Below are 84,288 nucleotides of genomic sequence, written 5' to 3'. Positions count from 1 at the left end.
ACAAATGGATGCTCTTTTTTCATTCACTTGATAGGTGAAAAGCAATATTCAGTTAAAATACAGTAACTATGTGGCTTTCAGCCACATTCGTGGCAAAGTCGTGAATAATTCAGGTTTAATTCTTTCATTTATTGAAAAATTTTAAGATAAGGAGGCTGATTATGGCCAAAGTCGCTATGCTTCTCCCCAATCACGAACTGATGGAACCGGCTGCTTACGCCGCCGCCCTGTATCACCTGGATCTTGTACTCATCGGCATTGTATCGAAGGAAAATGTCAGAGAGCTGTCCCGCAATGCCCTCCAGAGCGGGGCGGACATTATCATCGCCCGCGGCAGCCACGCCAGCCTCATCCGAAACTACGTCCAGATCCCTGTCATTGAAATAAAAATCACATCCCTGGAGATTGGCTTATTGCTGGATCAGGCAAAAAAGCTGGCTCAGAAAGAATGGCCTACCATCGCCCTCACCGGCCCGGAAAATATGTTTGCCTACATTGATTTGAATTCTTATGAAAAGAATTATCAGATTCACCTGCTGCTCCGGCAGTTCATCGAACCGGAAGAAATGGTGCCTACCGCGAAACAGGCCATCGCAGACGGGGCCGACATCCTCATTGGAGGCGGGGCCATCTACCAGTACTGCCTTTCCCACTCCTTTCCCTGCGTCAAAACCGCCTCCGGACGGGAAAGCGCCCTGGAGGCCTGCCGCATTGCCAGCCTGATCAGCTCCGCCCTGGATCAGGAAAAACGCCACGCCGCCAGCTTAAAAATGCTCTTAGACTACACGTTCAGCGGCATCATACACATCGACGAGCACGGCCGCGTCCTCAATGTCAACCGGTTTGTGGAAAATATGCTTATGATGGAATCGTCCGCCATGGAGCAGATGCCAGTGTGGAGGCTGATCCCCGGCATCAGCCAAAAGCTTTTAAAAGCCGTCCTGGAAAAACAGAAAACCATCCATTCTATTTCCGTCTCCATCGAGCATTCTGAATTTTCCGTACGGATTTCCCCCATTTTGGTAGACGGACAGACAGCTGGCGCCATCATAAACTTCTACGAAGGCCTCACCCTGGAAGCCAAGGACGCCCAGCAGCGAAAACAGCTCACGAAAAACGGCTACACCGCTCACGCCACCTTCGACCGCCTTATCGCCCGCAGCGCTCCCATGCGGGAAATCATCCAGAAGGCTCGCTACTACTCCAATTTCCAGCAGCCAATCCTGATCATCGGCGAGGCCGGCACGGAAAAACAGGCTGTGGGAGAATGTATCCACAACGCCGGCAGCTACCGGGACAACCCCTTTATCCGCTTTAACTGCAATGGTTACAACCCGGAGGAAGTGGACCAGCTGCTGTTTGGAAAGACTCCGGACGGCATCAATCCGGGGCTGATCTACCGCGGCCCCTGTACCCTCTATCTCCATGAGATTAACCGGCTGTCCCTTTACTCCCAGTACCAGCTGTTCCGGCAGATACAGAGCTCGCCTCTCTCCCCCTCCACCGAGCAGAACCGGATTCGCCTGATTGCCTCCTCCAAAACCGACCTTCTCCCCCTGGTGGAGAACGGCTCCTTCCGGAGAGATCTGTACTACGCCCTCACCATCATGACACTGCGCCTTCCGCCTCTGCGGGAACGGCCGGAAGACATTATCGCCTGGGTCGACTTTTACCTGCGGGATCTTCAGGCGGTTTACGGAAAATATATCAAGCTGACAGAAGACGCCCGCAGACTGCTGGCCGCCTATCCATGGCCTGGAAACATCCTGGAGCTGCGCTCCGTGTGCAGCCGCATCCTGATCAACTGTTCCGGCTGCTACGCCGACGCCGCCCTGGTAAAGCAGCAGCTGGACTTCCAGCCGGGACCTTCCCGTTCCGAGGAAGATAACTCCCCATCCAAAGGCACATTTCAGGATCAAAAAGAGGCGGCTATACGCGAATCCCTCGCCCGCCACCACGGAAACCGCACCGCCACCGCCGAAGAACTGGGCATCAGCCCGGCTACCCTGTGGCGGTGGTGTAAGAAATATGGGATTGATCGAAAGGAAGGAAAGGATATAAAGAAATGATTCGGTGCCCATAGCCCTGCGGGACAGAATGCGCAGCTATGGGCAAGACGGGCCTCCCGCCGGAGGCTTTTGTGTCATAGGGAACGCCCTTTCCTGTGACACAAAAAAAGAGAGGTGCCCCATCTCACCTCTCCAGCTCTGCCATCACCCAGCCATAAAAATCGTCCTCACCTGCCAGCGCCGGGGAATTTTCCCCGCCGCCGTTGGTGCTCCGTTTCATGGCCGCGTAAAACTCCTCTCCGGCGCCGATCACGTCCATCTCATAGACGGGAAATCCCATTTCCCGGCAGATGGCGCAGAAGGCTGCCAGGGGCTCCCCCGCCTCCCGCGTCGCCAAAAGCCGCACCCGCAGGCCTTCATCCCGCCGGGCCATCTCCTTCATTTCCTCCAAATAAGCCGCCACATCCATACCCGTCACCTCTGTTTCCCTTGTTTTAATCCTATAATTTTGCGGAACGTGAGCAGGAACACCGCCACAGAAAAGGTCGCTCCCACAAAATCAGAAATCGGCTCCGTGTAAAACACGTTCTCCACCCCCCAGATGGGCGGAATGCAGAACACGCACAGAAAGAAGATGGATTTCCGGAAGGTGGACAGGGTGATCGCCATTTTGGAAATTCCCAGCCCCGTGAAAAATCCGTCCACAATCATATACTGAGGCGCCAAGGGGATCACTCCCATGGTATACACCCGGATGGCGTCCACCGTCACCTTCACATACTCCTCATTCTGAGTAAAAATCCGCACGAAAATCTCCGGCACCGTCTGTGCCAGCACGAACATAATCGTGGTAAATGTCACGCACATGGCAAAAATATGTTTTTCCGCCTTCACAATCCGATCCGGCCGCCTGGCGCCGTAATTGTAGCCCAGGACGGTCTGAGTCCCCGTGGTGATTCCCCCCAGGGGCATGGTGACCATGAGCATAAAGCTCTGCAAAATGGTGGCGCAGGTGAGCAGCATATCTCCCCGCCCGGCGCCGCCGTACTTCTGAATCACAGAATTCAGAGAGATGATCAGGATGTTGTCAAAGGCGATGATGAGAAAGGGGGAAAATCCCACCGACATCACCCGTTTCATAATAAACCAGTGATAATTCCCAAAGGTGATGGGGATCACCGGCCGTTTCCCAAACAGGAACACCAGCACAAACAGGCAGGAAACCATCTGGGACAGCACCGTGGCCACGGCAGCCCCCCGCACTCCCATACCAAACACAAAGATAAACAGGGGATCCAGCGCAATGTTGCACACCGCCCCCAGCACCACCGAGAGCATTCCCGTCTTCGCGAATCCCTGGCAGATGATAAACTGGTTCATACCCGTGGACACCAGGGCAAAAAACGTCCCCAGCAGATAAATGGTAATATACTGGTCGGCATACACAAAAGAATTTTCACTGGCGCCGAACCACATGAGAAGGTGCTCCTTCAAAAGCAGGGAAACCACCGTCAGCGCCACCGCGATCACCGACAGCATCAGAAAGCAGTTGGCCAGGATCGCCCGCGCCGACCTGTAATTCTTCTGCCCCATGCGGATACTCACCAACGGGGCTCCGCCGATCCCCACCAAAAACGCGGCCGAGGACACCAGCGTCACGATGGGGCCGCACACTCCCACGCCCGCCAGGGCCATTTCCCCGATCTCCGGGATATTGCCGATGTACATCCGGTCTACGATGCTGTACAGCACGCTGACGAACTGGGCCAGCATGGAAGGAATGGCCAACCTCCATACCAGCCCCCGCATATTGTCTGTTTCAAGTGAATTTGTCATACTTTCCCCTTATGTCTATTCTTTTTTCTTTCGGAATTCATTCACATCATGCACTAAAATTCGCACGTTGTCAATCAAAGAATCAAAGGCGCCGAATTTATAGAGATTGAGCACGAACATTCCCACGGGAACCGCCACGATCATTCCCCCAAGGCCCGCCCATTTATATCCCAGATACAGGAAAAACAGGGTGGTGAGAGGCGGAAGGCCGATGGTATCCCCCACAATCTTCGGCTGGATCATCTGCCGCACCACCTGGGTGAGCACGTAAATCAGCGCCAGCCCCGCCGCGAAGGCGTACTCCCCGGAAAACACCTTGATCACGGCCCAGGGGATGAGCACGGTGCCCGTCCCGAACACCGGCAGGAAATCCAGAATGGCGATGAGCACCGCCCAGAGCGCGCTGTACTTTACCTGGAGCACCAGCAAACCGGCAGCCAGGATCAGGGCCACCACAAACATAATGCGAAACTGCGCCAGAAAATACCCGCCAATCAGCTTTTTTATATCCTTTTTCAGGAACCGGTAGTACCGTCCCCCGCTCTCCGGCATGAATTTCCCCAAAAAGCGCAGGATCCCGTCCCGCTCCACGATGAAGAAATAGGAGGACAGAATCATCACCACCGTGTTTACCAGGACGTTGGGAATCCACTTGGCCACGCTCCCCGCGGCGGACACCGTGGTAGGCGTCAGTTTCTGAATGGCCATGCCCACGTACTCGTCCAGGTTCTCGCTGGCTCGGTAAAGGGCCTCTCTGGTCTCCTCCGGCAGGCGGAAAAACAGACCCTCAAACCGGCCCATGGCCCCGCGCACCTCCTCTGACACCGTCTCCATAATCGCCGGCAGATCGCGGAGGAAGGATGTTCCTTCGATGATCAGCCGGGACACGATCAGATAAATCAGCCCGATGACTCCCGCCAGCACCACCACCACAATGAGGATGGAGCTGTGCCTGCGCACCAGCTTTAACCGCCGTTCCAGGAACCGCACCAGAGGGTTGGCAATCATTGCCAGGATCCAGCCGATCACAAAGGGCAGGAAAAAGCGTAGCAGTTTCGGCCCCAGATACACCAGCAGCCCAATCGCCGCCACCGGGATCACAATATTAAGGATCACTCGCAGATACTTTTTGACCGTCTCCATCTCTCTACCTCCTCCGTTGTCCTCGGCCCGTTTTCCAGCCTGTCTGCCCCGGCGGCTGACCGGTTTCCGCCGTCAGCCGCAGTTTCCCGTCTCCTATGCCGCCGTTTCCCGTCTCCGTTTCCGTCTCCCATGCCGCCGTTTCCCGCCTTATCCGCCGCCATTTACCGCCCGCAGTTTCTCCTAGCCGGCCAAAACAGCAAAAGCTGCCCGCCCCGCCAGGGCCTGACAGCTCTCCTTTGCCGCTTATATCAGACCGCACTCCTCTGCCACCGCGCGAAATGCCGGCAGGGAACGCTGGATCTGCTCATGGGAAACGCAGTAGGAAATGCGCACATAGCCCGGACAGAAGAATGAACTGCCGGGAACCACCAGAATGTGATGCTTTTTGCACACCTGGCAGAACTCTCCCTCATCCTCCAGAGGAGATTTCACAAACAGGTAAAAAGCCCCCTCCGGCCGGATGCACTGAAATCCGTACTCTTTCAGGCTCCCGTACAGCAGGTTCCTGTTCTTCTCATAGGCTCCGATGTCAGATGTGGCATCCACACAGCGCATGATCACCCGCTGCATCAGGGACGGCGCGTTTACGCTGCCCAAAATCCGATGGGCAATGGTGGCCGCCGCCGTCACCGTCTCCCAGTCCGTCATGGATTTGGGGATGGCCAGATAGCCGATCCGCTCCCCCGGCAGAGACAGGGACTTACTGTAAGAGTATACCACTACCGTATCCTTATAGAACTTGGGAATAAACGGAACCTCTACCCCGTCATACACCAGCTCCCGGTACGGCTCATCGGAAATCAGCACAATGGGATGGCCGGTCTCCCCGCTCTTTCTCTCCAGGATCTCAGCCATACGGCGGATGGTCTCCTCTGAGTAAACCACGCCGGTGGGGTTATTGGGGGTGTTTACGATCACTGCCTTTGTCTTTTCGCAGATCCGTTTCTCAAACTCCTCCAGATTCGGCTGAAAGGTCTCTGTATCCGGCGATACCACGATCAGCTCACCGTCATAGTTTTTCACGTAGGAGGCATACTCCACAAAGAAGGGGGCAAAGGTCAAAACCTCATCTTCCGGATTGAGGATGGTCTTTAAAATGTCGTTCAGGCCGCTGGCCGCCCCCACGGTCATAATAATGTTCTCCGGACCGTAGTCCATGGCAAACCTCCTGTTTAGGGAGTCCGCCACCGCCTTCCGCACGTCCTCATACCCCGCATTGGGCATATAGCCGTGGAGAAAAGTGGAATCCTCCTCCTCCAAAATGTCCAGGATCGCCTGCTTTACACAGTCCGGCGCCGGCACATTGGGGTTTCCCAGGCTGAAATCATACACATTTTCCTTTCCGTATACGGCCGCCATCTTCATTCCTTCCTCAAACATGGCCCGGATTACGGAACTGTTCTCCATCATCGGTTTCATTTTATCTGAAATCATCGTATTTCTCCTCCCATCTTACATGAATCCGGCGCCTGCGGCGCCCTGAACCACCGGTTCTATTTCCTTTATCCTCTTTACGGCTCACCTGCCGCTGCCCCGAAAGGCGCAGTACCCATACACCGCCGCCGTCACCGCCAGGTAAAACCAGGTGGTGGGATTGGAAAACCAGGTGGTGAAAAAGGACAGCATCAGGTATACGGCAAGCTGAGCGTAGAACAAAAATCCCACAGGATTTCGCATCCGCCGCAGCCCTTTTACCAGGAAAAAGCTTACCGCTCCCAGCCCGCAGGACAGGGCCAGCACTCCCGCCACACCAAAATCATAGTAGGCGTCGTAAAACAGGGTCACCGTGGTCAGCTCCTCTTTATTTACCAAAATCGGGTAATCCGCCAGGGACGGCATCACAAATTTCAGCCCCGTCAGCGCCCACAGCGGGAACAGGGACCGCATCCCGAAGGCAAACCGCTCCAGATGCTCCACCAGGTAGTTGAAATTCTCGTAATTATTGGCGATATACATATAGGGCTGGGTAATAAAAATGGGCATCTCCTCATATTTCATCTCAAAAATGCCGTTCAAGTAAGCCACATCGTGGCTCCTGGCAATGGTGAGCACCACGTAAGCGGCCACCATCAGCACTCCGATCCCCGCGCCCAAAAGCAAGGGGAAATTCCCCATCCACTGGATGTACACAAACACCGCCAAAAGCACTGCTAAAATCAGCTGGAACCTGGACACGCACAGCAGGGGAATGAGCAGGGAGACCGCCATGGCCGCCGCTGCCGCCAGCCGTTTCCCACGGCCGGAACGCCCCCGGTCCGTGAGAAAAAACAGCACTCCCAGCCCCGGCACCAGCACACAGGACACCGTAAAATAGTGGACGCCCGTCACATGGAAATAGGAATAGGCGTGGGGCACTCCCCGTACCAGAAAGGGGATATACCCCAGATACCAGGCCTCAAAGCAGAATGCCGCCAAAGAAACGGCCGTGACGGCCATCAGGCTGCCAAAAAGCCCGTCCCCCCGCATTCCGCCAAGAGGCTTGGCCCCGGAGCCATTTCCATGGAAAATGCCCCCGCCGCCTGCCCAAAGCCTCCGTCCCCGAGGGCCTGCGTCCATTCCTTCTCTGCCGCCCTCTCTCCTCTCCAGTACCTCGAAGGTAAGGAAAAAGCCTGCAAACGCCAGGAAGAAACAGGCCCACGTAAGACCACTCCACGGCACCTGCAGGCGGCTGAGTTTCAGACAGGCGATCCCTTGTCCTCCTACCCAGAACAGGGAAAACAGCCCGCGCAGATGCACCAGATTTCCCGTCCTCCCATATTCCGTCAGATACAGCCAGACAGCTGCCGCCATCAGGCAGAGCCCGGCCGGCCAGTGCCAGCCAGCCCGATCTGCCAGAAACGCGGCCAGATAGCAGATCGCGTATACCCACATAGCTACTCTCCCAAGCCGTCCTCTACCAGCTTTACCACGGCAGCCAGGGCTTCCTCCTCGTCCTTTCCCTCGCAGATGAACTCGATCTCATCCCCGCTCTTGACACAGGCGCCCAGGACGCTCAGTACGCTCTTGGCGTTGGCCGTGCTGTCCTTATACTGAAAATGTATGGATGACTGGAACTGCAGGGATTCCTTACAGAGCATCCCTGCCGGCCTTAAGTGAAGGCCTGTTGGGTTTTTGATTGTCACTTTTGCTTTTACCATATGTTTCCTCACTCATTCTCTGTATTTTCCGACGCGTCCCTGGTTTCCCGTTCCTGCGTCCCGTGATCGTCCTCCGTCTCCGCGTCCGTGGAGATCACGTCGTGACCTTTCGCGGACACAGTTACCTGAAACGGCGTGCTGTCTAAAATCTCCAGGCCTTCGTCCACCTGGAAATCCAGGGTTCCCGCCCTGGTTCCTGACGTCTGACCGTGCAGATCCAGCACCGCGTTCAAATCTTCCTCTGACATGGCGTCCAGATCGTCCTTCAGTCCCTGAACCGTCACCTCCACCGTCTCCGGCGAGAAGTGGTAGTCATAGTCCTGGGACGCTCCTGTCTGTTCCACGTCCTCTAAGTGCAGGGTGAACACCCTCGTATCCAGTTTCTCCACATCCATGGTCACCACAGCCTCTGTCCGTCCTCCCACAATGGTCACATTGTCCGGGATGTACTGGGTCAGGTCAATGGTCACCGTCTTGCTCTGGGTCGCCCCCTGAACATTCAGCTGGGGGTCGTCCACCGTGATGGTGGACAAGCTGGATAAGTTGGACTTTAAGCCTGCTACCGGCACGCTCTGCACGTCGCTGTTCAGTCCGGCGTAGCGGTATCCCTCCGCCACCGTTCCCGTCACCTGGAAATCCAGGGGCAGGGACTTCACCTTCAGGACTTCCACCTCGTAGCCGATTTCCGGCACATCGTAGGTGATCCGGTCGCTGACGCTCAGGCGATTTCCATTGGCATCGTAGAACACGGGCTGGACGCTGCCGTTTACGTTGGCGTTGGCGCCTGCCACGGAGATCTCCACTCCCACGGAGCTGATCTGTCCCACCTGGGACACCGGCCCGTTGATGTAAAGATATTCCGGATCCAGGGTCACGGTCCCTAACTCATATCCTTCCTCCGGCTCTCCCGTGGTGGATACCCTGAGGTCAAACCGTTTCCGCTGCAGATCCTCCGTCTCCACGTGCACGACCTCCGGTTTCACCCGGGGGGAGCTGATCAGCCCCTGGTTTGCCACCATTTCCAGATTCACCGGCACGGCACCGGTCACATCGTACAGATCCGCCAGGTCGATGTAGGCCCGGAAATCCGACGCCTGGATTTTATAGGCATCCAGAGTCGCCACGCTGTAGCGCACCGTCACCGTGGATTTCCCCACGATCTCGTAGGTCTGTCCAGCCTCCTCCAAAATGTCCGCGTTCACGATTTCCAGCTCTACTTCCTTGCTGCCCTCGATGAGCGGATTGGACATATTGACCACCAAAAGCCAGAGAAAAAAGGCCAGTAAGAAGGAAATCAGCTTCAGGCTGAAATTATTTAGCAATCTTTTTTTCATTTCTGATCCTTCCCTTCCAGATTTTAAATCTCTTTCCTCCGGTCTCCTCCTGCTCCGTCAGCCTGGACAGGATTGCTCTCAGCTCGTCGCTGTCGCTCACCCGGCGCAGGCCGCCGTTTTCCGCCACGGACACCCGCCCGGTCTCCTCCGACACCACTACCGTCATGCTGTCGGACACCTCGCTGATGCCCACCGCCGCCCGGTGTCTGGTTCCCAGGTCCTTGCTGATGGCCATGTTATCAGACAGGGGCAGATAACAGGTGGCTGACACCACCTTATTTCCGCTGAGCACCACCGCTCCGTCGTGGAGAGGGGTGTTGTGCTCGAAAATGTTGATCAAAAGCTGGCTGCTGATGAGGCCGTCAATCTCAATTCCCGTCCGCTCGATCTCGCTTAAGGGAACGTCCCTTTCAATCACCATAAGGGCGCCGGTCTTCACCTTCGCCATCTCAAAGGTAGCCTTCACGATCTCATTTACAGACCGCTCCGTAAACGCCCGGCTCTCTTTCCCGTCGTCAAAGGACAGAATGCCGGAAATGAGATTCTGGCTGCCCAGCTCCTCCAGCGCCTTCCTCAGCTCCGGCTGGAAAATGATCACCAGCGCCGTGGTCGCCACGAAGGCGAATTTGCTGATAATCCAGAAAATCGTGTCCAGGCGCAGCAGGTACGCCAGCACCGTAAATCCCAAAATCACCACAATTCCCTTTAACAGCGTCCAGGCCCTGGTATTTTTAATCCACACCAGGATCTCATACACCAGAAACGTGATGATCACAATCTCCAACAGATTCCTCAGGCTGATATGGCGCACGAATGACAACCAGGAATACAGCGTCTCTACGATGTTCGCCATGCTTATCTGCCACCTCCCCTTCTATTCCTCATACTGCCTGACGTGCTTTTTGCCGCCCTTGCGGGCATTGATCCTCTGCACCTTTATATCAGGAGCTGAGACGGCGATCTTCGGGACCGCCTTCACATAGTAATAATAATCGTCATCCTCATACTGCAGGTATTCCGTCCTGGAATAATCCACCGCGAATACCAGAAAATTATAAATCAGCGCCAACGCAACGCTGAACACCGTCCCCACCAGAAACTGCACGATGGAAAACGGCACGTTGAACGCGAAACCGCCTATAAATACGATCGCCGCCTGCACCACCATGCCAGCCGCGATGGCGATGTACCACGCGTAGTCGATGGAGCGGTTCCGGATAAAATAAACCGTCAGAATGCCCACGGCAAAGGCCGCCATCATGGCGATCATCATCTCATTGGAGGCCACGTTTCCGAAAATGCTGCTGTATTTCTCCGCGATGTCCACCGCGGCGCTGCCTGTGAGCGTGCCAGCGTTCTGCCTGACGTAAATGATCATGTAGTAGAAGAACACGCCGCTGCAGGCCGGAATCACGGAAACCAGGCTGCATGACAGCCCCGCCAGCAGCGGGACGGCATAGGGCACGTTCAGGAAAAACGCCAGGGGCGTCACCAAAAGCAGCCAGCTGTCTCCCGGCTGAAATCCGTAATACAAAAGCATAATCAACAGCATAGCCACTGCTAACAGCACGGCGATTTCCAGGGACACCACGCTGATATGGGCCAGGGTAAACGCTCCCACGATCACCGCGTCCAGCCCATAGGGCAAAAACGCGCAGAGAAACGCCAGCACCAGGGCCGGCACAGGCCCGCTCAGCCTGGTCATAAAGCCCACGCTCTCACTGACCGCCATAAGCGCCGAAAAGCTGATGAGAAACCGTACAGCCGTATCAATATATGCCGCATACTTTCCATACAATACCCGCAGCCGCTCCCTAAATACGAGAAGTGCCATCATGATGCCTGCCCCCCTTTGTCAATTCCTTCTTCCGGTTCTGAAACTCGTATCGTTTTTTCAGCCGCCGCAGCTTTGCCGTGTATACACGAACAGCCCGTGCCGCCTCATCGTATCGTCTGGCGTAAATATTCCTTGTCACGAGAAGGTAGATGACCAGTCCGGCCGCGTACCAGATCCCGGCGGTCGCCCCCAGCCCCATAAACTCCTCTAAATCTGCCGTGGACAGCAGACGGTCCACAGAGGCCATGGCCCACACGCCGAGGACCAGCACATAGGCGATGGTAAAGCGCAGAAACGCGTGGAGCATATGACGGCCGACGAAATCGCTTTTAAACATCCGCCCCGCCATGCTGATCCGTTTCCCTTCCTGCTTTTCAAACATCGCAATACCGGTCATCAGCCCGATCTTGTCTTCATTCAGCATACATACTCCTTACCAGTACATAAAGTATCAATTTAGTATAGCATAAAAGTTTTCCATTGGCGATAGTATGGGGGTGAAAATTTAATAAAATGTAAGCTTTGTCCACTTTTTCTTCATTTCCTGCCGGAAGGATCCGGAGAAAGGAAACAGCCGGCGCGGCAGAGAAAATCTTCTAAAGAAACGGCCTCAGACGCAGCCACGCCCCATTCCTTCAGGGTCTTCCGGTCTCTCTCGCCCTCCACCATCCGCGCCACCGGCTCCGGCACCTCTCCGAACCGTTCTAAAAGGCGGGAGACCATTCTGGCCATGCCGTAGGCCTCTCCCCTCGCCATCCCCTCCGTGACGCCGGCGGCATAGCCCAGCTGCCGTTCCCGAAGCATGGCAGTCTCCGCCCGGTACTCCCGAAGCACCAGCTCCGCCGCCTCCCGGCCCCGGAGCGTTAAAAGCTCTGCCAGAACTCCCCGCTCCCGACACCGGGAAACGGCTCGTTTCACCGCGATTTCCGGGAACTCGCCTGTCTTTAGCTCTGCCTTCACCGTCTCCACAAAATCCCCGTAATCCGAAAGCCTCCGGCACAGGGACAGCAGCTCCCGGCTGTGCCCGCGGGCGATGTTGTACGCCGTCACCGAGGAGTAAAGGCCGGCTCCGCCCAAGGGAAACTCCGTCACATCCGGCACGTCTGCCGCCCCGAAGAAAAGGACGTAGCGAAAGGAGGCCAAGCCTGAGACCCGCTCCCGAAACGGCTCCACAGGAAAGAGACGCTCCCAGGGCAGGCGCCCCGCCTCTCCCCGCAGGTTCATCCAATGCCCGATCACAAGCCCGGGCTCTCCCTCCGGCTCCAGGCAGAGATCGTCCCCCGCCGCCGCGATGCGCAGCCTCTCCCCTGCCGTCTCTTTCCGTCCGCTCACCGCGCTCACTGCCCGGTAAAGCTCCTGAACCGCGTCCCGTTCCCGGAACGCCAGCGCAAACAGGCTGCCGCCTGGGCGCAGATACTCCATAGGCTCCTCCTTTTCCATATCTGTTTTCGTAAGTACACTGTGGAAACCGCCGCCCGATCCGGGCTGTGAACCACTTGACCGGCATCTTCCCGCCGGAATCGTCTCTGAACAGAGATCTTTGAATTGTCTGTGTCCTTACGGTAGCATATTTGGGAGAGGAAATCAAGGGGGAATTTTTCCTGTCAGGCCTACAGAATTTTGTCTGCTGGCACGCCCTACGGAATTTTGTCTGCCGAGCCGCGCGATGCCGGGCCGGACCGCCTGCGGTATTTTGCCGGGAATGGCCGCATTTTTCCTGCCGGACCAGCCGGAGGCCGGGCGCCCTGCTGGCGCCCGGCCTCCTTGCCGCGTATCCTTCTTATTTTGATGATGTTCAGCTCTGCCTCCTATTCGTACCGCAGGGCCTCGATGGGATCGGCCTTGGCCGCCTTGGAGGCGGGATACATTCCAAAGAAGATTCCCACCATGGCGGAAAAGGTGACCGCCATCACCACCACCGACGGTTTGACCACCACATCCAGTCCCAGGGCGGTGCCGCCCAGCATGACCACGCCGCCGCCGAGGAGAATGCCGATGGCGCCGCCGCAGGCGGACAGAATGGCGGATTCCGTGAGGAACTGGATCAGCACGTCCCTTGTGGTAGCCCCCAGCGCCTTTCGGATACCGATTTCCCTGGTACGCTCCGTAACGGACACCAGCATGATGTTCATGATTCCAATGCCGCCTACCACCAGGGAAATGGCCGCGATGCCGCCCACCGCCATGGACAGGCCGCCCATAATGCTGTCCATCTGGTTCATTTCCTGAATGGCGGTATAGATGTAGAAATCCTCCGGCGACCTGCTTTTCATTTTCGCCACGTAGTATGCCAGATCGTCATAGAACCGGTCCAGCTCCGCCGTGGACATGGACTCGTCTGCAAACAGGTGGCACTGATAAAACCGGTCGTTGGGCCAGGTGAGAAGCGTCCACGGGATAAAGGCGGAACCGGTGTCGTCGCTGCCGCCCATCATCAGTTTCTGGAAGGCGTTCATCTCCACCTCGTAGACTCCCACCACCGTAAACTCCACCATAGTGCCGTACACATCGGAGCGGAACGTCCGCCCCACGGCGTTTTCCGTCCCAAAGAGCCGTTTGGCGCTGTCCACCTCCAGGACGGCATTTCCCCGCCGCCCCTTCACGTCCCCTTCATTCAGATAACGGCCGTACAGCACCTTTACCGGCTGGACGTCCGTATAGTTGTAATCCACACCGGTGAAATTAAATTTCATGGTCTTTTCACCCGCCCTGGCGTCGGCGGAGAGATAGGCGGAACTGTCTATGTAGGTGATCTTGTCGCCGAACACGTCCTTGATCCGCTCCAGCTCATCCATGGTGAAATAATCGCTCTCCCGCACATCATCCACCCAATAGCCGATGCTCATATAGGTCTGGGTCAGGCCGATGTCCTGGTACAGGCTGGCAAACAGGGAGCGCATGGTGTCTCCGATGGAGACGATGGAAATCACGGAGCCGATGCCGATGATGATTCCCAGCATCGTGAGAAACGAGCGCAGCTTATTGGCCCGGATGGCGTGGAAGGCCATCTGCATATTTTCAATCAGCATAGGACGCCTCCTCTCCCGCCCGTCTGGGATGGGCATTGATCTCGTCGCTGATGATCTGCCCGTCCCGGAAACGGATGATCCGCCCGGTAAAGGCGGCAATGTCCTCCTCATGGGTAACCACCACCACTGTGGCCCCCTCGTCATGGAGCTTGGAAAACAGCTCCATAATCTCCACGGACGCCGCCGTATCCAGGTTTCCCGTAGGCTCGTCAGCTAAAATGAGAGGCGGCTCATTGGCCAGGGCTCTGGCGATGGCCACCCGCTGCCGCTGGCCTCCGGACAGCTCGTTTGGCATATGGTTATACCGCTCTCCCAGGCCCACCCGCGTCAAAAGCTCCATGGCCCGGTCCCGCCGCTCCTTTTTGGAACGCCTGGCGTAGGTCATGGGAAGCTCCACGTTTTTCAGGGCGGAGGTCCGGGAGATCAGGTTGAAGGACTGGAACACAAAGCCGATTTTCCGGTTCCGGACCGCAGAAAGCTCTCCCGGCGTCATCTGCGCCGTGTCCGCCCCGTCCAGGTAATAGTGACCCAGGGTCGGGCGGTCCAGACAGCCCAGGATATTCATAAGCGTGGACTTTCCGGAGCCGGACTGCCCCATGATCGCCACGAATTCGCCGCGCTTGATGGTCAAATTGATTTTCTTTAATCCCAGCACCTTTAAGGCGCCGGTATCGTAGATCTTTACAAGGTTCTCCAGGCGGATCAGGTCCTCCGTCCCTCTGCCTTCAGGAGGCGCCGGCCGCCGGAACAGATTTTTCAGGTTCTTCATGGCCTCACCTCTCACGCTCCGGGAAGAACGGCCACCGCCGTCCCGTCCGCAAGACTGGTATCCGGAGTGACAATGATCTGCATTCCTTCCTCCAGGGGAATATCCCCGCGGGCCTTCACCTCCGTCTGGATGTCGCTCTCCACGCCCCGCTCCACCGGGATCCACTGGAGGACGCCGTCCTTTGCCGCCGCGATATAGGCCCCGTCCTCCCGGTCCGCCACGGCGGAGGCAGGCACCACCCACACGTCGTGGGCCTCGTTCAGAGTCAGCTCTGCCTTGGCGGTGATGCCGGCGATGAGCCTGGTATTTTTTTCATTGATGCGGATGGTGGTGGGGATGACCCGCTCTGTGGAACCGCCGCCCTTTTCCTCGCCGGTGGGAGAAATGGCCGTCACCTCTCCCTCCACGGTCTCCCCGTTTAAAATGTCGGCGCTGATCACCGCCTTCTGCCCCACGGCCACCTTGCCGATGGAATACTCGCTCACATCAATCTCCATCTCCAGGGTGTCCAGGTTTTCAATGACAAACAGCGGCTCCGCCGAATCTCCCGTCTCGTCGGCAAAACGGCCCACTTTTGTGTTTACCCGCACCACGGTGCCGGAGATGGGGCTGGTGATCCTGGTGTCCTCCAGGGCCTCCTGTTTCGTCTCCAGGGCGTACTGGGCGTCCTTGATCCTCAGCTCGTAGGACTGTGGCGGCACTGCCTGGCCGTTTACAATGCGGTAGGAGGCCACTTCTCTGGCAGCGTCCTGCATTTCATTCTGAGCCGTCTGCAGCTCCACCTGGGAAATGTCCCCGGACTGGGCCAGCACGGCGCTGCGGTCGTAGTTGCCCTTGGCCGCAGCGTAGTCCTGGGAGGCCTTGGCGTAGCCGTTTACCGCAGCCGTGACCTGTTCCTCGTAGTCTGCCACCGCCATATCATAGGCGTTCTTCGCCACGTCCAGCTCTCTCTGGGCGTCGCTGGTGTCCAGCTCCGCCAGGAGATGGCCCTGCTCCACCTGGTCGCCCTCCTTCACGTAAAGGGACTGTACCTGGGAGTGGAGGTTGGAAAACACGTCCACGCTGTCCGTACCGGAAACCGGCCCGGTGAGAGACAGCTTTTCCGCCACGTCTCCTTTTGCCAGCGCTGTGGTCTGCACCGGAACCACTCCGTTTCCGCTGCTGCCGCAGGCGCGGAAAAGCCCAAACACCACTGCCGCCGCTACTGCCGCGGTGATGATCTTCCGTTTCCGGCTCCATTTTTTATGTACCCGTTTCTTTTTCTTTCCGCCCGGCGCGTCCGGTTTCATCAGCTCTGCCAGCTGCGCGTCAAATTCTTCCTCTTTCCGTTCCGTTTCTCCCATACTGCTTTGCCTCCAACTGCGTTTCTCATTTCCGGCTCGCCGGTTTTTCTGATACCGGACCGTTTCGCGCCGCGCGCGTTTTCGGCCCTTAAAAACATTCATATTCCTCCCGTTTTTCTTTCAAACGGTTTCTTCATTTGTGTTTTGACAGGGCAGAAGGTTAAAATTCTCCCGCAGGCAGGTCTGTGTTCGTTTTCCCGCCTTTTGCCCCTGGTATCTTACATAACGACCCAGGAAGGACACAGTCTTCAAAAAGTTTTATAATTTTTCCAGCCACTCTTTTTCCTTAAAGCCGGGAATCACGAATCCGTCGCCGATGAGCAGCGGGCGCTTTACCAGCATCCCGTCGGAGGCCAGCAGATCGTACTGTTCCTCCTCACTCATTGTGGGCAGGCGGTCCTTCAGGCCCAGCTCCTTATATTTCATCCCGCTGGTGTTGAAAAAGCGCTTTAAGGGCAGGCCGCTGGCAGCCACCCACTTCTTCAGCTCCTCCTTCGTGGGCCGCTCCTCCACAATGTGGCGGTCCTGAAATTCTACCTTTCGCTCCTGGAGCCATTTCTTTGCCTTCTGGCAGGTGGAGCACTTTGGATATTCGATGAAAAGTATCATAATTTTTCACTGTCCTTTCTCATTTTGTCCGTCACTGGCGGACACTCTGACCCTCAAATCCCGTAAGATCCACAGGGGCCGTCACCTCCAGCTCCACGGTACACACGGTCCGCTCGCCGCCGTAGTAGACGGGGATCTCATAGGTGCCCGGCACATCCAGGTCACAGCCCGCCAGATCGAAGGTGAATTTTCCGTAATCCAGATCCTCATATTCTTCTTCGTCCCGGGGAAAATACGTCTCCGGAGAAAGGTCCGGTTCCTTTCCCACCGGAGTGGCGGCGTAGAGGGTCACCGATGAATTCCGGTCAAACAAAGGATTTTTCTTTCCCCCTCCCAGGCCAATGGCCGCCAAAATGACGGCCAAAAGCACCAGTCCCCCCAACAGGGTCTGAGGGAGAAAACGTCTCTTTTTCATACTCAAAGCCCCCTATTCGCACACCACGGCCGTGCCGCTGACGGATACCATAAGCATACCGTTATCCGCCCCCAGCACCTCGTAGTCCACGTCCACGCCCACGACGGCGTTGGCCCCCAGGGCCTTGGCACGCTGTTTCATCTCCTCCAGGGCCTCCGTCCTGGCCTGCATCAGCTCCTCCTCATAGGAGCCGGAGCGGCCGCCGAAAAAGTTGCTCAGGCCGGCGGCGAAATCCTTTATAAAGTTTACGCCGGAGACGACCTCTCCAAATACGATCCCCTTGTATTCCACGATCCTTCTGCCCTCTACGGACGGTGTTGTTGTGATAATCATGCCATTCCTCCTTCATGTTTGTGATCCGGCAGCCATCTTCCTCTGCGCGGAGTATGCCTCCTGCCGGAGGCTGTTGTGCCATAGGAAATATTGGTTTCTATGTCACAACATTATAACACGCGGCACCGCCGCTGCAATTCTTTTCTGAATTCTTATGGAAATTGTAAGATATTTTACAGAATGTACGGACCAGAGAGATGGCGGCCGGAGGAAGGCCCCGCGCTCTCACTCCACCGGGCATTCCAGCACGAAATCGTCCATGACGAAACCGCCGCCGATGTCATTTTTTTCCTTTCTCACCTTCCGGAATCCCAGATGCTCATAGATGCGGATGACCGTTTCGTTGTCCCGGTTTACGTTCAGGAAAATGGACGGGAGCCCCTCTTTTTTCGTCTCCTCTAGGAGAAAACGAAACATTTCCCTGGCGATGCCCCGTCCCCTGGCGCGGCTGTCCACGTAGAATTTGCTGAGATACATTTTTCCGTCCCTGGGGTAAAAGGCCAGAAAACCTTCCATTGTCCCATCTTCGTCCTCCGCCAGGTAATATCGGTAGCCGGAGGAGATCTGTCCCTGGATGGCGGAAACGGTCTGGAACCGGGCAATCATGTAATCGTTCTGGGCTGCCCCGATGATGGGGTCGAAATGTTCTTTTACGATATGAGACGCGAAAGCGGAGAGCGCCTCAATGGTGGGGCGGTCCTCCGCTTTTACTGGAATCAGTCTGATTGATTGGCTGCTCATATGGTCTGCCTCCTTATGGGTTCATGGTTTTCCTCATTTTACCATGATTTGGGAGGAAGATACAGACAAAATTGTGGAAATGGATAAGGACATTGTACTGCTGGCAAGGGAGTTGGCAACTGGATAGAGCCGTAATACAACTATCTGGACGGAATAAATTCCGCCTGTTCTCCATATCTCCCCTCCTGATGCAGATGAACGATAACGGCTTTTGCAATATCCTCATCCACAATAAGCACATTGATAATGCCTGCCTTTAAGGCGGCATATGTAATATCAATCTTTTCCCGTCCTGAGGCCACACCTATACGATATTCCTTCTGTTTGATTTTTTCCAGAGGCAGGGCGATCAGTTTTTTATCAATGGTCTCATCGCAAATATTTCCTTCCTTATTCAAAATATGCAGACAGACATCCCCCACGGCTTCCTGCTCCATAATATGCTGCCATTCCTCGTCTGTCATATAACCCTTTTGCGTCCAATAGGAGGAACGGTTCAAATCGCCCATTGTAAACAGGGCAATATTCGCCCTTTCCATGTATTCCATAACTTCCGCGATAGACTGCTCTCGCAAAAATCCTTCCCGAGCCTCGGGATCCCGGATCATTACCGGAGCCGGCAGAATATAGGGCATTCCACACCAGGCACCGGCCAAGTTGACCACTGGTTCAAAGCCAAACACATTCTGAGTAAAATTCGTAGGAATCCCTCCCATGGATACCACAGTCACATTTTCCAGGTCGCTGCGCTCTATCACTTTTTTGGATACCGCATAGATCGTTCGTCCCCAGCCAGCCATGACAATATCATCTTTTTTTACAATGGAATCCAAATATTTAGCTGTCGCCTCCCCCAATGTAAACAGATGGTTCTCCCCTACCTTGCTGGGCGTCACAATCACGCGTCTCAGCTGGAAAAAGCTCCTGATATCGTGTTCCAACCGGCTCTCGGTCTGCAGGGGATCCTGAATTTTAATGGATACAACATTTTCTTCTCTCGCCATCATCAAAAGCTTAGAGACATACGGCCGGGAGATCCCCAGCTGCTGCGCGATCTCATTCTGACTGTATCCACTCTCATAGTAAAGTTTGGCCACATTAATCAACAACGGCATTTTATTATAAGATACCAAATCCGTTCCTCTTTTCTGGATATATTATCCAAAATATTATAATATACAAAAGGAAATGAAGTCAATCACCCCACAAAAATTACCGTCAGATCATTCAAACTGATATTCTGCTCCATTTCCAGGCCGCATCCTAAGTTCCACAACGGTTCAGACGTTCCATGGCTCAGCAGACACTGTTCTATATCAATTCCGGCCTCCTGTGCCTTTCCATACGTCATGCCATCCACAATACCTCCCCCAAGACATCCCGGAGCCCCCTCCAGGCACAGTCCACCTGGACCATCCGTTCCATCTGAATCGGCGGAGGCAATCACAATACCGGGACTTCCCTGAATTTCTTTCGCGCATACCAGGGCAAACTCCTGATTCCTGCCCCCTACTCCTGATTCTCCGTTTACTGTCACCAGCATTTCCCCAGACGTCAACAGCACTACCGGTTTTTGAAATGGTTCTCCATAATCTTCAATATTTTTCGCGATAGATGCAAGTACCTTTGCGCACTGTGACGCCTCCGCGTGAATCGTCTGGCTCAAAATCACGGTGTGATACCCCATATGTTTCGCAGCCTTTTGGGCAGCCGGAAGAAAATGGGCGCTGTCCGGCATAACACCAAACACGCGAAAACGGGTTTTTATAAACTCCTCGTATTTTACCGTCTCCTCCGACGGTCCTCCTTTTTGAAGATACGCTCTGATGGACTCCGGACAACTCTCCCAGGCATTATATCTGTGAAGAATCTCCATTGCCTGAGCAAAGGTGGATCCTTCCGGAAGATTGTGAAGCCATACATTCTCTTTTAGAAGGCCATAATAATCGTGACGTTTCCCCTGAATCACGTGGTGATTCGCATCAGTAACCACCAGATGGATTTGCTGAGCCTTCCCGAAAAGACGGGTCATTTTCCCACCTTTGAGTTTATCAATATGGTTTCGGATGACATTCAGTTCCACAGTGGTCACGCCCTTTTCAATCTGCATCATAGCTGTCAGTGTTTTTACATCCTCCAGAGAAATTCCATCTTCCGGCAAAGTGAGAAGGGAGCTGCCTCCATTGGCAATAATCGTAAATACTAAATCCCTGTCTGTAATGTGTTCAGAAAGCTTGCAAATTTCCATACTGCCCTGAACACAGCCCTCATCTGGAACGGGATGGGCGCCATAGGTAACATGAATCCGTTTTAACAGCAGCGGATCGCCATACTTTGCTGTTACGCACCCTCCCGTCAAGTTTTCCCCTAACACCTCCTCCAGGGCAAGGGCCACCCTCTGCACCCCTTTTCCTGCTCCGACCACATATATCGAGCCAACCGATTCTAAGTCGATTGCCTCCACTCCGGCATCCGGATCGTTGTCTGCCTCAAACTCCCGATTTCCCACATAGAGGATAGTTCCCTCCCGTTTCAGCAGTTTCTTTGTATTTTCGTAAGGATCCGCTGCCCTCAAACCGGTTTCCATGATTTCTAAAACAGTTTCCCTTCCGGATCGGTTTCCGGATGCCAAAAGCATATCCCTGTTTAAAATCCTCATATCCGTCTCTAACCTTTCATCGTGTCTTCAAACCTGAGGGTGCGAAATTCCTCCTCCACTGTCAGTCCCTTCACCTTCCGGGCCTCCTCTTTCAAACTCTCAGAAATCCAAAACTGCTCCAGATTGGCCGTGTTTTTAATCCACACCACCCGGCCATTTTTCGTAGCGTCCCGTTTAATACAGGTATAAAGACAAAATTTAACAGCAGTTTCATCATCGGGCATTACCACAGGAAGACGTGTGCCCTCTGTGTCCCGACAGGTAATCCCATTTACATAAATAGGGAACAGATCTATTTTCTTATACATTCTCTCTGTTATTGCGTCCGCATTTCCCATTCCAGCCGCATTCCCCTCGGATTTATCAGTCAGATCCAATACTGCAATTTTTTCTGCATGAGGTGTAAATTTCCCCAATACGCAAGATCGACCCGTAATGTTCGGATCCATTCCCGCCCCGCTGATCTCCTTTCCCATCTGGCTGACAATCAAAACATCAATGGGGTCAAAGGGAATTTGGGGCATTAAAGATTTCGCATAATCTAAAAGTTCTGGCTCCCGTTTTAAAATTTCTTTCGCTCCTACCGCTTCCACCAGCGCTGTCTCATGCGCCGCATTTTCCACAATGCCAATTCCCAGCAGAATGGGCGCATTCCGCAGCACTATCTTCGCAAAGCGCAAAAGATTTTCACTCATATTGGGAAAACCCAGTTTGTGGCAGATGGACGCCCCATGCTGTTTGCCCAGTCCAATCACCATCATTTTTACGATCCCGCTCTCCACTGGTCCCCGGAAATCCGTATGGGGCTTAATTCTTCCAATCGGAATAATATGCTCCATCTCCATGGCATTTCTGTCCAGATATACCTCGTCCCCTTCTTCCGTCCTTCCCAGGCATACCGTTTCCATAGAAGATCGAATCTCTGCCCCCACAGATTCCTCTGTAATTCCATAATGAGCTAAAATCTCCCTCTGACCTTCCGCTGTCGCTCCTCCATGGCTGCCCATAGCGGGAATCACCACTGGGACCCCGCCTCGTTTCCGGATCTCCCCGGCAACGGTCCTAAGAATTTCTACAATATTGGCAATCTCCCTGCTTCCTGCCGTAAGGGCAACCCGGTCTCCTTTCTTAATTTTGTCAAAATCCCTGCATTTTGACAATGTTTCCCTAACTGCCGCCTCCACATCATCCAGTCTCGGCTTTTCCACTTGGTAGCTCACTCTCGCAAACGCAGGGATCTCCGCTGATGATAAAAGCTCATGAAACGCCCGTTTTCTCTTTTCTTCCATCCGTCACCCTCCCAGATATGCTTTCTTTATTTCAGGACTATTCATCAGCACTTTGCTGTCGCCACTGGCGGTCACCACTCCGTTTTCCATCACGTAGCACCTGTTGGAAATACTGAGAGCCGCAAACGCATTCTGTTCTACCAGGATTACGGGAAGTTTTTTCTCCCGGTTGATGCGGACAATCACGTCAAACATTTCATCCACAATCACCGGCGCTAAACCCAGTGATGGCTCATCAAACATAATCAGCTTGGGCTCGCTCATAAGACCTCTCGCAATCGCTACCATCTGCTGTTCCCCTCCGCTTAAGGAACCGGCCAGCTGCTTTCTCCTGTCTTTCAGACGCGGATAGATCTCATAGACTTCCTCCAGAAGACTTTTATATTTCTGAGCGCTGTACCGCCTTGAAAACGCTCCCATCTCCAGATTATCCTCCACAGACAGATCTGGAAATACTTCCCGTCCCTCCGGCACATATACAATCCCTTTTTTTACAATCTGATCCGTTTTCAACCGAAGAATACTTTCTCCGTCCATCCTGATATCTCCAGAACGCGGATGATACAGGCCCATAATATTTCGCATCAGGGTGGATTTTCCCGCCCCGTTTGCCCCGATAATAGATACGATTTCCTGCTCCCCTACCTGGATGCTCACATTATGAAGAACGTGCACTTTCCCGTAAGAAGCATGGATGTTCTTTACTTCCAGCATAGCCGTTCCTCCTTTATGCCTGTTTCTGATAGCGGTCTCCAAGGTAAGCCTTGATCACCTCTGGATTATTCTGAATCTCCTTGGGAACTCCCTCCGCGATCTTGGAACCAAAATTGATGACCGTTATGTTATGGCTGATATTCATAACCACATCCATATTATGCTCGATTAAAAACAGATCCACTCCGCTCTCAAAAATGTGAAACAGGATGTCAATCAGCTGCTTTCTTTCCGACGGATTCAGACCAGCTGCCGGCTCATCCAGCAGAATCAATCGCGGCTTGGTCATCATCGTCCTGGCCAACTCCACCATCTTCAGCATACCATATGGCAGACCGCCCACCGTCTTGTCTGCCACATCCTGCATTTTCATAAATTCCAGCACCTGATCCGCCGCCTCAGATAATGCTTTTTCTTCCCTCCTTGCCCCTGGTATGTCAAACAAAAATCTTAAAATATTGCTTTTCGCATAAAACATCTGACCGCCCACCATCAAGTTTTCTTTAACAGTCAGCGTGTTAAAAAGCTTGATATTCTGGAATGTCCGTCCTAATCCCAGTCTTGAGATTTCATAGGTAGGTTTTCCTGTAATGTCCACTCCGTTAAAAATAACCTTTCCCTCTGTCGGTAAAAACACTCCGTCAATCATATTGATCGTGGTCGTTTTTCCGGATCCGTTGGGCCCGATTAACGAGTGAATCGAGCGCTCCTTTACGGCAAAGCTTAAATCATTTACAGCAACCAGGCCGGCAAACCGCTTTGTCAAATGTTGAATTTCCAATACACTCATACGATTTCCTCCTACCTCTTGCGTTTTAATTTCTTAACTACCGATAAAATGCCTCCCGGCATAAACAGGATACATAACAGAATCAATATGGAATAGGTCAGCTGGTAGTACTCTCCCAGGAACCTTAAAAATTCCGGGAGCATGGAAACAATCACAGCTCCTAAAATACAGCCCCACAAATTTCCCATACCTCCGATCAGAATCATCACCACAAACGTCACCGAAAGATTGAGGGTAAACGTGGAGGCATTGATATAAGAAGAATAATGGGCATACAGACCACCGGCTACACATCCGAATACGGACGCCAGGGTAAACGCGATGATTTTGATATGAGCGGTATTGATTCCACAGGTGGATACCGCGTCTATGTTGTCCCGAATGGCAATGAAGGCCCGTCCCCATTTTGAGTGCATGATCCGATAACTGATGAAACCGAACAGAATCACAAACGCCAGAATGAAATAGTAATTCTGAATTTTTGATGTTATTTCATAACCAAATACGGTGAATGGAGGAATATTTCTCACGCCCTGCGCGCCTCCGGTAAAGTCTGTCATATTGTTAGCCAGCTGCCGCACTGCCTCCGCAAATGCAATGGTAGTCAGAGACAGGTAAACTCCTTCCAGACGAAAGCTGGGATATCCCAGACCGACTCCAATCAAAAAGCCTACTCCTATGACTACAATCAGCGCAATCCACGGGGAGATGGAGGTTTTCGTTGTCAACAGCGCTGAAGTATAGGCCCCCAGGCAGAAAATCCCTGCTGTCCCCAAATTCATCTGCCCTGTCATTCCGGTAATAAAATTCAGCCCAAACGCGATAATGATATAGATCAAAGTCAGGCAGAACATTGTCACGTAGTAGGTATTGCTGACCACCTGCGGCAATAGCAAAGCAGCCGCCACTGCCAGCACATATCCATACCGTTTTATTGTTTTTGACATCTTTCCACCCCCTTATCGTCTTTTCCCTAAAATCCCCGTTGGTTTCACCATCAGCACGGCAATCAGAAATACGAACGCCACTACATCTTTGAACGTAGAAGGAAAAACCATACCTGCGATGTTTTCTGCTACTCCCAGAATGAGACCTCCCAGAATCGCTCCCGGCAGAGAACCGAAACTTCCGATTACGCCCGCTGCGAACCCTTTTAAAGATATCATGGTCGCCATCGAGGCATTGACACTGGATACCGGAATAATCGCAATCCCCAACACACAGCAGATCGCAAAGCTAATTGCCGTAGTGATTGCCATATTACTTCTTACATTGATTCCCATAAGCGCGGCTGCTGTTTTGTTCGATGCCACGCACCTCATGGCTTTTCCCACTTTCGTGCATTTCATAAATAAGTTGAGCAGAAACACAATGACCAGCGCGATCATAATGATATAAATATAGGCTTTTGCCACCACCAAGCTGCCGAGGCGGAATGTTCCCGACATAAAACCTTTTACGGTCATGGCCTCCGGCCCATAATACAGACGAACCGCCTCATTTATGATATTTCCCAGCATCACCGTCGCCATAATCGCGCATAAACGGTTCATATTTCTCAGCGGTATAAAAATAGATACTGCAACGACCACGCCTAAAGCTGCCACCAGGATCACCGCCCCCATAATGCCTGGTATAAAGCCTAGTCCCATATCCAAAATCATAGACCCTGCGTAAATGTAAGCTCCCAGCATGATCACTTTTTCATGGCCAAAATTCAACAGGCCCATGGAATTCCAGATCAATGTATACTCGATCCCTACCAAAGCATAGACAAACCCCATGGCAATTCCGCTGACCAAAAGCTGCATTGCAATCGTCACGAAAATACCTCCTTCTCGTATCATAGGAAAGAGCTTTCGCCTATACGTGCGAAACACACTTTCCTATGATCAAAGCGGGGGAAACATTCCCCCCGCACGTTACTGAATGACATCTATGTATTCGATCTGCAGGTCCTTACACTGTCCGAGAATAATTTCATGAATCATTTCTCCATCCTCGTTACAGTTGAAATCACCTACCAGCCCGGGAACGTCTTTTGTCTCTCTCAAAGCTTTCGCTACATCTTCCCCGTTGGTGCTGCCTGCGCGTTCAATACCATCTGCCAATGCGTATACTGCGCTGTAATAAGCCGCGCAATGCAGATCCACACTTTCCTCAGCCCCGTATTCTGCCTGATATGCAGCGATGAAGTCCTGTACTTCCTGATTCGTATTATTGGTCAAGAAATCAGTGACACAGTACCAGCCCTCCACCCACGACGGCTCCATCTGCGCAAGGCAGGAATCGACCGCCAGTGACGGATTCGTGATTGTGGGTGCCTGAAGTCCCAGCTCAGACATCTGTCTGGCTACGATAGGATAGGCCGCCTCTGTCGCCCAAATCATGACACCGTCGCAATTTTCGTTGATACACTTTAAAATCTGAGACGTGACATCTGTATCCTCATTGTTAAAGGACTGCGCGCAATATTCCACACCTACGGAATCAAAGTACTTTGCCGCTACCTGCATTCCGCCGGTTCCAAAGTCATCACTGCCGTGAAGAATCGCCACTTTAGTGACACCGTACTCATCCACCAGATATGCCGCCGCAGCCGCAGCCTGAAGATCATCGGAAGCCCGGATCCGGAACAGGAAATCATTATCACACTCATTTACAAATTTCGGGCTTGTCCCTCCTACCAGCATAGGAACCTGAGCCTCTTTGATAATGGATTCAATTGCCAGGCCCTGAGAACTGTAATGAGGGCCAATAATTCCTACAACACCTTCACTGATCAGTTTATTCGTCGCATTGATTGCCACGTCGGTCGTATTGCTACAGTCCTGAACATCGGCTTCCAGCTGCCGCCCCAGCACGCCTCCATTTTCATTAATCTCGTCGATAGCCATCAAAACTCCGTTTCTCATATGTTCTCCGTTTAACGGATAACCGGTCAGAGTTGCCATTACACCGATCTTAATGGGATCTCCGCTTTCCGCCGCAGCCTCTGTTTTCTCCGTTTCTCCGCTATTTTCCACGTTCTGCGCCGAAGTTCCCCCTGCATTGTCCTGACCACCTCCACAGGCCGCCATTGAAAACATCATCAGTCCTGCCATCAATATAGAAACTGCCTTCCTTTTTCTCATAAATTTTTCTCCCTTCTTTTAAGATATAGATTTCCGCGGTGAAAAACGTCTGCCTTTCAGCCCAGCAGTCCCGGAGAATCTCGCCTTGCTGCCCAGTTCTTTTTCAATCTCCAGGAACCGGTTTGCTACCAATCCCACTGCCATCTCCCGGACTGCACAGGCATTGATTCCTACACAGTAATCTGCGATTGCGTCTCCCTCCCCTCTGCTTTCACAAGGCATGACGCCATATCCGTTCCGGTACGCAAACTGTACCATCTCAAGCGTCTCGCTGATCGTTCCCACCTGGTTTACTTTTAATAGTACCGTATTGGCTGCTCCGATTTTCGCTCCATATGCCACACGTTTAGGATTGGTGGTAAACAGATCATCTCCAACAATCTGGATGTCCACCCGGCGAACCAACTCTGCATGGCTCTCATAATCATCCTCATAAAACGGATCTTCTATGATTACGAATGGATAATTCGCCACCGCATACTCATATAATTCCATCATTTCTTCTTTTGTCTTAGGTTTTTCTGAGAAAATCCCTTTGTATTTCTGATCTGTCCTGTCGTAGTAACAATCCGACGCCACATCCATCTGGATTCCTACTTTTCCCTCATGACCCGCTTTCCGAATCGTCTCAGCCATCAGTTCCCAGAGTTCTTCATCTGATTTAAAATATCCCTTGGGTATGTCAAACAGGCCATAGTAATCCGGCGGGTAAATGCCCATTCCTCTCATGGTCTCTGTCCACAGCTCCTGGATCTCCCATCCTGCATAGGATGCTTCTGAAAAGCTCTCAAATCCATGGCACATGAAGGAATATGTGGGCTTTGTATCCGGTGTGGTCACACATCCGCCATACCGTTCATGTCCCGCTGCCGCCGGAACTCCTGGAACTGGAAGATACATGGCACTGGTTCCTCCGATATGACGATACAGAGGAATTCCTAAGCTCTTTGCCCCAGCCTTCAAAACCGCAGCTGACACGGCAGCAATTGCATTTCCGCCTAAATGGGCCTTTTTTTCCTCCGGAATGTTCAGCATCGCCTGATCCACCGCGTACTGATCCGTAGCATCCATTCCCACAAGAACTGGCTCCAAAATCTCCTTCACCGCCCGCACAGCCTTTTCCACTCCCAGTCCATTCCACCGGTCGCCTCCATCATAAGAGAACTTTACCTCATGCGTTCCCATAGAAATCCCTGCTGTACAGACTGCTCTCCCTTCCGCGCCGCCTTTGGTAATTACAACGGCCTCTACCCCCGGATGATGCCTCCAAGTAAATACCTGCATTGCTGATACCGAAACAATCTCGTGTTTTGACACCCCTCATTCTCCTTTCATTGTTTACTATTACAAGCCAAATATCATATGATATTTTAGCTTATATCAAAATTTACTATCAAGGTAAAAAATAAGGGGACACAAAGATTTCCCTATTCTTCGTGTCCCCTCTCTCTCCGTCTCTGGGTTTTTGTAACTTTTGTATATACAAATAATATCATATGATATTATAATTGTCAATAGTCACAATATATTTTTACAAAAATCACTTTTCTCTTTTTAGCGGTTGAACTCTCACCTACTCTGACAAAAAGCATTCTCATCCGTCAACTTTTCTTCCCAGAACTGTCATACCATTCGGCAGTTTATTTCCCCCCTTTGTATTCTGCCCATATCTGGGCACATTTCACAGCCCGGCTCCAGCCATCCAGCAGATGCTCCCGTTCAGACTCCTCCATCCGGCTGCAAAACCGCTTTTCCATGTTCCAGTTTTTCCGCAGTTCTTCTTTTCCATTCCAAAATTCCACTGACAGCCCCGCCAGATATGCCGCTCCCAAAGCTGTTGTTTCCACGCATTGAGGCCGCTCCAGAATCGCGTTAGAAATGTCGGCTTGAAACTGCAGGAGAAAATCATTCCCGCTGGCGCCGCCGTCTACTTTTAATTCTTTCATTTGAATTCCAGAATCTGCCTCCATCGCCCGAATTAAATCATTAACCTGATACGCCAATGATTCTACCACTGCCCGGATAAACTGTTCCTTTCCCGTCCCTCTGGTCAGTCCTACGACCATTCCCCTGGCATACGGATTCCAATACGGAGCTCCCAGCCCGGCAAAAGCCGGAACTACATAAACTCCGTCTGTACTGTCCACTGCCCTGCAGTAATCTTCCGACTGTGGCGCTGTCCGCAGCATTCTCATTTCATCCCGTAGCCATTGAATTGCCGCCCCTGCGACAAAAACACTTCCCTCCAGTGCATACTGGACCTGTCCATCTATTCCCACTGCAATCGTAGTTAACAGTCCATTCCCAGATTTTACTCGTTTTTTTCCCGTATTCATCAGTGTAAAACATCCGGTACCATACGTATTTTTTACCATTCCCGGCTCAAAACAGCATTGTCCAAACAAAGCCGCCTGCTGATCCCCCGCCACACCTGTTATGGGAATCTCCGCTCCCAGTACCTCCGTTGCCGTATTTCCAAACGCATCGCTGGACATCCGAACCTCCGGCATCATTTGACGGGGAATCCGAAAATACTTTAACAGCATTTCATCCCAGCACAACTGCTCAATATCAAATAACATTGTCCTGGACGCGTTGGTGACATCCGTGGCAAAGGCCCGTCCTCCTGTCAATTTCCAGATTAACCAGGTATCTATCGTTCCAAAAAGCAAGTCCCCCTTCTCCGCCTTTTGTCTGGCTCCTGGTACATGATCCAAAATCCACTCTATTTTGCTGCCAGAGAAATACGCGTCAGGAATCAACCCTGTCTTTTGTTTTATGTATTCCTCCATTCCATCTTGTTTCAGTCTTTCAATCCTCTCCGCAGTCCTTCTGCACTGCCATACAATCGCTTTGTGAATGGGCAGTCCAGTCTCCCGATCCCAGATAACGGTCGTCTCTCGCTGATTCGTAATCCCAATTGCCGCAATCTCCTCCGCCGACACACCAATTGCTCCCATAGCCTCGATAGCAACTCCGATCTGTGTCGCCCAAATCTCCATCGGATCATGCTCTACCCAACCAGGCCTGGGATAATACTGTGTAAATTCCTTCTGTGCAACACTTCTCACATTTCCTTCCCGATCAAACAAAATACATCTGGAACTGGTCGTACCTTGATCCATAGCCATCACGTATCGTTTTTCCATAGTCTTACCCCCCTCCATCTTGCGCTAAAAACAAAAAGAGTAATCATCCCCTTTCTGGAAATGCTCACTCTTTTTTCTCAAGCCCCTGTTCGTAATTCTCACATCTCGCAGTTATCTGAATGTTGTTTCGATTCCCTATGCGTTTTTTATCTGATTTTTCAAAAAATCTATGGAATACTGATATACTTTTTCTTTCCACTCTATAGAGCTGAATTGGTGATCCGCCCCCTCTATTACCCGCAGACACGCATTGCCGCCATACATATCCATATAAGATCCCGCAGATGCTATGGGTATTTTCTCATCCCTTTCTCCGTGAACCAGCAGCACTCTGCCTCTATATCCCTTGGATTCATTCACAACGTCCGTCTTTCTTAGTTCCTCAATGAATTCCCCCGCCAGCTTTAATCCTCCCACATCATAATACGTTTGATACTCGCCGGGAATCGCTCCGGCTCTCCTGCTAATATCAAAATATGCCGTATTTCCTGCGGACCACAGAAGCAGTCCCTTCGGCTGTTTCTCCACCGCCGCAATTCCAGCCACTGCCCCTCCCAAACTGTGTCCGGCCATAAAAATTTTTTTTGGATCCACAAACGCCTGCTGCGCTGCCCACTGGTAGATTGCCTTCGCCTGTTCCACTTCATCCAGAAAGCGCATTTCCTCAAACTCCCCTTCGCTTTCTCCACACCCGTAAAAATCAAATCGGATACAGGCGATCCCTGCCATTTCACATCTTCGGGCAAACAGTTCATGCAGCCGCATTAATCCTACCTTTTCTACCGTAAATCCATGATAGAAACAAACCGCCGGGTAACGTCCATTCCCTCTCTCAGGTACTCTTACACAACCACGAAGTATTTTTCCATTAACGTTCAATTCCACTGCTTGATACATGGCACCGCCTCCTTCTATATCCAGTATATCAGCCCCCTCCTCCCTATAAAATGGGTCTCGTACCCAAAACTTCCATCCCCAATTTGTGTTGCTGGCACATATTCGTTACCCATGTTAAAATAGTATAATGAACCAAAAGGGGGAAATTTTATGAACCAGGAGATCACTTTTTACCGCAGACTATGTGAAACTCTGAAACAATCCATTCCCGCAACCGCAGTGGTCGTAGGACAGCAGAACAGGATTCTGGCTGCCCCGTCTTCCCGCGCCCGTTCAGATGCCACCGCAATTCTGAACCAGCATTCCTCTGTTTCCCACACGCTGTACACACACAGGGAAAATGGTGTGTTTATTTGTCACATCCTGCTGATAGGGGAAAATACGGCTGTGTTTCACTCTTACCTGGCCTGCCTCCTTCACCTTTTTATCCGAAACTCCGATGGTTCTCCTGCCCCGCTCCGTCCCTTGGATCAAACCATACTGGTGAATCAGCTCATCGTCTCTGGACCTCCTCTTTCAAATGCCATTTTTACCTTGAAACAAATGGGGTACTCCCTTTATCTTCCTCGTCAGGCCGTTTTGATCACTGCCCTTCCTTCTGTTAAAGTACAAGGGCAAACTTGCTCACTGCAGAATATCCTGACAGAATTTTTCCTGTCTGACCCCGCTTTTACTGCTGAGGACATCTGCGGATTTCCAACCGAAGAAACCTGTCTGATTTTCAAGCAGGTTCCCTCTGAATCCGACAGTCGAAAAACTCTCCACTCATTCCTGCTGCGGCTCCGGGAAACCCTCTTTGACACCTGCTGTCTTCAAACAGTAATTGCTGTAGGCAGCCCCTATGTTTCGCCTGAGGATCTTCACAACAGTTTTGCTGAAACGGATTTTCTCCTTTCCCATGCCAGCGCTCTCTATGATAATAGTGGTCAAACCAAAGCGGTACTGTACATAGAAGATTTTCTCTTTGAATATTTGATGTCCAAGCTGCCTCCAGCTTACTTAACAGATGCCCAGAAACCTCTTACCGAAATCTGCGACGCCGATCCAGTTCTAAGCCAAACCATTGCCGCCCTCTGCCGTCACAACTGCAGCCCCACCGCGGCTGCCAAAGAGCTTGGTCTTCACCGCAACACCCTGCAGCAGCGTCTCCACAAATTAAAAAATAAGCTGGAAGGCAATTCACTAAACGATGACCGGCGGCGAATGCTGTTTCACACCTTCCATCTTCTTCAAAACCAGTCTCGGCACCTTCATGCCGGAATCGTAATCCAGCCCGGTAGCATCCTGCACAAAGGACTGTGGAAACTCTCAGAATTTCTGTATAATCGCAGTCATGGTTCCATCCGTTTGTCCGTCCACACCATAGCTGTCTCCGGCGACAATCAGATGCTGCTTGACCTGCTTTCTAACCATGATCTGGACATTGCCGTTTTATTTACAGGATCGTTAAACGCGTTTACTGGAGGAAGGGCCTCTGTGCTGGAACTGCCTTTTTTGTTCGACTCCGTTTATCAAGCAGAACGGGCGCTCAATACTGTGGCCATACAGGAACTTTCTCCCTCAGTAGAAAATGCCGGCCTGCGGCTCTCCCATATCTGGACTATGGGCTGGCGCTATCTTACCTCCGGCAACGCTCCCGTTGCCCATCCAGACGATCTGAAGGGAAAATATGTCCGAACCATGCACCACACCTTATCATCCGCATATTTTGAATCCATCGGAGCCATTCCCATTTTTATTGGTTATCAGAATTTGCCGGAAGCCCTTAAGACCGACACGGTCTTCTGCCAGGAGAACCCTGCCGGCAATATTTTAGAGACAGGCCTTTACCGATACCAGCATTTTTTGACCGATATTCCATTTACCCTTAGCAGCGAAGCACTGCTTGTTTCATCAAATGTATGGGAAAGCCTGTCACCGGAGCAACAAACGATTTTTACGGAATGTGTTTCCGATACCACAGCCTGGTTATATGAGGAGCAGAGCCGCCTGACGGAACACAGCCTCTCCATATTAACTTCCCAGAAGGGGATGCGGCTCGTCCACCCAGATGCCGATGCTCAGGCTGCATGGAAACAGTATGCTGACACACTCCATAACACATATAAAAACACACCTTTATATAAAAAAATCCAAACTGTAAAGGAGGAATTCCATGACGTCTGACTCCCTGTTCCTAATTTTTCACAATCTTCAAAGTGCCTTTCCAAACAGCGCCATTGCCCTGTCAGACCGCAAAGGTACTCCTCTGTTTTACTGCAACGCCAGACACCCCTCCTCTATGTCTTACAGCCTGGAATTTTCTCTCTTTTCCGATCACAACCTGCGCATGACATTTTCATCGGAGGACTTTCCCATCTCCTCTGTACCTGAACGCATGGTTCACGCCCTGCTCAGCCTGGTAGAATCTCATTCTCCCATCCCCGGCCCCGGTGACGCGGATAGTATGACCCGTTTCGCGCAACGCCTGATCGCTCCACAGGAAAAGCGGGAAAATCTAATTCCTGTAATGGCAGCGAATCTGGGAATTGATCTGAATATTTCTCGTATTGTATGTGTACTTCAGGTCCCTCAAAACGCATTCCCCTCTGACAACGCGTTTGCTCTGCTCCGAAAGAACTTGATTACCCGAGGCGCAGTAAGCCAACAAGATATTCTGGCCTCCTTAACTCCGGAATTGGTGTTGTACGCCTGCGCCATCCCAAACGGAAAAGACCCCCGGAAATGGCTGACTTACTGGTTTCAATCCTTTTCCCGCCTATTTTCTCCTTCCACCCGAATGGGAGTCGGCTACCCGGTCCGTCAGCTGAAAGAATATCGCGCAGCCTTTTTAACTGCCCTTTGCGCCTGCAAGTTTCCTTCTCCTTTTTCCCTGCCCAGCTTTGCAGTCGATTACCCGGCCGAATCCATTATAGCCCTTACACCACAGCCAATTTTAGAACATTTTTTGGAAGAAACCGCAAAAAAACTAGCTCATACCCCAAATTTGGCAGCCACAGCTTTAGCTTTAAACCGTTATGACCTGAATGTTTCTGCTGCCGCTACTGCCCTGCACATTCACAAAAACACCGTGGTTTTTCGTTTTCAACAACTGAAGAAACTGCTAAATATGGATCCTGTCCACTGTGACCATGATCGTTTTCGTTTTATCCTATTATGTCTGTACATGGAAACATCTGAAAAAAAGAAAGAAGGAGTCTGATATGAAAAAAGAATTGAACATCCCTTACGGAACCTCATCTCTCACCTGCAAAATTGAAGAAAACCTACTAAAAGCAGTCATCTCCGACCGGATGCACCAGTATGTTTCAGCCGGTTCACCAGATACCATTGTCTCCAGTGCTCTGGCCAATCCCTTGGGCACTAAACCGCTCCACGAGCTAGTCAAAGGCAAAAAACGCATTACTATCGTCACCAGCGATCACACGCGTCCTATGCCCAGCTCTGTGACCATGCCCCTTCTCCTGTCGGAAATCCGGCGCGGAAATCCTGACGCAGACATCACCATACTGATCGGGACCGGCACCCACAGAGCTACAACACCCCAGGAGATTGAAAATCGTTTCGGTCCTGCCATTACAGCCTCGGAGCGGATCTGCGTCCATGACTGCGACGAACTCGATTCTATGAGAGAAATCGGTCGGACGCCTGCCGGAAACATGATTGCCCTCAACAAACTGGCAGTGGAAACAGACCTTCTGATCGCCGAAGGCTTTATTGAACCCCACTTTTTTGCCGGCTTTTCCGGGGGACGCAAAAGCATTATGCCCGGCGTGGCCGCCCGCAGTTCCATCATGTACAACCACTGTGCCGAAATGATTGCGGACTGCCACTCCCAGGCAGGAATTCTGGAACACAACCCTATCCATGAAGACATGGTTTTTGCTGCCAAAAAAACTGGTCTGGCATTTATTTTAAATGTGGTTCTGAATAATCAAAAAGAAATCGTTGCCGCTTTTGCCGGAGATATGGAAAAAGCGCATCAGGCAGGGACCGGCTTTCTTGCCTCCCTTTGCCAATGCGCTCCTGTGATATCAGATATTGTCATTACCTCCAACGGAGGCTATCCTCTGGATCAAAACATTTATCAGAGTGTAAAATGTATGACTACTGCTGCCAAAACCTGCCGCCCCGGCGGCGTTATTATCGCCGTCTGCCAATGCCGGGACGGACACGGCGGAGACAGTTTTTTTGAAACCTTTGCCTCCGAACCCGATACCCGGCTGATCATGGAACAGATCCAAAATCGCAATTCAACGGATACTGTGCCGGATCAGTGGCAGTCCCAGATATTCTGCCGCATTCTCTTAAACTATCACGTAATTTTAGTAAGCGATGCCCCAAAAAGCATAGTAGAGCACCTGCATTTAACTTACGCTACCGGCATCGACGAGGCTATTGTTCTGGCTAAAGCCATGATACAGACTGAACGTCCTTCCATTACTGTCATTCCTGACGGACTGTCTGTCATGTTTTAACAAGAAAGATTTCTCCTACACCCGCACCTCCGGCTCCCGCCGCCGGCACACCAGTTTCTCCACAAACTCGGTAGCCGGGGCGGACAGGACGCGGCTGGGGGCGTCGCACTGCTGCGCCACGCCCTCCTCCATCACCAGCGTCCTGGTGCCCAGTTTCATGGCCTCCTCGATGTCGTGGGTGACAAAAAGCACGGTCAGGCCCCGCTCCCGGTGAATCCGCAGGATCTCGTCCTGGAGCTGTTCCCTGGTGATGGCGTCCACAGCGCCGAAGGGCTCGTCCATAAGCAGGATGTCCGGGGCAGCGGCCAGAGCCCTGGCGATGCCCACCCGCTGCCTCTGGCCGCCGGAAAGCTCCCTGGGAAACCGCCCGCCAAGATCTGCCGGCAGGCCCACCAGGGTCAAAAGCTCCTGCGCCCGTTTCCTCCGCTCCGCCTTCCCCCACCCGGCGGTCCCGGAAATGGTGGGAACGTAGGCGATATTTTTCTCTACGGTCATATGGGGAAAGAGGCCCACATTCTGGATGGCGTAGCCGATCTGACGGCGCAGCCGCACCGGATCCGCCTGGGCCACGTCCTCCCCCTTTACCAGCACCCGGCCGGAATCCGGGCTTATGAGGCCGTTTACCAGTTTCAGCGCCGTGGTCTTTCCGCAGCCGGACCGGCCGATGATGGTGAGGAATTCTCCCTGGCTGATGTCCAGGGAAAATTCCTTCAAAACCGGCTGGCTGCCGTAGGCTTTCGATACCTTTTCAAACCGAATCACCGGCTCTCCCATGAATTATTCCTCCAAAAGTCCCTTCTGTACCAGGAAATCCCTGGCCACATCCTTCTCGTCCTTTCCTTCCACCTCAACCTGGTAGTTGAGTTTGGCCATCTCGCCGTCGCTTAAGATGCCGTCCATCTCCATGAGCACGTCCTCCAGTCCCGGGAACTTCTCCAGGGCGTCCTGGCGCACCACGGTGGAGCAAAAATAGTTCACCTGCAGGTGCTTGTCATCCTCCAGAGCTTTTACGTTCATGGCCTCATTTCCCAGCTGGGCGTCGGTGGTGTAGGCGTTGGTCACGTCGATGTCCCCGGAGGCCAGAGCCTGGTACTTTAAGCCGATGTCAATGTCCGCCACCTTGCCGAACTCCAGGCCGTAGGTGTCGCACAGAGCCGGGAAACCGTCCTCCCGCTCCAGATAATCAGGGTTGCCGCCAAAGGTCAGCTCTCCGGCCACAGCCGCCAGATCGCTGGTCTTTTCCAGGCCGTACTCCTCCGCCACTTCCCCGCGGACCACCACCGTATAGGTGTTGTTAAACCCGTAAAGACCCAGCCAGGTCATGCCGAATTTCTCCTCGTACTGCACCTTCAGGGCCTCGAACATCTCCTCGTCGCTCATACCTTCCGCGGAGTTTCCCAGCACCAGCACCCAGCCGCTGGAGGTGTACTCCGGATACAGGTCAAACTCCCCCTTTTCCATGGCGGGCTGAATATTGCTGGTGCCGCCGCCGATGCCCTTGGTGATCTCCACGGAATAGCCCGTCCCATCCTCGATAAGCAGGCCCAGCATTTCTCCCAGGATGTACTGCTCCGTCATGGGCTTGGTGGCGATGCGCACCGGGCCGGCGTTTTCCCCGGCGGAGGACTCCGCCTCTGTTTCCTGCGCGGACTCCGCTGCCGCGGCAGTCTCCTCCGATGCCGCAGAAGTCCCCTCACCAGCTCCTTTTCCGCCGCAGCCCGCCGCGGAAACCATTACAGCCGCAGCCAGAGCTGCGGCAAACCACATTTTTCTGTTTCTCATTGTCAGCTACCTCGTTTCTTAAAATATTTTTCCAGTTTTCCCAGAATCAGATCGAAGACCAGGGCCAGCAGGGCGATCAGGATGCTGCCGGCCGCCGTCATGGCCGGGTTGTAGATCGTGATGCCCCGGTAAATGGCCACTCCCAGGCCGCCGGCTCCCACAAAGGAGGCGATTCCAGCCACGGAAATGGTCATCACCACCATGTTCCTCACCCCCGCCAGAATCACTCCGGCAGCCATGGGCAGCTTGACCCGCAGAAGGGTCTGGAGCCTGGTGCTCCCCATGCCTCTGGCGGCCTCCAGAATGTCTCCGTCCAGGGTGGTCAGCCCCACGTAGGTGTTTCGCACCATGGGCATAATGCCGTAAATGGTCAGGGCGATCACCGCCGTTTCATTTCCGATGCCGCTAAAGGGGATCAGGATTCCCAGAAGGGAGATGGCGGGGATGGTGTAGAGCACGTTGCAGACTCCCATCACCGCCGGAGCGATCCGCGGATGCTCTGAGATCCAGATCCCCAGCAGAAGGCCGATGGTAAGGGACATGGCAATGGCGCAGAGCGCCAGGGTGACATGGTCGGCCAGCAGCCCGGCAAACCAGTCCGCCCGTTCCTCATACAGCCCCAGGATCGACGAAAGCAGTTCCATCATCTCTCATTCCTCCGTCACAGCACCTTGCTCAAAAAGCTTTTCAGCCTGTCATTTTTCGGGTTTCCGAAGAACTCCTCCGGCGGCGCCTCCTCCACGAAGTTTCCTCCGTCCATAAACATCACCCTGGTGGCAATCTCCCTGGCAAAGCCCATCTCGTGGGTCACCACCACCATAGTCATCTTATCCCGGGCCAGATCTCTCATCACGTTTAACACCTCGCCCACCATTTCCGGATCCAGGGCGGAGGTGGGCTCGTCAAAGAGCATGACGTCCGGTTTCATGCACAGGGCTCTCACAATGGCGATCCTCTGTTTCTGCCCGCCGGAGAGCTGGCTGGGATAGGCCTCCGCCCGGTCAGCCAGGCCCACCCGGGCCAGCAGCTCCATGGCAGCCCCCTCCGCCTCCTCCCGGCTCTTTTTCTGCAGCTTCATAGGAGCAATGGTGAGATTTTTCAAAATGGTCATATGGGGAAACAGGTTGAAGGACTGGAACACCATGCCCATTTTCTGGCGGTGCCGGTCGATGTCCGTCCCCTTGTCCAGAATGTCCACGCCCTCAAAGTAAATATTCCCCTCCGTAGGCTCCTCCAGACGGTTCAGACAGCGCAGGAACGTACTTTTTCCGGAGCCGGACGGCCCCACCACAAACACCACGTCCCCCTTGTGAATGTCCACGCTGATGTCCTTTAACACCTGGGTTTTGCCAAACGCCTTTCCCAGGCCCTTTACCTGGATCAACGGTTTTCCTTCCTCAATGCTCACTCTGTCTTAACCTCCTCTCAAGCAGTTTCACGCCCTGGGTCAGCACAATGACGCAGACCAGGTAAATCGCCGCTACCGTCAGCAGCGGGAAAAACGGGTTAAAGGTCCGGCTTCTCACAATGTCTCCCGCCTTCGTCAAATCCTGAAGGGCAATGTAGCCGGATACGGACGTCTCCTTCAGCAGGGCGATAAACTCGTTGCACAGGGCGGGAAGCACGTTTTTAAAGGCCTGGGGCATGATCACGTACCACATGGTCTGAATGTAGTTAAAGCCCAGGCTGCGGCCGGCCTCCATCTGCCCGTTGTCGATGGACATGATGCCGCTGCGGAAGATCTCCGCCACGTAAGCCCCGGAATTGATGCCGAATGCCAGCACGGCCACGGGAATCTTATTTCTGGCGCTGGCCAGGATGATGTAGAAAATGATCATCAGCTGTACCACCACCGGCGTACCGCGGATAACGGTGAGATAGATGCCGCAGAGGAAATTGCAGAATTTCAGCTTGTGCGTCCGCTCGTGAGTGGCGCGGATGGTTCCCACCACCAGACCGATGACTACGCCCAGCAGCACGGCAAACAGGGTGATGATCAGCGTCACCTTCAGGCCGTCCGTATAGTATTTCCAACGGTCATCCTTGATAAAATTCAGATAGATGGCTTCTGAAAAATTTTCCCACATGATGCTCTTTGTCTCTCCTCTCTCCGGCTGTAAAAGTCCCTTAACGCAGAAAGAATTGCGTCCCTTCCGAAACGCAATTCTCATCAGCTCTCTTTGCTTTACTCTGCCGGAATGTACTTATTCATGATTGTATCAATTTCTCCGGATTCCTGCAACTCTGTAATCGCCGCATTTACTTTTTCCAGCAGCTCCGTGTCCTCTTTTGCCAGCACAGCCGCGTAGGACTCAGTGCTCAGGGCATCGCCCACCTGCTTGATCTGACCCTCGTTCTCCGTTAAGAACACCTTTGCCGGCGCTCCGTCGATGATCACGGCGTCGATCTTGCCCGTAAGCAGGGACTGAACTGCCTCAAAGTAGGAATTGTAACGCTCCACATTCTCGTCTCCCACCATGTCCGTAGCGGTCATCTCGCCGGTGGTTCCCGTCTGAGCGCCGATCAGCTTGCCCTCTAAATCGTCAGCGGACGCGATCTCGCTGCCTTCCGCCACCAGGATCACCAGAGAAGATGTGGCGTAGTTCTCAGAGAAATTGACGGAGGCCGCGCGGTCCTCGTCGTAGCTGATGGCCGCCAGGCCAATGTCTGCCTTGCCGCTTACAACGGAAGGGATGATGGCGTCGAAGGCCATATCCTCGATATGCAGCTCCATGCCCAGTTTCTCAGCGATCGCCTGAGCGATCTCCACGTCAATGCCGATGATGGCGTCTCCCTCGTGGTACTCCCAGGGAGAAAACTCCGCGTTGGTAGCCATTACCAGCACGCCGCCCTCTGCGCTCTCCTCCTCAGACGCTGCCTCAGTCTCCTCTGCGTCAGACTCCTCCGCAGCTGCCGCCGTGGTGGTCTCCTCAGCAGCCGCCGTAGTCTCCGCCGCGTTTGAGCCGCAGCCTGCCATAGACGCGGCAGCCATCACTGCCGCCATTGTCAGTGCAAATACTTTCTTTTTCATAATGTTTCTCCTCCGTTTTAAATATCTATGCACATTTTTGCATATTTATTAATTGTGTCTTTTCTTATTATAACCTTAGTTTCAAAAAAATCAAGTCCTTTTTCCGAAATTTCTTGCGCCGTCCCATCCTGCATATTATAATAACACCCAGATTCCACAGACAAGGAGCGGCAAAACTATGAAAATCATCGTAATCGACGGACAGGGCGGAAAAATGGGGAAATGCGTGGTAGAGCAGCTGAAACGGGCGAGGCCGGAGCTGGAGCTCATTGCCCTGGGCACCAACAGCATCGCCACCTCGGCCATGCTGAAGGCGGGGGCCTCCGCCGGAGCCACCGGGGAAAATCCGGTGATTGTCAACAGCCGGGACGCGGACATCATCATCGGCCCCATCGGCATCGTGATCGCCGACGCCCTCCTGGGGGAGATCACCCCCGCCATGGCCGTGGCCGTAGGCAGCAGCCCCGCTCAGAAAATCCTTATTCCCTCCAGCCGCTGCCACCAGTTCGTGGCCGGCTGCCGGGAGCTGCCCCTGGGGGACTACATAAAGGATGTGGTGGCGCGGGTGGAAATGCTTTTGGACGGCAAAGGCTGACAGGCTGACGGTGCCGTTTTCGCCCAAAGAAAAGCTGCTGTTTTCCACAGGCGGAGCGGGGCGCGGGACCGTTTTCCACAACACTGCACAAAATCCATAGAAAAACCGGGAACCATTCCCTGGCACGCCAGGACGAATGGATTCCCGGTCTTTTTTTGTCTCTCTGTCCCGTTTTTTGGTATCCGGCTCCTACAGTCCGGCTCCCGGACCAGCGGGAGATTCCCCACCGGAACCCTGGGCAGACTCTCCCGGGCCGGCCGGCCCGGAAGGCTCCGGGGCCGGGGTGGTGGGCGCCGTTTCCGCGGGCTGAGTGGGCTGGGTCTCCGCAGGCTGAGTGGGCTGGGGAGCGGTGGGCTGAGTCTCAGCGGGCTGGGACGGCTGGCTCTCTGCCGGCTGCGTCTCCGTAGGCTGGGTTTCCGCGGGCTGAGTCTCCGCCGGCTGGGTCTCCGCCGGTTTCGTGCTTACCGGAGTGCCGTCCGCCCTTGTGGTGACGGTCTGTTCCGTCCCCGCCAGCTCATAGCAGAGCACCGGATCCCCCTGGGAGATGTTCTCGTAAATCACCTTCGCCACAGACGGCGGCAGGTTCACACAGCCGTGGGAGCCGCCGGTCTTATAGAGGGTGCCGCCGAAGGCATCTCTCCAGCTGGCGTCATGCAGGCCGATTCCGCCGTTAAAGGGCATCCAGTAGGAAACGGGCGTGCGGTAGCCCTCGCCCTTCAAGGTAGCATTTCTCTCCTTATAAGTCAGGGGATAGGCCCCCGGCGGCGTGGTCCAGCCTCTGGAGGTGTTTCCGGATACGAAGTCCGACTCCACTAAAAGCTTTCCGTCCTTATAAAAGAACAGATGCTGAGCGGTTAAGTTGATTTCCACATAGGTATCGCCGTAGTCGTTTTCCCCGTGGCTGGCTCCCTTCTGGGAGTATACCGGCTCTCTGGAAACGCTCTCTCCCGCCCGGATCACGTTTAACAGCTCCGTCTTTTCCTGGGCCTGGTTGATTCTCCAGCCGTAGTTTCCCTTGGAAATGGTCACTGTAGGGCCGTAGGAGGTCTTCAGACTCTTTGCCCGGTAAGCCGTATTGTATTTCGTGGCCAGGGTCTGGACGTACTCCGCGGCCGCCTCGTCGGAGATAATCACCTGGCTGCCGTCATCGTAGAGCCACTGGCTGATGGCCTCACCGTTTAACACCTCCGTCTTGTCCCCGAAGGTGTAGGTCACCGTCACCCCGGCGTAGCGCCTGTACTCCTCCAAAAGGGCAACCAGGCTCTCGTCCTCTTCCGTCACCGACGGGGCGGTGTATACCCCGGCCTCGTCCAGGGAGAGGCTGGTCTGCAGGCTGGTGACCGCCGCGGCCACCGCCGTTTTCAGCAGCTCCTCATCCGCCTCATTTCCCTCCGTTTCCGGCACAATGGTATAGCCCGTTCCCGGCTCATACTGAGAAATTCTGGCGTTCTGCGGTTTCTCCGTTTTCGTCTCATCCAGGCAGTCCAACGCCTCGATGGCGGCGTCAAGGGCGCCCTCGTCGTAGGAGACGAGAGCCTTGATCTCCCGCTCCGTGCCGCCGATCCAGGCAGGGAGCCAGGCATAAGGGTTCTGGGCCTCCAAAAGGGCCTCCAGGCTGCCGTCAAAGCCGGCCTCCAGGCCGATGGACGCTCCCGTAATGCTCTCCGTCCTTCCGCCCCGCTCCTCCAGCACCAGCACGTAGCCTTCCACGCCCTCGGCGATCATGGATTTTACTTCGTCCACCGTCTTTCCCGACACGTTCATGCCGTTGATGACGGTGCCGTTGAAAAAGGTGCTGCGGTATGTGGTTCCAATATATATGTACGCGCCCGCGGCCACCGCCAGCACCGCGGCCGCGGCAATGGCCGCTTTGCGTCCCATCCCGCGGGAGTGCCCGGAAGAAGGCTGCTGGGACGGCACAGGAGATGAAGGCTTGGGCCCTGCACTGACGCCGGCAGCCGCGGCCTCCGTCTTCCTCTCGGGATTTCCGGCAGCGGCCGGGGTTCCAGCGGTCTCTTTTTCCGGTCTGGCTCCGGCGGTTTCCTTTCCGAACGGTTCGTTCCCGCGGGGCTTTTCCCCGTCTGCCTCCCTCTGCTGTTCCGCCCGCAGCGTCTCTCCGCCCGTCCCCGGCTTTCTCCGGCTCCGTCCTCTGACTCTTTCTGTCTCCGCCGCCTGGGGCGTTTCTGTCTTTTTAAACAATGAATCCATCCTCTCTCTTTTCTTTTATCCCTCCATCAGATGAAGGTTGCGCAGCGCCCCGTCCCGGATGCGCTCCGTCACTGACAGGGCGTGGGGCTCCAGGTATTCCCAGTCTCCCGACGTCAGGCCCTGCCGTCTGAGCTCTTTCGCCACAGCACCGCAGATTTCCTCAATCAGCGGCCCGCCGTCTCCTCCCTCCGTCAAAAGCCGCTCCATGGACGGACGCAACCAGCCAAGGACCGGCAGCTCCCCCATGGCCCGGAGCATCCACTTGTAATAAGGAGTATAACGGTTATTTAACAAAAATACCATGGAAATTCCTGCCTTTACAAATTCTGCCGCGGCCAGGGCGGCCGCTCCCGCCTCCCCGCGTTTCCGGCAGCGGCCATAATTGTACTGGCCGGACTGGGCCATGAGGGCGGCTCTGGCGGCAATTTTTTTCAGCCGCACATCCTCCGGATACCCTTTTTGCAGAATGTTCCGGATCCTGGAAAATTCTCCCAGATCGTCCCGGAACACCTCCCCGTTCACCGCCTGTGCCAGGGCATACTCGGGAATGGCAAGCCACTGCTCCGCCTCCTCCGGCACGCCGGGACAGCCGATCATGTTCCCGTAAAATTCTGAAATTTCCATAACACCCTTCCGGCGGCCGCCGAACAGACTGGTTTTCTCCTTTTTCACGCCCTGAAACTCCTCCGGCAGCTTTCCGTAAGCCCGGAACAGACGAAAGCCTATGACCTCCCCGTCCTCCGGCGTAAGCCACAGGCAAAATCCCGCCTCAAAGTCGTGGTCCCTGGACAGCTCGTCGTCAAATCCAAAGCACTCGGAGCCTTCCCCCGCCAGTCCCACGGCAATCCGCCCCGCGTACTCCGCGAATTCCTTCTCAATCATGGGTTTCCCGTAGGCCTCATAGTAGGCTCTGGCCAGCTCAAGCCCCTTCATGCTGTTCATGGCGTATTCCTCCGTAAATGGCCTCCGCTCGCCTTTTCAGCTCCCGTTCCGCCAGAAAATATCCAAAATGCCCGAAGGTGGGGGCGCATTTTGTACAGGTGAAGGCGTAGTAGCCGTCCCGTTTGCAGTCCGGACCGTCAAGACAGGCAAGGGCCCGGTTCAGACAGTCCCCGGTCCGCTCCTCCCGCCTGGAAAGATCCCTCTCCTTTTTTTCATACAGGCAGGCCAGGTTTACCCAGGTCACCGCCAGCTCCATCTCACTTTCCGGCAGCTCCTTTAAAACCGCCATCGCCCGCCGGTAATAGCTCTCCGCCTTCTCGTACTGTCCCATATCCGTCCAGGCCAGGGACAGATTATTGTAAAGCCCGGCAAACCGGTAGTCTCCCGGCTCCAGGAGGCGGTTAAAAATCCGCTCCGCCTCCCCGTAGTAAGGAAGGGCCTCCTCCGTGACCCCAAAGGCCTTCATGGTGGTGGCCGCGTTTAAAAATGTGGTTCCTCCCGTCACCGTCCGCTCCATCCCGTGGTCCCGCACCAGGCGGATCCCCTCCGCGGAGGCCGAAAGCCCTTTCTCCTTTTTGCCGCTGCTCCTGTGAAATCCCATAAGTTCATTTAAAATGGTGAGCCTGGCCCGCCAGTCCCCCATTTCCGCCGCCCGTTCCAACCAGGCCTCCAGATGGGTCTCCGCCTCGTCTGCCCTGTTTTGCTCCAACAGCCGGTCCAGCTGCCGGATCACGTCCTGAACGGGGATCTGGCCTTCCTGGTGGCTTTCGTGGCGCCTTCCCCCGGTCACGGCTGTTTCACCGCCCAGGAGAGCACCGCCGCCCACACCGTCTCATTCTGAGGCCACACCCGGCTCCACTCGCTCACCGGCATGGGACAGGAAACGGAGCCGACCTCCACCGTAACGCTGGGGATGGGCCCTTCCTTGATCTGCACCCAGTCCTTGTAGCCACCGCCGCCGCTGGAGTCTATCAGCCGGTAGCCGGTGATTCCCGCCACCAGATCCGCCAGCTCCTTTGACTGGGGCTGCACTTTATTTCCCTCGTAATCCCAGTAAATCACCTCTCCCATGGAGTGGTAGTTTAAAATCAGGGACCATTGATGCTTATTCGCCAGGTTTACTAAAGCCATGGACTCCGGTTCGGAGCAGGCCCCCGTCCCCCGGTAGCCCGCGTAAGACGGGTGGCCCAGATCGTTTAAATTCTCCCATCCGGCATCAAAATTGCTGTTTAAGTCCACGCCCCGGCCGTTGGCTTTCCAGTAGGTCAGGTAGCGGTCAATGCTCATGACCGTCCTTCCCTCCGCCAGATCTTTGTCGTAAGCCTCCTGGATGGTCTGCCGCAGCTGGGGAGAATTGATCCCCTGCAGTCCAAACTGGCTGATGGAAACGCCGTCCGGATTCACCATGGGCAGAAAATGAACCGCCGCCTGGCTGAAAAGCTGGGAATAGGAAACTCCGTCCCAGTTCCCCGTATAATACTGGGCCAACGCCGTTTCCAGCTGTTTCATCACCAGCAGGGGGGTCATGTACTCCCTTCCGTGGATGGCCCCCTGAATCATCACGTGTTTCCCGGCGCTCTGATTGCCCACCACGATCTCGTAGAGGTTGCGCCCATCGCAGGAGGTGCCGATCACGTTCACCGTCATCAGGTTGCCGTACTGTCTCTGCAGCTCCCAGATGTCCTGTTCCATGTCGGAGTAGGAATATTTTTCCGCCGCCCGCACAATGCCCCAGTCCGCCGTCATTTCACTGGGGGTAGCCGTTCCCGCCGGCCGGGTCTGCCCCGTTTCCAGCGTAATCAGCCCGTCTCCGGGGCCCGCCAGAGCGGAAACCGGTGTACACAGGGCCATAGCCACTGCCAGAGCCGCCGCTTTTATCTGTAATTCGCCAAATATCTTCATTTCTCTGCCGCCTTCCGTAAATGTAAAATCGTTAGTTTTTAGAATACCACATTTTTCCGCAAAAAACTCTTACACTTCTCTTAATAAATCGCGGGCATCTAACTTTTCGGGGAAACGAAAGGACAGAGGCTGTCCCCGGAGTCTCCGGTTTTTGCCTCTGTCTTATATGGCTGATATTCCCTTTACTTTTCGCTCTTGGGAGCTAAGTCAGCGGGACGCATACTTAAGTTTACTCTGCCCATCTTGTCGATCTCGATCACCTTTACGGTCACCTCGTCGCCGATGTTCACCACATCCTCCACTTTGCCCACTCTCTTATCGGACAGCTTGGAAATGTGCACCATTCCGTCCTTTCCGGGAGCCAGCTCCACGAAGGCGCCAAAGTTCATGATGCGCACCACTTTGCCGTTCATCACCATGCCCGGCTCCAGCTCGGTCACGATGTTGCGGATAATGGAAATGGCCTTGTCGATCATCTCCTTGTCGGTGCCGCACACATTTACAGCTCCGTCGTCGGTGATGTCGATCTTCACGCCGGTCTCCTCGATGATCTTGTTGATCACCTTGCCCTGCTTTCCTACCACGTCGCCGATCTTGGACGGGTCGATCATGATCTGCTCGATCTTCGGAGCGTAGGGGCTTAATTCTTTTCTCGGCTCCGCGATCACCGGTTTCATCACGTTGTCCAGGATGTGGAGTCTCGCCTCTCTGGTACGGGCGATGGCCTCCTCGATGATCGGGCGGGTCAGGCCGTGGATCTTGATGTCCATCTGGATGGCGGTGATGCCCTTGTGGGTTCCGCCTACCTTAAAGTCCATATCGCCGAAGAAGTCCTCCAGGCCCTGGATGTCGGTGAGAACGATGTAGTCGTCGTCCGTCTCGCCGGTCACCAGTCCGCAGGAAATACCGGCTACCGGTGCCTTAATGGGAACGCCGGCTGCCATCAGGGACAGGGTGGAGGCGCAGATGCTAGCCTGAGAGGTGGAGCCATTGGACTCCATGGTCTCGGACACGGTACGGATGGCGTAGGGGAATTCCTCCTCTGTGGGCAGCACCGGCACCAAAGCTCTCTCTGCCAGTGCTCCGTGGCCGATCTCCCGGCGTCCCGGACCTCTGGAAGGTTTCGTCTCGCCTACGGAGTAGGACGGGAAGTTGTAGTGGTGCATATATCTTTTGGACGTCTCGTTTACATCCAGACCGTCGATCTTCTGGGCCTCAGAAAGGGGCGCCAGGGTACAGGCGTTTAAAATCTGGGTCTGACCGCGGGTAAACATACCGGAGCCGTGTACTCTGGGCAGAAGGTCGATCTCCGCCGCCAGGGGACGGATCTCCGTGATGGCGCGGCCGTCAGGACGCTTGTGGTCCTTTAAGATCATCTTGCGGACGGTCTTTTTCTCATATTGGTAAATGGCGTCTCCCAGCAGAGCCAGCCACTCCTCGTTCTCGGCAAACGCCTCCTCCAACTTTTCGGTGATGGCGGCGATGTTGCCCTCTCTCGTCTGCTTGTCGTCGGTGAAGACAGCTTCCTCCATCTCCTCCGGGCTGACGATCTCTTTAATAGCAGTAAACAGCTCCTCCGGAACGGCGCAGCTCTCATAGCTGTGTTTCTCCTTGCCGCACTCTGCCACGATCTGGTCGATGAATTTGATGATCTCCTGGTTGACCTCGTGGGCCTTAAAGATGGCGTCGATCATGGTCTGCTCCGGCACCTCGTTGGCTCCGGCCTCGATCATGATAACCTTCTCCCTGGTGGATGCCACGGTGAGGGCCATGTCGGAAACCCGTTTCTGCTCTGCGGTGGGGTTGATGATGAACTCGCCGTCGATCATTCCCACCTGAGTCATGGCGCAGGGGCCGTCAAAGGGAATGTCAGAAATGCAGGTGGCGATAGCGGAACCCAGCATGGCGGTCAGCTCCGGGCTGCAGTCCGGATCCACGCTCATTACCAGGTTGTTTAACGTCACGTCATTGCGGTAGTCCTTCGGGAACAGCGGGCGCATGGGGCGGTCGATAACGCGGGAGGTGAGAATGGCGTTCTCAGATGCCTTTCCCTCTCTCTTATTGAAACCGCCGGGGATTTTGCCCACGGAGTACATTTTTTCTTCATATTCCACGCTTAAGGGGAAGAAATCAATTCCCTCTCTCGGTTTCGCGGATGCGGTGGCCGTGGAAAGCACAACCGTATCGCCATAGTGCATGAATGCGGCGCCGTTTGCCTGAGCCGCCACTCTGCCGATGTCAACTGTCAGCGTTCTGCCTGCCAGTTCCATGGAAAAACTCTTATACATGGTCTGTCTCCTTTTCCTTAATAAAAACAATGTTTCCTGCCGGTCCCTTCAGGCAGAAGACGCCGAAACTACTGAGCAGCCCAGGAGACAGTTCCTGTCCTCCTCAGCGGTCTCGGACCATGCTTCTGCCGGATGCCCTCGCGCTCTGCTGCAGAACCTTCCGGTCCCGGCGGCCCGTCCCGTATAAAGCCTTTATACGAAACGTAGGGTGGAGTCTGTTCTCCACCCTAAGCCTTTGTCCTATTACTTTCTGATGCCTAACTTCTCGATCAGAGTACGATAGCCTTCCAGATCGTTCTCCTTTAAATAGTTTAAGAGACCACGTCTCTGTCCTACCATCTTCAGAAGTCCTCTCCTGGAGTGATGATCCTTCTGGTTCTTCTGTAAATGCTCGGTCAGCTCGCTGATTCTTGCGGTCAGCAGCGCGATCTGCACCTCCGGTGAACCGGTGTCTCCTGCATTTCTTCCATACTCTGCGATAATAGCAGCCTTCTTCTCCTTTGAAATCATGTCGATTTCCTCCTTATTCTTCATAGATTCTCACCGCTTACCAAGCCTCCGGTTGGAGCCTCCAGGAAACCGGGCAGACGGCGTTTGCCTGTTTGCATACTTAGTGAGTGTAGCATAGGAATGGGGATTTGTCAATTTTAAGTTTTTGGGGGAGATCCTTTGGGAGGAAATCTCTCTTTCTATATTATTTCTATTTTGTGTCGAAAAATCCGATCCATTATCCTGCCATTCTTTTACAGGGCTTTGTGAAGCAGAAAGCAAAACAAGAAAGCAAGGAATCGAACAAATGTTTGATTTTTACTTGACACGGCTGTGATTCGATGGTACAATGCGTTTAAGCAGTACCGGTATTCAATATGGCAAAGACCGTTGGATACGGTTCGCATTTCTCTCTGGACGTGCTGATGGGCTGTTCCAGTGGAAATTACCTGCGTGCCATCACACACCTCCCGATCGTCTTGGAATCTGATTCAATCATTTCTGGAACTTAGACGCGTATTTACGCCTGATCATCAGGAACTCCCCCTTCCCGAACACCGGAAATGATCTCTTTCCAATCTGGCTCATCCGTTTTCCAGATCAGAGACCGCTCACCAGGCTGCGGGCCAATTTGGCTCTCGGCAAAACGCAGATGGCAAGCCGTTCCCACCTCACGGATTCCCCACAATCACCCCGCACCCAATCTTCTCCCCCGCGTCTCCCGCCGGCTGGCTGGTGAAATCGTCCCGATTCCGATGGATGACCACGGAGCGGCCGAGAATGTCCTTAATTTGAAACCGCTTGTCGTAAAACGCGCCCCAGGCGTAGCCCTGGTTTCCCAGCAGGGGCAGAAGGTCGCCGGCGTGCTGCGGGTGGGGAAGGCCCGCTGGATTGTAATGATTGCCGGTTTTTGTAAACTGATGGGAACAATCTCCTGTTTCATGAATGTGAAGGGCATAAAAATCTGAGGAGCCCTGACTGGAAATGTTTGGCAGGCCAAATATTTCCGTTTCAATCAGAACTCCTCCATAAATCGTATCATAAAATTTCACCAATCCGCTTAACCGCGGCGCGGCCGCTCCTCCCCGCACCCAGGCGGCCGCCTGAGGGCGGTTTTCCGCAAGAAGGCCGGCAAATGTGGTTCCCGGTGTCTGAGACTGCTGCATAGATTGCCTCTGAAATCAGTTTCTTCCCTAAAGAATATGCCGGTCAGGCGCCGTTGGTTCCGGCCTTTTTCACGTGGACATCCATACTGCCGGAGCGGAATCCCTCCAGATCCAGGGTAACGTACACAAATCCCAGACCTTTTAACGTCTCCACCAGCTCCTTCCGCACGGAAAGCACTTGCTCAAAGCGCTCCGGATCTGCCTCAACGCGGGCCACCTCCCCGTGCAGGCGCAGGCGGACATTTCCTCCCACCAGCTCCCGGAGCGCAGCCTCACCAGCCTCAATCCGCTCCAGAATCTCATAGTCCAGCCGGGCACCGTAGGGCAGCCGGGTGGCCATACAGGGCGTGGACGGCCGGGTGGCGGCGGAAATCCCGTATTCCGCCGCGAGCCGTTTCACCTCCGCCTTCGTAAAACCGGCCTCCGCCAGAGGGCTTTTTACCCCCAGCTCTTTCACAGCCCGGATCCCGGGGCGGTATACGTGGAGATCATCCTCGTTCGTCCCTTCCATTACTATGGACGCCTTTTTTTCCGCGGCAAAGCGGAGCAGATGGCTAAACAGCTGCTTTTTGCACAAATAACAGCGGTCCGGGGGATTGTTTCGGATCTCGTCTATCTCCAGCTCGTCCACGGCGATGACCTGGTGGATGCCGCCAAGCTCCATTGCCACCCGTTTCGCGTTTTCCAGGTCACAGGCGGGATGGAGACGGCTGTCGAAGGTGACGGCGTACACCTGCCGCCCGGTTTTGCCCACGCTGTCCACCGCCAGCTTTAAAAGAAGGCTGCTGTCCACCCCGCCGGAAAAAGCCAGGCAGATGTCCTCTTTTCCATATTCCCCCACGATGGCGAGAAGACGGTGTTTCTTCTCCTCCCACAGGGCGGCGCTCATCGGTTTTCCTCCCTGCTGCGCTCTGCCGCTCTCTTGATCCTGTCGTAGGCCTCCTGGAAGGACAGCCCGCTGTTTTCACAGATCGCACGAACGCTCTCATATTCCGGATAGCAGAACCAGCGATCCCCGCGGCCGCAAAGCTTTGCCTTCGCCTGGCCCCAGGCCGTCTCCACCGTCAGCTCCCGACGCTCCAGCACCGTGCGCTCCACAGGATAGCGGCGGATGCCGATGGTGGTCGTGTGACAGAAGATGATCTCCTCCAGCATTTCCCGATCCCTTTCCCGGCACATAACAGATAACTCATAGGCAGGGCGGTTCTTCTTCATCTGAATGGGGGTGCAGTAAGCGTCCAAAGCTCCTGCTTTCATCAGCTTTTCCAGGGTGTAGCCCAGGGCTTCGCCGGTGCAGTCATCAATATTTGTCTCCAGTTTCCAGAGCACATCCCGTTTTTCCTCCTGGGGACGCAGGATCATGGCCCGGAGAATGTTGGCGTTTTTAAAGTCCTTATTTCCCGCGCCGACGCCGATTTTTTCTATTATATACCGTTCCGGAAGATCTTCTCCGCAGCTTAAGGCGGCGGCAATGGCAGCGCCGGTGGGGGTCACCATCTCCCCGTCGTTATCCGTAAGGCGCAGGTTCAGGCCGTGGGCCGCCGCAATATTAGCCGTAGCCGGAACGGGAACCGGCATCACGCCGTGCTGGCAGCGGACGTAGCCGTGGCCTTCCGCCAGAGGGGACACAATGACCTTTTCCACTCCCAGATCGTCCAGCAGCACCGCAGTGCTCACAATGTCCACGATGGAGTCCACCGCTCCCACTTCGTGGAAATGAACCTGCTCCACCGGAAGGCCGTGGGCCTTGGACTCCGCCTCCGCCACGATCTCAAAAATCCGGCGGGCCATGGCTTTCACCGCCTCTTTCTCCTGGAGACGGTCGATGAGGGCGTAAATATCGTAAAGGTTGCGGTGGATATGAGGGTGGGGGTGGCTGTGGCCTTCTGCCGGCTCATGGCTGTGGTTATGGCTGTGCTCATGGTGCTCATGGCCATGTTCTTCTGCTAACTCATGGCTGTGGCTATGGCTGTGCTCATGGTGCTCATGGCCGTGGCCTTCTGCCGGCTCATGGTTGTGGTTATGGCTGTGCTCATGATGCTCATGTCCATGGTCTTCTGCTAACTCATGGCTGTGGCTATGGCTGTGCTCATGGTGCTCATAACCATGGTTTTCCGCCGCCTCATGACTATGGCTGTGCCCATGATTCCCATGGCTATGACCATGTCCGTGTCCATCTCCGTGCCCGTGCTCATATCCATCCTCCTCCAGATGGACGTCAAAGTCGTAAGCGTCAATTCCGCATTTCAGCTTTCGTCCGAAGTGGAGATGATACCCGCCGACGCCCATACTCTCCAGTGCCCGCTCCAGCCGGGCGCGGTCGGCTCCCAGATCGAGGAGGGCTCCTACGGTCATATCGCCGCTGATTCCGGAATAGCATTCCAGGTATAAAATTTTTCCTCTGTTGTTTTCCATATCATTTCACCGCCAGTCTGTTGATTTGTGTGCTGAGATAGCCTGCGCCGTAGCCGTTGTCGATGTTGACCACGCTGATGCCGTTGGCACAGGAGTTGATCATGGTAAGGAGGGCGGACAGCCCGTTAAAGTTGGCCCCGTAGCCTACGGAGGTGGGAACGGCGATCACCGGATTTTCCACCAGCCCAGCGATCACCGTCCCCAGGGCCCCTTCCATTCCGGCCACTGCCACCACACAGTTGGCTTTCTGGATCCGTTCCCGCTGGGACAAAAGCCGGTGAATTCCCGCCACGCCTACGTCGTAAATCCGGTCTACAAAACTGCCGAAAAACTCCGCCGTCTGGGCCGCCTCCTCCGCTACTGGAATATCCGCGGTCCCTCCGGTACATACGGCGATGCAGCCGGTTCGCTCTTTATCCTCCCGCTCCACCTTTAAAATCCTGGAAACCGGGTCGTACACCACCTCAGGAACCGCAGCGCGCACCAGCTCATACTGCCGCGCATCCGCCCTGGTGCCCAGTACCTCTCCGTTTCTCTCCCACAGGTTTTTAAAGATCTGCACCAGGTACTCATCCGGCTTTCCCTGGCAAAACACGGTTTCCGGAAATCCGGACCGCAGTTTCCGGTGGTAATCCAGCTTGGCATACCCCAGATCTTTGTAGGGCAGATCCTTCAGCTCGGTTTCCGCCTGCTCCAGGCTCATCTCCCCGGACTGTACCTGCAAAAGCAGCTCTCTTATCTCCATTTCGTCTCCTCCAATCTCATCTGTCCAAACGCTCCACCCGCGTGCACACCTGTTTCAGCAGGCCGTCCGCGTGACTTACCACCAAAAGGCCGATTCCCCTGGCGGCGGTTTCCTCTAAAAGAAAGTTCCAGATCTGGCTCTGAGTAATGAGATCCAGCATAGTGCTGATCTCATCCGCCAGCAAAAACCTGGTTCGCTCTCCCAAAGCCCTGGCAATGCAGAACCGCTGCAGCTCGCCTCCGGACAACTCGCCGGGAAACCGGTTTTCCCAGTCCTTCTCGATTCCCAGGCCGCGGATCACCCGCTCCGGGATGTGATCTCCCTCCGCCAGCACCGTTTTCATCCTTCGCCTGGGATTCACCGACAGCTCCGGGTGCTGCCACACCATCTGCACCGGGCAGTAGGGGCCATAGCTCCCTAAAGGACGGCCGTCCAGCAGCACTTCCCCGGCGTCTGGACGCTCATACCCGGCCAGGATTTTGCAGAATGTGGTCTTTCCAAACCCGCTGGGGGCCGAAAGCCCCACCCGCTCCCCGCTGCCCACGGATAAACTGACCTGATTTAAAATCTGCCGGTTTCCATTGTCATAGCGAAAGGAAATGGTTTTTGCCTCCAATATCACAGCGCAGCCTCCTCTCGTAAGGACGGTTCTTCCTGCCCAAACGCCCACTCCCTCCAGCGCAGGCAACGCACGCCTCCCCGGTCCGTCCGCTCAAAAGGCACCGCTCCGGCGCACTCCCCTTTCGCCCGTTCGCACCGCGGCCGGTAGGGGCAGCCGGAGGGCAGCTCCTTCACATAAGGCTGGTTTCCCGGAACGCTGGAAAACCCGTGCTCCGGCATAGCCCGGTAAAGAGCCCTGGTATAGGGGTGATAAAGGGTCTCCTCTCGGCTAAAGCTGCGGCTGTCCGTCTCCTCGATGGCTGTGCCCGCGTAAAGCACCACCACCCGGTCCGCCACCTGGAGAGCCAGCTCCAGATCGTGGGTGATAAGCAGCACTCCAGCACCTTGTTCCGCCATTTCCCGAAAATGGCCCAGCACCCGCCTGGCCGCCTCCAGATGCAGTCCTGGCGTCGGTTCATCGGCAATCACCAGCTCCGGCTCCTCCATAACCGCCGTAGAGATCAGCACCCGTCTGGTCATGCCCCCGGAAAGCTGAAACGGATAAAGAGGTTCCGTTTCCGGCCCCAGGCCGTAACTTCCCAGCACCCGGCGGCATTTTTCCAGGATGGCAGGCCCCTTTTTGCCCTTTCGCACCTGTTCTCCCACCTGCATCAGGGGATCCAGATAGGATACGCTCTGGGGCACCAGCACGATGTTTCTCCCTCGAAGTTCCCGTTTCCGGCTTTCCGTGAGAGGTTCGCCCTGATAAAGCATTTCCCCGGATGAGGACGCGTTGTAGGGGAGAAGGCCCATAACCGCATGGGCCAGCAGGCTTTTTCCGGAGCCGCTGGAGCCGATTACCGCCACCAGCTCTCCCCGGTCCACCGTCACGTTCAAATCCCGGATGACCGGCAGCTCCGTCTGATGCAGCCCTTTTTCGTATTGGGTAAATGAGATGGAGAGTCCCCTCACCTCAAGCAAATGTCCTTCCATGTCCTCTCCTTTCTAGCGGTGGGCGTTTTCCGGGTCCAGTAAGAGCAAAAGCCCTTCGCCCAGGAAGTGAAACAAGAGCACCACTCCCGCCAGCAAAAGTCCCGGAAACAGGGCCAGCCACCACTTTCCCATGACCAGGTATTTCATACTCTCCGACAGGATGATTCCAATGGCCGGCTCCTCCGGCGGCAGCCCGAATCCCAGAAAGGTAATGCTGGCCTCGTGAAGGATGGCGTGGGGGAACATGAGCACCAGCCCGGTCACCAGCTGAGGCAGCAAATGTGGCGTCATATGGAAAAATGCCACCTTCAGTTTCCCATGGCCCAGCCGGGCGGCGATTTTCACGTAGTTGCTCTCTTTTAACTGCAGAACCTCCCCCCGGATCAGCCGGGCCAGAGAAGTCCAGTGAGTGAGGGAAATTCCCACCACCACGCCCCAAAATCCTTTTCCGCAGGCGTAGGAAATGAGAATCAGCAGCAAAATGTGGGGAATCCCCATGACCAGATCAATCATGCCGCTGATCACCCCATCCGCCGCCTTCCCGAGCACCGCGGCAGCCAGACCCAGGATAAAGGCGATCACAGCGCTGACAGCGGCGGTGAGAATTCCCAGGCGGATGCTGGAGGAAAGGCCAGCCACAGTCCGCAGAAGCATATCCCGCCCCATAAAATCCGTGCCGAAGGGATAGGACAGGCAGGGCGCCAGATTTTTTCTGGAAAAATCCGTAGCTGAGGCCGTTTCCCCGAATGCCCAGCCCGCCGCGGTCACCAGAACCAGCAGGAAAAGAGAAACGGCCATAAGTACCGCCATCCTCTGGCGGCGGTTTCGTATCTTCATGATTTCCGCCTTCCTTTCCGCATCCTTGGGTCTATGAGACCGTATAAAATGTTGGCCGCCGTGTTTCCTCCAAACACCAGGGCGGCGCTGATCACCGTAATTCCCATAAGCAGGGGCACATCGCTCCCCAGTCCCGCCGTCACCGCGGCCTGTCCCAGGCCTGGATAGGAAAATACCTGTTCCACCAGTACCGAACCGCCAAAAATCTCGCTGACAGAGCCAAATTGCAGGGTCAGGGCAGGCAGGGCGATGTTCCGCAGGCCGTGGCGCAGGAGAATGGAGCCTTCCGACTCTCCCCTGGCCCTGGCAAAGAGCACGTAGTCGCTCTCCATCACCTCCGCCAGCTTTTCCCTGGTGTGCAGGGCAATGTTGGAAATCCCCGTCAGGCTCAAAGCCAGGGCCGGCAGAATCATATGGATCACCCGGTCCCCCAGGCTCACCTCCGCGGCAGCCGTCCCAATGGGCACCGCCAGTCCGATGGGCAGCCATTTCAGCCACACCGCGAACACCATAAGGAGCACCATGGCAATCCAGAACGCCGGTGTGCTGGCGGTCATCAGGCAGTAGCCCGTCACCAGCTTATCTGCCAGCCCGCCCCGTTTCCGGCCAGCCAGGATGCCCAGAAGAAAGCCGATGGCGCCGGACAGCAGCCAGGCGGCAGCCATAAGCCATACGGAGTTTACAAAACGCTCGCCGATCACCTCGGCCACCGGCCTGCGGTACAGAAGGGAAACGCCCAGATCTCCCCGCAGAACGTCCTTCGCCCAGCCTGCGAAACGGGAGAGCGGCGGCACGCCCACACCCCAGTATTCCCTCAGCTTTTCCACCTGCTCCGGGCTCATGGCGCCCAGGGCGGTCTGGCCCACGTTGGTGGTCAGGGGATCCACGGGAGAGATGGACAGCAGCAGAAATACTGCCGCAGCCACAAAAACCAGCAGCACCATCATACGTATGAGCTGTCCGGCGATCCATTTCGCGTTGTCCATGTTTCTCTCCTCCTCGTTCTGTTTTGTGATTCTGTCCAGCGAACCCGCTCTGTGCCGGTTCCAGGCGCTGGTACACTCACGGATTAGCCGGCTGTTTCACCGGTGAGGCCTCCCAGGCTCTACCATGCTTTATCACGTTTTCCCTGCTTTGGGATTCACCAGGCCGCAGGATATTCGTCCTACTCCCAGCTCCACTGATCCACATTATTTACAATGCTCCAGCCGTGGCCGTGGGGGTGCAGTTTCTGCTCCGCCACCTTCAGGCCTTCGCGGCTCCAGTAGAGGTGGTCAATGTTCACCAGCCAGATCCACGGGATGTCGCCGTCCGCCGTCACGCCCGTTTCCCCGTCCCACTGGGCTTTTTTCCAGAGCTCATAGGATTCCTCCAAACTGCTGCTGGCCAGGGCCTCGTCCATGTACTGATCCACGGTTTCGTTGAAATACGGGGAGTACTGAGCGTATGTTCCGCCTGGGGCGGTGTGGTAAATGTTATAAAGTTCCATCGGGGTGTGGGCGCCCCAACCCCAGAGCATGGGGGTGGACTGAGCCCTGTCATAGGCCACATCCCAGCCAACGCCCTCCACCGTCACATCAATGCCCAGCTCCCTCAGCTGGTTCGCCGTGTCCTCGGAAAGCGCCTGGCGGACGGAATCCCCCGCGGAATACATAAGGGTAAATTCTGCCTTTGCACCGTCCTTTTCTCGGATCCCATTGGCTCCCATGACCCAGCCGGCCTCATCCAGCAGGCGGGCCGCCTGTTCCGGATCATAGGTTACCTGGGCCGCCTCGTTGTACCAGGGCATTTTGTCGCAGATGCTGTAGGCAGCGGTTCCGTAGCCGTTCAGCACGTTCTGGATCATTTCTTCCCGGTCGATGGCCAGATTGATGGCGCGGCGCACATTGACATCACAGGTAAAATCATTTCCCAGGGGGACGCCGTTTTCATCCGTGGAACCTGCCGGGATAGCCGGAAGGTTAAAGCCCCGGTTGTCCACCGTCTCAAAAGCCAGCAGATTATAACCGTCCACCGTCAGATCTCCGTAGGAGGCGGCTGTGTAGGCCAGATCCGCCTGGCCCGCCATCACCGCCGCGAAGGCCGCGTCCTCCTCCATAAACAGGATCGTCACCTGTTTCATCTTCGGCGCCTCCCCGTAGTAATCGGGATTGGCCTCCAGGATCACCTGCTGGCCTTTATCCCATTGTTTCAGCATATACCGTCCGGAGCCCACAGGATGCTGCCCGTAGTCCGGGCCGTAGGCGTGTTCCGGTACGATACCCACAATCGCCATGGTGTAGGGCCAGATGGAATACGGGCGGTTCATGTGAAATTCCACCGTGTCGCCGTCCACAGCCACCGCCTCTTTTAACATGGTAAAGTCGTTGACAGAGCTGGTGTCCCGCAGTGTGTTGTAGGTAAAGGCCACGTCCTCCGCCGTCAGAGGCTCTCCGTCTGTAAACGCCACGCCGTCCCGGATGTCCACCGTCCACGTGAGGCCGTCCTCGCTGACCTTCATATCCGTCGCCAAATCATAGGCAATCTCCAGATCCGCTGTGGTCACCGTCAGCGTGCTCTGGATCAGAGGCTCATGAACGTGCTCGCCGGCGCCCCAGCCGTAGGCCGGATCAAATCCTGATTCTGGCTCGGAGGTAGGGCCCATGACCACTACCACAGAGTCTTTCGCGGTGCCTTCCCCGGCCGCGGCTGCTCCGCCGGAAGACGAACTGGCGCCGGATTCCGCCGCCGCGCCGGGAACTCCCGATTCCCCTCCGGGAGCCCCGGTATTTCCGCTGTTTTCCGTTCCTGTCCCGCCGCAGCCTGCAAGCAATCCGGCCGCCATGGCCGCGCAGAGGGCGATCCCTGTGATTTTTCTGTATTTCCTGCTGTGTCGTTTTGTCATCTTCATCCTGTCTCCTTTCCGTCCGCAGGTCTCCGCCTGTGTCCGATGACGGATCGCGGGATAGTTCGCCGGAACCGGCTCTGTGCCGGCGGTCCCGTTTCTCATGAAACTGCTCCCCTCGCCAGAACCTTGAATGTCATCCGCAGGCGGCGCCGTTTCCTGCCGCACAAAGAGTGTGCGCACCAACACACACTGGAGGCTTTTGCGTCATAGGAGACGCAGTTTCCTAGGACACAAAAAATACCAGAAAAAGACGCTCTCTCCGAGCAATTTCCCTTCCTGGTACAATTTCTTTCCTATAAAATTATATTAGAATGACATCCTATATTCCGTTTAACAATCCCATTTCACAATGGCTGTATTTGGAAACAGCGCTTTGTAAATCTGATCCATTCTATGTAATAATAACCGATGCGGAATCCCCCTCCCGTTTCACGTTCCAAAGAGTTCGATTCCAGGCCCTTCTGGACCTTTTAGACCGCTTGTGCGGACGAATTGTTTTTATTATATAGGGAATTTTGGAAATTGTCAATTTAGTTTAGAAACTTATACTTAAATCTCACTTTAAGGTGGTTTCAAGATAGTTTCACCGTCATTTCCCCATCCGCGTAAACGAGGCCGGCCGCAGTCTCCCCGCGGCCAGCCTCTCACCCTTTCCCATCTTTCCCGGCCGTACTGCCATTACCCTTTCATCAGCAGATTCGGCAAGATCAGCAGAATCTGCGGGAATAGAGACACCAGCAGCACTACCACAATCAAAGCTAAAATAAACGGAGCTGCTCCCTTCACTACCCGCCGGAAGGAAATCCCGGCAGTGGAGGTCACCGTAAACAGGTTTACCCCAAATGGCGGCGTCACCACACCAATGATCAAGCTCAGGCAAAATACCATACCTACCACCAGTGGGTCGATCCCCAGCTCGATACCGATGGGCGCCAGAATCGGTGCCAGAATCACAATGCTGGTAAGGGTCTCCATCAGCGCGCCTACAATCAGCATCAGGATACACAGCACCACCAGATACACCGCCTTTGTCTGAACGATGGGGATCACCAGATCGGCGATAGCCTGGGGAATCTTCGCGTAAGCCAGGATCCAGCCAAACAGGTTGGACACGCCAAGAATAAGGGAAATCATAGCCGAAGTCTCCACTGCGCTGGCCATGGCATGGCCCAGTTTTTTCAGTTTCAGTTCTCCCAGGAACGTGCCCACGATCATGCTGTATACCACAGAAACCACCGCGGCCTCCGTCGCTGTGAAAATTCCGCCGTAAATCCCGCCTAAAATGATCACCGGCAGCAGAAGGGCCGGCAAAGCTTTCCACGTGCGCACCAGCTTTTCTTTCGCCGTATACGTTTTTTCGCTTGGAGGAATGTTTTGCTTTCTCACCATGATGAAATTAACAATAATCAGCGCAAAAATCATCATGATTCCCGGTATGATCGCGGACATAAACATTTTCGGGATGCTCACATTCATCGTGGAACCATACACAATCATCCCCACACTGGGCGGAATGATGGGCCCCAAAGCACCCCCAGCTGCCACCATGCCGGCTGATGTCTCCTGACTGTAACCGCTCTTTAAAAGTGCCGGCATCATCAGCGCCCCAATGGCCGCGATCGTCGCTGGTCCAGAGCCTACCAGAGCGGCGAAGATCGCGCAAGACACAATGGTAACTACCCCTACACTGCCGCGGATCCGACCAAAAATACACTCCACCCACTCAATCAGCCTGCGGGACAGACCGCACTGTTCCATCAAATAGCCCGTCAGGGTAAACAAAGGCACCGCCAGCAGTACAAAGGAATCCATTCCCAGGAAAAATCTCTGAGCCAGAAGCAGCAGGGGGCCGGAATCCGTTAAAACCAGAAAACCTCCGGTAGAAAGAGCAATGCTGAACGCGATAGGGATTCCCAAAAGCATAAATCCGAACATCAGACCGAATAGAATCGCCGCCATCAGCAGTCACCCCCTTTTCCCATTTCTGCCAGGTTTGCCAGGCACTGAACCACGATCCCCGCACAGCCCACAGGAATTGCAATGTACACGTATCCCATGGGAATCCCCAGAGCCGCGCTGTTTCTTACCATCATAACTTCCGCCATGGACACTCCGTACACTCCGATCACTGCCGATGCCAAAATGATGGAGCACTGCACCAGGATAGAATGGGCTGCCTTTGCCTTTCCGCGCAGAAAATCCCCGATGATGTCAATAGCAGCGTTGCTGCCGTGCCTGGTAGCCAGAGACGCTCCCATCATACTCATCCAAATAAACGAGTATCTCGCGCCCTCCTCCGTCCATGACAGAGAGGTCTCCAGAAAATACCTGGTAGCTACCTGCAAAAATGTGGTGAGCACCACCAGCCCCAGAAATATCAGTCCTGCCGCGCAGTACAGCCACAACAGCTTGTCCGCAGCCGTCAAAAGCACTTTCCTCATACGCCTCTCTCCTATTCTATTCCTCGATTCCTAAAATCTCCATCGCCTGGCTGTAAATGTCAGCGCTGATATTGTCTCTGTAATTGTCGTAGATCGGCTGTACCAGAGCGCGGAACTGCTCCACGTCGTCGATCTCGTTTACTTGAATTCCGGACTCCTTCATCGCCTCCAGCTGTCCAGCCTCATTCTCCGCCACGGAAATCCGCTGATCCTGGCCAGCCTTTACCGCCGCGTCCTTTAGGATCTGCTGCAGCTCCGGGGACATCCCATCATACAGGCTTTTGCTAATGCTCAAAGAGAGGGCATTGTAGAAATGCCTGGTCAGGGACAGATAGTCGCAGACCTCGTAATAGCCTACTGTGTACCCATTTCCAATCGGAACCTCGATTCCGTCAATGGTCTTTTGCTGGATTCCCGTATAAGTTTCCGAATAAGTCATAGGCGTTACATTGGCTCCCAGGGCGGCGAAGGTATCCACAAATATGGTAGTCTCCGGCACCCGCAGTTTTACATCCTTTAAATCCTCCGGCTTGTAAATAGGCCGCACATTATTAAAAATGTGACGGAATCCGCCAGAACCAAAGCCCAGATGGACGGCGCCCGTGGTGTCGGACAGTTCTTCCAGTACTCCCTGGATCAGATCGCTGTCCAGAAGTTTCTGGGCCGACTCCTCATCCTGCAGCAAAAACGGCATATCCATAATAGTGGTCCGTTCATCGTACAGGCCGAAAATATTAGCCGTGGCAATGCACATATCTACCGTTCCCATTCCCAGGCCTTCATAACTGTCCATCTCACCGCCCAGCTGTCCGCTGGGGAAAATTTCCACAGTCACCTTTCCGCCTGTGGCCTCCTCCACATTCTCTTTGAAATTCATAGCCAGAATATGATAGGGATCATCGTCTGCGGGAGAAGAACCATGGCCCAGCTTAATAGTCATTTCCTCAAAGCCCCCGGCCTCTGCCGATGTATCCCCTGCCTCCGGAACCGCCGCGCTTTCCGGTGTATCCGTATTTTGACAGCCAGCCAAAGACATCGCCATCATTCCTGCCGCCACGCTCACTGCCACCATCTGTTTCCACATTTTTTTCCTCATATTGCCCTCTCCTTTTCTCTGAAAATTGCTATAAATGCCCAGTTTCAATGACAACACAGATTTTCGCTCCCCATCCTCTATTTTCCAGATTCTGAAAGTCCCAGAAGCTCCACATAATTATCGCAGAGCATTTGTTTCAGCTCCTCCGTTCCGACTCCCGCATAGCCCAATAGCTGGGCAAAAATTCTAAGTTCTTCCGCCGGCCATCCCTTTCTGTTATGCCCGGCATCGGATGCCAATATAAAACGAGAAACCCCAAAACGCCGGAAACACTCGATATAATCATACAGATTGGCGCTTTCTGGAATGGGACACAACTCGTTGGCGCAAAATTCCACATACGCGCCCAGTTCCACCAACGCCCCCACTTCTTCCACCGTCATCTTTGGAACCCTGAAAAAAGGATGGTTGACCACCAGCTTGTGAAATCCCCGCGCCTTGGCCTCCTTTGCCAAAAGATAGGTCTCCCTCTTGCTGATGTGCCCGGTGGCTAGGATGATGTCCGCCTCCCGGCACTGCTCCATGACCGTCAGCACCTCATCCCGAATTCGTCCGTCCTCCCGCAAAATGGTAATAGGCTCCAGACAATACCCCTTTCTCTCCTCCTCCACATATCCAAAGCTCCCGATTGCTCCAAAGGCCTCCGCGTGCCCTTGGGCGTGATAGGTAGGCAGCCACACCACTTTTCCTCCCATTTTGATCACGGGTTCCACAGCTGAGGGATTGATTCCCCCTACGTGGTGATCCAGCACAATGCCTCCGAATACGGAAATGCCCTCCACCTGTTCCATGGTGTGCCAGGCCCTCGATACCGTAGGCTCCAGCACGCATTTATACACGATAGCCCGCATTCCCGCATCCCGCGCCCGTCTTGCGATCTCCACATCATTGCCAATCCGGTCCACAATGTCCGGTGATGAATGGATATGCAGGTCACAGGCTCCCGTGAGCGACAATGTTTTCATTTAGACTCCCCCTTTTGAAATTTGAATCTGTCCCCCAGCAGGCCGTACCCCCTGCTGTTTTTCTCCTGATAAACTGCTCCAATGACTGCTCAAACCGCTCTGCCTGATTCCAAAAAAACGCGTGCCCGCCCTCCAGAAACTCATGCAGCTCTCCCCGCTCTCCCACCTGCTCCAGATAGTGGCGGCTCATGCCGGTATCCTCTCCCGCGGCGATATACACAGGAACCGTCAGATCCTTCAAATACTGCTCCGTATCCGTATGACACCAATCTGTATGGATCGCGTAACCGATCCAAGGCGGGGTTTTTTTTATCTCCCGTCTCACCAGCTCCCGCTCCGGCTCCGACATTCCTGCCCCCACCCGTTTAATAAAGTTTTGGCAGTAAACTTCCGGCTCATCCAGCCAAAGACCATATTTTCGGAACCATTTTTCCATGTCATAATCTCTGGCGCCGTAGCGGTTCCACTCCTCCTCTGAGAACGGAAACAGTGCGCAGTCTAAAAGCCCTACAGCCCCCAGACAGCCCTCCCCATATTTATGAGCGTACATCATCACCAGACTTCCACCCAGAGACCAGCCCAAAAGCACGGTTTTCTCCAGCTCTAGATATTCTATGAGCTCGTGAATGTCATCACAGTGGCGTTCCACCGTATTTCCGTGGAGAACTTTGGAGGAATTGCCGAATCCTCTGGGGTCCATGGCAATGACCCGGAACTCCCGTTCCAGCAGCGCGGCACAGCGGTCAAAAAACCGAACGGTACACATATGCCCTGGCACAAACAGAATGGGAATTCCCTCCCCCCTGTCCTCATAGTAAATGTGGGCGCCGTCCCTCGTCCTTAAATACCCTGTTTTCACCCTCACCCTTCTTTCTATTCTGTTTCTTCCATAATAACCCGTTTATCTATAGCTGTAAATCCAGAATTAAGGCATATAAACTATAACTAAAAGCTATACTTTTCCCAAGAACTGTGGTACAATCCAATTATGGACACACAGAAAAAGGAGGAACGGTTTTCTATGGATTTTCGCGAAATCGAATACGTGCTGGCCATTATGAAATGCCAGACCCTGTCAGGGGCCGCCCGAATGCTGGACATCACTCAGCCCTCTTTGAGCAAATTTCTCCATGGCCTGGAGAAACGGCTGAACACCCCTTTATTTAAACGGGTGGAAAATAAAATGTATCTGACCTACGCCGGACAGCAGTATGTGGATACCGGATTGAAAATCCTGGATTTGAACCGGCAGCTCCACCATACTCTGGCCGACTTGACCGCCGAGGTGAGCGGCCTGATTTCTGTGGGCATCACTCCTACCAGAGGACGCTACGTCCTCCCCCATGTGCTGCCCGCTTTCAAAAAACAGTATCCAAAATATGAGATCAATATTGTAGAGGACGGTGTAAACGGATTAAACCAGGCCCTGGAGCTGGGCCAGATTGACCTGGCCCTCTACACCGTGTACGAGCCCCAGCCTCAAAATATTGTTTACGAATACATTTGCCAGGAAGAAGTAGTGCTTTGCATCTCCCCCTCCAACCCTCATTCCAGTTTAATCAAGGCCGTGGACGGCCGCAAGCACCCATGGATTGATATGAACCAGTTGGGGAGCGACTTGTTTCTCATGGTGGATGAAAAATTCCGTACCAGGAAAATCGCCAACCGGATTCTGGCTGCCTCTCCCATCCGCCCCCGCACCATCACCCTCCAAAGCGTAGAAACCGTCCTCTCCCTCGTAGCCGCGGACGTGGGCGTGGGGTTCTGCACCGATATGTGCGAGCGCTTTTTCTATACCCCCGATCCCCTCCTGTTCTGCTCCGCTGGCCCAGATCAGAATCTATGGGATTTTGTAATCGCATACAAAAAAGGCAGCTACCTCCCGGCAGCTGCCCAAAGCTTTATTCAAATCACCAAGACCTGTTTCTCCGCATAACCCCTCTGCTAGGGCATTTCCCCGACGAGACCAGTTTCCGCCATGCCAAAAGGGCCGGGGGCATTTCCCCGGCTTTCCGGCCCTCCGTCTTCTCCCCTCTGATCGTTTTTCAGCCCTCCCTACAGCCGTTCCATCTCCTCCGCCAGATACTGCCGCAGCAGCTCCCGCTGCCCTTCATCCACCACGATCTTCCCGTGAACCAGAGACACCATTCCCCGCTCCTTCAGCCCGTTCACCACCCGGTGGCAGGTGCGTAGGGAGCATCCGATCCGGGCTGCCAGGCTTTCCCTGGTCATTCGCAGCAGGGCGATCCCCTTTGCGTCCGGGATGGCGTACTGCAAAAGCAGAGACACCAGGCGCCCCGTATAATCCAGAAAAAAATACTGGCGGCTGGCAGCTGCCTGACCGCCCAGCTGGTTCATCAAAAGCCCCACACGGTAAAACAGGGCCCCCGCGTCCTGGGAAATCCATCCCAGGTACAAATCTGCCGGCATAGCGATCAGTTCGCAGTCCCGCGCCGCCATAATGGTGGCATAAGAATCCTCCATATCGGAAAACAGCTCATAATCTCCCACAATGTCCACCGGCATCAGCTCCGTAAACACGTAAGGAAGGCTCTGCACCCGTTCCTCCATGGCAAACAGCCTCCCTCTCATGAGAAAATACACCGTCCCGGATTTCTTCGCCGAGGAGATCAGCACCTCCCCACAGCCGCTGTTTTTGACATAGAGATAAGGCATCAGTTCCTCCGGCATCCGACTCAAAAACCGTTTCCAAAAATCCCGGTGCCGCTCCGTCCGGTAGCGGCTCTCAAATTCCCTTTTCTCCATAAGGTTCCTTTCAAAATATGCCATTTGGCATTTTCTATTTCCTGATCTTAGTTTAATATGGAACCAACCAACACGCAAGGAGGAAATCACATTGAAGGAACGTGTAAAGAAATCCCTTTTCATCTTCGCTGCCATGAACCTGGTGGGTGCCGCCGTCGCCCTCTTTCTGGAGAGCGGCTTAGGCTGTGATTCCATCGGCCTGCTGTGCGACGGAATCAGCCGCGCCTTTCGCCTCTCCTACGGGAACGCGTCTCTGGCCTATAACCTGACCATCATCCTCATCGCCGCCTGCGCTGCCCGCCGCAACCTGGGCGCCGGGACCATTGTCTATGCCCTGTCCTCCGGATATTTTATAGACGCCTACCGGTTCCTTCTCGCCCCTCTCAGCCTGGGAGAAATGGCCCTGGCGGCCCGTTTCCTCGGTTTCGCCGCCGGACAGATCTTCCTCAGCCTGGCCCTGGCCCTTCTCATCCAGCTGAAACTGGGCATGAATGCCCTGGACGCTGTCCTCTGCAAGCTGTCGGAACACACCCGCCTGCCCTACGCCTGGCTGCGGACAGCGGCGGATTTCTCCTACGTGATAGCCGGCATCCTGTTGGGCGGAGTGTTTGGGATCGGGACCATTCTCTCTGTTCTCCTTACGGGGACGATGGTGAAGTGGTTTGGGCTGTGGATTGGGCAAGTTCGTTTCCCATCAGCCCTCACCCATTTAGCAGCTCCTCATAAATCTTCAAATCCCGCTCTGTAAACACGTTAAAAATCACCTGCTCCACCGGGCTGCCCTTCTCCAGAAACTGCTGTACCGTTTCCACCGCGATCTTTGCCGCTCTCTGCTGGGGGAAGCAAAACACGCCGGTGGAAATGCAGCAGAAGGCCACGGACCGGAGTCCGTATTCCGCCGCCAGCTCCAGGCAGGAGCGGTAGCACCCAGCCAGCAGATCGCAGTCCTCCAGGCGCAGCGAGCCGGAAATGATGGGGCCTACTGTATGCAGCACGTATTTGCATGGAAGGTTGTAGGCGGGGGTGATTTTTGCCCTTCCCGTCTCCTCCTCATGGCCCTGGGCCTCCATGATCTCGTTGCACCTGATCCGCAGCTGAACGCCGGAAAGGGTGTGAATGATGTTGTCAATGCAGGAGTGGCAGGGCTGCCAGCATCCCAAAAGAGCGCTGTTTGCCGCGTTGACAATGGCGTCGCAGCGCAGCGTGGTAATGTCTCCCCGCCAAAGGGAAATCCTGGGGCTGGCCTTCGTTCCCGGCAGGTTCTCCGCCACCACAATCCCCCTCTGCTGAATCAGCTCTGACAGATACTCGTCCTGTATTTTCAGAAATTCTTCCCCCGCCGGATACGGCGGGCGCAGATTAAACAGCGACCGCAGCACCCGCCACTGTCCTTCCTCATTGTCCGGAACCACCATCCCCCGGTACTGAGGCATCTCCCGCCGCAGCTCCCGGATGAGATACGTTCTCCGTTCTTCCTGTGTCATGATTTTGCCCTCCTTTGACTGAAACAGATGCCTTCCTTTTGTCTGACCTGTATCCGTTTTATGGATTCAGACATTCCGTTTTGATTGGGAGAAATTCCCTTACGCGCACGCTCCGATCGTTCCGTCTGTGGCGTCATTCCAATCCCCCATATACTCTCTGATTTCAAAAGATAAACGATTGCAATATTTTGAAGTTTTTGCAACGGTCTCTTAAAATCCATTATACAATCACGGGATCGTATCCTCAAGCAGGCTCATCATACAAGGGGCACAAAACAGGGAAAAAGAGAGAGTTTTATTAAAGTACGCCAAAAATCCAGGCTGGATCCATGAAAACAGTGATCCAGCCTGGATTTTTGTAAATCATGAAGCGAGGGCATTGCTCCACCATCTAAGTTAATGATTTTGCAATGCCCCCTTACTTCGTTTCTCCCAATTTCTCCATAATCTTCCTAAAATCGCTTTCCGCCTTCTCCGGCCCCCAGCCTTCTTCCTCGTTGTACCGTTTCCCATAGTCGGGATACCGTCCCATCATTTCTGTCAGAGCGCCGATGGCTCCCACCGTTCCCAGCTCCTCCATACATTTCCGGAACAGCTCATAGGTCACCGGCACCTGTTCCTCAAGGGCCTCCAGCACTTCCTTACTGCACCGCGCCGACACCTCGGCAAACTCCAGCAGATTTTCCATCTGCCCCTCTGTCAGATTCCTGAAATCACGTTCTTCTTTCATTTCTTGACACCTCCTATTATCATTATATGGCATTGTGCTTTTAGTCACAATATTGAAAATAAAATTTTCTGTCTATACTGGTAACATCTGAAGTTGGAAAGCAGGTGTTCCCTATTATTGATTATACTCCACTTTGGGATACTATGAAAGCGAAAAAAATATCCCAGTATCAGCTGCTGAAAAATCACATCGTAGACAATAAAACTCTGGACCGGCTGAGAAAGAATGAAAACATCACACTGCTGACTCTGGAGCGCCTCTGCCGCTTTCTGGACTGCACTCCCAATGATATTATCCATTTCCGGTAAATTGTGACTTTCACCACAATATGGAAAACACGGTTTCCTGTCTATACTGAAATCATCCGAGTCTTATTTAGTAAAGGCAGGTGATTTCCATTATTGATTACTCTCCCCTGTGGAATACCATGGCTCGCAAGGGCGTTACCCAATACCGGCTCCTGAAAGACGGCGCCGTGGACAACAAAACCCTGGACAGCTTAAAAAAAGATAAAAATATTACCGTGCTGACCCTGGAGCGTCTCTGCGCTTACCTGGACTGCACGCCCAACGACGTGATCCGCTTTACCGAACGGAAAACCGATGCCGCTCCCTCGCCTCCGCCTGTGGAAACGGACGGCCTGTAAGCTTATCCGGGACCGCAGTCTTTCCCCGATCCTAAAGAGGATGTCAGAAACGGCATCCTCACTCCCGGCTTACGCCCGTTCTTCCAGCACATACCGCTCAATCAGACGATCCACCGTTTTCCTGATCTGCGCCACCGTCATCAGCAATATTTCATTCTCCCGCTTTAATCTCTCATTTTCCAGCTTGATTGAAACAATATGGTCCGCCTCACTCATGCCAGGATCCCCCCTTTTTCCCTCAATTCTTACTCCGCAATAACACTATAAGCCGTTTCCAATTTTTTGAAAAGAAAAATCAACCGCACAGTTCGACATAAAACGAATCTTTTGTCCTCCTTTCTCATATCCGTTTTTTGACCATATACAACATCTGCATTTTCCTCAAAAATTCGACACAACACCTATGTCCTTTCTCTGAGAGCCTGTGTCGAAAAGTTTTTTCCCCGCCGGAAACGTCCCCCTTCTAAAATAACAGGATTTCGGCGGACGCACAACCCCTGAGGCGGAAACAAAGTGTCCCGGCCGCCGTTTCCGCCGCTGATACTGTGCCCAGGGACCCTTTAAAACCGTAATAAATACGTAAACATTTCATACTGGAAAATTCCCTGGCAGAATGATACAATAAAGAAAAAAGGTGTAAAAGGAGAGTTGCTTTATGAAAAAGAGAGTATTTTCTTCCCTTCTCTTAGCGGTCTCCCTGTTAATCATGAACTCGCTCACCGCGTTTGCAGGCACCTGGGTACAGGACGAGCAGACCTCCAGATGGAGCTACTACAGTGACAACGGAACTGCCCTTACGGGATGGGTGCAGGACAACGATCACTGGTACTATCTGGACGCATCCGGAACTATGAAAACAGGCTGGATCAAGGTGGACGGCTCATGGTACTACTGCTATGAGGACGGCTCCATGGCGGCCGACACGTGGATTGACAATTATTATGTAAATCCCAGCGGCAAGTGGACCAAAACCAGATAACAGGGACATAGGTTACAAATGAATGACGAAAAACAGAAAGGTATCGGCGATAATGCGGATACCTTTTGTTTTTATGGCACGGGATGCCGGAAATTGACAAGACAGCTTTCGACGGCAACACAAAAACCCCGGAGTAACGCCTCTCCGGGATTTTTGATTCCGTTTTTGATTCCATTTTTTGATATGAGGGCTTAAATCCAAGGATAAAGGCATCCATCACGGACGCTCAGCCCGGCTTTCGCTTTGTATTCGGCCCCATTCCCTCCCGGCGGGAGTTGTGGGTCTGGTTTTGGTTTTCCGGCTTTCCCTTTCGGGCGTTGCCGGAAAACGTGCCGTCCTCCCGGTTTTGGCGGAACGGGTCCTGGTTCTGCTTTTCCATTTTCATCACCTCTTGGCCATAGTATGGATGAAAACCGGAAACGCTATGCGCCCGTCCCACCTCTTATGACCGGGAAACCGCCGAAAGGGCCTGTTTCACCGCCTCCCGCAGCGCCTCCAGATCCCGGCGGTCCGGATGGGCCATGGCCTGGCGGAAGTTCTCCAGCCTGGCTTTTAACGCCTCGTTTTCCGGCTCCTGGCGCAGGCCGGCCTCAAAGCGGGCTCCCACCGCCTCCGGCATTTTCCCCTGGCACATGAAGGTCCCTGCCAGGCGGTTGGACGGCGCCAGATGGGCTTTTACCCGGCCCAGCACCCGCTCATAGTATTCCTGGCTGCCGCCAAAACCAGCGGTTCCAAATAAAAATACACGTTTCCCCTCCAGTCCCTCCAAAAAGGACGCCATCTCCTCACTGCAATCCCCCTTGTCCGTCCAAAATCCGGCAAATATGAGATCCCCGTCTTCTCTCCCGCTCTCCCGCGGTTTCTCCGGGCCGGCGCACTCCCAGCCAAGCTCCCTTGCCGTCTCCCACACCGTCTCCGCCAGCAGGGCCGTATTTCCCGTCCGGCTGCTGCATATCACATTACAGGTCATGGCCATTCCTCCCTCCCGTCATTTTTCCAAGAAGGCGGATGAGCTCCGTCCGCTCCTCCTCTGTCAGCTCCGCCGCCGCGGTCTCATCCCATTCCTGAAACAACCCCCGGCTGGCCTCAAAGGCCTCTCTGCCGGCCTCCGTCAGCCGCAGGCATACCGCCCTCCGGTCCTCCCGGCTCCGCTCCTTCGCCACCAGCCCGGCCTTCACCAGCTTTTCCATGGAGCGGGTGGCATGGCCGGCATCAAAGCCCAGCGCCTCCGCCAGCTCCCCCGGCCCGCAGCCGGGATGGTTTCCCACGTAGAGTACCACGTACAGCAGCCCTTTTGTCAGCCCCATCTCCTGCAGCCGCCGGTCACAGAACTGGTCAAACCGGCGGTGCAGAGCTTTTATGTAAACAGCGATTGTTTTTTGCACTGGAATGTCCTCCTTTGGTTTTTCTCAGTATAGTTCATTTGCTTGACTTAGTCAATTATATTTCCTTATTTTGCTGTCAATCTCATTTTCAAACCGTTTTGCTGCCGCACCCATTTTCAAGCCGGATTGCCAAATCCCCTCTATATCGCCGCCACGCTCTGGTAATACGTCAAAACGGTGTTCAGAAAATGGCCCAAAACGGACATGACCGCTGACGCGGTCATCACAAATCATGAAAGCTAGGATCGTGACCATTCAGTAATTTTACAGGCATACGCAATTTTACAGACATACACAAAGCCGGAGGCAGCCCATTTGGGGACTGTCTCCGGCTCTGGTGTCGTTTAAAAAAACATCTACGCCATTCTCTATGTCATTCTTTTCCGTCATCCTTCAGAAGGCCCAGCTCTCTCCTTTTCCTCCGCCCGAACCTCCATAAAACAACGGTATAAACTGCCGTCAGGGCAACGCCGATGGCGTAGCAGATATTCCAGTTTGATATATGAAATCCGATTTCCTGATGGAGAATAAAGCTGGTCACAATAAACAGGTAGAACATCCCCGGGACCAGCCCGATCAGGAACGGCAAATCTTTCCTCATCATATACATCGCAATCACAGTAAAGGTAAATACAGCAATCGTCTGATTCGCAAATCCAAAGTATCTCCACAGGATATTAAACCCATCGGCGCTGACCTTCGCCCACACTAACAGCAAAGCTCCCCCAATGAAAATACACAGGCCAATCAGCAGATTGTTGCGCTTTGTTTTCGGGATATGCAGGGCATCCTGAATCAGAATGCGCACCGCCCGAAACGCCGTATCGCCGGAAGTGATGGGCAGAACAATTACGCTGGCCACCGGCACTACCCAGAAAACAGACAGCATTTCCTTGGAAATCATTCCCACTACCTGAGTGGCGTTTCCCGTCATCCCCATGTTATAGACGACCATGGCGCCGGCAGCCCAGCACATGGCAATAAATCCTTCCACGCACATCATGCCAAAGAAGATGGCCGTTCCTTCTGTTTCCTTCTGAAGGGTGCGGGAGACGAGGGTCACCTGGGAGCTGTGGAAACCGGATACAATTCCGCAGGCTACTGTCACAAAGAACGTGGGAATATAACGGGGATCGCTGGGGTTTAACACTCCCGTATACGCCCAGGCGGGAATGCCGTCCCAAATTTCATTTAATACGTACCTTCCGGAGGCAGCGCCCAACATGGTCACCAGAAAGATTCCCAGGGCCGCCAAAAACAGGATCAGGCCAAATATGGGATAGACCTTTCCGATGATCCGGTCAATGGGCATCATCGTCGCAATGATGTAATAGGCAAAAATCACGGCAAACACCAGGATCGTCACTCCCCAGTACCCGGACGACTCCGCCGTCATATTCAGCACCTGTCCAACAAAAAGATCCCCCGGAGTATAGACAAACACCACGCCCACCAGCATAAGCAGCAGTACCAGAAACACGAAGTACACCTTGGAAATCCCTTTTCCCAGGAATTTTTTTACAAGGGCCGGCATCTGATCTCCTCCGTTCCGCAGGGAAATCATCCCGCACCAGTAGTCATGAACCGCTCCGCCCAGGACGCAGCCCACCGGAATGGTCAAAAAGGCAATGGGCCCGAACAGCACACCCTGGATCGGCCCCAGGATCGGCCCGGTTCCGGCAATGTTTAACAGGTTGATCAGCAGGTTTCTCCACTTTCCCATGGGAACAAAATCCACATTGTCCTGTTTTGTGTAGGCAGGCGTCGGCCCGTCAACCGGCTGAAACAGTTTCACAGACAGTTTTGCGTAAAAATACCCTCCAATAATTAATATCGCAAAGCCTATCAAAAAAGTAATCATTCTCAGTTCCTCCATGTAAAATTGTTAAGCATTTGAAAGATATGGTTGCTTTTTTGGGGAAGAAAGGCGATATTGATGAAATGTTTCTTCCTCATCACGATATGGGCGGCTCTGTCACAATCAAATGGCATCCCTCCTGTTCTGAAAACAATAATCATTCTGATTTCATAATACTGAAAGAACCGGCCAGTGTCAACTTAATGTTAAGATTTCGCTAAAAAATCGCTAATTTTTCGTTAAAATTTGTAGGAAATAGGCCTTGCGGCGGACGGGAAACTGATTTTCACAGTGCAAAACGTATATATCCGCGTCGTACATCCGCGCCTGAACGCGGCCGCGCCGGCAGCGCCGGCAGCCATTTCCTATGAGAGGGGATCGCCTCCCGCCGGAGGCTCTCCTTCCTTAGGAGGAGAAACTTTCCCGGGACGCAAAAATGCCGCAAATTCGTGTTCTCGATTCACGAATCTGCGGCATCTTCTTTTTCTATTCTCCCAGAACCTTTCAGCTCTCCTGCCCGTTCTCCTCCGTCTCCTTGATCCTGGCGAATACCATATCGTAGCCGTCGTTTCCATAGTTTAAGGAACGGTTTACCCGGCTGATCGTCGCTGTGGAGGCACCGGTTCTGGAGGCGATCTCCAGATAGGTTTTCTCCTCCCTCAGCATCTTGGCCACCTCATAGCGCTGGGACAGGGAGAGCAGCTCATTTACGGTACACACATCCTCAAAAAACGTGTAGCATTCCTCGATATTTTTCAAAGTCAGAATGGCCTGAAACAGATGGTCCACGGCTTCTGTTTTGATCTTTTTGTTCATGGCGTCTTTTCCCCTTTAGTCTATTATCGTGTTCTTTTCGATTTTAACATACTAAAGCTGTAAAGTCTACCCTAAATTTTCCCAACATTCTTAAGAAAAAATAAATTTTTCGATCACGTAAGCCACTCCGTCGTCGTTGTTGGACTTGGTCACAAAGTCCGCGGCCTGGCGCACCGGCAGCACCGCGTTTTCCATGGCCACACCGAGGCCGGCGTATTTGATCATGGAAAGGTCGTTGTAGCCGTCGCCGCAGGCGATCATCTGCTCTCTGGTCAGCCCCAGGCGCTCCAGCAAACGCTCCAGAGACTGGGCCTTGTCGATGCCCTTTGGCAGGATCTCTAAAAAGAACGGCTCCGAGCGGTACACGCTGAAATTCTTTCCCAGGGCCGCCTTCACCTTCGGCTCCACCGTAGCCAGGTAGTCGCCATCGTCTAACATAATGTATTTGGGGACGGCAAAGTCCACGTACTCCGCCATGTTCTCCACCTGGCGGATCTCCATGGAGTTGATGCGGCTCTCCGCCTGGGCGTACTCGTTTTCCCGGTTGTTGGAAATGATTTCCTCCCCTTCGTAGGTGAGAATGTCCACCCGGTGTTCCATGGCCAGCTCCACGATCCTCCGGTTGCTCTCCACCGGCAGCAGCCTGGAAAACAGGGTCTCCCCCGTGGCGCAGTCGATGATCATGCCCCCGTTAAACGACAGGATACAGCCCCCGTAGCGGGCCAGCTCCAGCTCCTTTGCCAGATGGCGGATCCCCTTCGTGGGACGGCCGGAGGCCAGCACCACCCGGCGGCCCATCTTCTGCATTTCCATCAGGGCCTCCTTCGTCCTGGGAGTGATCACCTTGTCCCTGTTTGTCAGGGTGCCGTCCAGATCCAGCACCATTATCTCATATTTCATCCTGTTTCTCCTTTGTCTCCTCATGAATTACTCTGAAAGCCCCGGATGGCGACGATATAGATGGGCGCGCTCGCGCGCACAGATATATCGGTATCAGACGGGCAAGACGGTATGAAAAGTGTGCGCCAAGCGCACACTCGCGCCGGAGCGCGGCTGCGTCAGCAGCCATATTCCTTTGCGCGGAGTGCGCCTCCTTGCGGAGCATTCTTATTTAACAGGAAACGCAGTTTCCTGTTAAATAAGAAAGTAGGGCGGCAGCCCGGATTTCGAATGCCGTCGGCAGATGGCGGGAACGCCGTAGGCGTGGAGCCATCTGGCTTTCATGATTCGGGATGACCGCGTTAGCGGTCATGTCCGTTTGTTCTGGTATTCAGTGTACGATAGATCGGGGAGAATTGCAACGGGAGAATTGCAACGGGAGCCGGTTCTGCCGCCGCTTATCTTTACGCCTTTTTACCGCACCAGACAGGGTTTCTTGGAGTCGAATTTCCATCCGGGGATCAGATACTGCATGGCCATGGCGTCGTCCCGGTCGTGGGTGGAGAGCTTTTTGTAAAGGCGGTTGGCCTCCAGGACCCGTTCCATGTCGATGGTCACTCCCAGGCCCGGTTTCTCCGGCACCTGTAAATAGCCGTCTACGATCTGGGGCGTGTCCTTTAAGAGGTTCTGGCCGTCCTGCCAGATCCAGTGGGTGTCCAGGGCCGTGGGCGCTCCCGGCGCTGCCGCCGCCACGTGGGCGAAGGCTGTGAGGGTGATGTCAAAATGGTTGTTGGAGTGGCTGCCCCAGGTCAGGCCCCAGTCGTTTAAGGTCTGGGCCATGCGGACGCTGCCGCCAAAGCCCCAGAAATGGGGGTCCGCCAGCACGATGTCCACCGACTTTAAGGCCGCCGCGTGGTAGAACTGGCGCCAGTCCGTGGCAATCATGTTGGTGGCCACCGGCAGTTTCACCGCGTTTTTAAACTCCGCCATCACCTCCCTGCTGGAATATCCCGCCTCCGGTCCGCAGGGATCCTCCACGTAGGTGAGCACGCCTTCCATGGGGCGGCAGAGGGAAATGGCCTCCTCCAAGCTCCAGGCGCCGTTGGGGTCGATGTTGATGCGGCCCTTGGGAAAGGCCTGCTTTAAGGCTTTCACAGCCTCCATCTCCTCTGCCCCGGCAAGGACGCCCCCTTTTAATTTGAAATTGCGGAACCCGTACTTTTCATGGAGGACCTGGGCCTGCTCCACAATGCGCTCCGGCGTGAGCATTTCCTGTCTTCGCATCCGGTACCAGGGATCGCTGCTCTCTCTTTCATCCAGATATTCCAGCTGCTCCGCCTTCCCCTTGTCGCTGACGTAGAATAAGTAGCCTAAGGTCTCCACCCTGTCCCTCTGTTTCCCGTCCCCCAAAAGCTCGCACATGGGCAGATCCAGATACTGCCCCAGCAGATCCAGCAGGGCACACTCAATGGCCCACTCCGCCTTCACCACAAACTTTAATTTGCTGATGTCCAGGCTCTGGATTCCTTCCCCGTCGTCCTCCTTGGCCCGCCTGCTGGCCTTGTGGATGCTGTCTAAAATTTTCCGGTACATTCCGATGGGCTTTCCCACCACCAGGGGGATGCAGCTTGTCAGGGCCTCGCAGGTGTAGTCGCCTCCGTGGATCTCCCCGATGCCCGTATGGCCTGCGCTGTCCTTTAAAATCACCAGGTTTCTGGTGAAAAACGGCCCGTGTGCCCCGCTTAAGGTCATCAGCATACTGTCCCGTCCTGCCACGGGAATCACCTGCATTTCCGTCACAACCGGCGTTCCTTTTTCTGTCATCTGTCCTTCCTCCTTTTTATCCGCTCCGGAACAAATGTGCAAAACGCCCATTCGCCGGAGACTTTTGTGCCGTGGAAAACAAAAGTCCCTTCTTTTCTTCCGTTTCCCCTTTTGCTATAATCATTTTAAGATGTTGGGGGCAAACGGTATTTTGACCCTGGTCTCATTTTAACGGAATCAGGCCCATTTTTCCAATTCGCAAATGTGATTGCCACAATCGGCATTTTTAATCCCCGTTCTCCCGGGAACGGAAAACAGAAAGGAGCACCCATGGATACCCGCCATCTCACCTACATTCTGGCCATCGCCCAAAAGAAAAACATGACGAAGGCGGCGGAGGAGCTTTTCGTCTCCCAGTCCTCCCTCAGCCAATACCTGACCAAGCTGGAGCAGGAAATCGGCACTCCCCTCTTTTTCCGCACCCGGGGAGAGCTCACCCTGACCCCCGCCGGTGCCCTCTATGTGGAGGCGGCAAAACAGGTGATCCGCATCAAAAAGCAGCTCTACAAGGACATTTCCGGCCTGGACAGCCGGGGGCACGTCACCGTCGGCGTCACCTCCCAGTTCGGCCTGCGGGTGCTGACGGAGGTCATCCCCCGGTTTAAGGCCCGCTATCCCGACTACCGCATCGAGATCACGGAGCAGGATCTGCCCTCCATCACCAGAATGCTCCTGGAGGAAAACCTGGATCTGGGGCTTATGGCCGCCAACTCCGTCACGCCCTTTGACGAGGCCCACGTGCATCTGCTGAAACGGGAGGAGGTTCTCTTTGCCATCCCCGCCTCCCATCCCTATGCAAAAGAAAATCCTTCCGGGCCCATTGCCTGGAAGGATCTGATCCGCATATTTGAAAAGGAAAACTTTCTCCTCTCCCGCCGGGATTCCTCCCTGCGGGTGCTGACAGACAAATTATTTGAAAGCTGCCGTTTTGCCCCCAGCGCCATGTGCGAGACCAACAGCGTCACCGCCACCTGCCGCATGGTGGAAAACGGCATCGGCGTCACCTTTCTGGGAGAGTCCTGCAAGGACAGCTCCGGCCCGGTGGCCTACTATTCCCTGGAGCCGAAACTGTACCGCTTAAACCTCCTGGCGCGCCGGAAAAACTGGATCTTAAGCCCGGCGGAGGAGTTTCTCTGCCAGCTGATCCGCTCCTCCTTTCCGCTTTCCGGGGCAGAAAACAGCTGACGCCGTATTATTCCGCCGCGCCGAAATACATTTCCAGGCCGTCCACCAGCCCTTCTGCCAGGTTTTTCAGCGCCGTTTCCCCGTGATCAGACTTTTTATCTCCCAGCTCGATGTCCACGCTGGGCACGGTGGAGTAGGAGGTCTGGGTTAAGTCCATTTCCATTTCCCCTTTTCCAAACACCTTGTGCCCGCGGCCGCGAAGGCCTTCCACCAGGGCACGCCCCAGGGCGTTGTGTTTCTCCCAGTGGGAGGCCACCGGCTCCATGGCGCGGTAGGAGGCCGCGGAGGGCACGCTCATGAAAAACACGCCTTTATCGGAGGTGGTGGAGTCCCAGTGGAGGGCGATGTGGCAGTCCGCGTAGTGGTTGGCCATGAGGGTTCTGGCGATGTTGTCCAGCTGGGAATCCGCCGTCTCCCGCACCATCAGCACGCTGTAGCCTTCCTCCAAAAGCCGCTCCTTTAATATAAGGGCCATGGACAGGGTGACCTCCGCCTCCGGGGTGCCGTCGGAAAAGGTCATGCCGCCGCTGATGGCCGAGGCCTTTACCGCCCCGGCGGAGGTGCTGCCGCTGGTCACCTTCGGCGTCTTGTCCGGGTGGCAGTACGTCTTTTTGCTCTCTCCTCCGGCGCATCCGTGACCGGCGTTTACACAGACGGTGATGCCTTTGGCGTTCGCCTGGCGGTTTTCATAGAGGACTGCCGTGCCGGTGTGGATGGCGGAAAATTCCCCGTAGGGGAAATCATCGGAGAAGGCCAGCTCCCTGCGGACGATGGACGGCTCCGTTTCCGGCTGGGATTCGCCGGATGGGTCGGCGGAGCCGGTTGGGGATGGCTCACGGGATTCGCCGGCTCCGGTGTCCGAGCTGGTTTCAGCAGCCGTGCTGTCCTCCGCGGTTCCACTGCTTTCGGCCTCGCCCCGTGTCTCCCCGCTTTCCGTCGCCGCAGCCGTTTCCCTGGCCTCCAGTTTCTCCTCAAGCCCCGCTCCCGGCCCCACGATTTCTGCCGGTTTCGAGGCCGCCGTCACCACCACCGGCTCCGACGTGGCCGCCAGGGCCTCGTTTCCGCCGGCCTTACAGCCCCACAGCACGCCTCCCGCCATCAACGCCGCAGCCGCGGCCACTCCTGCCACCATGTATGTTCTCATGCTCTATCTCTCCTTTTTCATCTCCAAACGATTCCTTATGATTCCAAAAACTGTGCGCTTGGCGCACACTGGCGCCGAAGCGCGGCTGCGCCAGCAGCCATATTCCTCTGCACGGAGTGCGGCTACGCCAGCAGCCATATTCCTCTGCGCGGAGTGCGGCTGCGTCAGCAGCCATTTTTCTCTGCGCGGAGTGCGGCTACGTCAGCAGCTATCTTCCGCTGCGCGGAGTGCGCCTCCCGCCGGAGGCTGTTTTTGCCCCTCACCGGCACCGCTCCGCCGTCCGAAACTCCACGATAAACCGGTTTTCCCCGTCTGAGGACTCCGCCCAGACGGCGCCCCGGTGCCGTTCCACAATGCTCTTTGCGATCGCCAGCCCCAGGCCGTAGCCCTTTTTGTCGCTTCGGGAGCCGTCCGACCGGTAAAACCGCTCAAATATCTCCTTCCGCTTTTCCTCCGGGATGGGCTCTCCCGTGTTGGCCACCGTCAACCGCGCCCGCCGCCCGTTTCCCCGGGCCAGACGCACCGTGGCGCGGCCGCCCTCCGGGGAATATTTCTCCGCGTTGTCTAAGAAAATCTTCATCAGCTGCCGCAGCTGGCCGCCGTCTCCCCGGATCCGGATCCCTTCCTCCACGTCGCTGCGCAGCTCCTTGTTTCCCTGGTAAAATACCGCCTCGAAGGACAGCACGCTCTCGATCACCACATCGCTGAGGTCGCAGGTGCCTTTCAGACGGTCGTTTCCCCCCGCCTCACTTCTGGCAAGGAGCAGCATCTCCTCCACCAGACGGCGCATCTGGGACGCCTCCTGGCCGATGTTTTCCAGCCAACGGGCCGCGTCCCGGTCCGCCGGCGGCCCCTGTTCCGCCAAAAGCTGGGCGTTTGCCATAATCACCGTGAGAGGCGTCTTTAACTCATGGGAGGCATCGGCCACAAACTGCTTTTCCCGGCGGATGGACTGTCCCACCGGGGCCACCGCCCACTTGGAGAGCAGGCAGCTCACCGCGAACAGGGCCAGCCACACCGCCAGGCCGATCAGTCCCAGATTCCGCCACATTCTCTCCGCGAACGCCTCCCCCATGCTGGTATCCATATAGACGATCCGGTAGCCGCTCTCAAAGGGCCGTCTCAAATAGCGGAGCTGGTACATTTCCAGCAGACCCCCGTCCTCCGCCGCAGAAAGGCTCTGGGCCGCCAGCCGTTTCAGATCCTCGGTTTCCGGTTCTGGTCCGTACTGGCCTTCCACCCCTATGATCTCGTCGTTTCCGTCGGTGATCAGGATAAAGTAGGGGGCCCGCACCGTTCCCGCCTCCCAGAACTCCGGCATGGTCTCCGCCGCTGCCGCCTTCCACAGGAACTGTTCGTTGTCCTGCTCCATTCTGGTTTTCGTAAAATACCCCACCGCCAGGAAAGCCAGGCCGATCACCAGGGTCACCATCACCATGTTGGACAGCACAAATTTTACCTGCAGCCACTTTAATTCCTTCATGACCTCACCTCTTTGTCAGATAGTAGCCCAGGCTCCTGGCCGTGGCAATCCCCGTTTCCGCCTTCAAAAAGTCCAGTTTCTTTCGCAGGAAGGACACGTAGATTTCCACGTTGTTGTCCACCGCCTCCCCGTCGTTTCCCCATATTTTTAAAATCAGGGTCTCCTTGGAGACCACCGCCCCCTTGTGGGCCATGAGGATCTGCATCACCTCAAACTCCCGTTTTCCCAGGCGGATGGTCTTTTCTCCCCGTTCCAGGCAATAGGTGGACTGATTTAGCCGGATGTCCCCGAAGGTGAGCACGTCCGGGATCAGGTCGCCGCCCCGCCGCAGCACCGCCTTTAAGGCTGCCGTCAGCTCGTCCTTGTCAAAGGGCTTTGTCAGATAGTAGTCCGCCCCGCTCTCCAGCCCGGCCACCTTGTCCTCCGTAGCGCTTTTGGCCGTCAGCATGAGCACCGGCGTGCGGCAGCCCAGGCGACGGGCCTTGGCGAGGAGGCTCACGCCGTCCATGCCCGGCAGCATCACATCCAGGATTACCCCGTCATACAGGCCGCTCATCACCATTTCATAGCCTTCCGCCCCGTCCAGGCAGACGTCCGTCTCGTACCGCTGGCGCCCCAGGATGTCCCGCAGGGATTCCGCCAGCTTTTCGTTGTCCTCCACAATCAAGATTCTCATGTTTCCGCCTCCGCCGGATGCTATTGTAAATAGAATATAAGAAAAAATGCCCTAAAAGTCAATGCAGCTTTCGGGCATTTTCCGTGTTTCCTCCAGGCCGGGATCAGTTCGACCGGATCTCCTGCCTCATAAATTTCACGTAAGAGAGGGCGAAGGCCGCCAGGGTGGCCGCGCACATCCCGGTGAGGTGGGGCCACACTAAAAGAAGGCTCTGTCCAAAGGGAAGGTAGCCTGCCACCGCCCCGTCCAACTGGGCGTTTGTCACCAGCCCGATGGTGCGGACCCCCGGATTTAAAATGGTGGTCACCGCCTCCCCGTACAGGTAGTAGGGGGACAGCCGGTTGAGGTACAGCTCGCAGCGGTAATTGTCCATCAGGTTGAAGATGGCCTGCATCCCGTCCATGGGAAAGAGGGCCGCAGCGATGATTCCCGCCAGCAAACTTAAGAAAATGGTGAAAAACAGCCAGCAGGCGATCACGGCCAGGGCGCTGGTGGCGGCGTGGCGGCACAGCACGGAAAAGAGGATGGAAAGCCCCAGCCAAAAGCAGATGTACACTCCCGTAAACAGCAGAAATACCAGAATCCGCCCTACCTCCTCCAGGCTGGGGGGAATGCCGGTGGCGATGAGCCCCAGGGCTGCCACCAGTCCGCCCATGGCGAACACCATGGTAAAAATGATGGCCGCCCCCGCCAGGAATTTCCCGTTGATCACGCTGTCCCGGTAGATGGGCTGGGACAGCAGGCGGTTTAAGGTGCCGCCGCTTTTCTCGCTGTTTATGGCGTCAAACCCCAGGGCCAGCCCCACAAACGGCCCCAGCATGGCGATAAAGGACGCGAAGGAGGGGATGGAGCTGCCGCTGGCGGTAAACAGCTTTAAAAACACAAAATCGTTGTCCGCCGCGGCCCCGGAAATGCTCCCCAGCGCCCCGTAAAGGCTGGCAAAGCCGGCCACCGCCACCAGTCCCAAAATCAGCAGAAACCTCCGGCTGCGGATATGGTCCGCCATCTCCTTGTGAAACAGCGCCCAGAGCCCCACGTTTTTCTTCTTCTCTCCCTCCCGTTTAGCGATTTCGGGAAATAAACCTTTTAACCTTTCCATTGCTGCTACCATCGTCATGACCTGCCTTTTCAAAATATCTCCGATAAATTTCGTCCAAATCGTTTCCACAGGGCCGCAGGCTGGTGAGGGAATACCCGTGTTCCAGCACCGTGTCCGCCAGGAGGTTATTGATGTTCTGGTCGGAGCCTACCATGTACCGGTTTCCCTCCCGGCCCACGCTGTACACTCCCTCCAGGGCCTTTAAAATCTCCGTAAACCGGTCGTCCGCCGGGGCGACGCACACCTCCGTGAGATACCGGCTCTCCTCCCTGGTCTGCTCCGCCAGCTCCTCCACCGTGCCGCAGGCCACCAGCTGCCCTTTTACAAACAGGCCCACCCGGTCACAGATCTGCTGGATCTGGTAGAGCTGGTGGGAGGAAATGAGGATCGTCCTGTTTTCCCTGCGGGATAAGTCCCGGATCAGGGCCAACAGCTCCCGCATTCCCTCCGGGTCGATTCCCAGAGTGGGCTCATCCATGATGATCACCTCCGGGTCCTTCATCAGCACATCCGCCACCCCCAGCCTCTGCCTCATGCCTCTGGAGTAGGTTCCCACCTTCTGGTCTCCCGCCTCCGAAAGGCCGGTGCGGATTAAAAGCTCCTCGATCCGCTCCTCCGCCAGGCTCTTTTCCAGCCCGTTTAAGGCCGCGGTAAAACGGAGGTTTTCCCGGCCTGTCATATCTCCGTAAAAGCCCACGTTGTCCGGCATATAGCCCACGGTCCGTTTCACCTCCATGGTGTCCCGCACGCAGTCCATGCCGTTTATGAAGGCCGTCCCTTCCGTGGGCTCCGTCAGGCCGGTGAGCATCAGGGTGGTGGTGGTTTTCCCCGCCCCGTTGGGCCCCAAAAGGCCAAAGATCTCTCCCCGGCCGATGGTCAGCTCCAGATGGTCCACCGCCGTCTTGTTCCCGTACCGTTTCGTCAGCCCGTGGATCTCAATCATCCGTTCCATTGTCATTTCCATAGATTCCGTCTCCCATATTCTGTCTCAGAAACCATCCGTGCCTACCGTCTTCCATACCTGCGGAACATGGATCCGATGCCTGCCAACAGGGCGGCGATCACGGCCACTGCCACCACGCCCCACACCATGCTGGTCTTTACCGCCACGCGGAACTCCGCGCTGTCGGACACCTGGCTGGAACCGGCGCTCATGGTCACCACGTAGTCTCCCGTGAGGGCCTGTTTCGACGGGGTCACGTGAGCCGTCACCTCCACGGTGGCTCCCGCATCGATCTGCTCGATGGTGGGTGTGTCAAAGCTCACGTTCCAATCTGTGGGGGAGGTGGAGGTTAAATTTACGTTCTGAATGGCCACGTTGCTGTTGTTGGTGACGCTTAAGGTCACGTCCGATTCAGCATTTGCCCTGGCGTCAAAGCTCAGCCGCCCGTCCGGCGTGCTCAGAAGCAGGTCGTATTTTTCCGTCACTGTCACGGAAAGGTCCATGGAAAGTTTCTCGTTTCCGGAAATGGCGCTGCAGGCGATGGTGTACTCCCCGGCGGCCACGTTGTTGGACGGGGTCACGCCAATGGTCAGGCCCTGGCTGGCTCCCGGCTCCAGCTGGATGCTGGCCACCTGGGTGGTCTCTCCGCTGGGCTTAAAGGAAACCTGCCATCCGTCCGGCGCCTCCGCCGAAAGGCTGTAGGACTGTTCCTGGGCGCTGTTGTTGATCAGGGTCCCGTTGAAACTGAAGGAGGTGCCTGCCGTTCCCTCCTGTTCCGGGTACTCGGACGAGAAATCCCCCTGGCTCACCTCCAGCTCGTTCACATCCAGGGTGAGAGTCAAGGTGTCGTTTACAGAATCGCTGGCCCTGGCCGCCAGCACTACCTGGTAGGTGCCGTCCGCCGTGTCCGCCGGGATCTCCACCTGGAAGGACGCGGTGGCTGTATTCGTCCCGGAGGGCACATGGATCTGGCTGATCCGGTTCCCACCTCCGGAAATGTATCCGTCCCAGCCCTCCGGCATGGACTGGACAGACAGGGCCGCGTCGCAGCCCGCCCCAGAATTGTCAAACTCCAGGTTCACCGTCACATTTTCTCCCGCCTTCGCCGTCATCCCCGGATAGTCGGTGTGCATATCCAATCCTCCGGCGGCGTAGGCCGTCAGGGCGCTCCCGGCGCAGACAGCGGCCAGCACGCCTCCCGCCGCCAGCATTTTTCTAAAACTGTTTCCGTTCATAAGCATTCTCCTTTATGTATCTGAAAAGTTGGGTCTATTTTACCGCGGAAAGCTTTAGGTAGTCTGAAAGTTGGAGGAGGAAGGAATGGATTTGGGGAGGGGATGGGGGGATCAGGAAAGGAAAAAGGG

85 protein-coding genes are annotated in these 84,288 nt (G+C 54.8%); 11 read left to right on the top strand and 74 right to left on the bottom strand.

Annotated features, from left to right (window positions below):
• The first annotated feature begins 161 nt into the window (after nucleotides 1–161).
• Nucleotides 162–2,069, top strand: coding sequence for a sigma 54-interacting transcriptional regulator (locus tag B5E84_RS11260; protein WP_087222740.1), 1,908 nt, complete (start codon nucleotides 162–164; stop codon nucleotides 2,067–2,069).
• Nucleotides 2,070–2,193: 124 nt separating this feature from the next.
• On the opposite strand, the gene B5E84_RS11255 is transcribed toward B5E84_RS11260, so the two are convergent.
• From B5E84_RS11255 to B5E84_RS11110, 30 genes are all read right to left on the bottom strand, one after another.
• Complete coding sequence (locus tag B5E84_RS11255) at nucleotides 2,194–2,478, bottom strand: hypothetical protein (protein WP_087222738.1); 285 nt, start codon at nucleotides 2,476–2,478, stop codon at nucleotides 2,194–2,196.
• 5 nt (nucleotides 2,479–2,483) lie between these two features.
• A complete protein-coding gene (locus tag B5E84_RS11250; RefSeq protein ID WP_087222736.1) occupies nucleotides 2,484–3,845 on the bottom strand; it encodes an MATE family efflux transporter in 1,362 nt (453 codons plus the stop codon).
• 15 nt (nucleotides 3,846–3,860) lie between these two features.
• The gene (ytvI, locus tag B5E84_RS11245; RefSeq protein ID WP_087222734.1) at nucleotides 3,861–4,988 is read right to left on the bottom strand and encodes a sporulation integral membrane protein YtvI; all 1,128 of its coding nucleotides are present in this window, start codon (nucleotides 4,986–4,988) and stop codon (nucleotides 3,861–3,863) included.
• A complete protein-coding gene (locus B5E84_RS11240; protein ID WP_087222732.1) occupies nucleotides 4,958–5,149 on the bottom strand; it encodes a hypothetical protein in 192 nt (63 codons plus the stop codon). Before B5E84_RS11240 ends, ytvI begins: the two co-directional genes overlap by 31 nt.
• Nucleotides 5,150–5,231: 82 nt before the next feature.
• On the bottom strand, nucleotides 5,232–6,422 hold the full coding sequence (locus tag B5E84_RS11235) for a pyridoxal phosphate-dependent aminotransferase (protein ID WP_087222730.1): 1,191 nt from the start codon (nucleotides 6,420–6,422) through the stop codon (nucleotides 5,232–5,234).
• An 84-nt stretch (nucleotides 6,423–6,506) separates the two neighbouring features.
• A complete protein-coding gene (locus B5E84_RS11230) occupies nucleotides 6,507–7,859 on the bottom strand; it encodes an O-antigen polymerase (RefSeq protein WP_087222728.1) in 1,353 nt (450 codons plus the stop codon).
• A 2-nt stretch (nucleotides 7,860–7,861) separates the two neighbouring features.
• Nucleotides 7,862–8,125 (bottom strand): HPr family phosphocarrier protein, encoded by a 264-nt coding sequence (locus tag B5E84_RS11225; protein WP_087222726.1) that lies wholly within the window; start codon nucleotides 8,123–8,125, stop codon nucleotides 7,862–7,864.
• A gap of 8 nt (nucleotides 8,126–8,133) precedes the next feature.
• Nucleotides 8,134–9,459 carry a CdaR family protein gene (locus B5E84_RS11220; RefSeq protein WP_087222724.1) on the bottom strand — a complete coding sequence of 442 codons (1,326 nt, stop codon included), beginning with the start codon at nucleotides 9,457–9,459 and terminating at the stop codon, nucleotides 8,134–8,136.
• Complete coding sequence (cdaA, locus tag B5E84_RS11215; RefSeq protein WP_087222722.1) at nucleotides 9,437–10,312, bottom strand: diadenylate cyclase CdaA; 876 nt, start codon at nucleotides 10,310–10,312, stop codon at nucleotides 9,437–9,439. The genes B5E84_RS11220 and cdaA overlap by 23 nt, the downstream gene beginning before the upstream one ends.
• Nucleotides 10,313–10,333: 21 nt before the next feature.
• The gene (locus B5E84_RS11210) at nucleotides 10,334–11,296 is read right to left on the bottom strand and encodes an ABC transporter permease (protein WP_087222720.1); all 963 of its coding nucleotides are present in this window, start codon (nucleotides 11,294–11,296) and stop codon (nucleotides 10,334–10,336) included.
• Nucleotides 11,274–11,720, bottom strand: a complete 447-nt coding sequence (locus B5E84_RS11205) for a hypothetical protein (protein WP_087222718.1) — start codon at nucleotides 11,718–11,720, stop codon at nucleotides 11,274–11,276. The genes B5E84_RS11210 and B5E84_RS11205 overlap by 23 nt, the downstream gene beginning before the upstream one ends.
• A gap of 113 nt (nucleotides 11,721–11,833) precedes the next feature.
• Complete coding sequence (locus tag B5E84_RS11200; RefSeq protein ID WP_087222716.1) at nucleotides 11,834–12,718, bottom strand: hypothetical protein; 885 nt, start codon at nucleotides 12,716–12,718, stop codon at nucleotides 11,834–11,836.
• A 386-nt stretch (nucleotides 12,719–13,104) separates the two neighbouring features.
• Nucleotides 13,105–14,325, bottom strand: coding sequence for an ABC transporter permease (locus B5E84_RS11195; protein ID WP_087222714.1), 1,221 nt, complete (start codon nucleotides 14,323–14,325; stop codon nucleotides 13,105–13,107).
• On the bottom strand, nucleotides 14,315–15,094 hold the full coding sequence (locus B5E84_RS11190) for an ABC transporter ATP-binding protein (RefSeq protein ID WP_087222712.1): 780 nt from the start codon (nucleotides 15,092–15,094) through the stop codon (nucleotides 14,315–14,317). Before B5E84_RS11190 ends, B5E84_RS11195 begins: the two co-directional genes overlap by 11 nt.
• Before the next feature lie 11 nt (nucleotides 15,095–15,105).
• A complete protein-coding gene (locus B5E84_RS11185) occupies nucleotides 15,106–16,437 on the bottom strand; it encodes an efflux RND transporter periplasmic adaptor subunit (protein WP_087222710.1) in 1,332 nt (443 codons plus the stop codon).
• A gap of 258 nt (nucleotides 16,438–16,695) precedes the next feature.
• Entirely contained in the window at nucleotides 16,696–17,043 is a 348-nt protein-coding gene (locus B5E84_RS11180) for an arsenate reductase family protein (protein ID WP_334293415.1), read from the bottom strand.
• 34 nt (nucleotides 17,044–17,077) lie between these two features.
• Complete coding sequence (locus tag B5E84_RS11175; RefSeq protein WP_087222706.1) at nucleotides 17,078–17,461, bottom strand: hypothetical protein; 384 nt, start codon at nucleotides 17,459–17,461, stop codon at nucleotides 17,078–17,080.
• A gap of 12 nt (nucleotides 17,462–17,473) precedes the next feature.
• Nucleotides 17,474–17,794 (bottom strand): putative heavy metal-binding protein, encoded by a 321-nt coding sequence (locus B5E84_RS11170; protein WP_087222704.1) that lies wholly within the window; start codon nucleotides 17,792–17,794, stop codon nucleotides 17,474–17,476.
• A gap of 225 nt (nucleotides 17,795–18,019) precedes the next feature.
• Nucleotides 18,020–18,535: a GNAT family N-acetyltransferase gene (locus tag B5E84_RS11165; RefSeq protein ID WP_087222702.1), complete on the bottom strand. Its 516-nt coding sequence runs from the start codon at nucleotides 18,533–18,535 to the stop codon at nucleotides 18,020–18,022.
• 140 nt (nucleotides 18,536–18,675) lie between these two features.
• Complete coding sequence (locus B5E84_RS11160; protein ID WP_143469211.1) at nucleotides 18,676–19,668, bottom strand: sugar-binding transcriptional regulator; 993 nt, start codon at nucleotides 19,666–19,668, stop codon at nucleotides 18,676–18,678.
• Nucleotides 19,669–19,733: 65 nt separating this feature from the next.
• Complete coding sequence (locus tag B5E84_RS11155; protein WP_087222698.1) at nucleotides 19,734–21,194, bottom strand: glycerate kinase type-2 family protein; 1,461 nt, start codon at nucleotides 21,192–21,194, stop codon at nucleotides 19,734–19,736.
• 8 nt (nucleotides 21,195–21,202) lie between these two features.
• On the bottom strand, nucleotides 21,203–22,483 hold the full coding sequence (locus B5E84_RS11150; RefSeq protein WP_087222696.1) for a nickel pincer cofactor-dependent isomerase, group 22: 1,281 nt from the start codon (nucleotides 22,481–22,483) through the stop codon (nucleotides 21,203–21,205).
• Nucleotides 22,484–22,486: 3 nt separating this feature from the next.
• On the bottom strand, nucleotides 22,487–23,197 hold the full coding sequence (locus B5E84_RS11145; protein WP_087222694.1) for an ABC transporter ATP-binding protein: 711 nt from the start codon (nucleotides 23,195–23,197) through the stop codon (nucleotides 22,487–22,489).
• A 13-nt stretch (nucleotides 23,198–23,210) separates the two neighbouring features.
• A complete protein-coding gene (locus B5E84_RS11140; RefSeq protein ID WP_087222692.1) occupies nucleotides 23,211–23,987 on the bottom strand; it encodes an ABC transporter ATP-binding protein in 777 nt (258 codons plus the stop codon).
• Between the two features lie 11 nt (nucleotides 23,988–23,998).
• Complete coding sequence (locus B5E84_RS11135) at nucleotides 23,999–24,934, bottom strand: branched-chain amino acid ABC transporter permease (protein ID WP_087222690.1); 936 nt, start codon at nucleotides 24,932–24,934, stop codon at nucleotides 23,999–24,001.
• Between the two features lie 12 nt (nucleotides 24,935–24,946).
• Nucleotides 24,947–25,810 (bottom strand): branched-chain amino acid ABC transporter permease, encoded by an 864-nt coding sequence (locus B5E84_RS11130; RefSeq protein WP_087222688.1) that lies wholly within the window; start codon nucleotides 25,808–25,810, stop codon nucleotides 24,947–24,949.
• Nucleotides 25,811–25,909: 99 nt separating this feature from the next.
• Nucleotides 25,910–27,121 (bottom strand): ABC transporter substrate-binding protein, encoded by a 1,212-nt coding sequence (locus B5E84_RS11125; protein ID WP_087222686.1) that lies wholly within the window; start codon nucleotides 27,119–27,121, stop codon nucleotides 25,910–25,912.
• Between the two features lie 18 nt (nucleotides 27,122–27,139).
• Entirely contained in the window at nucleotides 27,140–28,438 is a 1,299-nt protein-coding gene (locus B5E84_RS11120) for an enolase C-terminal domain-like protein (RefSeq protein WP_143469210.1), read from the bottom strand.
• A 323-nt stretch (nucleotides 28,439–28,761) separates the two neighbouring features.
• The gene (gene glpK, locus B5E84_RS11115; RefSeq protein ID WP_087222682.1) at nucleotides 28,762–30,270 is read right to left on the bottom strand and encodes a glycerol kinase GlpK; all 1,509 of its coding nucleotides are present in this window, start codon (nucleotides 30,268–30,270) and stop codon (nucleotides 28,762–28,764) included.
• A gap of 135 nt (nucleotides 30,271–30,405) precedes the next feature.
• Complete coding sequence (locus B5E84_RS11110) at nucleotides 30,406–31,167, bottom strand: alpha/beta hydrolase family protein (protein WP_087222680.1); 762 nt, start codon at nucleotides 31,165–31,167, stop codon at nucleotides 30,406–30,408.
• Between the two features lie 150 nt (nucleotides 31,168–31,317).
• Between B5E84_RS11110 and dctP the strand changes: the two genes are divergently transcribed.
• From dctP to larA, 3 genes are read left to right on the top strand one after another with little or no spacing between them, the layout of a single operon-like run.
• Nucleotides 31,318–33,333 carry a TRAP transporter substrate-binding protein DctP gene (gene dctP / locus B5E84_RS11105; protein ID WP_087222678.1) on the top strand — a complete coding sequence of 672 codons (2,016 nt, stop codon included), beginning with the start codon at nucleotides 31,318–31,320 and terminating at the stop codon, nucleotides 33,331–33,333.
• On the top strand, nucleotides 33,323–34,369 hold the full coding sequence (locus tag B5E84_RS11100; protein WP_087222676.1) for a PucR family transcriptional regulator: 1,047 nt from the start codon (nucleotides 33,323–33,325) through the stop codon (nucleotides 34,367–34,369). Before dctP ends, B5E84_RS11100 begins: the two co-directional genes overlap by 11 nt.
• Nucleotide 34,370: 1 nt before the next feature.
• Complete coding sequence (gene larA, locus B5E84_RS11095) at nucleotides 34,371–35,645, top strand: nickel-dependent lactate racemase (protein WP_087222674.1); 1,275 nt, start codon at nucleotides 34,371–34,373, stop codon at nucleotides 35,643–35,645.
• 15 nt (nucleotides 35,646–35,660) lie between these two features.
• Here larA and B5E84_RS11090 read toward each other — a convergent pair whose 3' ends face one another.
• The 6 genes from B5E84_RS11090 to B5E84_RS11065 all read right to left on the bottom strand — a co-directional run bounded on the left by B5E84_RS11090 (nucleotide 35,661) and on the right by B5E84_RS11065 (nucleotide 40,458).
• Nucleotides 35,661–36,419: an ABC transporter ATP-binding protein gene (locus B5E84_RS11090; RefSeq protein ID WP_087222672.1), complete on the bottom strand. Its 759-nt coding sequence runs from the start codon at nucleotides 36,417–36,419 to the stop codon at nucleotides 35,661–35,663.
• 3 nt (nucleotides 36,420–36,422) lie between these two features.
• Nucleotides 36,423–37,427 (bottom strand): glycine betaine ABC transporter substrate-binding protein, encoded by a 1,005-nt coding sequence (locus tag B5E84_RS11085; protein ID WP_087222670.1) that lies wholly within the window; start codon nucleotides 37,425–37,427, stop codon nucleotides 36,423–36,425.
• Nucleotides 37,428–37,429: 2 nt separating this feature from the next.
• Entirely contained in the window at nucleotides 37,430–38,071 is a 642-nt protein-coding gene (locus tag B5E84_RS11080; RefSeq protein ID WP_087222765.1) for an ABC transporter permease, read from the bottom strand.
• A gap of 17 nt (nucleotides 38,072–38,088) precedes the next feature.
• Nucleotides 38,089–38,835, bottom strand: coding sequence for an amino acid ABC transporter ATP-binding protein (locus B5E84_RS11075; protein WP_330374232.1), 747 nt, complete (start codon nucleotides 38,833–38,835; stop codon nucleotides 38,089–38,091).
• Nucleotides 38,825–39,514: an amino acid ABC transporter permease gene (locus B5E84_RS11070; protein WP_087222761.1), complete on the bottom strand. Its 690-nt coding sequence runs from the start codon at nucleotides 39,512–39,514 to the stop codon at nucleotides 38,825–38,827. Before B5E84_RS11070 ends, B5E84_RS11075 begins: the two co-directional genes overlap by 11 nt.
• Before the next feature lie 98 nt (nucleotides 39,515–39,612).
• The gene (locus B5E84_RS11065; RefSeq protein WP_087222668.1) at nucleotides 39,613–40,458 is read right to left on the bottom strand and encodes a transporter substrate-binding domain-containing protein; all 846 of its coding nucleotides are present in this window, start codon (nucleotides 40,456–40,458) and stop codon (nucleotides 39,613–39,615) included.
• A gap of 178 nt (nucleotides 40,459–40,636) precedes the next feature.
• Here B5E84_RS11065 and B5E84_RS11060 point away from each other — a divergent pair, with 178 nt between their 5' ends.
• Nucleotides 40,637–41,053 (top strand): DUF3842 family protein, encoded by a 417-nt coding sequence (locus B5E84_RS11060; protein WP_087222666.1) that lies wholly within the window; start codon nucleotides 40,637–40,639, stop codon nucleotides 41,051–41,053.
• A 189-nt stretch (nucleotides 41,054–41,242) separates the two neighbouring features.
• Here the strand turns inward: B5E84_RS11060 and B5E84_RS11055 are convergent, their stop codons facing one another.
• The 20 genes from B5E84_RS11055 to B5E84_RS10960 all read right to left on the bottom strand — a co-directional run bounded on the left by B5E84_RS11055 (nucleotide 41,243) and on the right by B5E84_RS10960 (nucleotide 63,886).
• The gene (locus B5E84_RS11055) at nucleotides 41,243–43,261 is read right to left on the bottom strand and encodes a L,D-transpeptidase family protein (protein ID WP_242963355.1); all 2,019 of its coding nucleotides are present in this window, start codon (nucleotides 43,259–43,261) and stop codon (nucleotides 41,243–41,245) included.
• A 15-nt stretch (nucleotides 43,262–43,276) separates the two neighbouring features.
• Nucleotides 43,277–44,203: a DUF4037 domain-containing protein gene (locus tag B5E84_RS11050; protein ID WP_087222664.1), complete on the bottom strand. Its 927-nt coding sequence runs from the start codon at nucleotides 44,201–44,203 to the stop codon at nucleotides 43,277–43,279.
• A complete protein-coding gene (locus tag B5E84_RS11045; protein WP_242963354.1) occupies nucleotides 44,181–44,993 on the bottom strand; it encodes a tetratricopeptide repeat protein in 813 nt (270 codons plus the stop codon). Before B5E84_RS11045 ends, B5E84_RS11050 begins: the two co-directional genes overlap by 23 nt.
• Entirely contained in the window at nucleotides 44,990–46,105 is a 1,116-nt protein-coding gene (locus B5E84_RS11040) for a M14 family zinc carboxypeptidase (RefSeq protein WP_087222662.1), read from the bottom strand. The genes B5E84_RS11045 and B5E84_RS11040 overlap by 4 nt, the downstream gene beginning before the upstream one ends.
• A gap of 182 nt (nucleotides 46,106–46,287) precedes the next feature.
• Nucleotides 46,288–48,393, bottom strand: coding sequence for a polyribonucleotide nucleotidyltransferase (locus tag B5E84_RS11035; protein ID WP_087222660.1), 2,106 nt, complete (start codon nucleotides 48,391–48,393; stop codon nucleotides 46,288–46,290).
• A 243-nt stretch (nucleotides 48,394–48,636) separates the two neighbouring features.
• A complete protein-coding gene (rpsO, locus tag B5E84_RS11030) occupies nucleotides 48,637–48,903 on the bottom strand; it encodes a 30S ribosomal protein S15 (protein WP_087222658.1) in 267 nt (88 codons plus the stop codon).
• Between the two features lie 650 nt (nucleotides 48,904–49,553).
• Complete coding sequence (locus tag B5E84_RS11025) at nucleotides 49,554–50,048, bottom strand: superoxide dismutase family protein (RefSeq protein WP_087222656.1); 495 nt, start codon at nucleotides 50,046–50,048, stop codon at nucleotides 49,554–49,556.
• Nucleotides 50,049–50,091: 43 nt separating this feature from the next.
• The gene (gene larE, locus B5E84_RS11020; protein WP_087222654.1) at nucleotides 50,092–50,937 is read right to left on the bottom strand and encodes an ATP-dependent sacrificial sulfur transferase LarE; all 846 of its coding nucleotides are present in this window, start codon (nucleotides 50,935–50,937) and stop codon (nucleotides 50,092–50,094) included.
• Entirely contained in the window at nucleotides 50,934–52,463 is a 1,530-nt protein-coding gene (gene larC, locus B5E84_RS11015; protein WP_087222652.1) for a nickel pincer cofactor biosynthesis protein LarC, read from the bottom strand. The genes larE and larC overlap by 4 nt, the downstream gene beginning before the upstream one ends.
• A 1-nt stretch (nucleotide 52,464) precedes the next feature.
• Nucleotides 52,465–53,208 carry a nickel pincer cofactor biosynthesis protein LarB gene (gene larB / locus B5E84_RS11010; RefSeq protein WP_087222650.1) on the bottom strand — a complete coding sequence of 248 codons (744 nt, stop codon included), beginning with the start codon at nucleotides 53,206–53,208 and terminating at the stop codon, nucleotides 52,465–52,467.
• A gap of 16 nt (nucleotides 53,209–53,224) precedes the next feature.
• A complete protein-coding gene (locus tag B5E84_RS11005; RefSeq protein ID WP_087222648.1) occupies nucleotides 53,225–53,830 on the bottom strand; it encodes an ABC transporter ATP-binding protein in 606 nt (201 codons plus the stop codon).
• Nucleotides 53,827–54,801 carry an oligopeptide/dipeptide ABC transporter ATP-binding protein gene (locus tag B5E84_RS11000; RefSeq protein WP_087222646.1) on the bottom strand — a complete coding sequence of 325 codons (975 nt, stop codon included), beginning with the start codon at nucleotides 54,799–54,801 and terminating at the stop codon, nucleotides 53,827–53,829. Before B5E84_RS11000 ends, B5E84_RS11005 begins: the two co-directional genes overlap by 4 nt.
• Nucleotides 54,802–54,813: 12 nt before the next feature.
• Nucleotides 54,814–55,638, bottom strand: a complete 825-nt coding sequence (locus tag B5E84_RS10995; protein ID WP_087222644.1) for an ABC transporter permease — start codon at nucleotides 55,636–55,638, stop codon at nucleotides 54,814–54,816.
• The gene (locus B5E84_RS10990; protein WP_242963353.1) at nucleotides 55,635–56,624 is read right to left on the bottom strand and encodes an ABC transporter permease; all 990 of its coding nucleotides are present in this window, start codon (nucleotides 56,622–56,624) and stop codon (nucleotides 55,635–55,637) included. The genes B5E84_RS10995 and B5E84_RS10990 overlap by 4 nt, the downstream gene beginning before the upstream one ends.
• A 179-nt stretch (nucleotides 56,625–56,803) precedes the next feature.
• Nucleotides 56,804–58,528 (bottom strand): ABC transporter substrate-binding protein, encoded by a 1,725-nt coding sequence (locus B5E84_RS10985; protein WP_442911397.1) that lies wholly within the window; start codon nucleotides 58,526–58,528, stop codon nucleotides 56,804–56,806.
• 675 nt (nucleotides 58,529–59,203) lie between these two features.
• The gene (locus B5E84_RS10980; RefSeq protein ID WP_087222642.1) at nucleotides 59,204–60,484 is read right to left on the bottom strand and encodes a TRAP transporter large permease; all 1,281 of its coding nucleotides are present in this window, start codon (nucleotides 60,482–60,484) and stop codon (nucleotides 59,204–59,206) included.
• Complete coding sequence (locus B5E84_RS10975) at nucleotides 60,484–60,966, bottom strand: TRAP transporter small permease (RefSeq protein ID WP_087222640.1); 483 nt, start codon at nucleotides 60,964–60,966, stop codon at nucleotides 60,484–60,486. Before B5E84_RS10975 ends, B5E84_RS10980 begins: the two co-directional genes overlap by 1 nt.
• Before the next feature lie 16 nt (nucleotides 60,967–60,982).
• The gene (locus tag B5E84_RS10970; RefSeq protein ID WP_087222638.1) at nucleotides 60,983–62,062 is read right to left on the bottom strand and encodes a TRAP transporter substrate-binding protein; all 1,080 of its coding nucleotides are present in this window, start codon (nucleotides 62,060–62,062) and stop codon (nucleotides 60,983–60,985) included.
• Between the two features lie 77 nt (nucleotides 62,063–62,139).
• A complete protein-coding gene (locus B5E84_RS10965; protein WP_087222636.1) occupies nucleotides 62,140–63,027 on the bottom strand; it encodes a DUF6282 family protein in 888 nt (295 codons plus the stop codon).
• Entirely contained in the window at nucleotides 62,996–63,886 is an 891-nt protein-coding gene (locus B5E84_RS10960) for an alpha/beta fold hydrolase (protein WP_087222634.1), read from the bottom strand. Before B5E84_RS10960 ends, B5E84_RS10965 begins: the two co-directional genes overlap by 32 nt.
• Nucleotides 63,887–64,048: 162 nt before the next feature.
• Between B5E84_RS10960 and B5E84_RS10955 the strand changes: the two genes are divergently transcribed.
• Nucleotides 64,049–64,963, top strand: a complete 915-nt coding sequence (locus B5E84_RS10955) for a LysR family transcriptional regulator (protein WP_162612852.1) — start codon at nucleotides 64,049–64,051, stop codon at nucleotides 64,961–64,963.
• Between the two features lie 119 nt (nucleotides 64,964–65,082).
• Here B5E84_RS10955 and B5E84_RS10950 read toward each other — a convergent pair whose 3' ends face one another.
• A complete protein-coding gene (locus B5E84_RS10950; protein ID WP_162612851.1) occupies nucleotides 65,083–65,793 on the bottom strand; it encodes a Crp/Fnr family transcriptional regulator in 711 nt (236 codons plus the stop codon).
• 91 nt (nucleotides 65,794–65,884) lie between these two features.
• On the opposite strand from B5E84_RS10950, the gene B5E84_RS20400 reads away from it, so the two are divergent.
• On the top strand, nucleotides 65,885–66,541 hold the full coding sequence (locus tag B5E84_RS20400; protein WP_143469209.1) for a YczE/YyaS/YitT family protein: 657 nt from the start codon (nucleotides 65,885–65,887) through the stop codon (nucleotides 66,539–66,541).
• Here B5E84_RS20400 and B5E84_RS10940 read toward each other — a convergent pair.
• Together B5E84_RS10940 and B5E84_RS10935 are read right to left on the bottom strand one after the other, a co-directional pair.
• The gene (locus tag B5E84_RS10940) at nucleotides 66,495–67,277 is read right to left on the bottom strand and encodes a protein-ADP-ribose hydrolase (protein ID WP_087222626.1); all 783 of its coding nucleotides are present in this window, start codon (nucleotides 67,275–67,277) and stop codon (nucleotides 66,495–66,497) included. The two genes, B5E84_RS20400 and B5E84_RS10940, sit on opposite strands and share 47 nt — an antisense overlap.
• Before the next feature lie 418 nt (nucleotides 67,278–67,695).
• A complete protein-coding gene (locus tag B5E84_RS10935; RefSeq protein WP_087222624.1) occupies nucleotides 67,696–68,007 on the bottom strand; it encodes a hypothetical protein in 312 nt (103 codons plus the stop codon).
• Nucleotides 68,008–68,150: 143 nt separating this feature from the next.
• Here B5E84_RS10935 and B5E84_RS10930 point away from each other — a divergent pair, with 143 nt between their 5' ends.
• Entirely contained in the window at nucleotides 68,151–68,315 is a 165-nt protein-coding gene (locus B5E84_RS10930) for a helix-turn-helix domain-containing protein (RefSeq protein ID WP_242963352.1), read from the top strand.
• Nucleotides 68,316–68,395: 80 nt separating this feature from the next.
• The gene (locus tag B5E84_RS10925; RefSeq protein ID WP_242963351.1) at nucleotides 68,396–68,653 is read left to right on the top strand and encodes a helix-turn-helix domain-containing protein; all 258 of its coding nucleotides are present in this window, start codon (nucleotides 68,396–68,398) and stop codon (nucleotides 68,651–68,653) included.
• A gap of 69 nt (nucleotides 68,654–68,722) precedes the next feature.
• Here the strand turns inward: B5E84_RS10925 and B5E84_RS20850 are convergent, their stop codons facing one another.
• Entirely contained in the window at nucleotides 68,723–68,869 is a 147-nt protein-coding gene (locus B5E84_RS20850; protein WP_204248580.1) for a hypothetical protein, read from the bottom strand.
• 439 nt (nucleotides 68,870–69,308) lie between these two features.
• Between B5E84_RS20850 and B5E84_RS10920 the strand changes: the two genes are divergently transcribed.
• Nucleotides 69,309–69,632 carry a hypothetical protein gene (locus B5E84_RS10920; RefSeq protein ID WP_087222622.1) on the top strand — a complete coding sequence of 108 codons (324 nt, stop codon included), beginning with the start codon at nucleotides 69,309–69,311 and terminating at the stop codon, nucleotides 69,630–69,632.
• Nucleotides 69,633–69,858: 226 nt separating this feature from the next.
• Here the strand turns inward: B5E84_RS10920 and B5E84_RS20845 are convergent, their stop codons facing one another.
• From B5E84_RS20845 to B5E84_RS10890, 8 genes are all read right to left on the bottom strand, one after another.
• Nucleotides 69,859–70,011: a hypothetical protein gene (locus B5E84_RS20845; RefSeq protein ID WP_204248579.1), complete on the bottom strand. Its 153-nt coding sequence runs from the start codon at nucleotides 70,009–70,011 to the stop codon at nucleotides 69,859–69,861.
• Nucleotides 70,012–70,074: 63 nt separating this feature from the next.
• Nucleotides 70,075–70,602, bottom strand: coding sequence for a flavodoxin family protein BilS (gene bilS / locus B5E84_RS10915; RefSeq protein WP_087222747.1), 528 nt, complete (start codon nucleotides 70,600–70,602; stop codon nucleotides 70,075–70,077).
• On the bottom strand, nucleotides 70,592–71,017 hold the full coding sequence (gene bilQ, locus B5E84_RS10910; RefSeq protein ID WP_087222620.1) for a bilirubin utilization transcriptional regulator BilQ: 426 nt from the start codon (nucleotides 71,015–71,017) through the stop codon (nucleotides 70,592–70,594). Before bilQ ends, bilS begins: the two co-directional genes overlap by 11 nt.
• Before the next feature lie 51 nt (nucleotides 71,018–71,068).
• Entirely contained in the window at nucleotides 71,069–71,251 is a 183-nt protein-coding gene (locus B5E84_RS20395) for a hypothetical protein (RefSeq protein WP_143469208.1), read from the bottom strand.
• 139 nt (nucleotides 71,252–71,390) lie between these two features.
• The gene (locus B5E84_RS10905) at nucleotides 71,391–72,878 is read right to left on the bottom strand and encodes a carbon starvation CstA family protein (protein ID WP_087222618.1); all 1,488 of its coding nucleotides are present in this window, start codon (nucleotides 72,876–72,878) and stop codon (nucleotides 71,391–71,393) included.
• Between the two features lie 501 nt (nucleotides 72,879–73,379).
• Entirely contained in the window at nucleotides 73,380–73,691 is a 312-nt protein-coding gene (locus tag B5E84_RS10900; RefSeq protein WP_087222616.1) for a YerC/YecD family TrpR-related protein, read from the bottom strand.
• Nucleotides 73,692–73,781: 90 nt separating this feature from the next.
• Nucleotides 73,782–74,591 carry a Cof-type HAD-IIB family hydrolase gene (locus tag B5E84_RS10895; protein WP_087222614.1) on the bottom strand — a complete coding sequence of 270 codons (810 nt, stop codon included), beginning with the start codon at nucleotides 74,589–74,591 and terminating at the stop codon, nucleotides 73,782–73,784.
• A 453-nt stretch (nucleotides 74,592–75,044) separates the two neighbouring features.
• The gene (locus B5E84_RS10890; protein WP_087222612.1) at nucleotides 75,045–76,394 is read right to left on the bottom strand and encodes an enolase C-terminal domain-like protein; all 1,350 of its coding nucleotides are present in this window, start codon (nucleotides 76,392–76,394) and stop codon (nucleotides 75,045–75,047) included.
• A 270-nt stretch (nucleotides 76,395–76,664) separates the two neighbouring features.
• Between B5E84_RS10890 and B5E84_RS10885 the strand changes: the two genes are divergently transcribed.
• Nucleotides 76,665–77,579 (top strand): LysR family transcriptional regulator, encoded by a 915-nt coding sequence (locus B5E84_RS10885; RefSeq protein WP_087222610.1) that lies wholly within the window; start codon nucleotides 76,665–76,667, stop codon nucleotides 77,577–77,579.
• Between the two features lie 7 nt (nucleotides 77,580–77,586).
• Here B5E84_RS10885 and B5E84_RS10880 read toward each other — a convergent pair whose 3' ends face one another.
• The 6 genes from B5E84_RS10880 to B5E84_RS10855 form a co-directional block, all read right to left on the bottom strand.
• Complete coding sequence (locus tag B5E84_RS10880) at nucleotides 77,587–78,723, bottom strand: N-acetylmuramoyl-L-alanine amidase family protein (RefSeq protein WP_204248578.1); 1,137 nt, start codon at nucleotides 78,721–78,723, stop codon at nucleotides 77,587–77,589.
• Between the two features lie 259 nt (nucleotides 78,724–78,982).
• Nucleotides 78,983–80,206, bottom strand: a complete 1,224-nt coding sequence (locus B5E84_RS10875; protein ID WP_087222608.1) for a sensor histidine kinase — start codon at nucleotides 80,204–80,206, stop codon at nucleotides 78,983–78,985.
• A 4-nt stretch (nucleotides 80,207–80,210) separates the two neighbouring features.
• Complete coding sequence (locus tag B5E84_RS10870) at nucleotides 80,211–80,882, bottom strand: response regulator transcription factor (RefSeq protein ID WP_087222606.1); 672 nt, start codon at nucleotides 80,880–80,882, stop codon at nucleotides 80,211–80,213.
• A gap of 103 nt (nucleotides 80,883–80,985) precedes the next feature.
• On the bottom strand, nucleotides 80,986–81,993 hold the full coding sequence (locus B5E84_RS10865; protein ID WP_143469207.1) for an ABC transporter permease: 1,008 nt from the start codon (nucleotides 81,991–81,993) through the stop codon (nucleotides 80,986–80,988).
• Complete coding sequence (locus B5E84_RS10860) at nucleotides 81,944–82,945, bottom strand: ABC transporter ATP-binding protein (protein WP_087222604.1); 1,002 nt, start codon at nucleotides 82,943–82,945, stop codon at nucleotides 81,944–81,946. Before B5E84_RS10860 ends, B5E84_RS10865 begins: the two co-directional genes overlap by 50 nt.
• Nucleotides 82,946–82,986: 41 nt before the next feature.
• The gene (locus tag B5E84_RS10855) at nucleotides 82,987–84,159 is read right to left on the bottom strand and encodes an NEW3 domain-containing protein (protein ID WP_242963350.1); all 1,173 of its coding nucleotides are present in this window, start codon (nucleotides 84,157–84,159) and stop codon (nucleotides 82,987–82,989) included.
• Between the last annotated feature and the right edge of the window lie 129 nt (nucleotides 84,160–84,288).

The sequence above is a fragment of the Lachnoclostridium sp. An14 genome (genome assembly GCF_002160755.1).
GTDB lineage: Bacteria > Bacillota > Clostridia > Lachnospirales > Lachnospiraceae > Lachnoclostridium_A.
This window is presented reverse-complemented; position numbering and strand designations above follow the sequence as displayed.

What these genes read in the sequence shown, in the direction of transcription:
- B5E84_RS11260 (WP_087222740.1), top strand. Translation starts at nt 162, where the DNA reads ATGGCCAAAGTCGCTATGCTTCTCCCCAATCACGAACTGATGGAACCG.
- B5E84_RS11255 (WP_087222738.1), bottom strand. Translation starts at nt 2,478, where the DNA reads ATGGATGTGGCGGCTTATTTGGAGGAAATGAAGGAGATGGCCCGGCGG.
- B5E84_RS11250 (WP_087222736.1), bottom strand. Translation starts at nt 3,845, where the DNA reads ATGACAAATTCACTTGAAACAGACAATATGCGGGGGCTGGTATGGAGG.
- ytvI (WP_087222734.1), bottom strand. Translation starts at nt 4,988, where the DNA reads ATGGAGACGGTCAAAAAGTATCTGCGAGTGATCCTTAATATTGTGATC.
- B5E84_RS11240 (WP_087222732.1), bottom strand. Translation starts at nt 5,149, where the DNA reads ATGGCGGCGGATAAGGCGGGAAACGGCGGCATGGGAGACGGAAACGGA.
- B5E84_RS11235 (WP_087222730.1), bottom strand. Translation starts at nt 6,422, where the DNA reads ATGATTTCAGATAAAATGAAACCGATGATGGAGAACAGTTCCGTAATC.
- B5E84_RS11230 (WP_087222728.1), bottom strand. Translation starts at nt 7,859, where the DNA reads ATGTGGGTATACGCGATCTGCTATCTGGCCGCGTTTCTGGCAGATCGG.
- B5E84_RS11225 (WP_087222726.1), bottom strand. Translation starts at nt 8,125, where the DNA reads ATGGTAAAAGCAAAAGTGACAATCAAAAACCCAACAGGCCTTCACTTA.
- B5E84_RS11220 (WP_087222724.1), bottom strand. Translation starts at nt 9,459, where the DNA reads ATGAAAAAAAGATTGCTAAATAATTTCAGCCTGAAGCTGATTTCCTTC.
- cdaA (WP_087222722.1), bottom strand. Translation starts at nt 10,312, where the DNA reads ATGGCGAACATCGTAGAGACGCTGTATTCCTGGTTGTCATTCGTGCGC.
- B5E84_RS11210 (WP_087222720.1), bottom strand. Translation starts at nt 11,296, where the DNA reads ATGATGGCACTTCTCGTATTTAGGGAGCGGCTGCGGGTATTGTATGGA.
- B5E84_RS11205 (WP_087222718.1), bottom strand. Translation starts at nt 11,720, where the DNA reads ATGCTGAATGAAGACAAGATCGGGCTGATGACCGGTATTGCGATGTTT.
- B5E84_RS11200 (WP_087222716.1), bottom strand. Translation starts at nt 12,718, where the DNA reads ATGGAGTATCTGCGCCCAGGCGGCAGCCTGTTTGCGCTGGCGTTCCGG.
- B5E84_RS11195 (WP_087222714.1), bottom strand. Translation starts at nt 14,325, where the DNA reads ATGCTGATTGAAAATATGCAGATGGCCTTCCACGCCATCCGGGCCAAT.
- B5E84_RS11190 (WP_087222712.1), bottom strand. Translation starts at nt 15,094, where the DNA reads ATGAAGAACCTGAAAAATCTGTTCCGGCGGCCGGCGCCTCCTGAAGGC.
- B5E84_RS11185 (WP_087222710.1), bottom strand. Translation starts at nt 16,437, where the DNA reads ATGGGAGAAACGGAACGGAAAGAGGAAGAATTTGACGCGCAGCTGGCA.
- B5E84_RS11175 (WP_087222706.1), bottom strand. Translation starts at nt 17,461, where the DNA reads ATGAAAAAGAGACGTTTTCTCCCTCAGACCCTGTTGGGGGGACTGGTG.
- B5E84_RS11170 (WP_087222704.1), bottom strand. Translation starts at nt 17,794, where the DNA reads ATGATTATCACAACAACACCGTCCGTAGAGGGCAGAAGGATCGTGGAA.
- B5E84_RS11165 (WP_087222702.1), bottom strand. Translation starts at nt 18,535, where the DNA reads ATGAGCAGCCAATCAATCAGACTGATTCCAGTAAAAGCGGAGGACCGC.
- B5E84_RS11155 (WP_087222698.1), bottom strand. Translation starts at nt 21,194, where the DNA reads ATGAGGATTTTAAACAGGGATATGCTTTTGGCATCCGGAAACCGATCC.
- B5E84_RS11150 (WP_087222696.1), bottom strand. Translation starts at nt 22,483, where the DNA reads ATGGAAGAAAAGAGAAAACGGGCGTTTCATGAGCTTTTATCATCAGCG.
- B5E84_RS11145 (WP_087222694.1), bottom strand. Translation starts at nt 23,197, where the DNA reads ATGCTGGAAGTAAAGAACATCCATGCTTCTTACGGGAAAGTGCACGTT.
- B5E84_RS11140 (WP_087222692.1), bottom strand. Translation starts at nt 23,987, where the DNA reads ATGAGTGTATTGGAAATTCAACATTTGACAAAGCGGTTTGCCGGCCTG.
- B5E84_RS11135 (WP_087222690.1), bottom strand. Translation starts at nt 24,934, where the DNA reads ATGTCAAAAACAATAAAACGGTATGGATATGTGCTGGCAGTGGCGGCT.
- B5E84_RS11125 (WP_087222686.1), bottom strand. Translation starts at nt 27,121, where the DNA reads ATGAGAAAAAGGAAGGCAGTTTCTATATTGATGGCAGGACTGATGATG.
- glpK (WP_087222682.1), bottom strand. Translation starts at nt 30,270, where the DNA reads ATGGAAAAACGATACGTGATGGCTATGGATCAAGGTACGACCAGTTCC.
- B5E84_RS11110 (WP_087222680.1), bottom strand. Translation starts at nt 31,167, where the DNA reads ATGTATCAAGCAGTGGAATTGAACGTTAATGGAAAAATACTTCGTGGT.
- dctP (WP_087222678.1), top strand. Translation starts at nt 31,318, where the DNA reads ATGAACCAGGAGATCACTTTTTACCGCAGACTATGTGAAACTCTGAAA.
- B5E84_RS11100 (WP_087222676.1), top strand. Translation starts at nt 33,323, where the DNA reads ATGACGTCTGACTCCCTGTTCCTAATTTTTCACAATCTTCAAAGTGCC.
- larA (WP_087222674.1), top strand. Translation starts at nt 34,371, where the DNA reads ATGAAAAAAGAATTGAACATCCCTTACGGAACCTCATCTCTCACCTGC.
- B5E84_RS11090 (WP_087222672.1), bottom strand. Translation starts at nt 36,419, where the DNA reads ATGGGAGAGCCGGTGATTCGGTTTGAAAAGGTATCGAAAGCCTACGGC.
- B5E84_RS11085 (WP_087222670.1), bottom strand. Translation starts at nt 37,427, where the DNA reads ATGAGAAACAGAAAAATGTGGTTTGCCGCAGCTCTGGCTGCGGCTGTA.
- B5E84_RS11080 (WP_087222765.1), bottom strand. Translation starts at nt 38,071, where the DNA reads ATGGAACTGCTTTCGTCGATCCTGGGGCTGTATGAGGAACGGGCGGAC.
- B5E84_RS11070 (WP_087222761.1), bottom strand. Translation starts at nt 39,514, where the DNA reads ATGTGGGAAAATTTTTCAGAAGCCATCTATCTGAATTTTATCAAGGAT.
- B5E84_RS11065 (WP_087222668.1), bottom strand. Translation starts at nt 40,458, where the DNA reads ATGAAAAAGAAAGTATTTGCACTGACAATGGCGGCAGTGATGGCTGCC.
- B5E84_RS11060 (WP_087222666.1), top strand. Translation starts at nt 40,637, where the DNA reads ATGAAAATCATCGTAATCGACGGACAGGGCGGAAAAATGGGGAAATGC.
- B5E84_RS11055 (WP_242963355.1), bottom strand. Translation starts at nt 43,261, where the DNA reads ATGGATTCATTGTTTAAAAAGACAGAAACGCCCCAGGCGGCGGAGACA.
- B5E84_RS11050 (WP_087222664.1), bottom strand. Translation starts at nt 44,203, where the DNA reads ATGAACAGCATGAAGGGGCTTGAGCTGGCCAGAGCCTACTATGAGGCC.
- B5E84_RS11040 (WP_087222662.1), bottom strand. Translation starts at nt 46,105, where the DNA reads ATGAAGATATTTGGCGAATTACAGATAAAAGCGGCGGCTCTGGCAGTG.
- B5E84_RS11035 (WP_087222660.1), bottom strand. Translation starts at nt 48,393, where the DNA reads ATGTATAAGAGTTTTTCCATGGAACTGGCAGGCAGAACGCTGACAGTT.
- rpsO (WP_087222658.1), bottom strand. Translation starts at nt 48,903, where the DNA reads ATGATTTCAAAGGAGAAGAAGGCTGCTATTATCGCAGAGTATGGAAGA.
- B5E84_RS11025 (WP_087222656.1), bottom strand. Translation starts at nt 50,048, where the DNA reads ATGCAGCAGTCTCAGACACCGGGAACCACATTTGCCGGCCTTCTTGCG.
- larE (WP_087222654.1), bottom strand. Translation starts at nt 50,937, where the DNA reads ATGAGCGCCGCCCTGTGGGAGGAGAAGAAACACCGTCTTCTCGCCATC.
- larC (WP_087222652.1), bottom strand. Translation starts at nt 52,463, where the DNA reads ATGGAAAACAACAGAGGAAAAATTTTATACCTGGAATGCTATTCCGGA.
- larB (WP_087222650.1), bottom strand. Translation starts at nt 53,208, where the DNA reads ATGGAGATAAGAGAGCTGCTTTTGCAGGTACAGTCCGGGGAGATGAGC.
- B5E84_RS11000 (WP_087222646.1), bottom strand. Translation starts at nt 54,801, where the DNA reads ATGGAAGGACATTTGCTTGAGGTGAGGGGACTCTCCATCTCATTTACC.
- B5E84_RS10995 (WP_087222644.1), bottom strand. Translation starts at nt 55,638, where the DNA reads ATGAAGATACGAAACCGCCGCCAGAGGATGGCGGTACTTATGGCCGTT.
- B5E84_RS10990 (WP_242963353.1), bottom strand. Translation starts at nt 56,624, where the DNA reads ATGGACAACGCGAAATGGATCGCCGGACAGCTCATACGTATGATGGTG.
- B5E84_RS10985 (WP_442911397.1), bottom strand. Translation starts at nt 58,528, where the DNA reads ATGAAGATGACAAAACGACACAGCAGGAAATACAGAAAAATCACAGGG.
- B5E84_RS10980 (WP_087222642.1), bottom strand. Translation starts at nt 60,484, where the DNA reads ATGGCGGCGATTCTATTCGGTCTGATGTTCGGATTTATGCTTTTGGGA.
- B5E84_RS10975 (WP_087222640.1), bottom strand. Translation starts at nt 60,966, where the DNA reads ATGAGGAAAGTGCTTTTGACGGCTGCGGACAAGCTGTTGTGGCTGTAC.
- B5E84_RS10970 (WP_087222638.1), bottom strand. Translation starts at nt 62,062, where the DNA reads ATGAGGAAAAAAATGTGGAAACAGATGGTGGCAGTGAGCGTGGCGGCA.
- B5E84_RS10965 (WP_087222636.1), bottom strand. Translation starts at nt 63,027, where the DNA reads ATGAAAACATTGTCGCTCACGGGAGCCTGTGACCTGCATATCCATTCA.
- B5E84_RS10955 (WP_162612852.1), top strand. Translation starts at nt 64,049, where the DNA reads ATGGATTTTCGCGAAATCGAATACGTGCTGGCCATTATGAAATGCCAG.
- B5E84_RS10950 (WP_162612851.1), bottom strand. Translation starts at nt 65,793, where the DNA reads ATGGAGAAAAGGGAATTTGAGAGCCGCTACCGGACGGAGCGGCACCGG.
- B5E84_RS10940 (WP_087222626.1), bottom strand. Translation starts at nt 67,277, where the DNA reads ATGACACAGGAAGAACGGAGAACGTATCTCATCCGGGAGCTGCGGCGG.
- B5E84_RS10935 (WP_087222624.1), bottom strand. Translation starts at nt 68,007, where the DNA reads ATGAAAGAAGAACGTGATTTCAGGAATCTGACAGAGGGGCAGATGGAA.
- B5E84_RS10930 (WP_242963352.1), top strand. Translation starts at nt 68,151, where the DNA reads ATGAAAGCGAAAAAAATATCCCAGTATCAGCTGCTGAAAAATCACATC.
- B5E84_RS20850 (WP_204248580.1), bottom strand. Translation starts at nt 68,869, where the DNA reads ATGAGTGAGGCGGACCATATTGTTTCAATCAAGCTGGAAAATGAGAGA.
- B5E84_RS10920 (WP_087222622.1), top strand. Translation starts at nt 69,309, where the DNA reads ATGAAAAAGAGAGTATTTTCTTCCCTTCTCTTAGCGGTCTCCCTGTTA.
- B5E84_RS20845 (WP_204248579.1), bottom strand. Translation starts at nt 70,011, where the DNA reads ATGGAAAAGCAGAACCAGGACCCGTTCCGCCAAAACCGGGAGGACGGC.
- bilS (WP_087222747.1), bottom strand. Translation starts at nt 70,602, where the DNA reads ATGACCTGTAATGTGATATGCAGCAGCCGGACGGGAAATACGGCCCTG.
- B5E84_RS20395 (WP_143469208.1), bottom strand. Translation starts at nt 71,251, where the DNA reads ATGATTTGTGATGACCGCGTCAGCGGTCATGTCCGTTTTGGGCCATTT.
- B5E84_RS10905 (WP_087222618.1), bottom strand. Translation starts at nt 72,878, where the DNA reads ATGATTACTTTTTTGATAGGCTTTGCGATATTAATTATTGGAGGGTAT.
- B5E84_RS10900 (WP_087222616.1), bottom strand. Translation starts at nt 73,691, where the DNA reads ATGAACAAAAAGATCAAAACAGAAGCCGTGGACCATCTGTTTCAGGCC.
- B5E84_RS10895 (WP_087222614.1), bottom strand. Translation starts at nt 74,591, where the DNA reads ATGAAATATGAGATAATGGTGCTGGATCTGGACGGCACCCTGACAAAC.
- B5E84_RS10890 (WP_087222612.1), bottom strand. Translation starts at nt 76,394, where the DNA reads ATGACAGAAAAAGGAACGCCGGTTGTGACGGAAATGCAGGTGATTCCC.
- B5E84_RS10885 (WP_087222610.1), top strand. Translation starts at nt 76,665, where the DNA reads ATGGATACCCGCCATCTCACCTACATTCTGGCCATCGCCCAAAAGAAA.
- B5E84_RS10880 (WP_204248578.1), bottom strand. Translation starts at nt 78,723, where the DNA reads ATGAGAACATACATGGTGGCAGGAGTGGCCGCGGCTGCGGCGTTGATG.
- B5E84_RS10875 (WP_087222608.1), bottom strand. Translation starts at nt 80,206, where the DNA reads ATGAAGGAATTAAAGTGGCTGCAGGTAAAATTTGTGCTGTCCAACATG.
- B5E84_RS10870 (WP_087222606.1), bottom strand. Translation starts at nt 80,882, where the DNA reads ATGAGAATCTTGATTGTGGAGGACAACGAAAAGCTGGCGGAATCCCTG.
- B5E84_RS10865 (WP_143469207.1), bottom strand. Translation starts at nt 81,993, where the DNA reads ATGGTAGCAGCAATGGAAAGGTTAAAAGGTTTATTTCCCGAAATCGCT.
- B5E84_RS10860 (WP_087222604.1), bottom strand. Translation starts at nt 82,945, where the DNA reads ATGGAAATGACAATGGAACGGATGATTGAGATCCACGGGCTGACGAAA.
- B5E84_RS10855 (WP_242963350.1), bottom strand. Translation starts at nt 84,159, where the DNA reads ATGAACGGAAACAGTTTTAGAAAAATGCTGGCGGCGGGAGGCGTGCTG.